The organism is Brucella sp. NBRC 14130 (assembly GCF_040371715.1).
Lineage (GTDB): Bacteria > Pseudomonadota > Alphaproteobacteria > Rhizobiales > Rhizobiaceae > Brucella > Brucella intermedia.
Genome location: NZ_BAABTE010000004.1, coordinates 226,713 through 342,055 on the forward strand (window position 1 = coordinate 226,713; position 115,343 = coordinate 342,055).

Genomic DNA, 115,343 nt, shown 5'->3' on the forward strand with positions numbered 1-115,343 from the left:
CGCAACGCCCCACCTTATATGCGTCTTTCAACTGAAGCACCGGACGCTCCCCACATCAAGCCATGTTTGGAGAGCGCCCGATGAAATTTTGGCATCAATAGATGTCGAAATCGAAATACTTCTTGCGGATCGTTTCGTAGGTGCCGTCTTCACGAATCTTCTTGATCGCCGCGTTGAACTGCTCGCGCAGATCATCATCACCCTTGCGAAGGGCAACCGCGATCTTCGTTTCAGAACCGGGAATATCACCAAGGAACTTGCAGCAATCTGCGCCCTGCTTCTTCAGCCAGTCGGCGGCGAGAAACTTGTCGGCGGCGATGGCATCAAGACGGCCGCTTTCAAGATCGGCATTGGCTTCGTCGGCGGTCGGGTAGAGCTTCACGTCCGCGCCTGCCTTGCTGTAGACGTCGTCGGCATAGTTGCCCTGCGTGGTGCCAGCCTGCGCGCCTACCGTCTTTCCGTCGAATGCCGACGGATCAAGCGAGGTGATGTCCGTGTCCTTCGGCACGACAACCGCAAGCGGTGTCGTGTAGTAGCGGTCCGTGAAGGCCACCTGCTTTTCACGCTCTTCGGTGATAGCCATCGAAGCAATGACGGCGTCGAACTTGTTGGCCTGCAAACCGGGGATCATGCCGTCCCAGTCATTGGCGACGATCGTGCATTTCGCTTCCATCGCTTCGCAAAGCGCATTGGCGATATCGAGATCGAAACCTTCAAGCTTGCCGTCGGGAGACATGTAGTTGAACGGAGGATATGCGCCTTCGCTGGCGATACGGATTTCTTTCCATTCCTTCGCCTGAACGGGCAAAGCGAGAACGACTGAGGCCAGGCCGGCCAGCACAATTGATTTCAACATGGCTTTCCTACTTCTTCAAAGCACGTCCCGAACTGTAGTGGTTTCGGGGTGCACAGACACACATCAAGCGGACAGACATATTTCATCCACCAGTTTGGATCGGGCAATGCGCTTAAATCCGATCCTATTCAATTGCGACTTTGGTAGGGCGGAGACGGCCGCCACCAAAACGCAAACAGGGCCTGCTGCGCACAAGCGCAACAGGCCCCGCAGTCATGCGGCAGGAGATATCAGGCGACCATGCGTGCGCAATGGTCTTCCTGTGCATAGGCCTTGCCAAAGCGGTTCGCGAGGAACGCTCCGAGCGCGATGTCTTCCTGGCGGATAAAGCCCTGCTGTGGAAGATCGCCCTTGGCGAGCATATCGAGCACGGCGCAAATCGCCGAAGCCGTCGTAATCTGAATGCCCGAGCGCACGATCTTGCCGACCGGAGCGGCATAGACCTTGTTCGCGTAGGTTTCCTGAACCAGACGACCATTCTTGGTGCCCGACACAGTCACGAAAATCACCACAACGTCCTGAAGAGTGGTCGGCAGGGCATTTTCGAAGATGTCCTTGAGCACTTCACGGCGATGACGCAGGCCGAGATCGTTGAGAAGCGCCTTCATCAACGCAACGTGACCCGGATAGCGGATCGTGCGGTAGTTGAGCGTGCGCACCTTGCCTTCCAGCGTTTCGCAAAGCGTGCCCAGACCGCCCGAGGTGTTGAAGGCTTCGTAGGTGACGCCATCAAGCGAGAACTCTTCGCGCTCTTCGAGAGCAGGAACTTCGGTCAGTTCGCCGTTCACGATAGCTTCGCATGGCTCGATATATTCGTTGATGACGCCGTCCGTGCTCCAGGTCAGGTTATAGTTCAGAGCATTCGAAGGGTACTGCGGCAGAGCGCCAACGCGCATACGAACGCTGTCCAGCGTGTCAAAACGCTTCGCCAGATCATAGGCAACGATGGAGATGAAGCCGGGAGCAAGGCCACACTGCGGAATGAAAGCCGTCTTCGCTTCCTTCGCTAGTTCCTTGACGCGACGCGTGCTGGCCACATCTTCGGTCAGGTCGAGATAATGCACGCCTGCCTTGGCCGCAGCTTCGGCGATACGGGTCGTCAGGTGGAACGGAGCGGCGCTGAGTACGGCGAACTTGCCGGCCAAGGCAGCTTCGAGGGCCTTGGCGTCTTCAATGTCGAGCGCCTGCGTCTTGACTTCGGCACCCGATTCCAGTGCATCGAGCTGCGCTTGAGAGCGGTCGACAACGGTAACAGCATACTCGCCTGTGGAAGCGAGAAGATCGGCAATGGTAGCGCCGATTTTGCCTGCACCTACAACAACGATCTCTTTCATGTAAATTCCCCTTGGAATGCAATTCGGATATGCAAGAATCGCATAGTTCTATGCAAAAAGAAGTATGCAAACTGACGATATGACGTTGTTTGTTTATGCATACTGACGTATTTTATATGCATTATGACGACAGAAGCAGATCTAATCCTCATCGCCCTCCTCCGTGAAAATGCCCGTGCTTCGACGGCCGACCTAGCGAGGCGGCTCGGAGTCTCTCGAACCACGGTTCAAAGCCGTATCGAGAAGCTCGAAAAGCGCGGTGTCATCGAGGGTTACACGGTCCGAATCGCGCCGGAGTTCGAGCGTGATCTGGTGCGCGCCCATGTATTAGTGACTGCCTTGCCGAAGCTAGCGCCAAAGGTCGAAACTGCATTGCGCGGCATGATGGCTGTCCGTTCACTTCATTCTGTGAGCGGACATTTTGATATGATCGTTGTTGTGGAGGCCCCTTCCATACAGGAGCTTGACGCCGTTCTGGATCGCATAGGCGCGCTGGAAGGCGTCGAGCGCACGATGTCGTCCATCATCCTCTCGACGCGAATTGATCGTTAAGACACAAGAACGATATCGCAGCAGTCAAATTCATTGGCAGCCTCAAGTGGAGACTATTCCACTCGAGCGCTTTCGGCGAAAGAGCATCGCCGCAAGCCCAAGAAGCACGGTGCCTGCAATAAACAGAAAGGCTGCGGCAGCGATCGCCGGGCTGATGTTCTCACGAATTGTCGAGAACATCTGGCGCGCGAGGGTACGCTGATTTGGTCCCGCGACGAACAGCGTCAGAACAACCTCGTCCAGCGAGGTGGCGAATGCCAGCACAGCACCCGAAGCGATACCCGGCATGGCAAGCGGAAGCGTGATTTTTCGAAATACTGTGAGAGGCGACGCGCCAAGGCTCTCGGCTGCCAGCTCGATACGCCGGTCGATACCGCCAAGAGCACCCGTAACGCTTACCAGAACAAAGGGGATCGAAATCACGGTGTGCGCGACAATCACGCCAAGATACGAATTTGCTATGCCCAATCGCACGAAGAGCAGTTGCATGCCCACACCCAGCACTACTGCGGGAACGACCATTGGCAATAGGAACAGAGTTTTAATGGGGCCGGAAAGAAAAATTATCCTGCTGCGCAAGCCAAGCGCGGCCATCGTCCCCAACACGGTTGCCAAAATCATAGTCCCAGAACCGATGATCAGGCTGTTGACGATCGCGCGGCGCCAGACATCCGCTGTCGCGAGTTCCTCAAACCAGCGCCCTGACCAGCCCGGCACCGGATAGGTCAGAAACACGCTAGAGGTAAATGCCAGTGGAAGGATGGCGAACAGCGGCGCGATCAGAAAGATCACGGCAGCCGCACCGAACACGATTTTCGCGAAGCGCCCCATCTTCATGCCCTCCGGGGATCATCGGCGGTAAGCCGTCCGTAAACCGCGTAGAGTATCAGACAGGCTACGAGCAACACGAGCCCAAGTGCACCGGCCATGCCCCAATTGGCCGAACCGGTTGCGTAATAAGCAATGATCGAGCTTATCATCTGGTCGCCCGGTCCACCGATCAACGCAGGAGTGATGTAGTAGCCAATCGCGCTCATAAATACGAGTAGCATGCCGGACACGATACCGCGCATACTCAACGGAAGCAGCACTCGCAGGAACGCTCTCCACGGCGGCGCACCAAGAGATGCGGCTGCAGGCATGAGATTGCCTGGGATAGACACTAGCACGCTGTAGATCGGAAGCACCATGAACGGCAGAAGCACATGCGTCATGGCGATGACCACACCCGCCCTGTTGAAGATCAAGGGAAAAGGCGTATCGGTTATGCCGAGCCAGATCAGCGTATCGTTGATGAGGCCCTTGTCCTGCAAAAGAATGAACCACGCAGCCGTTCGCACCAGCAACGATGTCCACAGCGGCAGTAGAACTGCAGCAAACAGCACGCTTTTGATCCAGCCCGTTGATGACGCCAGCAGGACCGCATAGGGGTAACCAATCGCTGCACAAGCCAATGTCACCAGAGCAGCAATCCAGAAAGTACGCAGCATGATCGCCCGGTTTGCCGATGTGCCCGGCGCCATGGAAACAATTTCACCCGATGTCGAGCGCTCCATATCGACGGCAGCAAGCAGGTTGCGATCAGTTGTCGGGGAAAGCGCATTTGCAATCGCCCGCCAAAACTCCGGCCGACTCCATCGCTTGTCGATCGTTTCAAGATCTGGAACAGGATCGCCCTTTTCGATGGCTGAAAGCGTTTTGCTCATCAACGTGCGAAAGCCGGATTGAGCGCTGTTCAAGCGCCGAACCATATCGCCTATCGCCTGTTGGTCAGTCGAAGATTTCAGGTCAGTTACCAGGGCCTGCTTCATGTCTGGCGATGGACCCGACTGTCCGTCCCAAAGACTTACCGCTTCTGCGGTTCGGGGTAGAACGCGCAATACCGCTGTATCTGACACGGCCTGCTTCATCATCACCCCGAGCGGCCAAAGAAAAAACAGCGCGATAAAAACAAGCAGAGGTGTGATCAAAAATATCGCTCGAATATTTTTGCCGGACAAAACCGTCATGCTGCGATCGTCCAGCAATCAGCGGCACTGAACTTGGCGACGACATCAGTTCCGGGCGTCCATTCGCGCGATTTTCTGTCTAGCCGCACGATGAAATCATGAGCACTCCCATCAAGCTGGATACGCAGATGATCTCCTTGATAGACGCTATCAACAACGCGCGTTCTAAGCAGGTTGTCTGAATTATCCTCGCTACCAAGTTCGATACGTTCAGGCCGGATAGACAAGAGAACCTTCTGCCCGGCCGCGAGAGTTTCCTTGGATGCTGCGGTCAGCGTGCCGCCGTCCTTCAGGCGAATTAAAGCACGCGCGTCCTCCATCCGCTCGATTATCCCTTCGGCGAGATTGGTTTCGCCTATGAACTCGGCGACAAACCGCGTCTGCGGCTCATCGTAGATCGCACGCGGCGTGCCAATCTGTTCAATTTTTCCTTTGTTGAAGACAGCGATCCGGTCCGACATGGTCAGCGCTTCGCCCTGATCATGGGTGACAAAGACAATCGTCAATCCCAATCGGCTGTGCAGCGCGCGGATATCGAGTTGCATCTGCTCCCGCAACTGCTTGTCGAGAGCGCCCAGCGGCTCGTCCATCAAGACGACACCTGGCTCGAAAACCAGTGCACGGGCAAGCGCCACCCGCTGTTGTTGCCCGCCGGACAGTTGCGATGGCTTGCGTTCGCGCATCGGGGAAAGTTGCACCATATCGAGCACTTTATCCACCAGCTTGCCGATCTCGCCCTTTCCAACACCACGCATCTGCAAAGGAAAAGCAACATTTTCGCCAACCGTCATATGCGGGAAAAGCGCATAGTTCTGAAAAACCACGCCCATGTTACGCTTATATGAGGGAACCGCATTGATAGGCTTTCCATCGACATAAATCGTCCCGCTGCTCGTGCTTTCAAACCCGGCAAGCATCATCAGAAGCGTGGTCTTGCCTGAACCGGAGGGGCCGAGCAAGCTCACGAATTCGCCCTTGCCGATATCGAGGTTCAAACCATCTATAACTTTGAAATCACCGTAGGATTTACTGATATTCTCGAAGCGGATGCGGCAGTCCGTCAATGAATTACTCCATCTTCCGGAAAACAGGGAAACCCCGCCGGTGTTGCGCCGACGGGGCCATAATTGCGAATTATTGTGCCAGCCACGCGTTGAAGCGCTTCGTCAACTCTTCGGAGTTGTCGATCCAGAAGTCGACATTCAGTGGCAGAGAGTCTTTCAGATTGGCTTCCGCTGTCGGAAGATCGGATGCGAATTCCGCGGGCACCTTGCTTGCGGCTTCCTTGTTCGGCAGGCCGTAAGCCACGTATTTCGGCAATTTCACCTGATTCTCGGGCTGGCTCGCAAAAGCAATGAAATCCAGCCCCACATCCTTGTTTTCGGCATCTTTCAGGATGACCCAGCTGTCGACAGCATAAATGCTGCCCGGCCAGACCACCTTGAAATTCTTGCCCTCGCTCCTGTTTATGCCCGTGATGCGCCCGTTATAGGCCGACGCCATCACCACTTCATCCGAGGCCAGCAATTGCAGCGGCTGCGCTCCTGCTTCCCACCAGACTATATTTGGCTTCAGTTCATCAAGCTTTTTGAATGCGCGATCCACACCCTCTGGCGTCGAGAGAACATCGTAAACCTCGTCCTTGCTGACCCCGTCAGCGAGGAGTGCAAATTCGAGGGTGTATTTGGCGCCCTTGCGCAGGGAGCGTTTGCCTGGAAACTTTTTCACATCCCAGAAATCTGCCCAGGATTGCGGACCATCTTTCAACTTGTCCGCGTTATAGGCGATCGCGGTCGACCACACGATCGCACCGACACCGCAATCATTGACCGCACTGTCGAGAAACTTGTCTTTGCCGCCTAGCTTGTCCCAATCGATCTTTTCGTAAAGACCGTCCGCACAACCAAGGGCGAGTTCTTCCGCCTCCACCTGCACCACATCCCAATTGGGCTTTCCTGCTTTCACCTTTGCCTGAACGACACCGTAGCCGCCATCCCAGGATTCATCCAGTAAGGGCTTGCCGATCTTCTCGGAGAAGGGCTTGAAGTAAATTTCCCGTTGGGCGTCCTGATAGTTGCCGCCCCAGGAAACGACTGTCAGATCGCGGGCGGTCGCAGAGCCTGTATAGAGTGCAGTTGCAAGGAGTCCGCCCATAAGGGCAAGGCGAGCAATTTTCATCGACATGTTCCCATTTTGGTTCGACGGGTTGTTCCCGACGTTGTTGTAATGGGCCATGCTAGCTTGATCGTTAGTCGCGGGCAATATTGTAGTCGCCCGACAATGCAAAAGTATTATCCCGTTTTCACGAGGTGGAGAATCCGGGCGAAACGTCCGGATTTCTCATTCGCGCGCGCTTCAAACGCGTTCAAGCGCAAGGGCGATCCCCTGCCCGACACCTATGCACATTGTTGCGAGAGCATACCTGCCGCGATTGAGCGAAAGTTCGAGCGCCGCCGTGCCTGCAATGCGCGCACCGGACATACCGAGTGGATGTCCAAGAGCAATCGCGCCGCCGTTCGGGTTGACACGCTCGTCGTCGTCGGAGATTCCGAGATCGCGCAACACTGCCAGGCCCTGCGATGCAAATGCCTCGTTCAGTTCGATGACGTCGAAGGCATCAGTCGCGATACCGGTACGCGCACAGAGCCTCCTTGTCGCCGGAGCAGGACCAATACCCATGATGCGGGGAGGAACACCTGCCGTAGCACCACCAACAATGCGCGCTATGGGCGTGAGGCCATATTTTTTAATGGCCTCCTCTGACGCGATGATGAGCGCTGCAGCTCCGTCATTTACACCTGAAGCGTTGCCTGCCGTCACAGTGCCGCCCTCGCGGAAGGGCGTGCCCAGCTTTGCCAATGCTTCCAGGCTCGTCACACGGGGGTGTTCGTCCCTGTCCACAATGATCGGCTCACCTTTGCGCCGCGGTATTGTGACGGGCACGATTTCCCTGGCAAGGCGTCCATTCTCTTGCGCAACTGCCGCCTTTTCCTGACTGCGAAGCGCAAATATGTCCTGATCCTGCCTCGAAACATTCAAATCTTCCGCTACGTTCTCGCCCGTCTCCGGCATGGAATCCACACCGTACTGCTTCTTCATCAAAGGATTGACGAACCGCCAGCCGATGGTCGTATCGAAGATTTCCGCCTTGCGTGAAAATGCGCTGTCGGCTTTCGGCATGACGAAAGGCGCGCGGCTCATGCTTTCCACGCCTCCGGCGATGACAAGTTCTGCTTCGCCGGCTTTGATTGCGCGTGCGGCCGTTATGACAGCATCCATCCCTGACCCGCAGAGACGATTGATCGTGGTTCCTGACACCCCAACTGGCAATCCCGCCAGCAGAAGTGACATACGCGCGACATTGCGGTTGTCTTCCCCGGCCTGATTGGCTGAGCCGAAAATGACGTCATCGACGGCTTCCCAATCGACAGAGCCATTACGCTCCATAAGTGCTCTCAGTGGGACCGCACCAAGATCGTCGGCACGAATCGATGAAAGCGCGCCCCCGTAGCGACCGATTGGCGTGCGGATATAATCGCAGATATATGCTTCACTCATGGTATGGCCTCACAGTTCCGGGACAACGAGATCGGCAACCGGGCCGTCCACGTGGAGTTTCGCACCGGTCATGGCCTGAAGGTCTTCCAATGTCATGGAAGCCAACTTTTCACGCAGCACAAAACGCCCCTTGTCGATATCGATCACCGCATGGCTGGTATAGACACGCGTGATACATGCAACACCGGTTAGCGGGAAAGTGCACTTTTCGACGAGCTTCGGTTCGCCCTTCTTCGTCACATGCTCGGTAATCACCACGACCTGTTTCGCGCCGTGCACAAGATCCATTGCACCACCGACCGCCGGCACACCCTTGGCCCCTACTCGCCAGTTAGCGAGATCGCCGTTCTGGGCAACCTGATATGCACCAAGAATTGCCACGTCGAGATGGCCGCCGCGCACCATTGCGAAGCTGTCGGCGTGGTGGAAGAAAGCCGCGCCGGGCTTCAGCGTGACCGCCTTCTTGCCAGCATTGATCAGATCCCAATCTTCCTCGCCCTCCGGAGGGGCTTCGCCGAAATCCAGAATGCCGTTTTCCGTATGGAAAATCGCTTCGCGGCCTTCCGGTTGATAACGGGCGACCATTTCTGGAAAGCCGATACCGAGATTTACATAGGCACCGTCCTGGATATCCTGTGCGGCACGCCAGGCGATCTGCGCATTGGATAATTTGATGTCGTCATGAATATCGATCATCATGCGTAGGTCACTCCCGCGCGAATGAGTTCTTCTTCCTGCTTCGGATTTGCAACTTCAACGACACTGTCAACGAAGATGCCCGGCGTGATGACATTTTCCGGTTCAATGCCGCCGAGCTGAACAATTTCCGACACCTGCACAATGGTTCTCGCTGCAGCCATGCACATGAGCGGATTGAAATTGCGCGCCGCCATACGATAGGTCAGATTGCCGTGCTTATCGCCAAGATGAGCCTTGATGAGCGCGAAATCAGCCTTCAACCAGCGCTCCTGCACATAGGGTCGCCCGTCAAATTCAGCTATAATCTTGCCTTCCGCCAGCTCCGTGCCGTAGGCGGTCGGGGTGTAGAATGCCGGGATACCGGCGCCACCTGCGCGAATGCGCTCGGCAAGCGTTCCTTGCGGCACGAGTTCCAGTTCAATGTCGCCAGCTATATACTTATCCGTGAAGGCGCGCGGATCGGATGAGCGGGGGAAAGAACAGATCATCTTCCGAACCATCCCGGCGTCGATCATGGCTGCAATGCCAATGCCACCATTGCCAGCATTGTTATTGATCACAGTCAGATTCTTGGGGCACTTGTCGATCAGGGCATGAATGAGTTCAATTGGCGCGCCCGAGCCACCAAATCCCCCAATCATGACACTCGCGCCATCACCTATTCCGGCGACTGCGTCCGCCAAACTTCCGATTGTCTTGTCCATTTCGCCTCCATACTGGAACGCGCGATTTCACGCCGGGCGTTTCCAGCCTCAAACACGCTGAAATTAGCCACCGCATCAACGGCGGGTCAAAACATTTGTGCGTTATTTGACATTTGTTCACATATCGCACAAAATAGACTGTCGCCTTGAGGAGGTTTCATGCGCGAAACAGACTTCATCGGAAGCTTTGCCAAAGGACTGAAAGTTATCGAAGCTTTCGGCGAAAATCAGCCACGTCTTTCGATAGCGGACGTTTCAAAGATTACCGGGCTCGACCGCGCAACAGCACGGCGGTGCTTGCTGACCCTCGCTACGCTCGGCTACGCCGAATACGACGGCAAGTTTTTCATGCTGCTGCCGAAAATTCTTCGGCTCGGACATGCCTATCTCTCTTCGACACCGTTGCCGACGGTCATCCAGCCACATCTGGACCGGTTGTCCGACATAGTCGGCGAAAGTGCGTCCGCGTCCGTTCTGGACGGAACAGAAATCGTGTACATCGCCCGCGCCTCGCAGATGCGTGTCATGTCCATTAACCTGATGGCTGGAAGCAGGCTTCCAGCCTACTGTGCCTCGATGGGGCGCGTGCTCCTGGCCTCGCTTCACGAACCCGAAGCACTTGGGGTTCTTGAGCGCACCGAACGGAAAGCGCTGACGCCATTTACGAAGGTGGCAATTGACCAATTGATGGCGGAAATCTCCGTTATTCGTGATCAAGGTTATGCAATCAACGATCAGGAACTGGAACTCGGGCTGCGTTCAATCGCAGTTCCAGTCTTCAATCACAGAGGCACCGTAGTTGCAGCAATCAATATCGGGGCGCCGGCGGCTCACGTCGAAACAGGGGGGCTGGTCGAACGCTTTCTACCCGCCATGTTGCAAATCCAGTCGGACCTTCGCAGTTTGCTGAGATGAACTGTCGAGGATGAAAAATCCAATTAAACCTTACAGTGATATGTCCTGGGCGGCGAGACGCTCACGCTCCCTCAAGCGAAACGCACGTGGTGTTTCACCTGTCATTTTCAGAAAGAAGCGCGAAAAATAAGCCGGATCTGAAAATCCGAGGCTGTAGGCGATATGCTGTACGGAGGATGGCATGGCTATCAAATCGCGCTTGGCCGTATCCATCAGCTTGTTTGCAACCAAATCTTGTGTCGTTCCTCCAGTTAGCTGCTTCACCGTCCGATTGAGATGCGTCGGTGAAACTCCCAGCAATTTCGCATAGAATGAAACCGGCTTGTGATCTCGGTAGTAGCGATCGACCAGTTCCAACAACCGTTCAAGACGAGCGGGTACATATACCCGGTTTTCTTGGCGCTTTGCTGGGTTTGAAGAATATGCATGTCTTAGAATGTAAATGAATGCAACTTGAACAAGGGACTCCAGCAAGCTGTTTTTATATGGTTTTCTCGAATGAAACTCATCTTGCACTTGGCTCAGAAGAGAGGAAAGTAATCCAAGATTATCTTCGCCTGCGTCTTTCATGGATATGAGTTGTGGCTGCGTCAGCCACTCTGCCATCACTCCCGCTGCCCCACCTCCCACAAACGGCATATGCGGGCTCAAAATCGTCACGATGTGGCCCACTATATCTTTCGAAAATGCGAACCCATGATTGAAACCGGGAGGCACCAAAATCGCACATGGTGTCTGAAATGGGCGGATGGCGCCGTCAAAATTTACCTGCCCCGCACCGCTTTCAATATACAGAAGCTGAAAGAAACTCACGTGACGGTGCAGTGAAATCTCGAAATTGTGCAAACTCGATCGCGAAAAATGCGTTTCGCAGTGCAGCCAGAAATCCGGCCTCTGCTCGTTGTCCTCTCCGTAAAGCTCGTATGTTGGAACAAAATTTTCCGACATATTGTCCTCCGATAATGTTCGAATTGTACAATCAATTGCCGGAATTATCCATTGTCAGCCTGAAGGTTCGCCCAAGAATAAGGAAGACTGCATTGGGAGGACTATATGCGAACTCAGGTCGCAATCATCGGATCGGGCCCTTCGGGTCTGCTCCTTGGGCAGCTTCTGACGAAAGCCGGGATCGACAATATCGTGCTCGATCGCGTCAGCGCGGATTATATTCTGGGCCGCGTGCGCGCAGGCGTATTGGAAGAAGGCACCGTCAAGCTGATGGATGAGGCTGGCGCATCTGCGCGCCTGCGTGCTGAAGGTCTGCTGCATGATGGCTTCTCGCTCGCTTTCGACGGGCGGGATCATCGTATCGATCTGCATGAACTGACCGGCAAACGCGTCACGGTCTACGGCCAGACCGAGATGACGCACGACCTCATGGATGAACGGCAGAAGTCAAACGCTGCCAGCATTTACGAAGCGGCCAACGTGACCCCGCACGATTTCGATACGTCCTCGCCATATGTCACATTCGAGAAAGAGGGCAGATCGCATCGTATCGATTGCGATTTCATCGCCGGATGTGATGGATTTCACGGCGTGAGCCGCAAATCCGTGCCGGAAAAGGCAATCGATATTTTCGAAAAGGTCTATCCTTTCGGCTGGCTTGGAATACTGGCCGATATTCCACCCGTCGCGCACGAACTGATCTATGCGAACCACAAACGGGGCTTTGCCCTGTGCTCCATGCGGTCCCTCACCCGCAGCCGTTACTATATTCAATGCTCGTTGGACGAGACAATCGGAGGCTGGAGCGACCAGCGCTTTTACGATGAATTGCGCAGGCGTCTTCCAGCACATCATGCAGAAGCCATGGTGACTGGACCGTCTTTCGAGAAATCCATTGCGCCCCTGCGCTCCTTCGTGGCCGAACCAATGCGCTTCGGACGGCTGTTTCTTGTTGGCGACGCCGCGCACATTGTTCCTCCGACCGGCGCCAAAGGACTGAACCTCGCCGCGAGCGATGTGCATTATCTTTACGAGGGACTGAGGGACTTTTACCTCGACAGGTCCGAAGCCGGTATTAACGCCTATTCCGGCAAAGCCCTCGCCCGCATCTGGAAGGCCGAGCGCTTTTCATGGTCGATGACAAAACTGTTGCACCGCTTCCCGGACATGACGCCATTCGATCAAAAAGTACAGGAAGCGGAACTTGACTACTTCTGCACTTCCCACGCTGCTTCGACCGCACTTGCCGAAAACTATGTCGGATTACCGTTCTGAAAGCCGACGATTGAACTGCAATTGATATTGTCGAGACATACCAAGGGTTTGGTACAGAGGCCGCAACACTATTCATTGAACCCCCGGCGACAAGTTCCAATTGGAACATGTCGCATCTCGCGCGGTCGGCCACCTCATCAAGGTAGTCGACCGCGGTTCTATGGCTTCAGGCCGGCAGCTTCACGCAATGTCTGGATCAGAATCTGCATCGCGGCGGTCTGCGCCATATCGGTCCGCATCGTGAGCCCTACAGGGCCCGTTGTCTCACTTGTATCAATGGGCAACGCAACCAGCTTTCCCTCTGAGACGTCCCTGGCTGCAACGCCCTCTGATATAATCCACACCGCATCGCTGTCGCGGACAAATGCGCGCCCGAAAGCATCGGATACCGTTTCTATCTGAACAGGCAGTGTTCCGATCCCATTTGTAATCAACAGCCGGTCCACAAAAGGACGAATGATCGAGTTGCGTGTCGGCATTAAAACCGGATAATCGGCCAGCCTTTCGAAGACCCCGTGTCCAGCTGCCAGAGGATGCCCCGCCCTCACAAGAAACCGGACTTGCTCCGAGTAAAGATGCTCGAACGAAAACCCGGTCATCTTTTCAGGTGCTGCAAGCCGCCCGACGACCAGATCGAGATCGCCAATCCGCAACTGCTCCAGAAGAACAGCATTTTCGCCCGTCACGATTTTGACCTGGCTGGATGTTCTCTCCGCAAGAAACAGGCTCATTGCTTTCGGCATGATCCGTGTTGAAACTGTCGGCAATGCGCCAATGCGAATAGGCGGCCCCGATCCGTCCAGTTCCTGTGATACGGAATCCAGTCCCTGCCTGAGGGCCGTCAGAGCTGTCCCCGCGTGACGAAGGAACACTTCACCGAACCGCGTTATCCTTATCCCGCGACCGTCGCGCTCCACCACCGGAACGCCCAGAATTTCCTCCAGCTCACGCATTGTCTTGGTCACGGCCGGTTGACTGATACTCAGGACTTCCGAAGCCTTGACCACGCTTTTCTGTCGCGCAACCTCAACAAATGTATGCAGATGGCGAAACTTGATCCGGTTTCCAATCACCTATCTATAACCTTATAGTTATGCTTTTGGCCAAGAATATCATTTTACTTAACCAGTTGAAAGCATGACAGTGCGATGCAAGAGGAGAAAGCCGTGCAATTCGCATCCGTAAACGACGTCGTCATCCATTACGACTTTCAACGGGCAGCAGCCGAAAAACCCGTTCTGGTTTTCATTAATTCGCTGGGAACAGATCTGCGCATATGGGATGAAGTTCGTTTACGCCTGGGCAACGACGTATCAGTTCTCGTCTATGATAAGCGCGGCCACGGCCTTTCGGACATCGGAAGCACTCCTTACACAATCGAACTGCTCGCCGCCGATCTCACCGCACTGCTCGACAAGCTCTCGATAAAGCGGGCGATCATCTGCGGGCTTTCTGTCGGCGGTTTAATTGCGCAAGGCGTTTTTGCCGCGCGACCCGATCTAGTGACAGGGCTTGTTCTGTCCAACACTGCCCACAAGATTGGCACTGCCGATATGTGGGATGCGCGTATTGCCGCTATTCGGGAAAACGGACTCGCAAGCATTCTCGACGCGACAATGCCGCGCTGGTTCACCCCTGCCTATCGGCGTCCCGATAATCCTTCCTATCGTGCGTATTGCAACATGTTCGTTCGGCAACCGCTCGAAGGCTATGCGGCCACTTGCGCTGCTCTCCGGGATGCCGACTTAACGCAAGTAGCCAAAAAGATTTCGGTGCCGACATTGTGTCTGGTCGGCGAGCAGGACGGTTCCACACCGCCCGACATTGTGCGCGAATTGGCACACCTCGTTCCTCAAGCAGATTTTGCAGAGATTGCCGACTGCGGCCATATCCCCTGCGTCGAACAGCCCGATGCCTACGTCTCGCTGTTACGCAACTTTATTACAAACAGATTCTAGCATGGAGAATAACCATGGCTGACAATGCCGTGCCGTCAGAACGTTACAAGATCGGCATGAATGTGCGCCGTTCGGTTCTGGGCGATACGCATGTTGATCGTGCTTCAAACAGCGCGACCGACCTTGATGCACCATTTCAAGAGCTTATAACGGAAGCTGCATGGGGAACCGTCTGGTCGCGTCCGGGCTGGACCAAACGGGAGCGTTCGATCGTTACCATTGCGCTTCTTGCCGCACTCGGGCAAGACGACGAGGTTGCCATGCATATACGCGCTACAAAAAATACAGGCGCGACGAGGGAGGACATCTGCGAAGCATTGATGCATGTCGCTATCTATGCGGGAGTTCCGGCATCGAACCACGCTTTCAAGATCGCCAAGCAGACTTATGCGCAGATGGATGCGGAGGAGGCCGAAAAATGAAAAACAGTCTGCCGGAGACAACTCCATTCTTTGCTCGTGATCTGTCGATGCATCCACCGGCCTACACGCCGTGGTACAAGACCTCGGTGCTTCGCTCGCCCACCCGCGCGCTGCTTTCGCTCGAAGGCACCAAAAGCGAAATTACCGGCCCGGTATTCGGGCACAACATGCTGCATGAGCTGGATAATGATCTCATCCTGAATTACGCGCGCCCCGGTGAGATGCCGATCGGCCCCCGCATCCTTGTGCATGGCCGTGTTCTCGACGAAAGCAGTAGGCCTGTTCCGGGGGCACTTCTGGAGTTTTGGCAGGCCAATGCCGGCGGACGTTACCGCCACAAGAAAGAAACCTATCTTGCAGCCATCGATCCAAATTTCGGGGGTGTCGGCCGCACCATTACGGACGAGAACGGCTATTACTGGTTCAAGACCATAAAGCCCGGCCCATATCCTTGGCCAAATGGCGTGAACGACTGGCGTCCGGCTCACATTCATTTCTCGGTGTTCGGGCATGGCTTTGCGCAACGCCTCATCACTCAAATGTACTTCGAAGGGGATCCATTGATCTGGATATGCCCGATCGTCAAAACCATCCCGGACAAATCGGCTGTCGAACGGTTGGTCGCACCGCTGGATATGAACGCCAGTTTGCCGATGGATATGCTCGCTTACAAGTTCGACATCGTGTTACGCGGTCGTCGTTCAACCCTCTTCGAAAATCGCCCGGAGGGCAACTGATATGGCGCAACCTCTCACCTATCTGAAAGAAACCGCCTCGCAAACCGCAGGCCCTTATGTCCATATTGGTTTGACCCCGAACTTTGTCGGGATCGACGGCGTCTTCCAGCAGGACCTCGGGTCCGGCCCTCTCTACGGTGAGGAAACCACTGGAGAACGCATTACCATCAAAGGCCATGTCATTGATGGAATGGGCGCACCGCTTCGCGATGCGCTTGTGGAAATATGGCAGGCTGATGCGCGCGGCCTCTATAACAGCCCTTCGGAGACCGGCGGCAAGGCCGACATCGGTTTTCGTGGCTGGGGCCGGTGTCCGAGCCATATGGACACAGGCGAATTCACTTTCGAGACGATCAAGCCGGGGCGCGTTCCTTTCAAGGATGGTCGCCTCATGGCGCCGCACGTCACCTTGTGGATCGTGGCTCGTGGCATCAATCTCGGCTTGCAGACACGGATGTATTTTTCCGACGAAGCCGATGCCAATGCAGAGGATCCCATCCTTGTTCGCATCGAACACCGCAGCTGGGTGCAAACCCTCATCGGTCGGCGCGAAGGTAGCGTCTATCATTTCGATATTCACTTGCAGGGCGAAAAAGAAACCATCTTTTTCGATATTTGACGCATGAGTATCTCGGTCTTCGAACACCCATTTCTGGCGCAACTCTTCGGCGATGACGAAGAGATATTGAGCCTGTTCACGGCAGCAGCCGATATTGCTGAAATGTTGCGCTACGAAGCGGCACTGGCCGAAGCTCAAGCCGATCTTGGCCTGATACCAACCGAGGCAGGACTTGCAATCGCGCAAACGATAGAGACGTTCGAACCCAACCTCTCCAGTCTGGCAAAGGCCACGGCCCGCGATGGTGTGGTTATTCCTTCGCTCGTGAAAGAGCTAAAACTGGCTGTGGGGAAAGATTACGGAGAGTATGTTCATTATGGTGCGACGAGCCAGGATGTCATCGATACGAGTCTTGTTTTGCGGCTGAAGCGTACAAGCACAATCCTCTATGGAAGAATTCAACAACTGGTTCAACGCTATGAATGGCTTGAGGTGACGTTCGGAACGAATGCGCTTACCGGTTATACACGTATGCAGGCTGCTCTTCCCATAACCGTATCGGACCGCATCTCGAGCTGGAAAAACCCTCTCTGCAGTTACGGCACGAAGTTGAACGCCATCTCCTTTCCCGTGCAGTTCGGAGGCGCAGCAGGAACGCTTGAAAAATTCGGCACGCAAGCACCAGCCCTGCGGGCGCTGCTAGCCGAAAAGCTCGAACTGCACGATAGTCTGCAATGGCACAGCCAACGCGCATTCATCGTTGAATTTGGTAATCTGCTTTCGCTTGTCACGGGTACTCTGGGAAAGTTCGGACAGGACATCGCACTCATGGCCGAAATGGGTGAGGAACTTTCCCTGACGGGCGGCGGCGGATCGTCCGCCATGCCGCACAAGCAAAATCCCGTGGGAGCGGAGATATTGATTAGCCTTGCCCGCTTCAATGCAGCCCAAATGGGAGGGCTCCATCAGGCGATGGTGCACGAACAGGAACGCTCAGGCGCAGCCTGGATGGTCGAATGGATGGTCCTGCCGCAGATCGTTGCGTCAACCGGCAGTGCTCTTAACATAGCATCGGCGCTGATCGACAAGATTGTCCGGATCGGCACCGAACAAGCGCCAGACACATAACCATCCGGGTATCGATTATAAGTAATTTTTCATTTTACATGACCATTTAGATAGGCATGCTGAAATCAGGACATTCCCTGTTGCGACGATACGGTCACGGGCAGGAATGGTGGGCGATAGGGAGGAGAACATGAAGAAAATCGCAATAACCGCGCTCGCGGTCTTTTCACTTGCGACGTCGGCAGCTTATGCGGACGTGGTGAAGGTCGGTGTAATCGGTCCATTTTCAGGGCCATTTGCCCTTCAGGGCAAGAACTTCAAAGCTGGCATCGACGCCTATATGGCCGAGCATGGTAACACGATCGGCGATGACACTGTCGAGATCGTTTATCGCGACGTTCCGCAGGCAGACCCGGCGCAGTCCAAGGCACTCGCGCAGGAACTCGTGGTCAAGGAAGGCGTGCAATATCTCGCTGGCTTTTACTTCACCCCTGACGCCATGGCGGTCACACCCATTCTCAAACAAGGCAATGTGCCGATGGTGGTCATGAATGCCGCCACGTCTTCCATCGTAACCAAAAGCCCCTATGTGGTGCGCACGTCCTTCACCACGTGGCAAACGTCAAGTCCGATCGCGAAGGTCGCACTCGACAAGGGTGTGAAGAAAGTTATCTCGGTTGTGAGCGATTATGGGCCGGGCGTGGATGCTGAAAATGCATTCAAGGCAGCGTTCACCGAAGCCGGTGGAGAAGTGGTCGAAGCCATTCGTATGCCACTTGCAACGAACGACTTCAGCCCGATCATGCAGCGCATCAAGGATTCCGGGGCTCAAGGCGTGTTCGCGTTTCTGCCGTCAGGGCCAACAACGCTCGGTTTCATGAAGTCCTATGTCGATAACGGCTTAAAGGGCTCGGGCATCCAGCTTTTCGCTCCGGGTGATCTGACCCAGGAATCCGATCTTCCGGCGTTGGGCGAGAATGCTCTCGGCGTGCTGACGACGTTCCATTATGCGGTTTCCCATGACTCGCCGGAGAACAAGAAGTTCGTAGAGGAAGCCCGGAAAGCTATTGGCAATCCTGTCGAACTTTCCTTCCCTTCGGTTGGTGCCTATGACGGCATGCATGTCATATACAAGATGATCGAAGCGACCGGCGGCGAAAAAGATGCCGAGAAAGCGGTCGAAGCAGTCAAAGGCATGGAATGGATCAGCCCGCGCGGCCCAGTATCCATCGATCCAGAAAGCCGCCACATGACGCAGAATATCTATCTGCGCGAAGTAGCCAAGGCTGATGACGGGACCTTCTATAACAAGGAAATCCAGACTTTCGAGAAGCAGGGAGACCCCGGACTGAAAGCTCAATAGCTCGGCGGTCGAACTACGGCCGCGTATTGCCAGGAGAGGCGTGAAACGCATTCGCTCCGGTCGGTAACTGCTTGTTTTACCGCGTATCCCGAAATGCGTCTTGCGCACCCCGGGATACGTTCCAACAGGATCATTCAATGCAGACTGTGCTCAGCATTGCTGTCGATGCCCTTGCTTACGGCATGGTGCTTTTCGTCATTTCCATCGGCCTCTCGGTTACCATGGGCTTGATGCGGGTCGTCAATCTGGCTCATGGAGCATTTGCGATGATCGGCGGCTATTTCGCATCCTATGCCGCCCAGCAACTTGGCCTCAATTACGGCTTTGCGATCATTATTGCCGTTGCAGGTACGATGCTCATCGCCGTTCCGGTGGAAAGGCTGCTCTATCGGCGTATTTACGGAGCGCCCGAGCTGACCCAAGTTCTGATGACCATCGGCATCACTTTCTGCATCATAGGACTGACGAATTACATATTCGGACCGACACTGAAAACCATCCCCTTGCCGGAAGTGCTGCGTGGATCGGTCGATCTCGGATTTCGTGCTATCGCGAAACACCGCATCTTTGCGATCGGTTGCGGCTTGGCAGTAGCTCTTGGCCTCTGGTACATCATCGAACGCACCGCCTTCGGCGTGAAACTGCGTGCCGCTGTCGACAATGCCAATATGGCGGCAGCCCTCGGTGTGCGAACTGAAATCGTTTATGCCGTCAGCTTTGCGCTTGCCATTGGGCTTGCAGCCTTCGGTGGCGTTGTCGGAGCCGAACTTCTGCCCGTCGAGCCCTACTACGCGCTCCGCTACATGGTGACTTTTCTGGTGGTTGTCTCGGTGGGTGGTGCAGGCTCCATACCCGGTGCGCTGATCGCTTGCCTCCTGCTCGGCGCAATCGATACTACCGGCCGTTATCTGGCACCGGAATATGGCGAGTTCTTCTTTTATCTGGCGGTGATCGTCATTGTGACTCTGTTCCCCCGCGGCCTTGCAGGAAGGTTGGCCAGAAAATGACCGACATGACACAAAGCCTCAGCCAACGCCGTCATTCTCGGGCGGGTTTCCTCGGCATCGCAGCCATAATCCTGGCCAGTGTCATCGGCTGGTTTCTCTTTCCCGATAATCTGGCGCTGCTGACACGCATCATCGCAATTGCCTTGCTCGTATTGTCCCTCGATCTGGTGACCGGCTATTGCGGCATCGCAACACTTGGTCACGCTGCCCTATTTGGCGCGGGAGCCTATGGCGCCGGCATCGCCGCCGCACATTTCGGAATTACCGACCCGCTTCTGATGACACTCATCGGCCTGATAGCTGGCGCGATCACCGGACTTGTTTCCGGAGCCGTCATTCTGCGTGCCCACGGCCTCGCTCAACTCGTCCTATCGATTGCCGTGATCCATCTTTTTCACGAAGCGGCCAATAAGGCATCAAGCTGGACCGGAGGCAGCGATGGACTGAGTGGCATTGCGCCCGATCCAATTCTCGGCATATTCGAGTTCGATCTCTACGGACACACGGTCTACATTTACGCTGTAGTCCTGCTGCTGATTTCTTTCATCTTCTTGCGGTTTGTCGTGCGCTCGCCTTTCGGCATGCTTTGCCGGGGCGTGAAAGAAGACCCGATCCGTATTCACGCGATGGGGGCTTCGGTTCAGTCAGTCCAGCTTCGCATGTACGTTATCTCCGGTGCCGTTGCCGGTATTGGAGGTGCGCTGAACGCCATCTCGACGCAGGTCGTCGGGCTCGACAGTCTTAGCTTCACCCTGTCGGCAGAGGCCTTGGTGATGCTGGTTCTTGGCGGCACGGGATCGCTGTTCGGCGGGCTGATCGGCACGGTAGTCTTCATGTGGTTCGAAGACCTCGTCTCTGCTGCAAATCCTTTCCACTGGCTTACGATGGTCGGTGCCCTGCTAATTGCTGTCGTGCTGTTTGCGCCGCGTGGCCTCTACGGCACCGTCGCCTGTTACTTTGAAAAGAAGGCGCATCGCAAATGAGCACCGTGTTTGAAGTAACAAAACTGCGCAAGAATTTCGGCGGGCTGGCGGTCACCAACGATGTTTCGATCAGCATGGCGAAAGGCGATCGCGTTGCGCTTATTGGTCCCAACGGCGCAGGCAAGACCACGTTCGTCAATCTTGTTACGGGCAATCTTCCGGCCACCTCCGGCACGGTGACACTGGGCGGCGAAAACGTCTCCAGGCTTAACGCCATGCAGCGCGTTCGGCGCGGGCTTGTGCGCTCATTTCAGGTTACTCGCCTCTTCTTCGACATGACGCCTGAAGAACACGTCGGGCTTGCGATCCTGCAACGGGAAGGGAAAACAGGCCGCATTCTCGGCAACTATTGCAAAATGCCCGAAGTGATGGATGAAGTGCGCGACATTCTCGATACGCTCGGCCTTCTGTCTCTCGGTCAATTGCGGGTGAGCGAGATCGCATATGGCCAGCAGCGTCTTCTGGAAATTGCTCTTGCTCTGGCTCTTCATCCCAAGGTGCTGCTGCTTGATGAACCTGCTGCAGGAGTTCCACAAAGCGATACGAGCCGCATCGAGGAAGCACTTGCCCGATTACCCCCCGATCTGGCGGTTCTCATGATCGAGCACGATATGGATCTCGTTTTCCGCTTTGCAAAGCGCGTCGTTGTTCTGGCCGCAGGAACGGTAATCTTTGACGGGTTGCCTGAAGATGTCGTGCAGGACGCCCGTGTCCGCGAAGCCTATCTGGGGAGCTATGCGCAATGAGTGCAGCCGCGCTTGAAATTCGCAATCTTTCATCCGGTTACGGCCCCACACGCGTGATCGAAGATGTATCCTTCAAAGCCGAACCGGGGTCGCGGCTTGCCATTCTTGGCCGCAATGGTGTCGGCAAGACCAGCCTCTTTGCTACCATAGCAGGGCAAACACGCCGTTATGGTGGTGAAATTCTGTTGGACGGGAAGAATATCGCCACGCTTCCTTCGGCAGCTCGCGCAATTGCCGGTCTCGGCTACGTGCCGCAGACCCGTGATGTCTTCCCCACCCTCACAGTTGAAGAAAACCTTTTCGTTGGCCTTAAAAGCCGACCGAAAGACGCGCTTGAAGAAGCCTATGCAATGTTTCCGCGCCTGAAGGAACGACGCCGCAATCTCGGATCACAGCTTTCCGGTGGCGAGCAACAGATGCTCTCGACCGCGCGCAGCATTCTTGGCCAGCCAACAGTACTGCTGCTCGACGAACCACTGGAAGGGCTTGCTCCCGTCATCTGCGAAGAACTGATGGCTGCTTTCTCGGCATTGGCCCAGAAAGGCGACATGACAATCCTGCTCGTCGAACAGCGCATCCAGAGCGCGCTCGATTTTGCCGATCATGTCATCATACTGGAACGCGGGCGCATCGCATGGTCTGGCACGTCGACAGAACTTTCAGACAATCAGCAGACTGTTGAAGAACTATTGGGGGTGGGTGGCTTGCACTGATCAGTTGCCAACAAACTCGAACTTGTCGACATCCACGAGCCCGCGGTCGGTAATCTTAAGATGAGGGATCACAGGCAGGGCGATGAAGGCCAGTTGCAGAAATGGCTCTTCGAGGACCGACCCCAGTTCTTCGGCTGCGTGACGCAGAACGCGAAGCTGGTCGCGGACTGTTTCATACGGCTCGGCGCTCATCAGACCAGCAATGGGCAAAGGCATTTCAGCCAACACCTTGCCATCGCGCACGACGACAAAACCGCCTTCAATTTCGCCCAGTCGGTTCGCGGCCGCAGCAATATCCTCGTCCGATGTGCCAACCACACAGATATTGTGGCTGTCATGGCTGACCGTTGACGCGATTGCCCCCGATTTCAAGCCGAAGCCGTGCACAAAACCGGTCGCGATATTTCCATTTTTGCCGTGACGTTCGACAACGGCGATTTTGACTACATCCTTCTCGAAATCCGGCTCGACACCATCTCGACCGACCTTAAGGTCGAATTCCAGGCTTTCCGTTATGATCTTGCCCGGAATAATCCCGATTGCGCGGGTCTTGCCGCTGTTCGAATGCGAGCGGAAACTCGGTGCGCTGACTTTCGGCGCCTTGACGCTGTTGCGCCCCACAGGTGCGACGGCCTTGCGCGCGGCAAACAAATCTTCCGAAACCACCCTGCCCGCTGACAGGACGATTTCAGCGTGGCAGCCTTCGAGGCTATCCACCACGACCATATCAGCCCGTTGCCCCGGGGCAATCAGACCGCGGTCAAAAAGGCCGAAGGCCCTCGCTGCGGAAACGCTTGCGGCTCGGTAAATGGCAATCGGCTCGACGCCGCCTGCAATCGCGGTCCGAATGAGGTAATCAAGATGGCCCTGATCGGCGATATCCAGCGGGTTACGGTCATCCGTGCACAGCGCCAGAAACTGCGCATGGCGCTCGGTAATGATCGGCATGAGCGCTTTCAAATCCTTGGAAACGGACCCTTCGCGCACAAGCACATGCATGCCTTTGCGCATCTTTTCGAGCGCTTCTTCCGCACTTGTGGCCTCGTGTTCGGTGCGAATGCCCGCAGAAATATAGCCGTTCAGATCAAAGCCGCGCAGAAGCGGCGCGTGGCCATCGATATGCCGCCCCTGAAAGGCTTTCAGCTTTGCCATGCATTCAGGGTCTTTCGCCAGAACGCCCGGAAAATTCATAAACTCCGCCAGCCCGATCACCTTGGGATGGTCCGCAAAAGGCAACAGATCGTCGATCAGAAGTTCGGCGCCAGACGTTTCCATATGGGTCGCCGGTACACAGCTCGAAAGCTGCACACGAATATCCATGAGGGTTTCCATGGCGCTATCAAGAAAGAACTTGATACCCTCTGCACCGAGCACATTGGCGATCTCGTGCGGATCGCAGATGGCTGTTGTCACGCCTTGCGGCAGCACGCAACGATCAAACTCATGCGGCGTTACGTGCGAGGATTCGATGTGAAGATGAGTATCGATAAATCCCGGCACGACGATCCGTCCGGAAATATCGATTTCCTGCTTGCCTTGATAGTTGCCGAATGTTCCGACAATCCGGTCCCCACAGATGGCAATATCACTTTCGACAAGCTCGCCAGTCACGAGATCGAAGAAACGGCCGCCTTTCAGCACGATGTCGGCAGGTTCCCGTCCTACGCCCTGATCGATCATCCGTTCCAGCATCACGTTACCTCATATTTCCGGAATCAAGTGTCACAACCTACCATAATGCAAGATGCGGCGGTAAGGTCGACCTTCCGCCGCATCCATAACCTCTGATGTCCAGATTCAACGGACGTATTCAATCATCCGAGCGCGGCTCAGGACCAATTCGATGCGATCGTCCTGAAGCCTGTGCAGACAGACACGCTTGGTCCACGGGCCATCATGCAGCGTGAACAGGGCCCGCCCCTGGCCCAGGTCTTCCAATGGCATGGCCCGGCGCGTAGGACCTATACCCATGATGAGGTGGCCGTCCTTGATATCGAAACTGGCACCATAGGATGGCGCCTGCCAGTGTCCGTCGAGTTCGTGGCCGAGCGGCTCCACTTTGACCGGCTTCAATCGGCGGGACACATAGCCGATTTCGCCTTCCAAGTCCGTACCCCTCCAGCGAAGCCGAACCGGTGAGGTCGGCGACAGGGATGAGAACCAGCCATCGCCGATATCGTACAGCGTGTCTTCGGAATCGAGCCAATTGGCTATGCCGTTCCGCATCTCCAGCCAGAACGGTCCGCTATCCGCCACGTAAAGCCCGTCCGGAATGGTGCAGTTCGTCTCAGGCAACGACAAACCGTTGAGAGCGGCCATGCAGTCCCGCGCCATCTTATACGTATTGGCATCTTCGCGGTTCGAAACCACGACCATTCCGGTTTTTGCTGTTGGGTCGAGCAGAAAATAGCTCTTATAGCCGGGATGCGAACCGCCATGTCCGACAAAACGCTTTCCGTCCACCTCGTTCCAGCGCAGCCCGAGGCCATACCCTGTGACGCGCCCATCAGAAAGACGACGGTCCGCCGACAGCCTATCCAACAGTCCTTTGAACGGCCCCTCGCCGTTAACGAGCGCCTGCGCCCATTTCGTCAGCGCCATCCCGCTGCCCGTCAGGCTGCCGGAAGCTGAAATATGCAGGCCAGCGGAGCTAAGCTGCCACTTTTCACCAGATTTCCAATAACCGGGCACGAGACCGGCAACCGGGTCATTCCAGACATCCGGCGCTTCCATGAAAATGCCGAGCTGATGCGCAATGTCCGATTTTACAAAATCATTGAAACGGAAACCCTTTCGTTCAAGGGCGGCTTCCACCAGCCGATAACCGGTGTTGGAATAGGAAATCTCTGAGCCGGCATCGAAATTGAGACGTTTGAGGGAAGCCAGATAATCCAGAAGCTGACCGGCTTCCGTTTCCGTATAGACAGATAGTCCGAGAAGCGTCAGGCATTCGCGTGTATCGGGGAGCCCGCCAGTCATGTCGAGTGCACGTCCGACGGTGACATCTGCAAGTGGGCTTTGCAATTCAGGCAGATGATCACCTAGCCGGTCCTCCAGGCTAATGACATCGCCATGTTTGAGAACCATTGCACAAAATGCATGTTTCGTGACCGATGCGTAGCGAACGACTGTATTTGCCGTAAATGGAACACCGGTAGACAGGCTTTCAAGCCCGCTTGCATAAGCAAACTTTACCCCATCAGGGCCAAAGCCGATGATGACACCGCCCGGCTCATCCTTGGCCCAGCTTCGCGAAAAGACTTTCGCGGCAAGAGAAGCCGCGTTCCAGTCAGCATGCGTTGACATGAAAACTCCGTCAGGCAGGTTCTTCCAGATTGACGCTCAAGGCGCGCAGTTCTGTGGTATGCGGATGTGTCGTTCTGCCGGCGCGCAGATCCTCGGCACCGAGCTGCTCTACCATCTCGCCGTGTTGCATCACTCCAACATTTGGACACAGATGCGCGATTACCGCGAGATTGTGGCTCACAAGCACATAGGTGAGATTCTTTTCCGCACGCAGGTCGGCGAGCAGATTGAGAATTTCAGCTTGCACCGAAACATCAAGCGCCGAAGTTGGCTCGTCCAGCAGAAGTACTTCCGGTTCGGCAATCAAAGCACGCGCTATCGCCACGCGCTGTCGCTGACCACCCGAAAGCTGATGCGGAAAACGGAACCGCGCGGCTTTAGGCAATGCGACTTCATCGAGGACCTTTTCAATCCGCTTGTCGATATCGCCGATACCGTGAACCAGCAGAAGCTCGCTCAGAATACGGTCGATGGTTTGACGCGGATGCAGCGATCCAAATGGATCCTGAAACACCATCTGCACCTGACGGAAGAAGGTGGGCGCCCGCTTCGGGGCCACGTCTTTGCCGTCGAACGCGATGCGGCCGCTCCATTGTTCGTTGAGGCCGGCCATGGCGCGCAGAATGGTGGACTTGCCCGAACCGCTTTCGCCTACAATGCCAAAACTTCCGCCCTTCTCCACACGAAAGGAAACACCCTTGACGACTTCGCGATCGTTGAAGCTGATGCGGAGTTGATCAATATCTATCATGAGTTCAGCCAGCTTTCTTCACGATTGAGAACCGGCAATCGATCGCGAGGATGCATCAGAGACGGAATGCAATTGAGAAGCCCCTTGGTATAGGGGTGCTCGGCGCGCACCAGTTCGGAGGCTTTCAATTCCTCCATGACACGGCCCATATACATGACCATTACCCGGTCACAGAAATGCGACACGAGCGGGAGATCGTGGCTGATGAGAAGAAGCCCCATTCCCCGTTTGGAAACCAGATCGTCGATCAGGCGAAGAATTTCCGCCTGTACAGTAGCATCGAGCGCGGACGTCGGTTCGTCAGCAATAAGCAGCTCGGGATCGGGCGCCAGCATCATGGCGATCATGACGCGCTGGCCCATGCCGCCAGAAACCTCGTGCGGGTAAAGCTTTGCCACTTCACGCGGATTGCGGATCATGACCTGATCGAGCAGATCAACCGCCGCATCCATTGCCTGACGCTTGCTGCCACCTTTATGGGTGCGCCACGCCTCAGCCACCTGCACGCCTATGGTCTTGACCGGATTAAGCGAATATTTGGGGTCCTGCAGAATGAAACCAGCCCGCTTGCCGCGTATCTGACGCATCCCGCGTTCGGTAGCCGACAGAATGTCGATACCGTCGAACGAAAGCTTGTCAGCCTTCACATCAGCGATTGGCGGCAACAGTTTCATCAGGGCTCGTGCGGTCAGCGACTTGCCTGAACCACTTTCGCCGACGATACCCAGTTTTTCGCGACCGAGCTGAAGTGAAACCCCGCGCACGGCATCGAAACGGCTGGTGCGCGTTTCAAAGCTGATTTGCAGATTTTTGATATCAACCAGCATCTGTTCTCTCAATTTTGCTTCGGATCGAGCACGTCGCGCAGACCGTCGCCGAGGAAATTGAAGGCGAGCGATACAAGGAAGATCGCAATGCCGGGGATGGTGGCAACCCACCATTGTTCGAAAATAAAGCGCTTGGCGGTCGCTATCATCGCACCCCATTCGGGCGATGGCGGCTGCGCCCCCATCCCGAGGAAGCCAAGACTTGCGGCTGTGATGATGATCGAACTCATATCAAGCGTGATGCGCACGATGACACTCGGCACGCACAGCGGCATAATGTGGCGCAGAATGATGCGAAAAGGCAAAGCACCAGTCAGCTTGGCTGCTGCGATAAAATCGCTCTTGCGCAGGGTCATGGTTTCCGCACGCGCCAGACGCGCATAGGGTGGCCACGCGGTCAATGCGATCGCAAGCACCGCGCTTTCAACGCCCGGCTTCAAGGCCGCGACAAAGGCAAGCGCAAGGATCAATCGCGGAAAGGCAAGGAAGACATCCGTGACGCGCATCAGTGCCGTGTCGACAATGCCACCGAAGTAACCGGCGATGCAGCCGATGAACAGTCCAATCGGCGCGACAAGAATGACGACGGCTATAACCATTCCAAGGGTTACGCGGCCACCGTAGAGAATGCGCGAAAGAATATCGCGGCCCAATTCATCGGTGCCGAACCAATGCTCCGCAGTTGGAGCGGACAGTCGGTTGCCGAGGTCCTGCACACTAGGATCATAGGGCGCCAGCAATGGCGCAGCCAGCGACAAAGCAACGAAGGCGACGATGATGAAAAGACCAATCATTGCGAGCGGATTGGCCCGAAGATTTACCCAGATACGATAGCGCCTCCCCCAGTTCGCCTGAGAGCGGGAGGTGGGCGAGTCATCAAGCGCCCAGTTATGAAAATTGGCAAAAATCATCGCACACGCGGGTCCAGAACTTTATAGAGGATGTCGGCGAGCAGATTGAGCCCGACATAGATAACACCGATCAGCAGTGTAGCCCCTACAACCGGGTTCATATCGGCATTCATCAATGAGACCGTGAGATACTGTCCAAGGCCCGGCCAGCTGAAGACAGTTTCAGTAACCACGGCGCCCTCGAGCAACCCAGCATAGGTAAGCGCCAGAACGGTCACAAGCTGCACTGCAACTGTCGGGAAAGCATGTTTCCAGATCACGGATGTCAGGGACAGGCCTTTTGCTCGGGCCGTAATCACAAACTCGCCCTTGAGCGCGTCAAGCATGAAGGCACGGGTCATGCGTGTGATGTACGCCATGCTGAAATACGCAAGGATCAGGACGGGCTGAATCATGTGACGGACAGCATCCCAGAATGCGTCCCAGTCGCCCTCAATGAGCGTGTCGATCGTGAGCAGGCCCGTTACATGCGGAATCATGCCCTCGTAGATGATGTCCTGGCGCCCCGGTCCCGGTGCGAGATCGAGCGTCGCATAGAAAACCAGAAGTGAAATCAGCGCCAGCATGAAAACGGGAACCGAGTGTCCCGCAAGACAGATGACGCGGATCGTCTGGTCAACGAAAGACCCTTGCCGCACCGCTGCCCATACGCCCAGGGGAATGCCGATAAGTGCAGCAACAATCAAGGCGGCCGTTGCCAGTTCCAGCGTTGCCGGGAAATAGCGTGCGATATCCTGAGCCACCGGATTGCGGGTCAGAATGGAGTTGCCAAAATCACCGTGCAGGACCTGCCCGATATAATGTACAAACTGAACCACAAGCGGCTGATCGAGCCCCATCTCCGCGCGTACGCGCTGGATAACGGCTTCGGGCGCGTTGTCGCCCACGGCAGCAATAACTGGATCGACCGGCATGACGCGGCCGATCATGAATGTGATAACCATAAGCCCGAACAGCGTGATCAACACGCTGCTCAGGATGCCGGTCAGGTTCTTGAGGCTTTTCTTCACGCCTTGGCGATCCCTGCATAGGAATGGGAATCGGACAGCACGCCGAGACGCATCCCGCTAACGTCCTTGCGGCAGGCGGCCGTCTCGAACTTCTGCATCATGATGATGAATGGACTGTTGTTCATGAATTCGCGCTGCAGATCTTCATACATCTTCACGCGCTTCGCCGGGTCCTGTTCATCACGCGCGGCCAAAGACTTCTTGGCGAAATCTTCGTTCTGGAAATGCGAGCGCCAGGCAAAAGGCTTGGTTTTCGCATCATCGGAATTGTCCGGATTGTTGCAGAAGACGTCGACATTGGTATTCGGGTCGAAATAGTCAGAGCCCCATACGGTCAACGCCATCTGGTGTTCACGAGCCCGCATCTTCGTCAGAACCTGACGATTTTCGGCAGCCAGCAACTCCACCTTGATCCCGATTTCGGCAAGGCTCGCCTGAATTGCCTGCGCGATATCCGGGCTAGGCTGCGCCGAATAGTGATCCATCTTGATGGAAAAGCCATCTGGAACACCTGCTTCCGCGAGAAGAGCCTTTGCCTTGGCAATATCCTTCTTGAACGGATTTTCATTCAAGGCTGCCGGAAAGCCATCAGGAACAAGCGTTTGATGCACCTTGTAGTTCAGCGGCACGATATTCTTCTGAATGCCGTCGTAATCCACAGCCCACTTGATCGCTTCCCAGACCTTCGGCTTGGCGAGAGCTTCCACGCTCTGATTGAGCGACATCAGCATCAAGCCGCCAACACCCTTGCGCACCAGATTGTAGTTTTCATCACCGTCCAGAATACGAAGCTGTTCAGTGGTGAGATTACGCGCAATATCGACATCACCCTTCTGAAGCATCAGAAGCTGCGAGGACGGGTCCGCAACGTGTCGCAAAAGGATGCGCTTCACATTGCCCTTGTAGGCGCCATGCGGATTAACGTTCAGAATGATGCTTTCGCTCGGCTTCCAGGAAACGAGGACCCATTCACCAGAACCCGCGCTGTTCTTTTGAAGCCAACCATTGCCAAGGTCATCCCCGGAGGCGTTCTCCAGAACAGTCTTCTTTTCCACAATGCTGGCAACGCTTGCCGAGAGGCAGTATAGCAGGAATGGCAACGATGTCGGCTGCTCGACCGTCAAAGTCAATGTCGATGGATCGGTTGCGACGATACTCTTCTCTACATTCTCAGGCGTGAAGCCGAACTGGCCGATGATGAAAGCCGGCCCCTTGTTCATCTTGATCGCACGTTGCAGCGAAAATGCAGCATCTTCCGCTGTTATCTGGGCACCGCTCGCAAACTTTGCGTTCGGATCGATCTTGAACGTAAAGACCTTGCCTTCGCCGTCGGCTTCCCAGGAAACCGCCACGCCGCCTTCCACCTGATCCGGGTTGGAGAGGCTTGGATGCACCAGACGCTGGTACATGTTGTTGCAGATTTCGCTGCCCACAGCTTCAAAGCTCTCATGCGGATCAAGGCTGGTCATGTTGTCGAGCTGCTGCGCCACAACCAGAATGTCCTGACGTCCAGCTCCAATAGCAGGCAAAATGCTCGCATAGGACAGGAAGGGAACGGCAGCCGCACCCGCCAGAAAACCACGTCTTGAAATCATTGAGAGCTCCTCTTGCAGCGCTTTCCGAACATGCCCATGAATTGGGATGCGATCGTCGGCGCTTATATCCGGATATATTTTTTCACCTTTCCGCTATCACGTCAGCGGATGCAGGGGCCAATGCAGAATTTTGCATTGCCTATGCAGACTTTGCATGAGCGCAACCTAAAAGAAAGCTTTCGCTACAAGGAATCGCCGCTCATGCAGGGTGATCATATCAAGTGACTGAAATGGCATTTGCAATTCTTCGCGCTTGGGTCCATCACCCGTGTCTCAAATACTGGACTTGATTTGAAAAGGCTACTCCATGGCAACAGAACAGAAGATACCCGTTTTTGATGGTCACAACGACGTGCTGTTGCGGTTGTGGTCATCCGAGGCTGCCGCGCCGGAGAAGCGCTTTCTTGATGGCGAAAATGTCGGACATATCGATCTGCCACGCGCGCAGAAAGGTGGTTTGGGCGGCGGACTTTGCGCAGTGTATGTACCCTCACCGTCACGCGAACTCGATGCCAACGGCAACCTCGCGACACCCAGCCAGTCGGATGCGATGAAGGCCACGCTCGCCATGTCTGCAATCCTGCTGAAAATCGAACGCGAATCAGAAGGCCGAGTGCGTGTCTGCCGCACGGCAGCAGATATTCGCGATGCGTTTGCGAAGGGGATTTTCGCGTCCGTCTATCATATCGAAGGTGTGGAGGCTTTCAGCGAACACCTCGATGCGCTTTATGTTCTGCATGAAGCTGGCCTTAGAACGCTCGGGCCTGTCTGGAGCCGCCCGAATATTTTTGCCCACGGCATCCCCTTCCGCTTTCCCGCCTCCCCGGATATCGGTCCCGGCCTTACCGATCACGGCAAAGCTCTCATTCGCGCATGCAACGAGCTGAAAGTCATGATCGACCTTTCTCACATGAACGAGAAAGGGTTTTGGGACATTGCAGCGATCTCCGACGCGCCGCTCGTGGCGTCGCACTCCAATGCGCACGCGCTTTGCCAGCAAAGCCGCAACCTGACGGACAGGCAACTGGATGCCATTCGCGATACGGGCGGTCTTGTTGGGCTCAACTTCGGCGTGTCATTCCTGCGCGAAGACGGAAAGCGCGATCCTGATACCGATCTATCCGAGATCGTTCGTCACGCCGATTACATTGTCGATCGCATCGGGATCGACCATCTGGCGCTCGGTTCCGATTTTGATGGCACCACGATTTCGTCGACGCTCTGCGACGTAGGCGATCTCCAGCTGGTCATAGAAGCATTCCGCAAGCACGGCTACGACGATGCCTCCATCATCAAGCTGGCCCATGGCAACTGGATCAATGTCCTTGAGCGGACGTGGGGCGCTTGAGGCTGCTGAATAGACGCGACCTCACCCTTCGAGGGTGAGATCGAAGACGTGATGATGGATATGACCATCGAACATTTCGAGGAGGCCCTTTGTCGCCACCCGGCTTTCATATCGCACAGATGACGCGAGCGCCTCCGCCAGAGCCTCCCTGCTGTCATACTTGGTCCAAAGCACCATCGGGTAAGCCGGAGCACCTTCATCGCGTTCGACAGCGTAAAGAACGCGCACTTCCCTGATACCGGGAAAGGAGAGCCACATCGGCATGAGGATATCGGCGACATAAGCTTTGAACGCATCCTCGCGCCCAGCATGAATAGCGCCTTCAAAAAAGGCCTGTCTGACAATCATGGATAATAACTCAGTTTACCTTGGTCGGCGGAACATCACCGGAAAAATATGCTGCGAGATTGGCGAGCACCAGTTCGCCCATTCCAACACGGGTTTCGACCGTTGCGCTGCCCTGATGCGGCATCAGCACCGTGTTTGGCGCGGTCAGAAAATCCGCTCTGATCGTCGGTTCATTGACGAAAACATCAAGGCCGGCACCAGCAATGGTTCCGTTGTTCAACGCTTCCAGAAGCGCATCTTCGTCAACGACACTGCCTCGGGCTACATTGACCAGATAGCCTTTGTTTCCAAGTGCCGCCAGAACATCCGCATTCACGATATTGGCCGTCGATGGGTTGGCTGCAACGCACACTGCGAGCACGTCGCTTTGCTGCGCAAGTTCCACAGGCGTGGCGTGTGCGACCCAACCGGTGTCTGCGACAGGCGAACGGTTCCAGTAATGCACTTCCATGCCAAATGCTTCCGCGCGCCGCGCAAACGATTTGCCAATCTGGCCAAGCCCCAGGACGCCGACCCGCTTGCCTTTCGGGCTTATCCCGAGAGAGAAAGCCTCCCGGCGAGCCCATCTACCTTCCCTTACGAACCGATCGCCCGCAACGACATGGCGCATTACCGCGAGCATGAGGGCAATGCCGGTGTCAGCGACATCGTCCGTCAGAACGCCCGGCGTGGTGCTGACATGGACGTTGCGACCACGTGAAAAAGCGAGGTCAACCTTGTCTGTTCCCACACCGTTAATGGCGATCAGGCCAAGTGACGGCAAACGTTCCATCCACTCGTTGGAGAGCCCTGTTCCGCCCCCAGTGACGACAGCACGTATGGTGCCGAGGGCCGCATCGATAGCCCCACTGTCCTCCGGTTTATACAGGCGAAGAACCTTGTAAGCCGCGTCCAGTCGCTCTTCGATCAACGGCATCATAGGCTCGATGAGCAGAACTTCGTTCGTCACTTCAAACTCCATTACTAAATTATTGGAGACAATCAGGAAATCTGGCCAATGAATGCCTTTGTGCGCTCGTGTTTCGGATTACCGAAAAACTCTTCCGGTTCCGCCATTTCGAGAATTTGCCCCTGATCCATGAAAATGACGCGGTCTGCGACCTGCCGCGCAAAGCCCATTTCATGCGTAACGCACAGCATGGTCATGCCCTCTTTCGCGAGATCGATCATGGTATCCAGAACTTCCTTGACCATTTCTGGATCGAGCGCCGAAGTCGGTTCATCGAAAAGCATGATCTTGGGATTCATGCAGAGCGCACGGGCAATAGCCACGCGCTGTTGCTGTCCGCCGGAAAGCTGGGCCGGATACTTGTCCGCCTGTTCGGGAATGCGGACGCGCTCCAGATATTTGCGCGCTGTCTTTTCGGCCTCCGGCTTCGAGATGCCCCGCACCTTCATCGGCGCCAACGTGCAATTCTCAAGAACAGTCATATGCGGAAAGAGATTGAACTGCTGGAAAACCATACCGGTTTCCTGCCGCACGATATCTACATTCTTTCCACCAGCAGTGAGGTCGTGGCCATCAACGATGATACGGCCCTCCTGAATGGTCTCCAACTGATTGATGCAGCGGATGAGAGTAGACTTTCCCGAACCAGACGGGCCGCAAATAACGATACGTTCGCCGCGGGATACAGTCAGATTGATATTTCGGAGCGCATGGTACGTGCCGTACCACTTGTTCACCCCTTGCATAAGCACTGCCGCACCAGAAGCATCGTGCTGCATCTGGTTTGTCGTTCCCTGAGCCGTCTGGTTCATGTCGAGAAACTCACTTTCGTGGACTGGATCGCCATGCCCGCCTGAGGACGGGCAAGGCGGAATTCAGGAGCTTACTTTGCCTGGGAAACAAAATCCGGCAGCGGCGCGCCAAGCCACTTCTCATGGATCTTGTTCAGTTCACCGTCGCTCTTCGCCTTTTCGATGAACTTGTTGACGAATTCCAGCATTTCGGCCGAGCCCTTGCGAACAGCGATGCCCTGTACCTGCTGGCTGAGCTGGATTTTCTGTTCGTAGCGGCCCGGAGCAGCCTTTTCGATCTCAGCCGCCACAACGTTGGAGAGACCAATCAGTTCAACCTGACCGGAAAGCAAAGCCTGCACTGCGCTTGCGTCGTCGTCGAAGCGGCGAATGTTGGCATCCTGCGGCGCAACCTTGGTAACTGCCGTATCCTGCGTCGAAGCCCGCGCGACGCCGATGGTCTTGCCCGAAAGATCCTCCGGCTTCGCAACCGCAATATCCTTCGGTCCGAATACACCAATTGAAATGCCCGCATAAGGCTGGGAGAAATCCACGCTCTTGGCGCGCTCCTCCGTGATGCCCAGCGAAGCAACCAGGACATCGACCTGACCGCTCTGCAGATAGGGAATCCGGTTCGGACCGGTAACCGGAACAATCTGAGCCTCGACACCGATCTCCTTCGCCAGCAGCTTTGCCACGTCAGCGTCATAGCCATCCGGTTCATTGCTGGTATTCATGATGCCGAAAGGTGGAAAATCGACCAGCATACCGATCTTGATTTTCCCGGCGGACTTGATGCCGTCAACAGTCTGCGCAAATGCTGCAGGTGCCAGCACGGTCGCGAGAGCTCCCGCACCAATGAAGGCCATAGCCAAACGTCTGGTGATATTCATTTTTATTCCTTCCCTATCAAGGGCCGGTCTCCTCGCCGGCACCGTTTCTTATTTTTCGGAGCATTTCCTGCCGCAGCCATGTCTCGCAGCAGGCCGGAAATGCCCATTGTCTTCCCCAGCCCCCGATTACCGAGCCGTAGCACGAGAAAACCTCGCTTCCATGCGGCGCGCGAGAATGGATAGCGGCCAGCACAGGACAAAATAGACAGCCGCCACGGTGCCAAACACCATGAACGGACTGAATGTCGCATTGTTGATGATCTGACCTTGGCGTGTCAGTTCCGTAAAGCCAATGATTGCAGCAAGAGACGTTCCCTTGATGAGCTGCACGAGAAACCCCACTGTCGGCGCAACGGAAATGCGCGCAGCCTGCGGCAGGATCACATAGCGCATACGATTATAGTAACGCAGCCCCAAGGCAGTTGCGGCTTCGCGCTGACCGGGCGGCACAGCATCAATACAGCCGCGCCAGATCTCGCCCAGAAAAGCGCTCGCATGCAAAGTCAGTGCAATTGTTGCAGCGATCCACGGATTGATGCCCAGTCCGAAAATATTGAGACCGAAAAAGACCAGAAACAGCTGCATCAGAAGCGGTGTGCCCTGAAACAGCCTTATGAAGCCGAGCGCAATGAAACGCGGGACGCGGGCATCCGAGACGCGCATCAGCGCAACCAGCAGTCCTCCAATACCGCCGCCCACAAAGGCAATGGCGGAAAGAGCAATGGTCCATTGCGCTGCATAAACGATGATGAGAAATTCGTTCCAGCCAAAAGGTCTGATCATGGCCTGCTCCTATCGGCTCAACGGGTATTTGAAGGCCACCTTCTCGATCAACGCGAAGACGGCAGAGAAACCGATGGACATGACGAGATACATGAGCGTGATAACGATATAGACCTCAAAGCTCGCAAAGGTCGCCGACTGCAAATCGTTACCCGCAGCCGCAAGCTCATTGGCGGAAATGACGGATACAACACTCGAAGTCAGCATCAGATAAATGAACTGACTGGTGAGCGATGGATAGACCGTCCGCAAGGCTGGCTTCATGATGACATAGCGGAATACCTGAAGCCTGGAGAGACCAAGCGCTGTCCCAGCTTCCACCTGACCTTTATGAATGGATTCAATACCCGCCCGAATAATCTCCGTGCCGTAGGCCCCGAAATTCACGACCAGTGCAAGAAGCGCAGCACTATTGGGCGACAGGCGCAAACCGGCAGAAGGCAGTCCAAAGAAGATAAAGAAAATCTGCACCAGAAACGGCGTGTTGCGGATGATTTCGATATAGGCATCGATGACGAAGCGTACCGGTTTGGGTCCGGATGTCTTACCGACAGCGCAGACAATCGAGACAATCAAGCCCAACACCATGGCAGCGCACGAGAGCTCAATCGTCTGCCACGCACCGACAAGCAGCTTATCCATCGACGCGAAAACGGGCGCGAAGTTGAAATTATACAATGCCGAACCTCCCGGTACACGGACTATGCCGACTTTTCCTCCTGTCGGCAACAAATTTAGATCGATCTAAATTGGTTTGATGCCGCTCGTCAATCATTAATTAGGATTAGATGACTGGCGCTTTTAACGGTACACAGGACTGCCTCACCTGCAAATATGTCTCGCTGATGATCCGCTCGACCTGCTTCTCCGGACTTGCCAGCCGGGAAAGAAGCAGCCTGGCGGCGTTCTGGCCCACTGCAACCGGTCGCGTTGACACTGAACTCAAGCGGGGCCGCGTCGCCTCCGCGTCGCTTACATCATCGAAGCCGATCAGAGAGAAGTCCTCGCCAACTTTCCTCCCACAGTCATAAAGGCCCGCCGTAAGCCCCAGAGCAACCACGTCATTGAAACAGATCGCCGCTGTCGGCGCTGGTCCCGCCTGAAAGAGTAACGGGGCCGCTTTGGCGATTTCCGGCATCGTGTATGGCAAGCGAACGATCAAACCGGGATCGAGGCCTTGTTGCTGCATCGCATCCCGAAAGCCTTCGACACGTTCGCGATATGCGGAATGGACCGGCCCGTGCACGGCAAAGGCGATCGTCCTATGCCCCAGCCGGGCTAGATAATTGACTGCCTGCCGCATGCCACCCGCATAATCCACGCCTGCGTAGTCAATTCGGTCCGTCACATGACGCAATACCTGAACGACCGGTAGCCCCCAGTCCACAAACTGCTCGATGAATTCGGGAGCCGTTTCTGCCGTCAGCGATACAATCACGCCATCGACACCATGCTCGCGCATACGCTGCATGAGGGTGGTTTGATTGGCAAAATTCTCGTGGCTGTTTGCAAGGAGAACGACCAGCCCAGCCTCACCTACAACACTGTCTATTCCAGAAAGCAATTCACCGTAAAACGGGTTGCCGAGGGTCGGTACGATGACGCCCACCGTATTCGACCTCTCCGCCCGGAGACTGGCTGCGCCCATATTATAGACATAACCCAACTCCTGCAGGGCTTTTTCCACCTTCTCGCGTGTCGCTGCACCCACCAGCGGACTTTTGCGAATGACCAGTGAAGCCGTCGCACGCGATACATTGGCGTGGCGCGCCACATCCAAAAGCGTAACGCGACTTTTCCTGCGATCATCACTCGGCATAAGCTCACCCGTCTGCAAACTGATCAATGTCCGGCCTGGTTGATAGGATTTCAGCAACCCGTCGGCCAGATTCGAGGAGGTATATTCAATTCAGACTTGCACGTTGGTCAATCCGCCGGGGCAGCGAACAGGCAATCACCGTGCTCAAATGCCATCGGGCAGCGTTTCCGACGGCTTCATTGTGCACATGTTCTCCCCACGATTATCACTTGCCTTTCGCTTTTTTTCATTTCGAATGCTATCGTTTTCGGATTTATTCTGCCATTGGAAGAATCGAAGGTTGATCCTTTGCAAAAAATTGCATTCATATAAGTGCAATGAATATATCGCAGATGTCGGAACTTTGAGACCCCCTAAAGGAGCTCGAATGTTCACGCAATCTCACACTCGAGGAGGAAACATGCTTATCCGTCTGATCACGACTTCGGCGCTGACGAGCGCCCTCGCCCTCACCATCGGTTCGCAGGCATTCGCCCAGACGGAACTGGCGTGGTGGCACGGGATGACCGGTGCCAACAACGAAATGGTCAACGAACTCTCGAAAGAGTTCAACGAAAGCCAGAGCGAATATAAGATCGTTCCGGTTTACAAGGGAACCTATCCCGAAACGCTGAATGCCGGTATTGCCGCGTTCCGCTCCAAGCAGCCTCCTGCAATTCTGCAGGTCTTCGATGCCGGCAGCGGTGTCATGATGGCTGCCGAAGGCGCTGTAGTGCCGGCTGCCGAAGTGCTGGAAAAGGGTGGTTTCAAGTTCGATAAGTCGCAGTACCTGCCCGGCATCGTCGCTTATTACTCAAAGCCCGATGGCACCATGCTGTCCTTCCCATATAACTCCTCGTCGCCGATCCTCTATTACAACAAGGACGCCTTCAAGAAGGCCGGTCTTGATGAAAACAATCCGCCAAAGACCTGGCCGGAAGTTTTTGAAGCGGCCAAGAAGATCAAATCCAGTGGTGCAGCAGCGTGCGGCTTTACTTCGACATGGCTGACCTGGATTCAGACCGAAAACTTTGCGGCCTGGAATAACGTTCCTTATGGCACCAATGAAAACGGTCTCGGCGGCACCGATGTAAAGCTCGAGATCAATTCTCCGCTTTACATTCAGCATTTCCAGTCGATTGCCGACCTTGCAAAGGATGGCACGTTCCGCTACGGCGGTCGTACGTCGGAAGCCAAGCAGCTTTTCACTTCAGGTGAGTGCGCGATGCTTACCGAATCCTCCGGCGGCCTTGGAGATGTCGTGAAGTCGGGCATCAATTACGGCATCGGCCAGTTGCCTTATTATGAAGGCCACGGCCCGCAAAATACGATCCCTGGCGGTGCTGCCCTTTGGGTTTTCGCCGGCCTTAGCGACGAACAGTACAAGGGCGTTGCAGAATTCTTCAACTTCCTCTCCCAGACCAAAATTCAGGTCAAGCTGCACGAGAAGTCGGGTTATCTCCCAGTGACGCTCGCTGCTTACGAGGAAACCAAGAAGTCGGATTTCTACGAAAAGAACCCGGGCCGCGAAACGCCTATTCTCCAGATGATGGGCAAGGCCCCAACCGAAAACTCAAAGGGTGTGCGCCTCATTAACCTGCCACAGGTCCGCGATATCCTGAATGAAGAGTTCGAAGCCATGCTCGGCGGCAAGCAGGACGCGAAAACTGCGCTTGAGAACGGCGTCAAGCGTGCCAACGACGCGATTGCCGCAGCTCAGTAAACGATCACATTGACACAACGCCGCCTGCCTTTGTGGCAGGCGGCCTTGTTATCCCACGAGGAAGCTCCCCGTGCAGAAAGTAACCTTTCCAAATAAAATTCTGCCCTATTTCCTACTGGCCCCGCAGATCATCCTGACTGTGGTGTTTTTCTTCTGGCCAGCCAGTCAGGCGATTTATCAGTCCTTCATGCGTGAAGATGCTTTCGGACTCAAATCCACCTTCGTGGGTCTGGCCAACTTCACAAGTGTTCTGGCCGATCCCAACTATCTGCACTCATTCAGGGTGACGATTGTTTTCAACATACTGACCGCTCTGCTCGCGATGGGTGCAGCGCTTTTGCTCGCGACCGCTGCAGACCGCGTTATTCGCGGTAAAACATTTTATCGTACGCTCCTGATCTGGCCATACGCGGTGGCACCAGCCGTGGCCGGCATGCTGTGGCTTTTCATGTTTAATCCGGCGATGGGCACTTTCGCCTATATCCTGCGCCGCAATGGCTTCGCATGGGACCCGCTACTGGATGGCAATCAGGCTATGGGCCTCGTCGTCGTTGCTGCCGCCTGGAAACAGATTTCCTACAATTTCCTGTTCTTTGTTGCAGGTTTACAGGCAATCCCTAAATCTTTGATCGAAGCAGCCGCTATCGATGGTGCCCGGGGATCGCGGAGATTCTGGTCCATCGTATTTCCTTTGCTCGCACCGACGTCGTTCTTCCTCTTGGTCGTAAACACCGTCTATGCATTCTTCGACACGTTCGGCATCATCCATGCCGTGACGGGAGGTGGCCCTGCCAGAGCGACCGAAACGCTGGTCTACAAGGTTTACAATGACGGCTTCGTCAATCTGAACCTCGGTTCGTCTTCTGCACAGTCCGTCATTCTAATGGCAATCGTGATTGCCCTGACAGCCTTCCAATTCCGCTTCGTCGAGAAGCGCGTGCATTATTCGTGAGTGAGGCGACAATGATAGAAAAACGCCCAATCTCAAACCTTATCGGTCACCTGATCCTCATCCTTGGCATCATAATCGTCGCCTTTCCCATCTACTATACATTCGTCGCTTCGACGATGACTTCGACCCAGATCATCCGCCCGCCAATCTCGCTTCTGCCTGGCGATCATTTCATAGAAAACTATGGCGAAGCCATCTTCGGCGGCGTTGAACGTGTCGTCGGCGTCAGTCTCGAAAGGCTGCTTTGGAACTCGTTCGTGGTTGCCATGGCCATCGCAGTCGGCAAGATCATTATCTCGTTCATGTCTGCCTTCGCGATTGTGTTCTTCCGCTTTCCGATGCGTATGTTCTTCTTCTGGATGATCTTCGTCACGCTGATGCTGCCCGTGGAAGTGCGCATTCTGCCCACCTACAAGGTAATCGTGGACCTCGGCATGATCGACACCTATGCCGGGCTTACGCTGCCGCTGATGGCATCTGCGACGGCGACATTCCTGTTCCGTCAGTTCTTCCTCACAATTCCAGGCGAACTGGTGGAAGCAGCACGTATCGACAATGCCGGACCGTTCCGTTTCATGCGCGATATCCTGCTTCCGCTTTCGAAGACGAATATCGCAGCGCTTTTCGTCATTCTCTTCATCTACGGATGGACCCAGTATCTGTGGCCGCTGCTCGTTACCAATGATGCAAAGATGAACACAATCATCATCGGCCTGCGTCGCATGGTCGACTGGGCTGACGCTTCCACTCCCTGGAACTACGTCATGGTAACAGCCATTCTGGCTATCATCCCGCCGATCCTCGTTGTGGTGCTGATGCAGCGCTGGTTCGTCAAAGGTCTCGTTGAAACGGAAAAGTAATGAGCAAAATCGTTCTTGATAACGTCCGCAAGAGCTATGGCGGCAATGTTGAAGTCATCAAAGGCGTATCGCTGGAGATCGATGACGGGGAATTCGTGGTGCTGGTAGGTCCCTCCGGCTGCGGTAAATCCACGCTGCTGCGCATGATAGCCGGATTGGAAGGCATTACATCTGGCACCATTTCCATCGGCGGCCGCGTGGTCAACGATGTTGAGCCCGCTGAGCGCGATATTGCCATGGTGTTCCAGAATTATGCGCTCTATCCGCATATGACGGTACGGGAAAACCTCGCTTATGGCCTGAAAAACCGCAAGACACCAAAAGACGAGATCGAACGTCGCATTGCAAAGGCCGCCAAAGCCCTTGAAATCGAGCAGTTTCTGGAGCGCAAGCCGCGCCAGCTCTCCGGTGGCCAGCGCCAGCGTGTAGCCATGGGCCGAGCCATCGTCCGCGAACCGGCGGCATTTCTCTTCGACGAACCGCTTTCTAACCTCGATGCGAAACTGCGCGTGCAGATGCGTGTCGAGATCAAGCGTCTGCAACGTTCGCTCGGTACCACGAGCGTTTATGTCACCCATGACCAGATGGAGGCCATGACCATGGCAGACCGTCTCGTTGTGCTGAATGCAGGTCATATCGAACAGGTCGGCACACCGATCGAACTTTATGAAAAACCGGCCTCCACATTCGTCGCAACGTTTATCGGCTCTCCGTCCATGAACTTGCTGCCAAGTGCAGAAACCGCCGGCTGGACGACCGGCAGTGCGGTGAAGACACCCGCAGGAAATTTCACCATCGGTGTTCGCCCGGAAGATGTCCACATTCTCGAAGATGGCGCGCCCGATGCTGATGGTTTCAATACGACCGTCCGTATCGAAGCGGTCGAACTCGTCGGTGCAGAAAGCTATATCCACGCTGCTTTGCCTGACGGCAAGCCGCTTATCTTCCGAGTTGCCGGGCGTTCGGCTCATAATATAGACCAGACCGTGAGGGTTGGCGCATTCGCAGAAAATGTCCATGTTTTTGGCAGTGATGGCCAGCGCCTGAACGATTGACAGTCTGACGGGTTGCGTCCCTCGAAGGTCGCAACCCGCTATAATAATCGATTTCTGTTTTAGAATTTATCGGCTACACAGAACGGAATATTTTCCGCCTGTGAGGAAATTCCGATAGATGACGCATCAGCAGATACTCTCCTTCGCAGTGATCATACTTATGATGGGGGCGTTTATCTGGGGCAAATTCCGTTATGATGTCGTCGCGCTCTGCGCACTTCTCCTCGCGATAGCTGTTGGCGTCGTCCCCTTCGATCACGCATTTTCGGGGTTTAGCGACGACATTGTCATCATCGTGGGCAGTGCGCTGGTGGTTAGCGCAGGTGTCGCACGTTCCGGTCTGATGCAGGCGGCAGTCCAGCGTTTCCTGCCGGAGATCAGCAGTGTAAGATTACAGCTGGCCGTTTTGGTCGCGGTCGTCACCGTACTCTCCGCCTTTGTGAAAAACGTCGGTGCGTTGGCCATCATGATCCCGGTCGCTTTTCAATTCGCACGCCGCTCCAATGTTTCCCCCTCAACGTTTCTCATGCCTATGGCGTTTGGCGCGCTGCTCGGCGGTTTGATGACTCAGGTGGGTACTTCGCCCAATATCGTCGTTTCTCGCATTCGCGGCGAAATGGTGGGGGAGCCCTTCACCATGTTCGACTTCACACCCGTCGGCGCCGTGCTTTCAGCCGTGGGGCTAATCTATCTGGTTCTTTTTTACTGGCTCGTCCCGCAACGCACGCGCGAAAATGTTTCGCTGGATGAAGCAATCAAGATCAAGAATTATGCTTCCGAAGCGCGCATCACAAAAACCTCGACAATGATCGGCAAGCGCGTGACTGATCTCATCAAGGCTGCTGAAGGCGAAGCGATGGTAACCTCCATCGTACGCAAGGAACAGCGATTGACGCCGCTTCCCGACACCGTCCTGAATGAAGGCGATGTAGTGCTACTTGAAGGCGACCCGAAGGCGCTTGATGCGATCATAAGCGCGGGAAAGCTCACCCTCTCCGAGAACCGCAATCCTTCCGAGACCAGCGGTTCGACCGACATCGAAGCCGTCGAAGCTGTTATTGGAAAAAATTCGCGTCTCATCGGACTGACTGCCCAGAGACTCGCCCTTTTCGCGCGGTATGATCTGAATCTTCTGGCTGTCAGTCGTCCAGGGGAGCGCATTACCGAGCGCCTCAGCGAAGTTATACTGCGCTTCGGCGATGTAATCGTCCTGCAAGGCAGACAGGCAAATCTATCAACCTTTCTGCCCGAGTTTGAATTGCTGCCACTCGCCCGCCGCAAGTTGATGCTCGGCAGTGTCCGGCGCGGATTGATCCCGCTCGCCATTCTGATTGCCGCCATCGGTGCGACCGCTTTAAGCCTCGTCCCGGTTGCGGTGGCTTTCTTTGCGGCTGCCGTTGCTATGCTTCTGTTCAAGGTCATACCTCTCAACGAGGTCTATGACGAGATTGATGGCCCAATTCTGGTCATGCTGGCTGCGCTCATTCCGGTTTCCGATGCACTGAGGACGACCGGGGGCACTGATCTCATAGCAGAGGGACTTGCCACAATCGGCCATCAATTACCACCGGCCGGTGCTTTGGCGCTCATTCTTGTGGCAGCGATGATGGTGACGCCATTTCTCAACAATGCCGCGACGGTCCTCGTCATGGCTCCCATCGCGACAAGCTTTGCTTCTGGGCTTGGTTTCAAGCCTGAAGCGTTCCTGATGGCAGTCGCGATCGGTGCGGGGTGCGATTTTCTCACCCCGATCGGTCATCAGTGCAATACGCTGGTGATGGGACCGGGCGGCTACAAATTCAGCGATTATCCGCGTCTTGGGTTGCCGTTATCCATCATCATCGCGATTGTAACGGTACCCACACTGATGTTCTTCTGGCCGTTGAAATAACGCTAAAGCTGAACTGAATCTATCCATTCGAGGCTATCGGAAACGATCTTTTCCACGCTCTCGGCAACATCTGCTCGAAATACCAGCGGTTCTCCCACCGGGGTTTCAAGTGTAGCAATCTGGCTTTCCAGCATCGTTACCGGCATGAAATGGCCGGTGCGATGCCCCATATGCTCATGCAAGACTTCAAAACTGCCGTCCAGAAAAACAAAAAGGACAGGCGCACCCGCTGCGGCGCGGAGGCGATCCCGATAGCTCTTCTTCAATGCGGAACAGGATATAACAATCCCGTCGCTCGAGGCCGCAAGACGTTCTCCGATTTTATCGAGCCAGGGCCAGCGATCCTCGTCCTGCAAGGGGATGCCTGCCGACATCTTATCGACGTTCGACTTTGGATGAAGAGAGTCGCCTTCGAGAAACGGAAGCTTCAAAGCATCTGCAATGTTCTCCCCGACCGTCGATTTTCCGGAACCCGAAACACCCATCACGATGATACGCAGCATCATTTCCTCATACGCTTGCGGTCATGCCGCCATCAACATGCAAGACCTGTCCGTTCACAAAAGTGGAAGCATCGCTGCTCAGGAATACGGCGGCACCGACCAATTCTTCCACGTTCCCCCAGCGGCCCGCCGGCGTCCTTTTTTCCAGCCAAGCCGTAAATTCGGGGTCATCAACCAATGCCTGATTCAGCGGCGTCTTGAAATAGCCGGGTGCAATCGCATTGACCTGCAAGCCATGTCTGGCCCAATCGGTGGCCATACCGCGGGTCAGGTTACGGATAGCTCCCTTTGTCGCGGTATAAGGCGCAATCGAAGGACGCGCCAGTTCACTTTGAACCGAAGCAATGTTGATTATCTTGCCGCGTCCTCGCGCGATCATATGGCGCGCAGCCGCCTGCCCGACATAAAAAGCGCTGGAGATGTTGGTTTCCAGAAGCTGCTGCCATTTCTCGATGGGGAAATCCTCAAGCGGTGCGCGGTACTGCATCCCGGCGTTATTGACCAGAATATCGAGTGCGCCGATTTCCTCTTCAATCATCTCAATGGCGGCGCGGACTTCCGCGGCATTCGTCACATCGAAGGCAGATGCAAAGACCTTATGTCCATCATCCTCCAGCAGGGTGACAGCCTGATCCACCTTGCCCCGGTCACGGCCATTGATGATCACCGTTGCACCCTGTTCCGCAAGCCCTCGCGCCAGGGCAAAACCAATGCCCTGACTGGAACCCGTGATCAGCGCAATGCGCCCTTCCAGATTGAAAAGCCCGAAAGAAGAAGCCATCAGAAAGTTTCCAGCTTGAGGCCGACTCGGCTTGCTGCCTGCACGATGTGGTGGCGCATCACTTCGCGTGCCTGCAACGGATCCCGCGAATGAACGGCGTCCCTGATTGCGGTATGCTCATCAATGGTGATCTCGACAATCTGCTCGAGCACGGCCCGCGCACGCGCTGCGTTGATTGCCTGATTGATGCGTTCGGCAATGAAGCCTAGGACCAACGGAAAATACTCATTGTGAGTTGCAGAAGCGAGCGCCCGATGAAAAGCCAGATCGGCAGCTATACCCGTATCGGTCCATTTTTTTGAACCGCTCATTTCTGCGAGCGCTTCGTTGAGTTGTATCATGTCGTGTTCATCATGATGCACCGCCGCTAATCCCGCCGCTTCAATTTCGAGCGCCATTCGCAACTGGAACAGGCTGCGGAAATTTTCGCGATTGGCAAGTGTTTCGGGCTCTATCCGGAGGGCGTGCCTCCTGTCGGGTTCCGTCACGAAAGCCCCGACACCCTGTCGGGTTTCAACCAGACCCTCGTTCCGCAACTGGGCTATCGCTTCACGTACAACCGAGCGGCTAACTCCGAAGCTCTGAGCCAGATTATGTTCTGTCGGCAGCTTTTGCCCCGGCAAGAGAGTACCTTCACCTATCTGCCGCGTGATTTCGGAAGCGATGCGTCCAGGGAGTTGCTCATTGCGCCTGATTTCACCAAACAAAATGATAAAGTCTCCCTGATTGCCTGTGCAATTGATGTGTCGTCAGCCCTTTGAAGAGTCAAGCGAAAGCTGGCAGCCCGGATTCATGACGTTCTCCGGATCGATAGCCTGTTTGAGACCTTCAAGCAGCTTTCGCCGTGCAGGGTCAATGCGCTTCTCGAAATCGTCCCTTTTCAGGCGGCCAATGCCGTGTTCCGCGCTAATGCTGCCTGCATATCGATCCAGGACAGCATTGATCGTTTCCTTTGCAAGCTTGATCTTCGCGTCTTTCGCAGCAGCATCGAGATTGCTTTCGGGGATGACATTGAGATGCACATTGCCGTCCCCGACATGTCCATAGGAAACCGCGAGACAATCAGGAAGAACCTTCGCCAGTTCCCTTTCAGCTTCATCGACGAACGATGCCAGTTTCGACAATGGAACCGATATGTCAGTGCGCAGATGCTTGCCACGCAGCGCCTGCCCTTCATTCATCGCCTCGCGGAACGCCCAGAGATTTTGACCTTGTGCCCGCGATGACGCGATAGTCCCGTCAAGAATGAGACCATCTTCCATTGCTTCTGCAAGAAACTGCTCCATCAGTGACGCTATATCGACCAGTCCCGAGCCTGAAATCTCCATCAAGACATAGGCCGGATATTGCCCCAGCGGCGTGGTGAGTTCCGGCATCGCCTCTTGCGCCAGTGTAAAAGCCACCGGAGGCATGAACTCGAATGCCGACATCAGATCACAGCACTGCACCCGTGCCCGCCGATAAAGCGCAATGGCATCGTCAAGGGAATTGAGCCCAAGCAGCGCAGTTTCCACCTTGTCCGGCAAGGGCATCAGTTTGATCGCGACGCCGGTTACTATTCCAAGAATGCCTTCCGCACCGATAAAAAGCTGCTTCAGATCAATGCCGCGATTGTCTTTTCTCAGCGTCGAAAGACCGTTGAATATGGTACCGTCAGGCAGAACGACCTCCAGGCCGAGTATCAATTCTCGGGTCATGCCATAGCGTAACACATTGATGCCCCCGGCATTGGTGCTGACATTTCCCCCGATACGACAGCTTCCCTGCGCACCAAGCGCCAGCGGAAAAAACATTCCTTTGGTTGCCAGTTTGTCTTTCAGTTCCGAGAGAATGCAACCAGCATCGACAATCGCTGAAAAATCATCCGGATCTATTTTCCGAATGCGGTTCATCCGCTCAAGACTCAAAATGACGAGATTGTCCCGGCCATCCGGTACGCCACCCTGCACGAGACCGGTATTTCCGCCTTGCGGAATGATAGACAATCCCAATGAAGCGCAGGCTTTGACCGCAGCGGAGACATCCGCTGTCGAACGCGGACGGATCACCGCAACCGCCGCATTTTCCACATCCCCCGGCCAGTCACGACAATAGCCAGACATGTCATTTTGTTCGGTCATAACCAGATCGCCACCCAAAAGAGCGACGAGACCGTCCTGCTTGTTTCCCGCCCTGTCCCCCGTAACGTACATGATATCCTCTTGGCTTTATCGAAGTGCAATGCGCTGTCGCAGGAGTACGACAGTTTTTCAGATGCGGCGGGCTTTTCCGTTTCATTCCTTGGACAGAACGGAGAAAACTGTTTCCAACGCTTACATATAAGGTTATCAGACAACCCTACAACATGAATCTGCGGGAGATTGGATAAGTGTTGTTCCACAGCCAAGTCTGCATCATTTGAGTGTCAGTGGCTGCAAGGCAGGGAGGAGATTTCGGGATGCATATCGCAATCATCGGCGCCGCTGGCATGGTCGGCCGTAAATTAACGCAGCGCCTTTCCAACGATGGCCGTCTCGGGGATGTCCCCCTAGAGAAGCTCACGCTTGTCGATATCGTCGCCGCAGAACCTCCAGTCGGCTTCGCGGGATCGGTCGACACTTTCGCTGCGGATATATCCACCATGGAAACCGCACAGATGATTGTATCAGGACGGCCTGATGTCATCTTTCACCTTGCGGCAATTGTGTCCGGCGAAGCGGAGATGGATTTCGACAAAGGATATCGAATCAATCTGGACGGCACACGTTATCTGTTCGATGCAATCAGACTTGCGCACGTTGCCGATGGCTATAAGCCTCGTGTGGTCTTCACCTCCTCCATCGCCGTTTTCGGCGCTCCGCTGCCCTACCCGATCCCGGATGAATTTCATACGACGCCGTTGACCAGTTACGGCACGCAGAAGGCAATCAGCGAACTTCTGTTGTCCGACTACACGCGACGCGGCTTCTTCGACGGTATCGGTATCCGCCTGCCGACGATCTGCATAAGGCCGGGCAAACCGAACAAGGCTGCATCCGGCTTTTTCTCCAATATATTGCGCGAACCGCTCTCCGGTCAGGAAGCCATATTACCCGTTCCTGAAGAGGTTCGGCATTGGCATGCTTCGCCGCGCTCAGCGGTGGGCTTTCTGATTCATGGAGCCACTATCGCTACGGAAGCGGTCGGTGCGCGTCGCAATCTTTCCATGCCTGGTCTCAGCGCCACCGTCGGTGAGCAGATTGAGGCGTTGCACCGCGTTGCCGGGGATAAGGCCGTCCGACTCATCCGACGCGAGCCGGATGAAATGATCATGCGTATGGTTGCAGGGTGGGCGCCCGGTTTCGAGGCTAAACGCGCACAGGCCCTTGGCTTCACCGCCGAAACCTCCTTTGATGAGATCATTCGCGTTCACATCGAAGATGAAATGGGAGGCAGGCTTTGACACGCAGGATCGCTTTTCTCGGTACCGGCTTGATGGGCGCACCAATGGCCGGTCGGCTTCTGGATGCAGGCTTCGACGTAACGGTCTGGAACCGGAACAGCGCCAAGTCTGCCCCGCTTGTGGGAAAAGGTGCCAAGCTCGCTCAAACCGCCGCAAAGGCGGGGGAGAACGCCGATATAGTCATCACCATGCTGACCGATGGACCAGCGGTAAGTGACGTCCTCTTCGAGCAAGGTGTCGCTGCTGTCTTGAAAAAAGGCAGCACAGTCATCGACATGAGTTCAATTTCGCCGGACTTCGCGCGCGAGCATTCGAAGCGTCTGGAGGCGACCGGCGTCAATCATATCGACGCGCCGGTTTCCGGGGGCGTGGTGGGTGCGCAGGAAGGTACACTCGCCATCATGGCTGGAGGTGATGAGGCGGTTATCGCTACCCTCGCCGATGTGTTCAAACCGTTGGGACGCCTCACGCGCGTGGGTCCGTCAGGTGCCGGCCAGCTTGCAAAACTTGCCAATCAACAGATTGTTGCCGTGACCATCGGAGCAATCGCAGAGGCAATGGTTCTTGTCGAAAAAGGCGGCGGGTCGCGTGCCGCATTCCGCGATGCCATCCGTGGTGGTTTCTGTGAAAGCCGCATTCTCGAACTGCACGGCAAACGGATGATCGACCGTAATTTTGAGCCAGGAGGCACATCGCGCATTCAGTTGAAAGACCTCAACTCGATCCTGAAGACCGCAGGCGACCTGTCCTTGAAATTGCCGTTGACCGAGACCGTACGTGAGGCTTTTGCGACATTCGTAGAAGACGGCGGAGGCGAGAAGGATCATAGCGCCCTGCTTCTTCATATCGAAAAGCTCAACGACGTTCCTCAAGATTAGCGCCTGACAAGCAGTTGCATTGGGAGGTGCAATGAAGATCACAGCAATCGAAACCATTCGCATCGCCGAACGGCCAAATCTTTTGTGGGTGGAAGTTCATACAGATGAAGGAATCACCGGCCTCGGCGAAACCTTTTTCATGTCCGAGACGGTCGAGTCCTATCTGCACGAATATGTAGCGCCGCGTGTTCTTGGCCGCGATCCGTTGCAAATCGATCTGCTGGCCTCTGATCTTGTGGGCTATCTCGGTTTCCGTTCAACCGGCGCGGAAGTGCGTGGCAACTCCGCTTTCGATATCGCCCTGTGGGACCTATACGGCAAAGCTGCCAATCTCCCTATCGCTCAGCTTCTCGGCGGCTTCAGTCGTCAATCCATCCGCACGTATAATACCTGCGCCGGAACCGAATACATCAAGAAGGCTACCGGCCAGCAATCCGGCAACTACGGTCTGGCCGGTTCCGGAGCCAGCTACGACGATCTGAACGGTTTCCTGCACCATGCCGATGAACTTGCCCTCTCATTGCTGGAAGAAGGCATAACGGCGATGAAAATCTGGCCATTCGACATGGCGGCAGAAAAGACACGCGGGCAGTATATCTCTCAACCCGATCTCAAAGCGGCATTGCAGCCTTTTGAAAAAATCCGGGCGGCGGTCGGTGATCGCATGGATATCATGGTCGAGTTCCATTCCATGTGGCAGCTCTTGCCCGCCATGCAGATTGCCCGTGAACTCGCGCCATTCAAGACTTTCTGGCACGAAGACCCGATCAAGATGGACAGTCTCGGCAGTCTCAAACGTTATGCAGAAGCCAGCATTGCACCTATCTGTGCCTCCGAAACTCTGGGAAGCCGATGGGCATTTCGTGATCTTCTGGAAACAGGCGTGGCCGGCGTCGTGATGCTTGACTTGAGCTGGTGTGGTGGCCTTTCGGAAGCACGGAAGATCGCGGCTATGGCCGAAGCCTGGCATCTCCCGGTCGCGCCACATGATTGCACCGGACCGGTTGTTCTGTGTGCTTCGACGCATTTATCGCTCAATGCACCAAATGCTCTGATTCAGGAAAGCGTCCGCGCCTTCTACAAAACATGGTATCGCGATCTTGTTACCGCCCTGCCCGAAGTCAAGGACGGCATGATCACGGTTCCACCCGGTGCCGGACTGGGCATGGCACTCAACCCCGAAATGGACAAAGCCTATACCGTCAGCCGAAGAAAAACAGATCGATCTAATTTTTGAACTCAGGACCATCTCAAGGCTGGACTCAATTCTGGACTGCTAATAATAGTACTATTGTTGTCAGGCATCCTGACAACATATGGCCCGTGGGAAACGGCCATACATTGGGAGGATATCTGTGCAAGACAAGCATGAACTGAAAGCAACGGCCATTCTGCCAGAAGACAGCCACTCAGCGGTTTTGATTGGCCGTGTGTGGTCGAAAGCCGAAAACGGCCCTTGTCCTGTATTGGTCAAAAATGGCCATGTGCACGATCTGTCCAGCTTGTCAGCTACGGTTTCAGGCCTGCTGGAACGCCGTTCGATAATAAGTGAACTGGAGAATACCGAGGGCTATCCAAACCTCGGTTCTCTGGATGATTATCTTTCCGGTGATCGCGGGGAGTTGCTCGCGCCCATAGACCTGCAATCCATTAAAGCAGCAGGTGTTACCTTTGCCGACAGCATGCTTGAACGCGTGATTGAAGAACAGGCCAAAGGCGACCCCTCACGAGCTCGCGAAATTCGCGAACGTCTGGCGCCAGTTATCGGCGACAATTTGCGCGGCGTCGTGGCAGGCTCCGAAAAGGCTGCGGAGGTCAAGGCGCTTCTTCAGGAAATGGGGCTCTGGTCCCAATATCTGGAAGTGGGTATCGGGCCCGACGCCGAAATCTTCACCAAATCTCAGCCGATGTCGGCCGTTGGATGCGGCGCTACCGTCGGCATTCTGCCCATTTCCCAATGGAACAACCCGGAACCCGAGGTGGTCCTGGTTGTCGCCTCGGATGGACGTATTGTCGGCGCAACTCTTGGCAATGACGTCAATCTTCGAGACGTGGAAGGTCGTTCGGCTTTGCTGCTCGGTAAAGCGAAGGACAATAATGCTTCCTGCGCTATCGGCCCCTTTGTTCGACTGTTCGACGGCCAATTCACCATGGACGTATTGCGCAAACTCAAGCTGTCGCTGACGGTTCATGGGGCTGACGGTTTCGAAATGACCGGCGAAAGCCCTATGGAAGCGATCAGCCGCGATCCTGAAAATCTTGCGTCACAGATGATGAACCGCAATCATCAGTATCCGGATGGCGCAGTGTTGTTTCTCGGCACCATGTTCGCCCCCGTGAAGGATCGTCGTGGTGCGGGACAAGGGTTTACCCACGAAGTCGGTGACCGCGTGGAAATTTCCACGCCGAAGCTTGGACGGCTCATCAATTGGGTCGACCGGACCGACAAATGTCCTGAATGGACATTCGGTATCAGGGCGCTGATCCAGAACCTGCAAGCGCGCGATTTGCTCGATAAAGTCTGAGGGCGCATAGATGACGAAAGCCATAGACTTCTTCTACAAGATACTTGGCGCAATTCTCGTCTTCCTCCTCGCCGGCATGGCTATTATGGTCTTCGTCAACGTGATTTTGCGCTACGCCGCAAACTCGGGACTGACTGTATCGGAAGAACTTGCGCGTTATTTCTTCGTCTGGGTGTCTTTTCTTGGAGCTGTCCTCACCTTTCGCGAGAACAGCCATTTGGGCATCGAGTCGCTCGTTGCCCGCTTTGGACGGCAAGGGCGCGTTACCTGCATGGCAATCAGTTATCTGATCGTCCTGCTTTGTTCCGGCATTTTCTTCTGGGGCACCTGGAAACAGTTCGACATCAACGCCAGCATGGTCGCACCCGTCACGGGACTTTCAATGATCTGGGTTTACGGCGTCGGGTTATTCACGGGTGGCGCCATGTTCGTCATTGCCGCCGAGCGCTTCCTGCGCGCTGTCACCGGTCGTTTGACCGATGAGGAAATTGCCACCTTTGCGGGCGAACACTCGCTCGACCATCTGATGGAGTAGACGACATGACGCTCGTAGTATTTGTCGGCTCGCTTCTCAGCGCCATGGCTATCGGCGTTCCGATCGCTTTCTCGCTCATGTTCTGCGGTGTGGTTCTCATGTGGTACATGGGGATGTTCAACACGCAGATCATCGCGCAGAACATGATTGCCGGCGTGGATTCCTTCACGCTGCTGGCAATACCCTTTTTCATTCTGGCTGGTGAGCTTATGAATTCCGGCGGCTTGTCCCGCCGCATCATTGATTTCGCCATAGCTTGCGTCGGGCATATTCGCGGCGGCCTCGGCGTCGTTGCCATTCTCGCAGCCATCATCATGGCCAGCGTGTCGGGTTCCGCCGCTGCGGACACTGCGGCGCTCGCAACCATCCTCGTCCCCATGATGGCGAAAGCGGGCTACAACATCCCCCGTTCTGCGGGACTGATGGCGGCAGGCGGCATCATCGCGCCGGTTATCCCGCCCTCCATGGCCATGATCGTGTTTGGGGTTGCTGCCAACGTATCGATAACGCAGCTTTTCATGGCCGGGATAGTGCCCGGTCTGATGATGGGTATCGCGTTGCTCTTCACCTGGCAAATCGTGGTCAGAAAAGACAATCTCAAGGTGCTTCCCAAGCAATCCGGCAAAGATCGGCTGCAGGCGACCGGGCGTGCACTTTGGGCGCTCGGCATGCCCGTGATCATTCTTGGCGGCATCCGTATGGGCGTCATGACACCGACAGAAGCGGCTGTGGTTGCCGCAGCCTATGCCCTTTTTGTCGGCATGTTCATCTATCGCGAACTGAGAGTTGTCGATCTTTACGGCGTGTTTTTGCGAGCTGCCAAAACAACATCCGTCATCATGTTTCTCGTCGCGTCGGCCCTTGTGTCGTCATGGTTGATAACGGCAGCAAATATTCCGGCTGAAATCAGCAGTTACATCGCGCCGCTGATCGACAGTCCGAAACTGCTGATGTTTGCGATCATGATACTTGTGCTCGTCGTCGGAACGGCACTCGACCTTACGCCGACGATCCTCATCCTGACGCCAGTCCTGATGCCGATTGTCAAACAGGCGGGGATCGACCCGGCTTATTTCGGCGTTCTTTTCATCATGAACAACAGCATCGGGCTCATCACGCCGCCGGTCGGCGTCGTGCTGAATGTGGTGAGCGGCGTCTCAAAGGTGCCGCTCGGAAAAGTGGTCGCTGGCGTCAATCCATTTCTGATTTCGCAAGTGATCGTGCTGTTCCTGCTGGTTCTGTTCCCAAGTCTCGTACTGGTACCCATGAACTGGCTGCATTAGGTTTGACATCAACTCTGGGAGGAGAGTTCAATGAAGAAATTACTTATGCTGGCAACAACGGCCCTCATGGCGGGCGCGTTAACCGTACCCGCTTTTGCCGAATTTCAGGAGCGCAACATCCGCGTCTCCAACGGCATCAACGAGGATCATCCAGTCGGCAATGGCATCAAGGCAATGAATGAATGCCTTGCTGAAAAGTCCGGTGGCAAGATGAAGATAACCGCGTTCTGGGGTGGAGCTCTGGGAGGCGATTTGCAGGCAACGCAGGCACTGCGTTCCGGTGTGCAGGAAGGCGTGGTAACCTCGTCGTCGCCGCTCGTGGGGATAGTTCCAGCGCTTGGCGTTTTCGATCTCCCATTCCTCTTCGCAAACGATGAAGAGGCAGATGCCGTCGTCGACGGCCCCTTCGGCAAAATGATGGACGAAAAGCTCGCGGCCGTCGGCCTCGTCAATCTTGCCTATTGGGAAAACGGTTTCCGAAACCTTTCAAACTCAAAACATCCGGTCAACAAATGGGAAGATTTCAGCGGCATGAAAGTCCGCGTGATGCAGAACAACATCTTCCTCGACACATTCCAGAATTTCGGTGCCAATGCCACGCCGATGGCTTTCGGTGAAATCTTCTCAGCGCTGGAAACCAAGGCCATCGATGCGCAGGAAAACCCCTACGTCACCATCGATACTTCAAAATTCTACGAAGTGCAGAAATATGTGACAGAAACCAAGCATGCCTATACGCCGTTCCTGTTCCTGTATTCCAAGCCGATCTTCGACACATATTCCCCTGAGGAACAAGCCGCCTTGCGTGAATGCGCCGTTGTCGGACGCGACGTAGAACGCAAGGTCATTCGTGAATTGAACCAGAAGTCACTCGAGAAGATCAAGGAAGCGGGTCTGGAAGTAAACACGCTTTCGCCGGAAGAGCACGCGCGCATGCTCGAAAAATCCCAGCCGATCTACGCCAAATACAAGTCTCAGATCGGCGACGACGTCATCGATGCGGTGCAAAAGCAGCTAAGCGAAATTCGCAAATAAAAACAATATGAAAACTCGAACAGGCCGCGCTCGTCACGCGGCCTGTTTTGTTTCGTTCAAGCGGCTTTCCGGCGGCTGTTAACTCGTTCGGCGAGCTTGCGGGCACGCGCAAGACTATCAGCCTGCTCGGTACTGAAACGATCTTCCCCGATTTCCATGATCAGGAAGGTATCGGGCAAGAAAGTCAGTTCATCGAAAATCTCGTCCCACGGAATATCGCCCCAACCGATCGGCAGATGCAGATCGCCAATACCGAGCGCCGTTGCCTCCGCAGGATGATAAAACTTGGTCATCGTGTAAGGGCGACCAAAACTGTCATGAACATGCAGATGCCCGGTTACCGGAGCCATGGCACGAATTTGCGGACGCCAATCGATTCCGAGACGATTGCACTCAATGTAAGCATGGCTGAAGTCGATCAGCCCGCAGACGGAAGAGTGGTTGACCGCAGCGACCGTTTCAGCAACCTGAGCCGGTGTCTGCCGATACTCGGCATCGCTCATTGCAAAGATATTTTCCAGCGCGATGCGGACGCCATAAGACTTTGCCAGTTCCGCCATTTCGCCGAGCGCATCCCGCTCCATCTTGTCGAGGTCGGGAAGGCGAGAAAGCGCAGGCATTGTGGCGTGGCCGGAGTGATGAACAAGTACTTCCGCTCCCACACGGTCGCAGAGTTCCAGCATCGCTCGGACCACTGCCTTTTGATACTCAAGATGTTCGCGATCCATGAAATTGGAAACGATCTGTCCGTGGACGCTGTAACGGACGTCAAACTGTCTGGTAACATTGACGAGGCGATCCACGCGGTGCGGAATGAGACTGCCGCCTGAGATTATTTCCTCGCCATAAAGCGACAATTCCACAGCGTCCGAACCGAGTTCGACGATATTACGGATTGCCCCTTCAAGCGTGCTGAAATTGCCGTCACCTGTCGGAGTGCAAAAGCCAATCGCTGATATTATGTGGTCAGAAGTCATGATGCTCGTCCTGTCAGACATGAAAAATGCGCGAACGGGGTGTCCTGTATCGCGCATCCCCTCTGGCACGAGGCTATTTCAGGCGTATGACTATAAGAAACGATTGTTCATCAGTTGAGAGGAATTGCGTTGCCATCCTTGCTTGACTGATAAGTGTCGGACAATTCGTCATACTTCGCAAAAATCGCGTCGAGCTTTTTGCGGAGTCGCAAACGATCGGCGTCCGGCAAGGATGCCACCATTTTCGGAATCGAATGGCTATGCCAGAAAGCGTTGTCGCGGTTGTATCCGCCCGGTTCCAGCGTGAAGACTTCCTTGAGGATCTTCAAATCATGCGGGATCGAGAAAGCATCCCGTGAATCTTCATGGCTGAAAAGATAGTAAAAATTGTCGAAACCACTCCATGTGATGGCCGATAAGCACATGGAGCACGGCTCATGGGTAGAAAGAAACACCATGTCTTTCGTATCGGGACGTCCATTCTCCGGCATTTCATAGAAGCGCTTCAATGTGTGCACTTCGCCGTGCCAGAGCGGATTTTCGGTCTCGTTATTGGTTTCAGCAAGAACAAGAGACAGATCTGACTTGCGCAACAGCGCCGCACCGAAAACCTTGTTGCCTTCCGCAACACCTCGCTCAGTCAGCGGAATGATGTCCTGCTCGATAACGTGAATTAGCCTTTCAAGCAGTTTCAGTTCATTCGTCTGCACAGTTGGCTCCTCCCGCTATTCCTGAATTGCGCCGGACCTTTTCGGCCCGGCGCTTTACTGTTACTCCGCAAAGAATGCGAAGCGGATGACGAAAAGTGCAGCGACCAGCCAGGTAGCCAGATGCACGTCACGTGCCTTGCCCGTGAAGGCTTTGAGGATGACATAGCTGATGAAACCGAAGGCCAAACCGTTGGCAATCGAATAGGTGAACGGGATAGCCAAAGCTGTCAGCGCAGCCGGCGCAGCTTCCGTTACGTCGTGCCACTCGATCTCGGTCAATTCACGCATCATCAGGCAGGCGACGTAGATAAGGGCCGGTGCCGTCGCATAGGCTGGAACAGAACCAGCGAGCGGCGAAATGAACAAGGCCGCAAGAAACAGAAGTGCTACGACCAGTGCGGTCAAGCCTGTACGACCCCCCGCCTGAACGCCAGACGCGCTTTCCACATAGGCCGTCGTGGACGAAGTACCGAGAAGCGAACCACCGAGAATTGCCGTGCTGTCGGCAAAAAGGGCGCGTCCGAGACGGTTTGGTTTGCCCGGTTCAATCAGACCGCCACGCTTAGCCACGCCGATCAGCGTGCCTGTGGCGTCGAAAACTTCAACCAGCACGAAAACGAGAATGACGTGCAGAATGCCCGTATGCAGAGCACCCATCACATCAAGCTGAAGGAAAGTCGGAGCAAGACTAGGCGGCGCTGAGAAAACACCGCCGAACTGGCTGATGCCAAGAGCGATAGATGCCACGGTGACAATGAGAATACCAATGAGGATCGCACCGCGAACCTTAAGGGCGTCCAGCACCGCGATAATGAAGAAGCCCGCAATCGTCAAAAGCGGTCCCGCCTTCGTCAAATCGCCCAGGCCGACCAAAGTCGCCTGATTACCGACAACCACACCAGCGCTTTTCAGACCGATCAAGGCCAGGAACATGCCGATACCGGCTGCAATCGCACTTCGCAGCGAATGTGGAATACCCTCCACCAACCAGCGGCGTACACCTGTTACGGTCAGGATCAGGAAGATGATACCCGAAATAAAGACAGCACCGAGTGCCTGCTGCCAGGAAAAACCCATCGCCCCAACAACGGTGAAGGCGAAGAAGGCATTAAGACCCATGCCGGGCGCCATGCCGATTGGCCAGTTTGCGACGAGCGCCATGATGATCGAGCCTAGAGCTGCCGCAAGGCAGGTGGCAACGAAAACGGCGTTTCGATCCATACCCGTAGTGGACAGAATATCCGGGTTTACGAAGATGATGTAAGACATCGTCAGGAAGGTCGTCACGCCGGCAATAATTTCCGTTCTCGCCGTTGTGCCGTGTTCCTGCAATTTGAACAGCTTTTCGAGCATCGTCCCTCCAAGGCAAAGCGCCCGTCAATTTAGCGCCCCAATTCGCGTCAAATCACGACGCGCAACCTATTGCGCCCCGCAAATGTGTCGAGTTGAAGCAACCTATGCGATTGCCATAATGTTAGTTGCCGCTGCAGATTTGCAGGCGGACATGTTCCCCATACACCCATCGCGGACAAAAGCACAGTTCTGCCGCGTGAATGCCAGTTTGTTGACATGATTTAGTGTGGACTGAGATTTCACCGCGCGCCAGTCACTCATTTGCGGGAAATATTTGAAACAGATTCAAAAAAGACAGTTCGTGAATGCGGCTCTGCAAATTCTAACCGACTGTTTGGAATGAGCTTTGCAGGAGCAAGGCCGTTGCATACATGCCAAGAGCAAAAAATGTATGCGCTATAAGATTGAGCAGTCGCACATTGCGCGCATTTGGCAGTTTGGACGCCGCCCAACCGATTCCCAGACCCGGTTGCAATAAAAACCACCCCGCCGATACCGTCAGTATACCAAATATCCAAACCGGGAAAAATACTGGATCAGAAAACCATTCCGCGCCACCATACATGGCAAAGATCACGCCATAAAGAATGCCGACAGCATAATGCCCGATCCAGCCAAGCGCTACTTCATGCTTATAGGGTGCAGAAGAGGAAATATCGTCGTGGAAAATTCGCCCATGCCGAAGATGCCAAAACCAGCGTCCCACCAGACCCCAGTTTGGACGCGCCTGTCCGGGCATTGCAGCAAGCAAAAATGCCCATAAATCCATCACTATGGTTGCGCCGATCCCGATCAGAATTCCGCGCCAGACAATGTCCATCTTGAGTCTTCCTCTGCATCATCGGGCGGCCAGATAAGCCTGAGGCCGCCCGATGATGCAAGAGGTAGATCTACGTGCACTCCTGCATTCCAACTTCTTACTGGCAATGACTTGGTATGACAACATGCACCGGCAATACAACGTTGCTATGAAATAGAAGCGATGAAGAACGGCAATTCTACCGCAGCTATGACGGAAAGACCGTACCTTCATCGCCGCCCCCGCAAGTACAAGTTGACTGAAATTCAGGATACACGCAATTGCAATCTGTCCCAAAAAGGCACGGATTATGTCCCATTAGCATTCTGCGAGAAGATGATGGACAAGACTGGATTCAAGCGGTTCCAGCGTGCCACGATACCGAACCTAATCCAGAACGTCGGCCAGGAAAAACTATTTAATAAGGGATACATAAAACAAAAGCGTCGGGACTGGAGACCGACGCTTTGTTATTTTATTCGATTTTCACTTACGGGGCGATCCTTCGGGAGACACGCCATAAGTTATTACTTACCGAAAACTGCGCTCTGGATCTGCGAACGCGAAACACCGATATCGGCAAGAAGATGGTCGTCCATTGCACCGAGCTCACGGATAGCGCGGCGGCGGGATACGAACTGCTGTACTTTCTGACGAATGTTCATTTGCTTTCTCCTCGTTTGGATGATGGGTAAATAGGCGTTTGCCCAAATTTCCACCACGGATATGATTGCAAATGAGGCATGCGTTTTTGCTTGAGCTCGAAACCTTGAAAAGGTCGAATTTACTTCTTCCTCAAGCAATGAGCTGCTTATAGACTTTAAAAACAGAATTTCAGAAATGTCTTTTGCCAATAGGCTTCTAATCGATTAAGGGAACGATAGGAACGAACCTCTCCCCCCCCCGTTTCTTTCGGACATCGTCATGCTTTATGGTATTTTTCTCGCGTTTGCGTCCTATGTGGCCTTCGCTGTCAGCGACGCCTGCGTCAAGTTTCTCGATGGCACGTTATCGCCGTATGAAGTCGCGTTTTTCGGCGCCGTCCTGGGTCTGCTGGCTATCCCTTTTACAAAGAAAGCAGACGATGTCTGGCTGGACATGTTTCGCACAACCAACATTCAGATGTGGCTATTGCGGACCGTAACGGCCGCCATGGGAACCATAGGCAGCGTTACCGCATTCACACATCTCTCCATGGCAGAGGCTTTCGCGCTCATTTTCCTCCTGCCTGCCTACGTGACGATCCTTTCCGTGGCATTCCTGAAAGAGCAGGTTGGCTGGAGGCGCTGGTCGGCGGTGCTTATCGGATTCGTCGGAGTTCTTATCGTGCTGCGGCCTGGATTCCGGGAGCTTTCCATCGGCCATCTCGGGGCACTTGCTGCCGGCATGGGCGGAGCGATGAGCATCATTATCTTCCGCGTCATGGGTAAGCAGGAAAAGCGCATTTCCCTTTATACAAGCGGGTTGATCGGCCCCATCATCATTTGCGGAGCTCTGATGGCTCCGTCATTTGAGGCACCCAACACTGAGCAGTGGATCTACCTCGCAGGCTACGGTCTTTTGGCAGCACTAGCCAATATCCTGTTGATGCTTGCAGCCCAGCGCGCGCCTGCGAGCGCCATCGCCTCTCCGCAATACAGTCAGATGATCTGGGCGATCCTGTTCGGATATTTCGTCTTCCACGACCATATAGACGCGCCAATGATGATCGGCATCGTTCTCATCACGATTTCCGGTCTCTTTACTTTCATTCGCGAAAGACAACGCGGCGTGGAAGGTCCTCCGGCTGTGGTTACATCGGAGCCCACCCCGGCGCTTGTTGAAGAACAATCCTGAAAGCAAACCGTGACAAGTTCGCGCTTGTCTCCGGCGTTGCCTCCTCCTACCATGCACGCAGGCCCGTGCCGGATCGATGAAACAGCACCTTAAAGTGTGCTTAGGACATTGATCCGTTTCACTCATATCGAGACGCTCCGAGCATTTTCCGACAACGATCTGTGTTTGAAGGCGGTCTGACGCGGGCGGAAGCATGAAAGATTATTGTCAAAGGACTAGGAAAATGACTGATAAGCGGGCGATGTGGACCTATTACAAGGGCGAATGGCGTGAAGGGGATGTACGAATTCTAGGCGCAGCCTCGCAGGCGACCTGGCTTGGTTCGCTGGTATTTGATGGCGCACGCCTGTTTGAAGGTGTAACGCCCGATCTCGACCGTCATTGTGCACGCGCCAATGATTCAGCCCGCGCTTTGGGATTGGAGCCCACACTTTCTACCAGCGACATCGAAACATTGGCGCGCGAAGGCCTGAAGAAATTCGCACCGGGAACAGACGTTTATATCCGTCCCATGTACTGGGCAGAAGAAGGCGACACCAGCACTGTCGCGCCGCTTGCCTCGTCAACGGATTTTGCACTCTGCCTGGAAGCGATCCCTATGGTCGAACCAAAAGGCTTCACCATCACCACCACGTCGTTCCGCCGACCCTATATGGAAGTCATGCCGGTCAATGCCAAAGCTGCCTGCCTCTATCCGAACAATGCGCGCATGCTGCGTGAGGCCAAGGCAAAGGGCTTCCACAATGCTCTGGTGACGGACGTTCTTGGCAATGTCGCAGAAACTGCAACTTCGAACGTTTTCATGGTCCGCGGCGGTGAGGTGTTCACCCCGGCCGCCAACGGCACGTTCCTCAACGGCATCACTCGCCAGCGGGTCATCAACCTGTTGCGCAATGCGGGCATTTCCGTTCATGAAACCGTTCTGAAAATTGACGACTTCCGTCAGGCAGACGAAATCTTTTCTTCAGGCAACATGAGCAAAGTCGTCCCGATCGTCGGTTTCGATGATCGCAAACTGGAATATGGACCGCTGACCAAACGCGCTCGTGCCCTTTATTGGGAATGGGCCCACGCCTGATATCCACACCCAACATCTCCGGCGCGCCGACCGGAGATGTTTTTCACCGCTCGCAAATCTGACATCGCCGTTACATGATCGAACATACGCCCCTTTTTCTCGCAATCGCAGTCATTGCGGCATTTCTTGTCGGGCTTTCAAAAGGTGGCTTGCCGTCGGTTGGTACACTTGCCGTTCCCTTGATGGCATTAGTCATATCACCCGTCACTGCTGCTGCGCTTTTGCTTCCGATTTATGTCATCAGCGATATGTTCGGGCTGTATCTTTACCGCCGCCATTTTTCCGCACGCAATCTCGCGATCCTGACTCCCGCCGCGATTCTCGGCGTCGGCATCGGATGGATGTTCAGTGCTCACCTGTCGCCTACATTCATAGGAATGCTGGTCGGCCTGGTTGGTATCCTTTTCTGTTTCAACGCGTGGTTCGGCGCCCGTTATCGTAAGAAAGCCAGAAAGGCGGATGTGCCCGGCGGAGCATTCTGGGGTGTACTTACCGGACTGACCAGCTTTATCTCTCATTCCGGGGCTCCACCGTTTCAGATGTATGTGTTGCCACAACACCTCCCGAAGCTGGTCTTCGCCGGTACCTCGACTATTCTTTTCGCCATCGTCAACGCCGTTAAACTCGTTCCTTACTGGCAGTTGCAGCAGTTTTCCAACCTCGATACGTCGCTTGGTCTCTGGCTGGTTCCCGCTGCAATAGTCGGTACCTTCGTCGGCGCCAAGCTGACGCGAATAATGCCGGACGGTCCGTTTTTCTTGCTGGTTCAGCTGACCTTGTTCGGACTCTCCATCAAGCTGATCGCCGACTGGACCGTACCTTATCTCTTCGGTTGAATAGTTTCAGCCACCGCTTGCAACGCTTCGCCCCTTCGGTCACGATGCGTGTATCAGGCGCCTTTTGGGAGAGAGGAAGCGGGGATGGCTGATGCTGATGCGATTATCATCGGAGCAGGACTAGCGGGGCTTGTCGCGGCTCACGAACTGGCTGTTGCCGGGCGCAAAGTCATTCTCCTCGAACAGGAAGGCGAAAACTCCATCGGCGGACAGGCATTCTGGTCCCTCGGTGGACTGTTTATGGTCGACAGTCCCGAACAGCGTCGTCTTGGAATCAAGGACAATATTGATCTCGCAAGGCAAGATTGGTTCGGCTCGGCACAATTTGATCGACCCGAAGACCACTGGCCAAAGCGCTGGGCGGAATCTTATCTGGCGTTTGCCGCCGGAGAAATGCGATCCTGGCTCCACAGTCTCGGCATGCGCTGGTTTCCTGTTGTGGGCTGGGCAGAGCGTGGCGGAGCGAGAGCAGATGGTCACGGCAATTCCGTGCCGCGTTTTCATATTACGTGGGGCACTGGACCTGCCGTCGTTGCGCCGTTCGAACGTTCGCTTCGTGAAGCGATCGGCAAAGGGCTTATTACCTTGAAATGCCGTCACCGGGTCAACAGCATAGCCACTACAGACGGACGAGCCAGCGGCGTCTATGGCGAAGTGCTGGCTCCTTCGACCGTTGAGCGCGGGAAACCTTCATCACGAGATGCCGTAGGGGAGTTCGCCTACTTCGCGGACTGCGTGATCGTCACGTCGGGGGGCATAGGCGGAGATCCCGACAAAGTTCGAAGAGCATGGCCCCGCGACCGGCTCGGCAATCCGCCGAATGAAATGGTGTTGGGTGTTCCGGCCCATGTCGATGGGCGAGGCATTGATATCGCGGTAGCCGCAGGCGGTCACGTCATCAATGCTGACCGCATGTGGCACTACACAGAAGGCGTGCGCAACTGGGACCCGATTTGGCCCAACCATGGCATTCGCATTCTGCCGGGACCGTCTTCCATGTGGTTCGACGCCAAGGGTGATCGCCTCCCTGCCCCCTATCTCCCCGGTTTCGACACACTGGGCACGCTCAAACATATTCTATCCACCGGCTACGATTATTCGTGGTTCGTCCTGACGGAGAAAATCATTCGTAAGGAATTCTCCCTGTCCGGATCGGAACAAAACCCGGATATCACCGGCAAGGACTGGAAACTCTTGCTTAAAAGCCGCCTTGGTAAAGCCCCGCCGCCTCCGGTGAAGGCATTTCTGGACAATGGAGCGGATTTCGTCACAGCGGGTACGCTTGATGAACTCATTGCAAAAATGAACAGTTTATCGGGAGAAAAGCTTCTCAAGCTTGACCATATACGCGATCAAATCGAAGCGCGGGATCGCGAGTTGATCAATCGCTATTCCAAGGATGCTCAGGTAATGGCGATCCATAATGCCAGGGCCTATATCGGTGATCGTCTTACACGCGCCGTTCCTCTGCATCCAATGCTGGAAGGTTCCAATGGTCCACTCATTGCAGTCAAACTTCATATTCTGACGCGCAAGACACTTGGCGGTCTGCATACCGACTTGGACGCCCAGGTTCTCAATTCAGCTGGAGAAAAGGTACCTGGCCTGTACGCTGCAGGTGAAGCCGCCGGTTTCGGCGGCGGCGGTTATCACGGATATAACGCGCTTGAGGGGACGTTTCTTGGCGGCTGCATCTTTTCCGGTCGGACGGCGGGCCGGGCTGCGGCGGCAGCCGCGCTCTAACTCTCGTTATCTGACATGCTCCTAAAGGGCCGCTTCCATATATGAGTTTTTTATTTTTCGGTCCCGGCTTCGCTCTCGAAACCCTATGCCATACGGCAACATAATGCTCCTGTAAGAAACAGGGAGCCCTTTCGGGCATGATTATGGATTTCTTCGTCCTTGCAATCGGCATCGGCTTTTTTGGCCTGCTGTTCGGCTATTTGCACATCTGCGAAAGGCTTTGAGGCAGGTCATGATGATCGAATACATCGCCGGCGCTTTGGTCGCCGTCTTCATAGCCGCCTACCTTCTTTATGCGCTTTTGCGACCAGAACGATTCTAAGCGGGTTTCTGGCCGACACCACGTAACCGGCAGCTATTCAGTCCTCGGAAAAGACAATGACCCTTAATGGATGGATTCAGATCCTCGTTTTCTGCGGGATCATCATTTTGCTCGTCAAGCCGCTCGGCGGCTACATGACGCGCGTTTTCAACGGTGAACGGACTTTTCTTTCACCAATCCTGGTGCCTGCGGAGCGCGGGCTTTATCGTCTCGCAGGCACGAGCGAACGCGAAGAGCAGCATTGGACGACCTACACGGTTTCCCTGCTTCTTTTCAACCTGGCGGGCTTTTTGCTCCTTTACGTGCTCCAGCGAGTTCAAGGCTCCCTGCCCTTCAATCCGATGGGCATGAGCAACGTTCCCGCAGACCTCGCCTTCAACACCACCTCAAGTTTTGTCACCAACACCAACTGGCAGAACTATGGCGGCGAAAGCACACTCTCTTACCTGACGCAAATGGCAGGGCTGACAGTGCAAAACTTCGTTTCAGCTGCGACCGGCGTTGCCATCGCCATAGCGCTCATTCGCGCGTTTTCGCGCAAGTCGATGAAGACGCTTGGAAATTTCTGGGTCGATCTTACGCGCTGCACGCTCTACATCCTGCTGCCCTGGTGCGTCCTCCTTACCTTGGCTTTCGTCAGTCTCGGCGTGCCGCAAACGATTGGAGCCTATGCCGAAGCTACGACGCTGGAGGGTGCGCGACAGGTGATAGCGCTCGGGCCAGTCGCCTCGCAACTCGCCATCAAGATGCTTGGCACCAATGGCGGCGGCTTTTTCAACGCCAATTCCGCGCATCCTTTCGAAAACCCCGACGCCATTTCCAACCTGATCCAGATGGTTGCGATTTTCGCCATCGGTGCTTCGCTGACCAACGTCTTCGGGCGGATGGCCGGCAACGAGCGCCAAGGCTGGGCGATCTTTGCCGCCATGGGCATATTGTTCGTCGCGGGCGTTGCAGTCTGCTACTGGGCGGAAGCCGCCGGCAATCCTCTTATCCATGCGCTCGGAATTGACGGCGGTAACATGGAAGGTAAGGAAACACGTTTCGGCATTGCTATGTCCGCGCTTTTCGCCGTTGTTACAACCGCTGCCTCATGTGGCGCAGTGATCGCCATGCATGACAGCATGATGGCGCTCGGCGGAATGATCCCCATGATCAATATGATGCTTGGGGAGATAATCATCGGCGGCGTGGGCGCCGGCTTCTATGGCATCGTCCTATTCGTCGTCGTCGCCATTTTCGTAGCTGGCCTGATGGTTGGGCGAACTCCCGAATATCTCGGCAAAAAAATCGAAGCCAAGGAGGTGAAGATGGCATTGCTGGCCGTTCTTTGCCTGCCCTTGTCCATTCTTGGCTTTACGGCCATTGCTTCGGTCCTGCCGACAGGTCTGGCGTCAATCGCCAACCCCGGCCCGCATGGCTTCTCGGAAATCCTCTACGCCTATACCTCAGGGACAGCGAATAATGGTTCTGCCTTTGGTGGATTATCCGGCAATACGCCGTGGTACAACATCACGATCGGTCTCGCCATGTTGATGGGAAGGTTTCTCGTCATCATTCCGGCTCTCGCAATCGCCGGTTCGCTTGTCGCCAAGAAAGCCGCCCCGCAATCCGCCGGTACCTTCCCCACAACAGGCCCGCTTTTCGTCGGCTTGCTGATTGGCGTCATTCTCGTAGTCGGTGGCTTGATTTTCTTCCCCGCGCTGGCGCTCGGGCCCGTCGCCGAGCACTTCGCAATGATCAAGGGACAAATGTTCTAATGCTGCGCCCCTCAAACTGCATCCTCTCTATCCTTCTGGCAACGACCGCCGTCCTTCTCGCGGTTCAGCTTGCTGGATTGATCTGAGATTTCCGAAACGGAAACGTAATTTACTGGAGCCTCCGTTATGAGCCCGTCCAAATCCGCGAGCATTCTCGATGCCCGCATCCTTTTACCCGCCATCGGCGATGCCTTCCGCAAGCTCAACCCGAGGAGCCTTGCACGCAATCCGGTAATGTTTGTGGTTGCAGTCGTTTCACTGTTGAGCACTTTGCTTCTCCTGAAGGACGTTGCCACCAGCAATCCCGATGCCAGCTTCTCGTTCCAGATCGTTCTCTGGCTATGGTTCACGGTTTTGTTTGCGAATTTTGCTGAAGCCGTCGCCGAAGGACGTGGAAAGGCGCAGGCGGACTCCCTGCGCCGCACACGAACAGAAACGCAGGCCAAACTTCTGGATAGTCCGGAAAGCCAAAGCTGGAAGAATGTACCGGGGACCAGTCTGAAGGTGGGTGATGTGGTTCTGGTGGAAGCCAGTGACATTATTCCCTCGGATGGCGAAGTCATCGAAGGCGTGGCCTCCGTTAACGAAGCGGCCATCACCGGGGAATCCGCACCGGTCATTCGCGAGTCCGGCGGCGACCGCTCCGCCGTCACCGGTGGAACACAGGTCCTGTCCGACTGGATCAAGGTCCGCATCACTGCCGCGCAGGGTTCAACCTTCATCGACAAGATGATCAGCCTGGTGGAAGGTGCCGAACGTCAGAAGACGCCGAATGAGATCGCACTCAACATTCTGCTTGCAGGCATGACGCTGATATTCGTTCTGGCCGTTGTGACAATCCCGAGTTTTGCGACCTATGCAGGCGGTTATGTTCCGGTCACAGTGCTGGTTGCACTGTTTGTAACACTCATCCCGACTACAATCGGCGCCTTGCTTTCCGCTATTGGCATTGCGGGCATGGACCGTCTCGTTCGGTTCAACGTGCTTGCCATGTCTGGTCGTGCCGTAGAGGCCGCAGGGGACGTCGACACGCTTCTTCTCGACAAGACCGGAACGATCACCCTCGGCAATCGTCAGGCGACCGCTTTTGTACCTGTCAGCGGCGTAACCGAGCAAACCCTCGCCGACGCGGCACAGTTGGCTTCGCTCGCCGATGAAACACCGGAAGGTCGCTCTATCGTCGTTCTTGCCAAGGAAAAATACGGCCTGCGTGGGCGCGACATGCAGAACCTTCACGCTCACTTTGTACCCTTCACCGCGCAAAGCCGCATGAGCGGGGTAGATGTTGAAGGTTCTGTCATTCGCAAAGGTGCGGTGGATGCGGTGCTTGCTTATGTGGAGCAGAGCAGCCGCGTTGATCAAGGAACGTTTTCCGAACTGCAATCCATCGCTGATACGATCGCCAAGGCGGGCGGCACACCGCTTGCAGTCGCCAAAGATGGTCATCTCCTCGGTGTTGTACACCTGAAGGACATCGTCAAAGGCGGTATCCGTGAACGCTTCGCGGAACTGCGCCGGATGGGTATTCGTACAGTCATGATTACCGGTGATAACCCGATGACCGCAGCAGCCATCGCCGCCGAAGCCGGGGTGGACGACTTTCTGGCGCAGGCAACGCCTGAAAACAAACTGTCTTTGATCCGCGAGGAACAGTCCAAGGGCAAACTTGTTGCGATGTGCGGCGATGGCACCAATGATGCCCCTGCCCTTGCGCAGGCTGATGTGGGCGTGGCCATGAACACCGGCACGGTTGCCGCGCGTGAAGCAGGCAATATGGTCGACCTCGACAGTGATCCCACGAAACTCATCGAAATTGTTGAGATCGGCAAGCAATTGCTGATGACGCGAGGGGCACTGACCACATTCTCCATCGCCAATGACATCGCGAAGTACTTTGCAATCATTCCGGCGATGTTTCTGGCCTTTTATCCGCAGTTGGGCGCGCTGAACATTATGGGATTGGCTACCCCACAGAGTGCCATTTTGTCGGCCATCATTTTCAATGCCCTGATCATTGTGGCCCTGATCCCGCTTTCGTTGAAAGGCGTCACCTATAAGCCGGTCGGCGCAGGCGCTCTCCTTTCGCGTAATCTTTTAATCTACGGACTCGGAGGGGTCGTCGTGCCGTTCATGGGTATCAAGGCCATCGATCTGGCGATTACCACCCTAGGCCTCGTATAAGGATAAGCAAAAATGCTGAAACAACTTCGTCCAGCGCTTGTCATGATCGTGTCGCTTACCGTTATAACCGGATTACTCTATCCGCTCGGCATGACCGGCATCGCCCAAGCGATCTTTCCGGCGAAAGCCAGTGGCAGCCTTATCGAAAAGGATGGCACAATCATCGGCTCCCAATTGATCGGCCAGAATTTTTCCAGCGATCGGTATTTTCACGGTCGGCCATCTGCCGCAGGAAAAGATGGTTACGATGCCGCAAGCTCCGGTGGTTCCAATCTGGGCCCAACCAATCCAAAGCTCATTGAGCGGATTAAAGCGGACGCCGCGGCCCTTGCGCACCAAGAAGGCTCGACACAGCCACCGGTTGACCTCGTAACAACATCTGCAAGCGGCCTTGATCCGCATATCTCCCCAGAAGCAGCCTTCTATCAGGTGCCTCGCGTTGCAAAGGCACGCGGGACTGATGAAGCCGCATTACGCCGGATTGTAGAGCAACAGATCGAACCTCGTGAACTTGGGTTCCTCGGGGAGCCGGTGGTCAATGTTCTCGAGCTGAACCTTGTTCTGGACAGGGACGAAACCAAGTAGAATAACTCGGGCGGCATGATTTGCCGCCCTTTCCTGTCAGGAGCCTTGTTTGACATCGGACCCGCTTCGTTTCGGCGAAAAGAGACCCTCCCCGGATGCTCTGCTTGAACAGGCGGAACGCGAGACGCGTGGCCGCCTGAAGATATTTCTCGGTGCTGCGCCAGGTGTCGGCAAGACCTATGAAATGCTGATGTCGGGCCGCGCGCGCAAAGCTGATGGAATAGATGTCGTCATCGGCATTGTCGAAACGCACGGACGAGCGGAGACTGAAGCCCTTACTGAAGGGCTTGAATTCATTCCTCGCGCACGCGTTGCCTATCGTGGTCATCAACTCGAAGAAATGGATATCGATGCGGTTCTGGCGCGCAAGCCGCAGCTGGTTCTGGTAGATGAACTTGCACATACGAATGCGCCCGGCAGCAGGCATCCCAAGCGGTATCAGGATGTAGAGGAAATTCTGGCGCGCGGTATCGACGTTTACACAACGCTCAATATCCAGCACGTCGAAAGCCTGAATGATGTTGTGGCGCAGATCACCCGTATTCGTGTGCGTGAAACTGTGCCCGACAGCATAATCGACCGTGCCGACGACATCGAACTGATTGATCTCACCCCCGGAGATCTCATCAAACGGCTCAATGAAGGCAAGATCTACCTTCCCAAGACAGCGAAACGGGCGATCCGCAATTATTTTTCGCCCGGCAACCTGACAGCGTTACGCGAACTGGCGCTGCGCCGCACCGCCCAACGTGTAGACGAACAGCTTCTCAGCCATATGCGCGCCCATGCGATAGAAGGCCCCTGGGCGGCAAGCGATCGCATATTGGTCGCCGTCGATGACAGTCCGCGCAGTGTATCGCTTGTTCGCTATGCCCGCCGGCTTGCAGATCGTCTTCGCGCCCCATGGGCCGCAATCCATATCGAAACCGCCCGTTCTGCAGGGCTCGCCGATGAAGCAAAGGACAGGCTTGCAACGGCGTTGAGGCTTGCCGAACAGCTTGGCGGGGAAACGATTACCATTCCGGGCCAGTCAGTAGCCGAAGACATTGTTCGCTACGCTTCAGCCCACAACTTCACTCAGATCGTCGCCGGAAAGTCCATAAAGTCGCGTTGGCGCGAGATGATTGACGGGTCTGTCGCGCGCGAGCTTGTCCGGCTTTCCGGTGCTATCGATATTCACATAACAGCCGGAGTCGAGCACGAAAATGGGAGCGCCAGCCGCAAAATAAACACCGCCCGGCACAAGACAACCCCCGATGTAACGCCCTATCTGATCGGCATGGCAATGACCGGCGTAGCCCTTGTTGTCGGGCTGTTGCTCGATCAGTTTTTGGATGTGCGCAGCATAGCGCTGGTTTTCGTTGTTGGCGTTCTTGGTGTCGCAGTCACCCTCGGTCTTTGGCCTGCGCTTTTTGCATCCGTAATCAGCGCATTCGCCTATAACTTCTTTTTTCTCTCGCCACTCTACACGCTTTCAATCGCCGATCCCGAAAGTGTCGTAGCGCTCGTTTTCTTTTTATTTGTGAGCGTTATTGCCAGCAATCTGGCAAGTCGCGTCCAAAGGCAGGCTGCAGCGGCGCGACAACGCGCGCGCATGACGGAAGATCTGTATCTCTTCAGTAAAAAGCTGGCAGGAACAGGTTCACTTGATGATGTGCTCTGGGCAACAGCATTCCAGATCGCATCCATGCTCAAGGTAAGGGTCGTAATTCTGCTTCCCGACGGCAACAGCATTGCTGTCAGGGCCGGTTATCCGCCAGATGATACCCTGGACGATGCTGATATAGCTGCCGCGCACTGGACCTGGGAGCATGACTTGCCGGCAGGCCGCGGCGCCAATACGCTGCCGGGCGCAAAGCGGCTCTACCTGCCTCTCAAAACTGCACGAACGTCCGTTGGCGTCATCGGTCTCGACAATGATCGCGTGGGACCAATTCTCACGCCTGAGCAACAGCGTCTCTTCGAAGCTCTGGCCGATCAGGCAGCAATTGCCATCGAACGCGTTCAGCTTGTTGGCGATGTAGAGCGGGCAAAACTGGCCGCCGAAGCTGACAAGCTGCGTTCGGCATTGCTCACCTCGATCTCGCACGATCTGAAGACCCCTTTGGCTGCCGTTCTCGGAGCCGCGACAACCCTGCGCGACTATTCCGCATCTTTGCCGGACGTTGACCGGTCAGAGCTTGTTGCAACCGTCGTGGATCAATCTGAACGCTTGAACCGCTTCATCGCCAATCTCCTTGATATGACTCGCATCGAAGCCGGTGCGATGAAGCCTAATCTCTCGCTTCATTTTGTTGGAGACCTGATCGGGGCTGCACTCAATCGTGCATCTCGGATACTCGCCTGCCATCAGGTCAACGTCGCGGTTCCAGTCAATCTGCCGATGGTCCACCTTGACGCCGTCCTGTTTGAGCAGGCTTTATTCAATCTGTTCGACAACGCCGCAAAATACGCTCCGGAGAATTCGCCCATTACGGTTAAAGCTCACGCGGATACATCCAGCATAACACTGGAAATCTCGGATCGAGGCCCAGGGATTCCTCCTGACGATCTGGAGCATGTGTTCGATACGTTCTATCGTGTGCGTAAAGGAGATCACGTTCAGGCTGGTACCGGACTGGGTCTTCCTATCGCACGCGGTTTCATCGAGGCGATGGGAGGCTCCATCCGGGCAGGTAACCAACAGGAAGGTACTGGTGCTGTATTTACGGTCACCTTGCCCGTTCCCGCTGATGAAGTTGACAGGGATTCATGAACGATCCGAAGCTCAAGATTCTAGTTGTCGATGACGAACCAGCCATCCGCAAATTGCTGCGGGTCGGACTGACAACAGAAGGCTATACCGTTGTCGAAGCTGCAAATGGCAGCGAAGCTGGCGAACGCATTGCAATGGATAAGCCCGACATCGTGGTGCTCGATCTTGGCCTTCCCGATACCGACGGCCATACTCTGCTCCAACGCTGGAGAGAGAACGGAATAAGCTTGCCAATTCTCATCCTCTCGAGCCGCACCGATGAAGCCGGGATCGTGCGCGCCCTTGAAGAAGGGGCAGATGACTACATCCCGAAACCTTTCGGCATGAAGGAGCTTGCCGCTCGTCTTCGGGTCGCCTTGCGGCATCGACTGCAACAGCAGGGACAAAAGCCGCTTTTCCAGTGTGACGGCCTGACAGTCGACCTCGTGCGCCGCATTGTAAAACTGAACGGCGAAGAAATTAAGCTGTCGCCAAAAGAATATGATATCCTGCGCCTGCTCGTACAGCATGCAGGGAAAGTGCTGACGCACCATTTCATCTTGAGCCAGGTCTGGGGACCGGCGGCTGACGTGCAATATCTTCGCATCTATGTCCGCCAGCTACGGCAGAAGATTGAAAAATCGCCGGATCAGCCGCATTATATCCTGACCGAAACAGGCGTCGGTTACAGGCTGCGCGAAGCCGATCCCGCTCTTTGAGGCAACCGGAACCAAGGCTTCGCGAAAGCGTTGTTTGACAAATAGCCAAGGTGACGGAGGCGAGCGTGGTCGAGTTGGTCAACAATATCGAGAATTTGGAATTTATTATCACCAAAGCTCGGGAATATGATGTTCAGGTTCCCGCTACCGATGAAGACTCCGGATCCAACGCCAGCGATGACAACGAAGTTGATATTCTCGATGCCTCGCTGACCAATCCCACTCGAAAGGAACTTTTTGCGGCTATTCGTTCTCTGAACATAGACGAACGACAGGAACTGCTGGCGCTGATGTGGGTAGGACGTGGTGATTTCAGCGCCGACGAATGGGACGAAGCCCTGTCAACCGCTGCCGACCGCGATAATGGTCGGGAGGCCAAGTATCTTATCGGCACACCGCTTCTCGGAGATTACCTCGAGGAAGGACTGGCCGCTTTGGGCGTCGAGATTGAGGCTTACGATAATGAATAAGAAAAATTGATGCTTCCATGCAGCCTTCTGTTTTGACGCTGCAATGTCCGGGTATTAGTGTCAAAAAACAAACCGGGTCGGCTTGAAACGACCCGGGACATTAAGCGCGACGGAGGACGGCACGATGCTTCAGAAAAACCTCATTCAGAAAACGGACTTCTATATCGATGGCGCATGGCGCGCTCCGGTAGAGGCCAACTCCATTGAGGTCATTAATCCCGCTAACGAGAAGCCTTATGCCGTAATCTCTGCAGGCTCTGCGAAAGACATTGACCTGGCGGTCGCAGCTGCCCGCAAGGCATTCCCCTCCTGGAGCGAAACTTCTGCCGCGGACCGCATCGGTTATATTCGACGGCTCGTGGAAATTTATGAAGCCCGTCTTGAGGAAATGGCCAAGGCGATCTCGCTGGAAATGGGAGCGCCAATCACGCTTGCGCGGGAATCGCAGGCTGCGGCAGGCCTATCGCATACCAAAGCCTTCATCGCAGCATTCGAGAATTTCGAGTTCGAAGAGCTTCTTTCTCCGAAATTTCCGAACCAGACGATAGTGCGCGAACCGATTGGCGTTTGCGGCCTCATCACGCCCTGGAACTGGCCAATGAACCAGATTGCGCTGAAAGTTATCCCTGCGCTAGCTGTCGGCTGCACCGTCATACTGAAGCCATCCGAGATTGCCCCCATGTCGGCCATGCTCTTCGCCGAATTTGTGGATGAAGCTGGTTTCCCGCAAGGTGTGTTCAATCTCGTCAATGGCGAAGGTGCTGTCGTTGGTGAGGCCCTGTCGCAGCATCCGGATGTCGACATGATGTCGTTCACCGGTTCGACGCGCGCGGGCACAGCGGTCTCTCGAGCTGCAGCAGCAACGGTGAAGCGGGTTTCACTTGAACTTGGCGGCAAGTCGCCGAATATCGTTTTCGCCGATGCCGACCTCGAAAAGACCATTGCCCGCAGCCTTGCCCATTGTTTCGAAAATACCGGCCAGTCCTGCAATGCGCCGACGCGCATGCTGGTCGAACGTTCGGTCTACGACAAAGCGGTCGAACTCGCCAGGAAGGTGGCGGAAGGCACGAAGGTTGGTGACCCGGCAGAAGAAGGCAATCATATCGGCCCGCTTTCCTCTTCGATCCAGTTCGAGAAAGTGCAGAAACTGATCCAGAAGGGCATCGACGAAGGTGCTCGGCTTGTGGCTGGTGGAACGGGGCGTCCCGATGGATTTACCGAAGGGGATTTCGTCAAACCAACCGTCTTTGCCGATGTGAATAATGACATGACGATTGCCCGCGAAGAAATCTTCGGACCGGTGCTGGCCATGATCCCCTTCGATACGGAAGAAGAAGCCATCGCCATTGCCAATGACACGCCTTACGGACTTGCAGCCTATATCCAGACCGGCAGCCCGGAACGGGCGAAACGCGTGGCTCGAAAGTTGCGTGCCGGCATGGTGCAGATCAATGGCACGTCGCGCGCGCCGGGCAGCCCGTTCGGTGGCTACAAGCAGTCGGGTAATGGTCGCGAAGGCGGCAAATGGGGGCTGGAGGACTTCATGGAAGTCAAGCTCATCAGCGGCTGAACTTCCAATATAGCGATAAAAGCGCCGTTTAGCGGCGCTTTTTATTGCAAATCAGGGTTTATTCATAACACGGATGCGCTGCTCTCCACCAATATCTATCAATTGCGTGGGAGGCGGTATTTCATGAACGTCATGCGTGCCGAAGCTTTCTGGGTAAAACGCATAACCGGCAGGCGGCGGCGGCGGGTTTCGATCGTCAATCAGTCGACCGCCCGTCAGTTCAGTCATCGGGTCAGGAATGGCCGAAATCAGCCGCCGGGTATAAGGATGGGTTGGATTCGAGAATATCCGATCCCACGGACCACTTTCGACAATCTGCCCGAAATACATGACCGCCACCCGGTCGCTCATATGCTCCACGACGCTCAGGTCGTGGCTGATCATGATGTAGGAAAGGCCAAGCCGCTCCTTCAGCTCCAGGAGCAGATTGATGATCTGCGCCCGGATCGAGACATCAAGGGCCGAAACCGGCTCATCGAGCACGATGACTTTCGGATTAAGTAACAGCGCCCGTGCGATCCCTATACGCTGGCGTTGACCGCCGGAAAATTCGTGCGGAAAACGTCTCGCCTGCTCGGGTTTCAAACCCACGAGGCGTAGGATCTCTTCAATGCGACCGTCGATTTCGCTACGCGATTTCACGCCGTGAAGTCGCAAAGGTGCAGCGAGCGACGTGTACACCGTCTGGCGAGGATTGAGTGAAGCAAACGGATCTTGAAAGACCATCTGCGCCATCTTCGACCGTTCCAGACGGGAAGGTTCATTCTTGCCTGTGATCGGACGTCCTTCAAAATAGATTTGCCCACTGGTCGGTTTCTGCAAACCGACTATGGAGAGGGCCAGTGTGGACTTACCGCAACCAGACTCCCCTACAATGGAAAGGCACTCGCCTTTGTTAAGCGTCAGGCTGAGATTGTTGACGGCGCGCAACAATTGCTTGGAACGACTGAAAATTCCACCGCTCACCGGGAAGTAAACGCAGACATCATCGATGCGAACCAAAGGTTCTGCCAGTTTGGTTGAATGTAGATCATTCATGATGGAAGCACCTCACCTCACCGGCATCCTCAAGCGGCGTCCAGCCCGGCTTTTGCGCACGGCAAATATCGGTTGCACGCGTGCAACGCGGCTCGAACCGACAGCCTTTTGGAAAAGCGGAAATCGATGGCACGACACCCTCGATTTCCTGAAGCCGTAACTGGCCTTCCGTCTGGCGCGATCCAAGCTGCGGCAGGGACGCCAGAAGACCATGTGCGTAAGGATGTGCCGGATGATGAAACAGACCCGCCGTTACACGCTCCTCGACCAGATGCCCGGCATACATGACACCCACGCGACGACACATTTTCGCAATAACCCCAAGATCATGGCTGATCATGAGAACGGAAGTCCCTCGTGCCGTGCAAAGTTCCTGCATAAGACGCAGAATTTCTGCCTGAACAGTTACGTCAAGCGCGGTCGTGGGTTCATCGGCGATCAGCAGATCGGGATTGCATGCAAGGGCGATCGCGATCATCACACGCTGGCGCATGCCGCCAGACATCTGATGCGGATAGTTCTTCACGCGCTGCTCTGGGGCGGGCACCTGAACGCTGGCAAGCGCTTCAATCGCCTTGCGTTCTGCCTCATGCCAGGTTGCCCCGTGATGCAGCACAAACATTTCCGCAATCTGCCTTCCCACTGGTGACAGGGGATTAAGGGCGGTCATCGGTTCCTGAAAAATCATCGCGATACGATTGCCACGCAGCTTTCGCACTTCGCGCGACGACATGGCTCGCAGGTCCTGTCCTTTGAAGCGGATCGCGCCTCCGGTAATCGACAGCGGCTTACGCAACAGCCCTATCATGGACAGCGCGGTGATGCTCTTTCCGCAGCCGGACTCGCCCACCAGACCAAAGGTCTCGCCAGCGGCGATTGTGAAAGATACATCCTCGACCACGTTATGTTTGCTTGAACCGGAAACGATATCGATGCGAAGATTTTCGACTTCTAGAAGTGGTTGTTCGCTCATACTTTGCGCGTCCTCATATGCGGGTCGAGCCAGTCACGAAGACCGTCGCCGAACAAATTGAGTCCGAGTACCGTGAGGAAGATGGCCAGGCCCGGAAACACCGCAGCCCAGGGCGCATTCACAATCAGTTCTCGCGCATCGGTGAGCATGTTCCCCCAGCTTGGATCGGGGGGGCTGATACCGAGACCAAGGTAGGAAAGAGCTGCTTCCGCAAGGATAGCATCGCCCATTCCAAGAGTGCCGATAACAAGGATCGGGCCGATCATGTTCGGCACAATCTGCGTGATCATGATGCGGACATCGCTATAACCGAGCATCTTGGCGGCCTGAACATATCCCTGTTTCTTGAGAGAAAGGGTTGAGCTGCGCGCAATCCGGCAGGTCCAGGACCAGTTCGTCAAACCCAGAGCAAGCAGAAGGCTCGGCAAACCGGGGCCGAGGACAGCCATGATTGCCAGAGCGAAGATGAGCGACGGTATCGCCAGCATCAGATTTGTCAGACCGTTGACGAAATCGTCCCACCATCCGCCGAAATAGCCAGCGGAAATGCCAAAACACAAACCAATGACAGTGTTGATGCATTGCGAGACGACGCCGACGGTCAGCGACACCTGTGCGCCATAGAGGATGCGCGAGTAGACATCGCGCCCCTGTGCATCGGTACCAAACCAGAATTGTGCGTCAGGTGGCAGTTCGGCGTTCATCAAATCGGCATCAAGGACCGGGTTATAGTGGGCCAGCAGCGGCGCAAAAATCGCCGCCGCCGCGATGACGATGCATATGAAACCGCCGAATACGAGATTGAAACGGAGCTTCATGGGCTTACTCGTGGCTTATACGCGGGTCGATAACCGCGTAGAGGATGTCAACGATCGTATTGATAACCAGAAACCACAACACGATTACGAGAATTGCCCCCTGCACGACGGGGATGTCGCGCAGCGAAACGCTATCAATCAGCAAGGAACCAAGACCCGGCCACGAGAAAAGTTTCTCCACCACCACGGCCTGCCCCATCATCGATCCGAACTGCAGGCCGATAGTCGTGATGATCAGCACCAGCGCATTTCGCATGACATGCCATTTCACAAGCCGAAAGCTGCTCATGCCTTTGGAACGCGCTGTTCGAATGAAATCGGCACCCATCACTTCAAGCACGGCTGCTCGCGTCGTTCTTGCCAACAGTGCAAGGGGCGCGACACCCAGAGTGAGCGCCGGGAGGATAATATTTCTGATGCCGCCGTCGCCATAACCGAAGCTCGGCAGCCATCCGAGCGTCAATGCAAAGAGATACATGGCGAGCAGACCCAACCAGAATTGCGGCAAGGAAAGACCCGAAACCGCTCCTATCATGGTCACGCTGTCAAGAATGCTTCCGGGTTTCAACGCTGCGAGAAATCCGAGCGGCACCCCGATCAGGATAGCAAGTCCCATCGCGGCAAAAGCGAGCTTCAGCGTGGGCCACATTCGCTCCTGAATAAGCGAGATAACCGGCTGCCTTGAACGATAAGAAGTCCCTAGATCGAACTGCGCCAACTGAACGAGATAGTTACCGAAACGCACATGAACAGGCTTGTCGAGCCCGAATTCCTGGGTGATCTTCTCGACCATTTTCGGATCGTTCATGCCCTTGCCATTGGCGATAAGGCCGGAAGCGATGCTACCTGGAACCACGCTGAAGATAACGAAAATCAACAACGATACCGCCACGACCGTCGGTATCATCTGTAGGACGCGCCGGAAAATAAAATAGAGCACACGGTCCTCCTTTCGGATCAGCGCCGATTACGCTGGAGCAAAGGGGATCAGTGGCCCGCCCGAGAAAGAGCGGGCCGATCCAGAACAGCTGGAACTAGCGACCGGCCGGAACCGTGTCGTCCACCCAGAGCTTTTCATAGGACTGAACCGCGAGTTCCGCCGAGTTCGGCTGCAGGCCATGCAGCCATGGCTGGTGTGCCATCACTGCCTTGTTGTAGTTGAAGAACCAGACCGGCGCTTCTTCCTGCAACAGATTGTTCGCCTTCTTCAGAAGTTCGTTCTTCTCTTCTTCGGTTTTTGCCACCTTGGCTTCGTCGACAATCTTGTCGAATTCCGCATTGGAGAATTTTTGATAATTGCATGCGGATTGCGGCGTCGCGGAATAGAAGCACTGCATCGCGGTGAGTGCATCGGGCCCGCTTTCGAGCGACCACATATAGGCCTGGAAATTGCCAGCCGGAACCACATCAGCAAGCACAGAGGCCTCTACCGGCTTGGCCTTCACCTTGATGCCGACCTTGGCGAGCATCGGAATGATCGCCTGAACAATGGTCAAACCCCAGCTCTCATTCTGCGTTGCAGTCAGTTCGAACTCGAAACCATCTGGATATCCGGCTTCTGCGAGCAAGGCTTTCGCTTTTTCGGGATCATACGGATATGGCTTCGCATCCTTGTCGAAGGCTGGTGATGAGTTTGGAAGCCAACCTACAGCACGATAGGCCTTGTCCTTGACCAGACGCTTGATGATGAGATCGCTATCGATCGCGTAGTTGATTGCCTGACGGACGCGCTTGTCCTGGAACGGCTTGAATTCCGGGTTGAAGCCGACGGCGCGCGTATAAACTTCCGCCACCTCGACCATGTTCTTCGCCAGTTCGGGGTCGGCAAGATAGGCAGTGTACTGCGCGGGGCCAAGCACAGCAACATCGATTTCCTTGTTACGGAACGCGACATCGCGCGCCGCCGCATCACCCATGATCATGATATTGATCTTGTCGGCGTAAGGCTTGCCCTTCTCGTAGTATTTGTCCCACTTCTCGACCGTGAGGCGTGAGCCGGGAACATATTCGGCAAACTTGTATGGTCCGAGACCGACGGGGTGACGCTGAAACTCCTCACTGTCCCCCTCGCCTGCAGGATAGATTGCAGTGTTGTTACGCATAAACTGGAAACCCGGATCGATCGGCTGCTTCAATGTGATCTCGAGCGTATGGTCATCGATCTTCTTCAGACCGGAAATTTCCTTGGCCTTGCCCTGCGTATATTCCTCCGCCCCTTTGATCTCGGCAATATAGCGTGCTGGTGGGAATGCCTTTTTCGGGTCCATTATCCGTGTGTAGCTCCAGATAATGTCGTCTGCCGTCAAAGGCTTGCCATTGTGGAAAAATGCATCCTGACGAAGCTTGTAGGTATAGACGAGCCGGTCGTCGGACACGGCCACGTCCGTTGCAAGACCGAGCACCGGCTTGTTCAAATCGGCATCCCAATCATAGAGCGTGCGGTGGATAGCTTTGGCGTAGAACTCATCTTGCGTGGCAGGCGATGCCTGAATGTCCAGCGTCGAGAAGCTGTCGCCGTAAGGCGCGACAAAATTGATAACGCCCCCTGAACGCGGTTCATCCGCAGCATAGGTTGCCGTTCCCGTCAACAGAGCTGCGGACAGCGCCGCCAGCAATGCAAATTTTCTCATATTGTTCCCCTTCATAAGTGTCATTCTTGCGATTCAGATGAACCGTTCGTTCGGACAGTTCCACCGAAACTTCGCTGTCCGACATTGCGCCGAAGCGTTTCCGCTTCAATTCTTTTTATGATCCGGCAGGAACCGGAGTATCGCTTCACGACCGTTCGAACACGATCTCACCATCGCGCAGGGTAAGAACACAATGCGTGTCATTGAGAATTTCTTCCGGCTTTGCTGTGAGCATGTTGCGCGTGAAAACTGCAATATCGGCAACCTCTCCAGGTACGAGCTTGCCCTTCACATTCTCCAACTTCTGAGAAAAAGCTCCGAACTCGGTGTAAACCTGCAGAGCCTCTTCAATGGTCACGCACTCGCGGGCATCCATCACCGTCCCCTTGCCCGTTTCACGGGTCAGCATCGAATAGATATTCGGATAGGGATTGGGGTGACAAACCGGCGCATCGCTGCCGGTCGCGGGCTTGAAACCCAGGTTTTTCCAGGTCTTCAGCGGGTAGCTTGAAAGGGCGCGTTCCTCGCCGAGAACAGAAATATAGGCATCTCCAAAATCATAGATGAAGACCTGTTGCGGGCACGGATAAATGCCGGCCTTCTTCATCCGCTCGTGTTGCGCTGGCGTGGAGAAACCGCAATGCTCGATACGATGGCGGCGATCGGGATCGGGATAAGCGACTAGCGCCTTTTCATAGGCCGTGATCAGCTGGCCGATTGCTGCATCGCCGATAGCGTGGCATGCCAGTTGGTAACCCTTCTTATGCGCGTCCAGCACCAGCGCTTCCAATTCCGCGTCCGGTAATATCTGGACACCGATATTGTTGTCGTCGCCGAGATAAGGCTTGCTCATCCACGCGGTCCGCCCGCCTGCTGAGCCATCGAGGAAAATCTTGACGGCACCGACCGTCAGCATGTCGTCACCAACACCGGAAACAAGCCCTGCTTTATAGCATTCCTCAACGATGGAAGGTCCTGGGTCGCCAAGCAGTACGAGCCACGTGCGTACAGGCAAACGCTTTTGCAGCTTCGCGATGTTATAGGCACGGATTTCATCGAAGCCCGCCACCTGACCGACAGCGGCATCCATAACGCTGGTAATGCCGTAGGAAAGAAGCAGATTGCCCGCAGCTTCGATGGCTTCGATCATTTCTTCCGTCGTCGCCTTGGGGATAGCCCTGCGAACGGCGCCTTGAGCATTTTCAGCCACCATTCCGGTCAGAACGCCATTTTTCTGCTCGATCAAACCGCCTTCCGGTACCGGGAAGTTTTCATCCACACCCGCCAGCTCAAAGGCTTTCGAGTTGAAGATCGACACGTGGCCACAAGCACGTACAAGCATGACGGGATGGTTTGGAGCGACCGCATCGAGCTCCGACTTATGGGGATGACGACCGATATCGAGCTTGGTCTGGTCATAACCGCGTGCTTTGATCCAGGTCCCGGGAGGCGCAGAAGCAGCCTTCTCGCGAATGGCATCAAGCAGGCTCTGTAATGTTGGCGCGGCCTGCGGTGTCGCATCAATCCATTTGAGTGTAAGCCCGACCGAGATAAGATGCAGATGGGCATCATTTAATCCGGGTGTCGCGAAGCGCCCTTCGAGGTCGATCAAACGGGTTTTGTCGCCCTTCAAGGACCATATCTGGTCCTTCGTACCCGTAGCAAGCACCTTGCCTTGCCAGATGGCCAGGGCTTCAACTGTGCCCTCTTCGTATCCACACCAGATCGTACCGTTATAAACTATGGTATCGGCACACAATTCGGGCATTACAGGCATTTCAGCGATCCCCTCCCTACGTCACGCTTATATAAGTATAGGGAGATTTCCATTGATGCTTTGACCGATCAAGCCGTGGATTTGTTAAATTTGTAGGGGGCAAATTGTTCAAAATGACAAGTCTACGGTCAATTTGCCGAAATTTCTGCAAAATTGAGGTGAAACCGGCCGATCAAATCGGCAAAGACTACCGCCAAATGGTTGTCGCCGCCTCTGGCCTGTCAACAATCACAGCTTTAAAATATCCGCTGACACGCAAATGATAGGCAGCATCGCTCAACAGAGCACGATCTCAAGAAGCGAATTGTCGACATACCCCCGACCCATTCCTTGGCGACTGACGATACCAGCGCAATTGGCCGTTAAGGGATGGGCAAGGGGGCGTCCCGGTTCACAAAGAACGATACGCCCCGTCAAAACGGCAATAAAACGATCAGTATGCCGATCCCTGCGTGTGTTCTGCCAACTGTTCGGGAGGCAGCAAATCGGCGTGATGGGCGCGTGCGACATCCGGATGCGACCGGAGGCGACTTTTGAGATTATTTGCACCTACCTCGCGGAAGATCGGATTAAGCGCGTCCACAGTCACGCCGCGTTCCTTGGTCTTCAACTCCTCCGGCAAATCGATAACCGGAATAGTCGCATCGTAACGAGCGCCAAGGAAGAACGCGACTGAGAAACGTTCAACACCTGCTGGCGGCGCGACGACGCCGTGTACATCCGCCCGCACGAATCCGTTCGTGGCAAGCTCAAGCAGTTCCCCGGTATTGATGACAAAGGTGCCTGGGACTGGAGGCGCATCGATCCATTCGCCATCTTCGCGTTGAACCCTCAAACCGGGAACAACATCCTGCAGGAGAACAGTAACGAAGCCGCCATCCTTATGGGCACCCACCCCTTGTTCGCTTTCCGCCACATCGCGGCCCGGATAACGAATGATCTTCAAGAGCTGAGACGGATGCGGTTCGTAAATCTGGGCGAAAAAGTCTTCCGGCTGTCCCAATGCAGCAGCGATGGCTTTCAGAATGTCAATGCCGACACGCGTCACCTCGGCCTGATAGGCAAGCAGCAACGGCTTGAGTTCCGGCAACGCATCCGGCCATTGGTTCGGGCCGATCAGACGCTTCCACGCCGGGCTGTCCGAACCAATTACAGCGGGCTCCGATTCAGTATTGATATCCAGCTGTTCACGCCAGTCCTGCTGGCCGCGTGTCCGTTCAAAGCCAGCTCGATTGTAGCCTCGAAAATGGGGCGACTTCACCATTTCGATCTTCAGCTTTTCTTCCGCGGGCAGTGCGAAGAACTTCTTCGCCGTACTTACCACGTCTTCCACGAGTTTCGGATCGACGCCGTGGCCCGTAAGATAGAAAAAACCGTGGTCGTGAAGCGTCCGGCGCAATTCTTCAATAAAGCTGCCGCGCTCCTCCGCACTTCCGTTGAAACGGGACAGATCAAGCAAAGGCAGGTTGATCGGCGTGGTATGTATGGTCATGGAAACCTCCTGAAAATTCTTAGCGCGAGCGACGGCTGCGGGCCACGCGGTAATTGACAAGGCGAGCGGCATAATCGCCAGTAATCTGAATGGATTGCACGATTGCAACCAGAATGATGACAACGGCTATCATGACTTCCGGCATGAAGCGTTGATATCCGAAACGAATCCCGAGATCGCCCAGGCCACCGCCGCCGACCGTTCCTGCCATCGCCGAGTATCCGACAAGGCTGACAAGGGTAACCGTTTGCCCGGCAATAATCCCTGGCAGTGCCTCTGGGAGCAGCACCTTGAAGATGATCTGGATAGGCGTCGCACCCATGCTTTCCGCAGCCTCGATCAGGCTTTGGTCTACTTCACGCATCGCCGTTTCCGCCAGTCGCGCGTATAAGGGTACGATTGCCACTGTCAGAGGAACGATGGCCGCATAGGTGCCAACCGTGGTTCCGGCAATCAGGCGCGTCAGGGGAATGATCGCCACCATCAGGATGATGAACGGCGTGGATCGAACCAGATTGACGATCGCGCCTGCTATGCGGTTGAAAGCCGGTCGTTCAAGAAACTGGCCCGGGCCGGTAACAATCAGCGCGACGCCCAGCGGTAGGCCGATCAAAGTGGACAGGACAGCTGATGCGGCCACCATAATGGCCGTCTGCCTCAGCGATTCAAGCAAGAGCCCGGCGAGCGCCGGGGGAAGCAGATCGGACAACATGGCCGATAACCTCTCCATGAAGATTGAGTGAAGAAAGATAGCTTCGGACAGCGGCAAGATCAGCCGGACCGTGCTCAGCGACAAGCGTCATGATGCCCAGAGGTTTGCTGCAAATATAGTCTATACGTCCATGCAGTATGTTCGGATTTATCCCGAAACGCTGCACAAGCGTTGCAACGACAGGCGCATGGGCGGCATCACCGGAGAATACGATCCGCAGAACGGGATCCGATCCCGCTACAGGTTCCGGCAGTAGCCGCCGAGACACTTCCGCCGGAAGATCATGAGCAACGATGCTTGCCAGAAACGACCGGGCGGTCGGGGATTGCGGAAAAGCGAAAACATCGAAAGTCGGACCACTTTCAACGATCCTACCGCCATCGAGAACCGTCACATAGTCAGCGATGTCGCGTACTACCTCCATTTCATGCGTGATAAGCACAATCGTCAGGCCGAGGCGTCGATTGATGTCTTTCAATAAAGAAAGAATTTGTTCCGTGGTTTCGGGATCAAGCGCTGAGGTAGCCTCATCGGATAGCAGGACGCTGGGCTCCAGAGCCAATGCCCGCGCTATGCCGACACGCTGCTTCTGACCGCCTGACAGTTCCGATGGATAAGCACCGGCCTTTTCCTTGAGCCCCACCAGCTCTAGCAGATCGTTAACACGCGATTTTATAGTTTTCCGATCAATACCGGCGAGTTCCAACGGCAGAGCTACATTACCATAAGCAGTTCGTGAGGAAAGGAGGCTAAAATGCTGAAATATCATTGATACTTCACGCCTGACCTGCCGTAGTTCTTCTTGCCGGAGCGTTGTGATCTCACGGCCCGAAAAAAAGACTTTCCCATCGCTTGGATGCACCAGTCCGTTCAGGCAACGGACCAGTGTACTCTTCCCCGCACCTGAGCGGCCAATGATACCGTGAATGGTTCCCTTTTCAATCTGAAGCGAAACATTGTCGATGACCGGACCAGCCTTCTCATCATAGGTCTTTGTCAGCGAACGTATGTCGATGATCGACTGCGGTGGTGTCATATCACCCAGCGCCCTATTCGACACATTTTCGCTGCGTACGAGCACGTTCATCTCTACCAACCCGCTATGATGTTGCCGCCGAATTTCTTCTCGATGAACGCTTTGACGTCTGGAGACTTGTAGGATTCGATCAGCGTCTGGACCCACGGCGCATCCTTGTTCTTTTCCGCGACAGCAAGCAGGCAGAAATAATCGGATAGCTGATCTTCAATCAAAATCGCATCACGGCTCGGCACCAGCCCGGCACTCAGCGCGAAATGCGAAGTGATAACGGAAAAATCCACGTCTTCCAGCGACCGGGGAAGCTGGGCCGTTTCCATTGGAATAATTTTGACCTTCTTCGGATTATCAACGATATCGAGTTCGGTTGCGTTGAAAGTCACCCCTGGTGTGAGCTTGAGAACGCCCCCCGCCTCGAGAAGTTTCAGGGCACGACCCGCATTGCTGGGATCATTGGGGATCGAAATCTGTGCCCCCTCCGGCAGTTCGCCAAGTGATTTATATTTGTGCGAATATCCGGCCATCGGCAACAGCACAGTACGCCCGCCGACGGCAACAAGGCTGAGACCTCGATCCTTGTTCTGCTGGTCGAAATACGGTGTATGCTGGAAGCCATTGGCGTCGAGATCACCATCATTCGTTGCCGGGTCGATCAGTGCGCCGTCCGAGAACTCCACAATCTCTATTTCCAATCCCTTTGCCTTGGCGACGGGTGCCAGTGCTTCGGCGATTTCCGCATGTGGACCAGAAGTCACGCCGAAACGGATTTTTTCCGCAAATGCAGGTGAAGCGAGGAGGACGGAAAAGAGTGCTGCGGAAACAGCCCCGCGCAACAATGAAACTGGATGCATGTCATTTTCCCTGTAGTTGTTTTTGAGGCACGCTTACGCAGCGCGCCGTTTGCGTTCATTGTTCCACTGTGCCAGCCTTGAACTGGCTTCCTGCAGCGTTTCTTCGCGCTTCGCGAAACAGAAACGCACATGGCTGCGCACATCGCGCGCACCGTAAAAGGACGAGATGGGCACAGGTGTTACGCCTGCTTCAAGCGTCAAACGTCGGCAGAAATCGAGATCATCATCTCCGCTATCAAGTGCTCGTATGTCCGCCACCGCAAAATAAGTGCCTGGTACATCGGCGACTTCGAACCCCGCAGATTTCAGCCCTTCGACCAGAAAGTCTCTCCGTGATGCCAGCGCCGCACGAAGGCCGGTGAAATAACTGTCCGGCAAGCTTAACCCGACCGCCACTGCCGTTTGCAAAGCCGGGGGCGTGGTAAAGGTTACATACTGATGCGCGCGGGCAATTGGCGCAAGAATCGTCTCGGAGGCGGTAACATAACCAACCTTCCAACCCGTCAGGGAAAAGCTCTTTCCGGCAGAGCCAATACGCACCACACGGTCACGTATTTTTTCAACGCTCCATAAGGAATGAAACGGCCTTTCATCGAAGACGAGATGCTCGTAGACCTCGTCCGATACGATCAGAAGATCATGCTTGATGGCGAGATCGGCGAGAAACTCCAGTTCATCGAGATCGAATATTTTGCCTACCGGGTTCATCGGCGTGTTGACGACAATCAGCCTCGTCCGTGAAGAGATGACTTTTGCCAACTCTTCTCGCGGTAATTCCCACAGAGGCGGCTTCAGCCGCACTGGGACCACCGTTCCTCCAGCACGACGAATAAGCGTTGCATAAGCATCGTAAGCTGGCTCGAACAGAATTACCTCGTCGCCCGTGTTCAGATGTGCCAGAAACGTATCGGCTAGCGCTTCCGTAGCGCCGGAAGTGACGAGAACTTCCTTTTCCCAGTCAATGTCGAGGCCAAGAAAACGTCTCGTGTTTTCTGCAACCGCCTGACGGAGGACGGGCAGGCCCATCATGGGTGGGTACTGTTGTGAAGTTTCACGAAGAGCGAGGGCAGCAGCGTCAAGGAGTTCAGTTGGCTCAAAGCCTTCCGGGAAACCCTGTCCCAGATTAATAGCTCCGCGCTCACCGGAAAGCCGCGACATCGCCTCGAAAATCGACGTTCCCGCCTCACCGAATATCGGACTAACCATCGGCGCTCCCCTTTCGCAATCGAACTTACGGGGAGAAGATAAAGCCTATAAAATCAGTAGACAAAGCATGGACTTGCCATCCCGGACAGCCGCAGGGAAAGCTTTTTCAAATTTTGCGGAACGTGAAACAGATTCAAGTTCCGCAATTGCAGCTGATTTTGAATCATCCTGCCGTTTGGCTATGCCGATTGCGCCAGAGTTCTCCAGCCTTATCGAAGAACAGCGCATAGCTTTCATTGTCGGCAGATGCTGCCGTCATCATCCCCATGGCAGCGGTGGCAACGATTGTATTTTCTGCGCGCTTGTCCACGGCCGCACCGGACCAGACGCCATACCAGTATTCAAATGAGCTGAAGTTCGAATGCTTGTCTCCGCTCTCTCTGGATAGTGTGGGAAGCAGCAGATCTATTTCACGACCGTCCAGAAGTCTGTGGACGGTATGGGCCCTGTGTGGAACCAGTTCCGCAACATCGCGGCTGGTCGAAACAACCGAGATCGACGGCAAGCCAAGAAGCGCACCTGCATCGCGATGCAATTTGCGATATGCGGGTTGGGTAACCCCAAGGAAAGATGCCTTGAGGTTCATCGGATTAAGCAGATGAACGAGGCTGTTCATCGATGAACGCGACTCAAATAGGGGGTAGAGTGCCATCAGCGCATGGATCTGGGGAGCGAAACCGGCCATAGGCATGAAGCATATGCCGTGTGCTCTCAATGCATCTTTCGCCAAAGAGTGTGATGTCGCGATCGGAAGATTGATAGCTTCAGCAGCGATCTCAAGCTTGCCCGATATCTCGCCGGTACCGCAGTTTCCGTGCAGGACAACCGGAAAGCCAGCCCGGGCGACCAGCAATGCCGAAAGCATGAACCACGGTGATTGCATGGAATTGGGCGACAGATAGGCTGGCCAATCCAGTGCAGGCATATTCAGTCCGGCGTCGGCTGAGTAAATTCTTCTTGCCGCCCGCGCCATGCCAGCCAGTTCCGGTGCAGTTTCTCCACGGTAGTGAATAAGCCGTAGTAATGCACTGATCTGCATCGGATCGGCATTCCCTGTGAAAATCGTCGTGAAAGCATCCTCGGCTTCGGACATTTCCAGCGGGCGGGTGTGCCCGGCTTTTCGCCCTACCACAGCGATATATTTTGCAAGCCTCCTGACCGGATCATTTTCGCCCTGGATGTCCGCGAACTGCGCCGCAAGCTGTTCCGGCGTGGGGTGGTTTTCAAGCTCGACCACCTTACGGATCCCGAGCGGCGGCGGTGCGACGATGGCGCTTCGGTTCCAGCCATGATGGCCGGTGCAACTGGATTTCGGCACTTCGGCGAGATTCAAATTGAGGAGTGTTTCAGCTTCATTCGCAAGGCGTCGCAAACGCGCACGCAACGCTTCAGCTTTTGGCGTGGCCACCATGTTACGTCCCGAGCGAACCAGAATGGGGTCGTTAAACTTCTCGCGGATCTGGCCAAGCAGCCGACTCATCGCCGCAATGCTCAACCCCATCTGCTTTGCAGCACCGCCCACACTGCCCTCCACAAGAAGTGCATCAAGAGCGATCAGCAGGCGTAATTGTCCCAAGCGAAGGCTTTCGTTCTCACCTTTCGCCGTTTGCTGCTGTGTTTCCGCGTCCTTGCCCGACATCACTTTTGTGCCCGTTCATTTGCAGTTTTTGGAACTTAGAATGCTTATAAAACATGACGATTGACGTCACCTTATCGCCATACATAAGGAGACTTGAAAACTCAACTTTAAACGGTGACGAAAATGACGAGCTTGTTTCGGGGATTGTGGGCCGATGGTACACAAAACAGGCGTATGGCTGGCAAACCGCTCGTGTACCGGGCGATCCTTGCGGGCACGTGTCTTTCCACAGCGCTGCTTTTGAGCGAAGCGGTTGCGAACGCGCAAACCGCGACCAAGGCCACAGAAGAAGCATCTTCAGAGGCGAGCGCCAAGAAAAAGGCAGCGGAAGCAGCCGTCGAGACGAGTGCCGACGGAGCCGTCAAACTCAAACAGATCGTTGTCACGGCGACCGGGTTCGAACAAAACATAACCGACGCGCCCGCAAGTATCACCGTCGTTCCCGGAGAAGAGTTGGAAAAAGGCGTCTATCGCGATCTGACGGACGCTCTAAAAGATGTACAAGGCGTAGCTGTAACCGGTCCCGCGGCTGAAAAGGACATTTTCATTCGCGGTCTTCCCGGCTCCTACACGCTGCTTCTGGTAGACGGCAAGCGGCAGAGCACCCGCGACGCTCGCACCAACGGCAACTCCGGCTTCGAGCAGAGCTTCCTGCCACCGGCGAACGCCATTGAACGGATCGAAGTCATTCGCGGCCCAATGTCCTCGCTCTACGGATCGGACGCCATGGGCGGCGTTATCAACGTGATCACCAAAAAGGTGTCGGACACGTGGAGCGGCTCTTTCTCGGTCGACGGCACGGTACAGCAGCACTCCAAATTCGGAAACTCATTGCAAGGCTCCTACTATATGACCGGGCCGCTGGTTCCCAATCTTGTGGGCGTTCAGCTCTGGGGGCGTGGTCTCAAGCGGCAGGAAGACAATATCGTCAGCGGCACGCCTGAGCAGAAGGATATCGACATCACGGGGCGTGTCACGATCACGCCGAATGAAGATCACGATATCATGCTCGAACTGGGAAAGACGCGCCTTCGTCGCGACTCCACCGTTGGCAATACGGCAGCGTCGGGTTCGGACTCCTACAACTACAATGATCGCGATCATTGGTCTATCAGCCACACCGGCCGCTGGGGTCCGACAACATCGGAGTTCTCGTTCCAGCAGGAATGGGCGGAGCGCACCAATTTCAACTGGGACAAGAAGACGAAGAGCTATGTCGAGAATCTACGTTCTCCGCACATCCGCAACTCTGTGCTCGATGGCAAGTTCACAACGCCGTTTGAATTCTACGGAAATCACACCCTGGTAACAGGGGGGCAGTTCATGCAATCAGTGCTCACCGATCAAAACCCGGGACGTCGCACCGGTTTGGACGAGGAATTCAGTGTCCGCCAGTGGGCGCTCTTTGCCGAAGACGAATGGTGGATCACCCCGGACTTCGCCCTGACGGGTGGCCTGCGCATGGATGACCATGAGATTTATGGATCGCATTTCAGCCCGCGCGGCTACGCCGTCTGGCACGCAACTGAACAGTTGACGTTCAAGGGCGGCATCTCCACAGGTTTCCGCGCACCAGAACTGCGCACTATCGCCCCTGGGTACGCTTATACGACGGGTGGGGCGGGATGCTCATACGGTCCTAACGGCACCTGTGGCGTGATCATCGGCGATCCGGACCTGCAGCCAGAAAAGAGCACGAGCTATGAAGCGAGTGTTCTCTGGGACAATCAGTCCGGCCTTCGTCTGGGCGCAACGTATTTCTACACGGATTTCAAGGACAAGATCAGCAATGCATTGATCACGGATGCGAACGGTGATCCTGTTCGCTGGAGCGAAGATCCCAATTATCGCCTCTGGTACAGCTTCAACATCGATGAAGCCGTGATGCAGGGTGTGGAACTCACCTTCAACTGGGAAGCAACCGACACGATCACCTTACGCGGTAACTATACCTACACCGACTCCGAACAGCAGACAGGTGATTACAAGGGCTTGCCTCTGGCACGCACGCCGAAGCACATGGCGAGCCTGCGTGCGGACTGGATAACGCCGGTTGAAGGCCTGAGCGCATGGGCAGCCGGTAACTACCATGGCGAAGAAACCAATGCGGGCGCGCGTATCGGAACAGCCGGCGAACCCGTCTACAGAAACGGCAAGGTGGTCGCCCGTAAATACAAGCCCTATGCGACCTTCGATATTGGCGGGTCTTATGACTTCAGCGAGAATGTCACCTTGAATGCCGCCGTTTACAACATCTTCGACAAGAAGGTGGACGTGGATGACTTCAATTCAGTCGTCGATGGGCGTCGTCTCTGGGTCGGAATGACCTCCCGCTTCTAGGATTGCAAGCCAAGACGCCCGCCCCAACGGCTGGCGTCTTCCACTGATGGGATGCTCCTATGAGCGTAGCGACGATGGTCGTAAAATGGGTGTGCCTGACAATGACGGGGATACTTACCACTTCAACCGTGCAAGCTGCCGAGCCTGTCACTTCGTCGTTTGACATGGAGGCCAATGGCCTTGCCTACCGTATATTCACTGCTTCCCCCAAAGGTGCGGCACCCGAAGGCGGTTACCCGGTCATATACATGATTGACGGCAATCGCATGTTGCCGATTGCTGCAAAACGCATGGCGGAAAACCCAGCATTGAAAGCTGTCTTTGTCGGCATCGGTTATCCCACCGACAATCCGGAAGAAATTGTCCGCCTGAGATATTTCGACCTCACCCCTCCCACACGCGATGATCTGATCCCGGTTCACTTCAATGTACCGAAGACAGGAGGACGAGATGCCTTCTTCAACTTCATCGACAATCAGGTGAAGCCTGAGATCGAAAAGCGTTTCAACATCGACAAAGACCGGCAGGCTTTATTCGGGCACTCTCTGGGCGGGTTGTTTACACTATATGCCCTGTTCAACCACCCGGCTTCTTTCCAGAGTTATAGTGCAGCAGACCCATCGATCTGGTGGAATGATCGCTCAATTTTGAAAGATAAGGATCAGTTCGTCACGAGTTCCAAGGATAGCCTTCGCCCCATTCGCTTGCTTATAGAAACCTCGGGCAAACGCGGTAACCGGCCTGGCCAGACGAAGCAGGATGATAACCGGTTGAAGAAACTGCGCGGCGGGCCCTCTGGTGCGGATATCTTCAAGGAGCTTTCTGAACTGCCGCAAATGGATGCAGCGTTCCGTCGTTTTGAAGATGAGAGCCACGGATCAATGATACCGTTAACGGTAGAAGACAGCCTCGATTTCATCCTGCTCGGAAAAGCTCCCATCGTTAAAAACAACTGAATTTTACCTCTCCGTCTTTGACGGCGAAGATACTTGACTGCACAGGATTGATGAAAGGATCGAACACCATGCTGAATATCGCTCAACAGGTTTCCCGCTTGTGTGGTGCCGCTGTCGTGGCACTTGGCGTCGCTGCATCTGCAAATGCCGCGGATTTAACCGTCAAGCATGCCCAAGGTGAAACAGCGGTTCCAGCCTCACCGGAAAAAATACTGGTTTTCGATCTTGGTACCCTCGACAATCTTGACCGTCTCGGCGTCAAAGTAACCGGCGTTCCCAGCGGCATATCGTTTCCTGAATATATGAAGAAATATCAGGGCGATGAATACGTAAAGATCGGCACATTGTTCGAGCCTGATTATGAGGCCGTCAACGCGGCAGAGCCTGATCTCATCATCGTGGCAGGCCGTTCAGCCGCGAAATACGGTGAACTTTCGAAAATCGCACCTACGATTGATCTCACTACCAACGCGAAAAACTTTATCGCCGACACTGAAGCCAATGTGGAAAAACTTGGCCAGATTTTCGGAAAGGAAGCAGAAGCAAAGGCTGAAGTCCAAAAGCTTGATGCTGCGCTTGCTGCCCTGAAGGAAAAGGCTGCCAATAAGGGTACAGGGCTTCTTATCCTCACATCCGGCGGAAAGATCAGCGCCTTTGGTCCTGGTTCGCGCTTCGGAGTCCTTCATGAGAGCTTCGGCGTCAAGCCGGCAGCGCCAGACCTTTCCACTGGCAATCATGGCCAGCCTGCCAGCTCGGAATTCATCCTGGAAACCAACCCGGATTGGTTGTTCGTCATCGACCGCGATGCGGCGATTGGTCGGGAAGGCAATTCGGCCAAGCAGGTTCTCGACAACGACCTCGTGCGCCAGACCAATGCCTGGAAGAAGGACCAGGTCGTCTATCTGAACGCTCAGAATTGGTATCTCGTCGGGGGCGGCCTCGGTGCGCTTCACGGCACGGTCGATCAGCTTTCGCAGGCTTTCGACAAGGCAAAGTGACAGCTTTCCAAACCCAATTCGATCGGGCCGCCATCGGTGGCCCGAATTCGTAATCAGGCAATAGAACAGGAAATGCGTGTGAAGGGACTTGCAGCAGCCGTTATCGTTGTTGCCGTACTGGCTGTCATAAGCCTGTTTATCGGCGTCAGCGAGGTATCGCTGAGTACGCTTTTTGGGGCAGGAAGCACAGACCGTGCCACTGAAGTTCTGCTCATCAGCCGCATTCCGCGCACTCTTGCTATCATTCTGGCGGGCATGTCCATGGCCGTTTCGGGAATGATCATGCAAATGCTGACCCGAAACCGTTTTGTTGAACCGTCAACAGCTGGCACAGTGGAATCCGCAGGTCTCGGCATTCTTCTGGTTATACTGTTCGCACCGGAGACGCCGGTTATTGGCAAAATGCTGGTTGCATCCGTCACAGCGCTTGCTGGAACAGCTCTGTTCCTTCGTATTCTCCGTACAATTCCATTGCGTTCCGTTCTTGTCGTGCCCCTGGTCGGCATCATGCTTGGCGGTGTTGTCAACGCGATCACCACCTTCATTGCTTATCGCTTTGACCTCCTGCAATCGCTCAATTCCTGGACGACCGGCGACTTTTCCGGCGTTCTTCGCGGGCGCTACGAATTGCTCTGGTTCGCGTTCAGCCTGACTGTCATCGCCTACATCGCCGCCGACCGCTTTACGGTCGCGGGACTCGGCGAGGATTTCACCACCAACCTAGGTCTCAACTACCGCCGCGTGGTCACACTTGGCCTAATCATCGTCTCGATGGTCAGTGCATCGGTCGTCGTGACGGTTGGCATGATACCTTTCCTGGGGCTTATCGTTCCCAATGTCGTCAGCATGTTCATCGGTGACAATATGCGGCGCGCGGTGCCATGGGTTGCGGTGCTCGGCGCAGGGCTCGTTCTTGCCTGCGACATCGTCGGACGGTTGGTCCGCTTCCCCTACGAAATCCCGATCGGAACGATGATGGGTGTCGTAGGGAGCGTCCTATTCCTCTACCTTCTGTTGCGGCGAGGTTCACGCCTTGCTTAAGCGCCCTACCCTGAACCTCACGCTGCTTTGCCTGCTCACGTTGCTTACAGTCGCCGCATTCATGACTGTCGGCGCAAAAGGAAGCTGGTCCTTTATCCTGTCCTTCCGCGGTACCAAACTTGCAGCCATGGTACTGGTTGCTTATTCGATTGCAGTTTCGACGGTCTTGTTCCAGACCGTCACGAACAACCGCATCCTGACGCCCTCGATCATGGGCTTCGATGCGCTCTATATCCTGATCCAGACCGTGGTGGTCTTCTTCTTCGGCGCTGTGCAAATCGACTGGCTCGGACCGAACATTCGATTTCTCGCAGAAACCGCCATCATGGTGGTTTTCGCCGGGACGCTCTATTACTGGCTTTTCTCGGGCGCCACACGCAGCCTGCATCTCGTTATGCTCGTCGGCATTGTCTGCGGTGTGTTTTTCCGCAGCATTTCCAACCTGATGCAGCGGATGCTCGATCCAAATCTTTTCGCCGTTCTGCAAGATCGGTTTTTCGCCAGCTTCAATACCATCAACAGCGACATTCTGATAATGTCGGCCGTCATCGTTGTTGCAGTTTCGCTCTACGGCCTGCGCTTTATTCACGTCTTTGACGTGCTGTCTCTCGGGCGCGACCCCGCGATCAATCTTGGCGTCGATCACCAGCGGGTCGTGCGCAAGGTCCTGTTCATGGTCACAGTGCTGGTTTCGGTTTCCACCGCACTGGTCGGGCCCATTACCTTCTTCGGCTTGCTGGTGGCCAACCTGGCCTACATGATTGCAGGTTCGGCAAAGCACCGAATTATCCTGCCAGTGGGGGCCCTGCTTGCAGTTTTCTGCCTCGTGGGCGGACAGACCATTCTTGAACGTGTCTTCTCGTTCAACTCCGCACTCAGCGTCATTATCGAGTTTCTGGGCGGCCTTGTCTTCATCATCCTTCTCGTCAGGGGGCACGCGCGTTGATTGAAATCAGCCAAGTCAGCAAATCCTACAATGGCACACTGGTCGTCGATGATGTGACCCTGAAACTGCCAGCGCGCGGCATAACCTCGATCATCGGTCCGAACGGTGCGGGAAAATCTACGCTACTCTCCATGGTGAGCCGTCTCCTGCCTATGGACAAAGGGCGAGTTACCGTAGACGGGCTCGACGTTTCGACGACATCGGGTGACGTGCTGGCAAAACGGCTGTCGATACTGCGGCAGGAGAACGCAATCAATTCCCGCCTGACCGTGCGTGATCTTGTAACTTTCGGCCGTTATCCCTATTCCAAGGGTCGTCCCAATAATGAGGATCGCAAACATGTCGAACAGGCCATCGGCTATCTCGGCCTTGACGATTTAAGCGGGCGCTTTCTGGATGAGCTTTCCGGTGGGCAGCGCCAGCGCGCCTTCGTGGCAATGGTTCTCTGTCAGGACACGGATTACGTGCTGTTGGATGAACCGCTCAACAATCTCGACATGAAGCATTCGGCTTCAATGATGAAGCTGCTGCGCCGGGCTGCGGATGAACTTGGAAAAACGGTCGTTCTGGTTCTGCACGACATCAATTTCGCTTCATGCTACTCCGACCATATCGTTGCCATGCGCCACGGCAAGGTTGTCCATCAGGGAAGCCCGGACGAACTCATTCATCCGGAAATCCTCGAAGACATTTACGAGATGGAGATTGCCGTCGAAATCATCGGCGGGAAGCGTATCGGCGTTTATTATCTTTAGAGCGCCGATCTGATCCAATCGGATCGAAACGCGCTCTAAGCAACCGCGCTGGATGGAAACAGTGCCTGCAAGGCATCGTATGATGCCAGAACCGTTTCCATTTGCGCGGTATGTCCTTTGACGAACGCATCCCCATAAATCGTTTCGTCAGGATATTCGGTGATCAGCGTCAGCGGCACGGTGTGTCGATCATCCACACCGACAAGGCATGGGAAGCCGTTGATAATGCGGAAACCCGTTTCACCGGCATGTTGCTCGAAAAGCCTGATCTGGGCGTTGTTATAGGCAACCAGCCCGTCAATAGTCGCCAGATGCTTCGTTACCCGGTCTATCAGTTCCTCCGCTTGCCGTTCCCATGAAGCGTGATGTCGGATGATCAGGAAAAAGCCCTTTGGCAGGGTCCACATGGCAAAAGAACGCGGCACATAACCCGATAGCGGGCGCGTCCATTCATGCGACGGATAGCCGTGCAGATTGACATGCAGTTTTGCGCCTGTGAGCTTTTCCGCCTCAACGCGGATAGCCTTTTCGTAAAGCCCCTCGCCTTTGCGATACTCCAGATCGTCACCGAGCGCCGTATAGCGGGCAGCATGATGCATATGATGCGGTTGCAAGGCGCAAAGCCGTTTGTGGATTTCGTATCCGTCGGGGTTTTCCTGCGGTGAAATCGTGAAATGGGCGCTTTCACGCGAGATCAGCCGGTTGGCCGCACGCAGTGCGCCGACGACACCCGTGGTCTCGTTGGCATGTTGACCTGCGCTGATCATCATCGCCGCGTCGCTGCCCTTGACGTAGGTCGCGCGAACGCTCCGACCTGCACGGCTTTTTGCCTCAAAGGGCAGGCCACCGAGCGCGATAATCTCACGCTTGATCTGATCTGCGGAAAGTGGCGCCTGAGCCTCTCCCAGCACCTGTTCAGCGGTCACTGCATCAGCTGTGGCAAGCGGACGTGTTTCGACCCTGACTGAAGGAGCCGCATCGTAAAAGCGGACTTCCGGTACGATCTGGCCCGGTTGCAAACCACGATCCCCGACCGGACGGCCGGACTTTTTCTGGAAAACTTCGAGCAGCGAGAAATAGATATCCTCGTGCATGGCTTCGGTGAGGCTAAGCCTTTCCTCATCGTAAGGCAGGCGGCGGTCGGTGACCGGGAGACTGACTGCAATATTCAGTTCGTCAAAATAGGGTTCGCCATGCTTCCAGTCATGCGCGGCGATAACCGAAATCGTATCGTGAAACAGCTTTTCGTATGATGTTTCAAAGCGTTCGCTATCAGTTCTGCCATGATGCGTGATGGACAGCCAGCCAGTGGGCGAAACCAGCGTTTCGCCGATGAAATCCTCGTGCACGCGGTTTGGAGCAAAAACCCGGTGGTTCTCACTGTTACCATCGGCAAAAAGCAGATCAACTTCATAGTAAAAGTCGTCTTTCCCAGAAGCGGCGAAAGTGACATCCACCCCCGGCAGCAGCGCGGACAACGGATAAGTCTCCAGGAGAAAGCGGTTCTGCACGCAGGCGTCATGACGAGGATAGCGGATCGCAGCCGACCTCAGCGTGACGCTATCCACCTCTTCGAGAAAGAAGTGAAGGAGTGGTTTATAGGCAGAACGGAATCGTGCCTCGACACCTGCTTCACGCAGCTTCATTTCGGCGGCAAAGCGGCTCGGCTGGTCGTCGAACAACCAGGCTTCCATTTTCGCGCCGCGCATTTCCGGTTTCATAAAACGTTCAACAAGCGCGTGAACGGTGCGGGGATAGATTTTCTCAAAAAGCACGCTCATCGTGAAATCCTGCCTGTTGGATCGAGGCTATCGCGCAGCCAGTCTCCAAGGAGATTGAGGCCCAGCACAGTGAACAGAATGGCGAGACCCGGAAATATGCTCACCCACCAAGCGGTTTGGAGATAAGTGCGTCCGTCGGCCAGCATGCCGCCCCAACTCGGGATAGTCGGATCAACACCGAGGCCAAGGAAGGTCAAGCTCGATTCCAGCAGGATGTTGTTTGCGACATTGAGAGTCATGAGCACGATCACCGGCCCGAGCAGGTTCGGTAGCAAGTGCTGGAAAATGATGCGCCAATCCTTCACGCCGATAGCGCGGGCCGACAGGATGAATTCCCGCTCGCGTAGCGATAGTACCGAGCCCCGCACAAGTCGCGCATATTGCACGCATTGCGAGACGATCAGCAGAATGATGGTGTTGAATAACCCGCCGCCCAGAATGGCCATGACGGTAATGGCAAGCAGGATGAAGGGCATAGCCAACTGCACATCGACAAAGCGCATCAGCGCCATATCCCAGAAGCCGCGATAATAACCGGCGACAAGGCCCATGACCGTGCCGATGACAACGGAGCCGATCACCGAAACAAAACCGACAAACAGCGAAATCTTGCCGCCGGTGACGACACGCGCCAGCACATCACGGCCCAGCGGATCGGTCCCGAAAATATGTGCCGGATTGACAAATGGCGGCGTCAGGCGCGCCAGAAGATCGATCTTGTTAGCGCCACCGGGAAAGAGATAGCCCGAGAAAACCACAGCCAGACAAATACAGCCGGTGAGCACGACGCCGACGATGAACTCAAGGCTCGCAAAACGCGAAAACAGAACGGATGAAGTCTTGGTCGCCATCGGTCCTACTCCGTGCGAATACGCGGATCGACAAGGCCATAGGCGATGTCCACGAGAAGATTGACGCCGATGATCAGCATGGAAAGGATTGCGATAGTGGCCTGCAGAACCGGATAATCGCGCCCGGCCACGGCGTCAAAGGCCAGTGTGCCCATGCCCGGCCAGTTGAACACCCGCTCGACTACCACGATACCGCCAAGAAGTCCGCCGAACTGGAGGCCGAGATAAGTGATCAACGGGATCGCGCAATTGCGCAGCGCATGCTTGTAGAGAACCTTGTTCTCGCTCAATCCCTTGGCCCGTGCCACCATGATATATTGCGATTGCAACGTTTCCAGCATCGACGTGCGCACGAGACGGACATTCGTTGCCGTCAGGATGATGCCCATGGTGAGCGCCGGCATGATGAAGCTCGCAATGCCACTCATGCCGCTTGGCGGCAGCCACTGCAGTGAGATGCCAAACAGCAACACCAGCATGGTCGCCAGCCAGAAATTGGGAAAGGAAAGGCCCACCAGCGAGCAAATGCGGATCAGCTGGTCGGCCCATTTTCCGCGGGACACGGCCGCCTTGATCCCGAGCGGGACGGAAATCACGATGGAAACGAACAGAGAAGCGAAAGCCAGCATCAGCGTGGCAGGTAAGGCGCCAGCCACCAGCGTCGATACGGGCGTACCGCCGAGGAAACTGCGCCCCAGATCCATCGTGAAAAGACCCTTCAGGAACTGCCAGTATTGAACGAAGAACGGCTGGTTGAGACCAAGACCTTCGCGGATGCGTGCAAGATCGGCTTCAGTGATACTACCCGCGCCCTGCGTCAGCATCAATGCCGGATCGCCTGTCAGGCGGACCGCGAAAGCGACAAGCAGCGTCATCGCGACGAGCACGAACAACGCCTGCAAAATTCGTTTGATCAGAAATCCGGCCACCAGTGCGCCTCCGAAATGCTGCGGCAAGCCGGACATATCCGGCTCGCCGTATTGTCATTCTTGCTTACTCGACGGTAACGTCCGTCAACCGCAGACGGCTGTCGGGAACCGGAACGAAGTTCTTCACGCGCTTGTTGACGCCGAAGATCGCCTTGAGGTTATAGAGCGGCATTTCGAGTGCGCGGTCGGCTGCGTAATGCGCGATTTCCTGCAGGAGCTTTTCACGCTCCCCGCGGTCAAGAACCGAACGCTGTGCTTCGAGCATCTTGTCCAGCTTTTCGTCCTTGTCGTAGGGATTCCACTTCTCGCCGGAATGATACATCGAATAGGCAGTGTTGTCGTAGTCGAAGGTCCAACCGCCCCAGGACTGCTGGAACATGGCACCCGTCTTGCCCTGCGGAATGATGTCGTTCAAAAGGACGTTGGTATCGTAAGGCTTGATGGTTGCGTTGATACCAACCATTTGCAGGAAACTCGCGACTGCCTGCGCCACTTCATTGAAGCTTGCCTCCTGCCCACGCACATCGATCTGCACAGTTGCGCCGGGTTGAACGCCCGCTTCTTCGAGAAGCTTCTTCGCACCTTCCGGATCGTAAGGCAGCGGCTTCATATTCGGATCGAAGCCGAAGGATAACGAGCCCTGAAAGCTGGCAATCGCTTCCGCCTGACCTGCCAGAATGGACTGGATGATCGCATCGCGATCCACCGCCATAATCAGCGCCTTGCGCACGCGTTCATCTTTGGTGATGCCGTCAGCGGTATTGAAGCGCAAGGCATAAACCGTCGGTCCCGAAGCGGTGACGAGCTCCAGTTTTGGGTCGCCCTGAATTGTCGGGATCATTCCAATTGGAATGGTCGGCGGGATAACCAGATCGACGCGACCGGCCTGAAGTTCGGCAACGGCGGTCGAAGGCTCGGTTATGAAGCGATATTCAAGTTCCGAAAGCTTCGGCGCACCACCCCAATGGTCTGCGAAAGCCTCAAGCTTGATGTTTACCTTCGGCTCATATGAGACGAACTTGAACGGCCCGGTCCCCACCGGGTGCATATTGAAATAATCGTCGCCCTTTTCCTGAATGTACTTTGGCGGAACAATCATGCCGCCGTAACCGGCCAGCTTGGTGATAAGAACCGGATCAGGCGCCTTCAGATGAAAATCGACGGTCTTTTCGTCGATCACTTCCACCTTTTCGATTGCTATATAGTTGGAACGCTGAGGACCTTTCGCTCCTTCATCGCCCAACAGACGCTCGAAGGTGAATTTGACGGCCTCCGCATTAAAAGGCTCACCGTTCTGGAACTTGACATTCTCGCGGAGATGGAAGCGAATGCGCTTGCCCTCGTCCAGTTCTTCCCACGAAGTCGCGAGTGCCGGGACAATCTTGAGGTCCGGTCCACGATAGACAAGGCCATCGAAAATATTGGTGGCGACAGAAGCCCAGTTGACGAGGAAAGTGTCGATCGGGTCCCAACTGCCTGGGTCCTGCGGGGACGAAATGGTGAGCTTTCCGGCAGCGAATGCCGGAGCAGATGCAAACACAGCCGTCGACAACGCAGAAGCCATGAAAACGGCTTTGAGTGTTTTCCTTATCATTGTTTTCCCCTTTGGGTTTCGTTGAGCTTTTATGGTTCAGGCAGTTTCAGCTACAAAATGCCCGGCTGCGACCTCGCGATGTTTATAAATCGCCGGTTTGTCGTCGATCAGGCGGGTCGTGCTTGGAATTTCACCTTCCAGTGCAGGTCGCTTGGTCCGCGCAGTCGGATCGGCAATCGGCACAGCCGACAGAAGCCGCTTCGTGTAAGAATGTGATGGGGTTTCGAAAACCTGCTGGCGCGATCCAAGCTCCATGATCTGGCCGAGATAGAGAACCGCGACCCGATGGCTCATCTTCTCGACCACCGCCATGTCATGACTGATGAAGAGATAGGCCAGATCGTGCTCTTTCTGCAGGTCCATGAACAGATTGATGACCTGCGCCTGAATGGAGACATCCAGCGCTGAAAGCGCTTCGTCGGCAATGATGAGCTTCGGTTTGGAAGCAAGCGCACGCGCAATGCAAACGCGTTGACGCTGACCGCCCGAAAACTCATGCGGATAGCGCCTGGCGTGTTCCGGGCCAAGGCCGACACGCTCCAGCAACTCGGCAACGCGTGCATTGATCGCCTTGTCATTATCGAGAAGGCCATGCGTACGGATGGGTTCGGCGATAGAAAAGCCGATCGTCTTGCGTGGATCGAGCGATGCGAACGGGTCCTGAAAGATATATTGGACTTCACGGCGCATTGCATAGCGTTCGGCCGCGCTCATTGCCGAATAAGCCTTACCGTTGAAGCGAATGTCCCCGGACAGTGGTGTCTGAAGTTGCTGGATTGTGCGCCCTATGGTCGACTTGCCCGAACCGGATTCACCAACCAGCGCCAGTGTCTCGCCCGGATAGATATCGAAGGCGACATTCGATACCGCGTTGCAGACATGCGTGATCTTCCCGAACAGGTTCTTCTTGATCGGGAAGCGCACATAGAGATCGTCAACAGAGAGCAGAGGCTTGCTATCGTAGCGCGCAGTGTCCTGAATGCGTTCCCCCCCCGACACCACCGGCACACCATCGCGCATGGTCATGACCGGCATTCGCTTGGGAAAGGCTTCACCCGTCATGCTGCCAAGTTTCGGCACCGCCGACAGCAGCGTTTTGGTATAGGCATGCTGCGGCTTTGAGAAAATCTGTCCGACTGGACCTTCCTCTACCTTTTTACCCTTCCACATCACGACGACATCGTCGGCCATTTCCGCCACTACACCCATGTCGTGTGTGATGAAAATTACCGCCATTTCAAGCTCTTGCTGCAACTCCCTGATAATGTGCAGTATCTGGGCCTGAATGGTCACATCGAGAGCGGTCGTCGGCTCGTCGGCAATCAACAATTTCGGGCGGCAGGCAAGCGCCATGGCGATCATGACACGCTGGCGCATACCGCCGGAGAGTTGGTGCGGATAGCGCTTCAACAGCCCTTCCGCATCCGGAAGCCGCACCATTTCGAGAAGTCGCTTGCCTTCTGCAAGCGCCGCCTGCTGGGTCATGCCCTCGTGCAGCATCAAAACTTCGGATATCTGGTTGCCGATAGTGAAAACCGGGTTGAGCGAAGTCATCGGCTCCTGGAAGATCATGGCGATCTCCTTGCCGCGAATGCTTCGCATCGTCTTCTGGTCAGCCTTGAGCAGATCGCGCTCGCCCAACATAATTCGACCTGAGGGGAACTTCGCGCCGCTCATATCGGCAAGCCGCATGATGGAAAGCGACGTAATCGACTTGCCTGAACCGGATTCCCCCACCACAGCCAACGTCCGACCGGGATGGACCGAAAAGCTCAAATCGTCAACGACACGGCTTGCCCCAAATTCGACACTGAGGCCATCGACGGTCAGCAAAGGCTTTGAAACTGGCTCACTCAATTCGGTTCCGCTCAAACTCTGACCCTCTTAAAGTGTGATGGCAGACCGCGTGGCCTGATTGAATGCGCCGGACATGAATCGCAAAAGGGCAGCCACCTCCGAAAGCGTTTCTTCCGAAGGTCGTGCATTGGAAGTGGAATCGACCAGAAGACGCTCCCGAATCTGCGCATAACGCGCGCAAGCTTCAGCTCCCTTGGCGGTGATCTTCACCGTTTTTTCCTTGGCAGCCTTGCCGGTGGTCAGCAAGCCGGCACTTTCGAGCTTGCGAATGGCATAAGTTGCAATGTGCGTGTCTTCAATATCGAGAACGAGGCAGATATCGGCAAGCTTCTTTTCGCGATCCCGATGGCGGATCGAGTGGAGAATAAGCACTTCGATAGGGGAAAGACCCGGCAATCCTGCCGCAGCCATGCAACGTACCATCCAGCGGGAAAACGCATGAGACGCGAGAATAAGGCCATACTCGACCTCGGACATGCCGGGCGAACCGCCTTCAGCGAGATGGGCGGATGAAACGATGGGGCCAATCGAAGCAACAGGACGCAGATGCTTGGGCAGCGCAACTTCCTCGAAACTCGCTTCCCGAATCTCGGTGGAGAACGTCGCAGTTACTTCACCGTCCCTTTTCTTCCCCATTCTTGCTGCTCCCTCATTTATGTGTATTTTATGTCACCATCTTATCGACATTTTGTCAATAAAGTGGGACTATGAAATTCTGAAAAGATTTCAAAATGCACCAGTTGCATTGGATGAGGGAGCCGATAATGAGCGGAACGGGACGTGGAGTATGGGATTTCTGGATCGACCGCGGCGGCACATTTACCGACGTTATCGGACGCGATCCACAGGGCCAGCTTCATGCGCGCAAGGTTCTCTCCGAAAACCCGTCCGCCTATAAGGATGCTGCTGTCCATGGCATTCGCCTGCATCTGGGCCTGAAAGCTGGCGATCCGGTTCCCGCTGGAATCATCGGAGAAGTCCGTATGGGCACGACAGTCGCCACCAATGCGCTGCTGGAGCGCAAGGGCGAGCGGCTGGCGCTGGTGACCACCAAAGGCTTTCGCGATGCGCTGCGCATCGGCTATCAGGAACGCAAGAACATCTTTGCAACCGAGATCCTCAAGCCGGAGGCGCTCTACGAAAAGGTGGTCGAACTGAACGAGCGCGTACAGGCTGACGGGACAATTGAAACGGCGCTAGATCCCACCGAAGCCGAAAGCGCGCTGGTCGCACTGAAAGAACAGGGCTACAAATCCGTCGCCATCGCCCTCATGCATGCTTATAAGTTCCCCGCGCATGAGGCTGAAATTGCTCGCATTGCGCGCGACCTTGGCTTTGAGCAGGTCTCTGTCAGCCATGAAGTTTCGCCGCTGATCAAACTGGTCGGACGGGGCGACACCACCGTCGTTGATGCATATCTGTCACCCGTTCTCCGCCGCTACGTTGCACAGGTAGCAAACGAACTGGATGTCGAGCGCACAGGCGCGCGCGTCATGTTCATGATGTCGTCGGGCGGCCTTACGGCGGCTGACCTGTTTCAAGGCAAGGACGCCATCCTCTCCGGTCCGGCGGGCGGTGTCGTCGGTCTCGCCCGCACCGGCGAAACGGCCGGTTTCCCGAAAGTCATCGGCTTCGACATGGGCGGCACTTCTACAGACGTGGCCCATTTCGACGGCGAATATGAACGTGCTTTCGAGACGGAAGTGGCTGGTGTTCGTGTTCGCGCACCCATGATGCTGATCCACACGGTTGCCGCTGGCGGTGGCTCGATCCTGCATTACGACGCCGGGCGTTTCCGTGTCGGCCCGGACTCGGCAGGCGCCAACCCCGGCCCGGCCTGCTATCGCAATGGCGGACCTCTCGCAGTCACCGACGCCAACGTCATGCTTGGCAAGCTGCTGCCGGAATTTTTCCCGGCGATCTTCGGCCCTGAACAGAACCAGCCCCTGGACGTTGAGCGGGTGCGCGAACTCTTTACCGCGCTCGCCGCCGAAATCGGTGACGGTCGTTCGCCTGAAGCAGTGGCCGACGGTTTCATCCGGATTGCGGTGGCCAATATGGTTGAGGCCATCAAGAAAATCTCCGTCCAGCGCGGATATGATGTGACGCGCTATGCCCTCAACTGCTTTGGTGGAGCTGGTGGCCAGCATGCGTGTCTCGTGGCCGACGCGCTCGGCATGAAAAGTATCCTTCTTCATCCGATGTCGGGGCTCCTGTCAGCCTATGGCATGGGCCTTGCTGATATTCGCGCCACGCGCCAAAAAGCGCTTGGCGTCCCACTCGATATCGACGCTCCTAAGGCGTTGAAGGAGCTAGGCGAAGAACTCGCGCAGGAATGCGTTGCCGAACTCACTATACAAGGCATAGAAGCAGATGCTGTTGAGCGACAACTGCGTGCTCACATCCGCTATGCTGGTACCGATACGGTCCTCTCCGTCGAAGCCACCTTCCCCGAAGAGGACAGCGCCGACCGTCTTCGTGCCGAGTTTGAAGCCGCGCATAAGCGCCGTTTCGGCTTCATTGCGGAAAACAAGGCTCTCGTTATCGATGCTGTCGAAGTAGAAGCCGTTGGCGGCGGCGCGGGTGAGACCGAAAGCGCGCAATCACTTGAGAGCGATCTGGAAGCCGCAACAGCCAAGCGGACACGCTTCTTCTCGCAAGGCGAATTGCACGATGCGGGCGTTGTCTTGCGCGAACAGATGCAGCTTGGCCAGACTGTTACCGGCCCGGCGATCATTATCGAGAAGAACCAGACAATCGTCATCGAAGACGGCTGGCAGGCGCGTCTGACCACCCATGACCACGTGGTGCTGACACGTATCAAGGCGCTTCCCGCACGTACGGCCATCGGCACTGAAGCCGATCCCGTCATGCTTGAGATTTTCAACAATCTCTTCATGTCCATCGCCGAACAGATGGGCGTGACGCTTCAGAACACTGCCTATTCGGTCAATATCAAGGAGCGTCTCGACTTCTCCTGCGCTGTTTTCGATGCTGCAGGCAATCTCGTTGCAAATGCCCCTCATATGCCGGTGCACCTGGGCTCCATGGACGCATCGGTTGCCACCGCTATTCGCGAAAACAGTGACATCAAGCCCGGTGATGTATTCCTCATCAACGCCCCATATAATGGCGGCACTCACCTTCCCGACCTCACCGTCTGCACGCCGGTCTTCGACGATAACAATCGTGAAATCCGGTTTTGGGTCGCAAGCCGCGGACATCACGCGGATATTGGCGGCATCGCGCCGGGATCCATGTCGCCGCTTGCGGTCAATATCGAGCAGGAAGGCGTCTATATCGACAATTTCAAGCTGGTGGACCGGGGTACGTTCCGGGAAGATGCACTAGCTGATCTGTTGACCGGCGCAACCTATCCTGTCCGCAACCTGACCCAGAACGTCAACGATCTGAAGGCGCAGATAGCAGCCAACGAAAAGGGTGTTGCCGAGCTGAAAAAGATGATCGGGCTTTTCGGCGAGGATGTCGTGAAGGCTTACATGGGCCATGTTCAGGACAATGCTGCCGAGAGCGTGCGCCGAGTGCTGGACAAGCTGCCGGATGGCCATTTCACCTATGAAATGGATCAGGGTTGCAAGATCGAAGTGCGAGTTATGATCGATAAGGAAAAGCGTGAAGCGACTGTCGATTTCACTGGCACGTCCGAACAGCGTTCCGACAATTTCAACGCACCACAACCTGTCACCCGTGCGGCTGTGCTCTATGTGTTCCGCGTGCTGGTCGAAGGCGACATTCCGATGAATGCGGGTTGCCTGCGCCCGATCAAGATTATCGTGCCGGAAGGCTCCATGCTTTCACCACGCTATCCGGCAGCGGTCGTGGCCGGAAATGTCGAGGTCAGTCAGGCGGTTACCAACTGTCTGTTTGGCGCGACCCGGGCGATGGCCGCAGCGCAAGGCACCATGAACAATCTGACATTCGGCAACGACGAATATCAATATTATGAAACCATCTGCTCGGGCGCACCGGCCGGCCCCGGCTTCAACGGCGCGGATGCGGTGCATACACATATGACCAATTCACGCCTGACCGACCCGGAAATTCTTGAAACCCGTTTCCCGGTATTGCTGGAAGATTTCCACATTCGGGAAGAGTCGGGCGGCAAGGGCAAATGGAGCGCTGGCGACGGCACCAAGCGCACGATCCGGGCATTGAAGAGGCTGGAATTCGCCATTCTCTCCGGGCATCGCCGCGTAGCGCCCTTCGGCCTCGATGGCGGCGAGGCGGGACAAACCGGCCGTAACGAAGTGCGCCGCGGGGACGGTTCGGTTGAAGTGCTTGGCAATTGCGACCAGACCGTTCTGGAGGCAGGTGAAGCCTTCACCGTCGTCACACCGACCGGTGGCGGGTACGGAAAACCGGGATAATCCGACATTATAAAGATTACGCCGCCTTCAAGGCGGCGTTTTCATTTCGAGGCGTACCTTGGCGAGCCAGAATCCCGACCATTAATGGAAGCATCTTCCTGCTTCTCATCTGGACAAATACCCCAGATGGAATACAATTTCATCCTATCACTGATAATTAGAAATAAACTCTCAATTGAGGGGCGTTGCGACCCGGTTTCGACGCATCATTAGAATTAAATTTCTGCGATCAATAGGACATCAACCAGATCACGGATACCACAATGAAATTCGCTCAGATTCTCGCTACCGCAGGCATCATTCAGGCAGTTCTCCTCACTGGCGCAATGGCCGGAAAAAAACTCGACGCCATCAAGTCGGCTGGTGTCTTGAAAATTGGGACTGAAGGCACCTATGCGCCGTTTACCTATCACGACAAGGACAACAAGCTCGTTGGTTTCGACGTCGAAATCGGTGAAGCGGTTGCCGCAAAGCTCGGCGTTAAGCCGGAATTCGTTGAAGGCAAATGGGATGGTCTCATCGCAGGTCTTGATGCCAAGCGTTATGACGCCGTCATCAATCAGGTAGGCATTACCGAAGAACGCCAGAAGAAGTTCAACTTCTCCAATCCCTATATCGTTTCGAAGGTCGTTTTGATCGTCAATGACAAGAACGATACGATCAAGGACTTTGCGGATCTCAAGGGCAAGAAATCGGCTCAGTCCCTCACCAGCAACTATGGGAAACTGGCGAAGGAAGCTGGCGCCGAACTCGTTGCTACTGATGGCTTCGACCAGTCGATCCAGCTGGTTTTGACCGGCCGCGCCGACGCCACACTCAATGACAGCTTGTCATTCCTCGATTTCAAGAAGCACCAACCGAAGGCACCGGTCAAGGTTGTCGCCGAAAAGGAAAATGCGGACGCGTCCGGCATTATCGTCCGCAAGGGCGACGACGAACTCGTGGCGGCCATCAACAAGGCCCTCGATGAAATCAAGGCCGACGGCACCTACGACAAGATTTCGCAGAAATATTTTGGCCAGGACGTCTCCAAGTAAGCGCCGTCTCGGTTCATGCCGCGAAGCCGGAAGCTACTTCCGGCTTCGTTTTATTGTGATCGCGAAAAACTATTCCAACGACATGAATGCCAGACTGTATAAGATATGAGCGCCCAGCTTCATTTCAGTCTGACGCTTAGATATTGATGAGGAGCCGAAGAACGTGCCCGATTGGCTTCAACTAATGGCGGAGTCCCTGCCCACCCTTCTGTGGGCTGGATTGATTTTCACCATCCCCCTCACTCTTTTGTCCTTTGCTTTCGGCCTTACGTTGGGGCTGTTGACAGCACTTGTACGGCTGTTCGCGCCGCTCTGGCTTTCGTCCATCGCCCGCTTTTATGTCTGGATATTCCGCGGCACACCGCTGCTTGTGCAGTTGTTCGTGATCTTTTACGGCCTGCCCAGCGCAGGCATCTATCTGGATGCTTTTCCTGCGGCGGTAATCGGCTTCACCCTAAGCGTCGGCGCCTATAGTTCGGAGATAATCCGGGCTGTGATATCAGCCGTTCCGAAAGGTCAATGGGAAGCGGCTTATTCCATCGGCATGAGTTGGCGTCAGGCCCTCTCGCGCACCATTCTGCCACAGGCGACCCGTACGGCAGTACCACCGCTTTCCAATTCCTTCATTTCCCTGGTGAAGGATACTTCGCTCGCCGCCGCAATCACAGTGCCAGAGCTTTTCCAATCAGCACAACGCATCGTCGCCACCACTTATGAACCTCTCATCCTCTATATTGAAGCGGCTCTGATCTATCTGGTGATGAGTTCCGTTCTCTCCGCCCTGCAGGTACGGCTGGAACGACGCTTCGGTCGCTATGGCGGCACGCTGGAGACAAACGCATGATCGAGCTGCAACACATCGTGAAGCATTTTGACGACGCGGTCATTCTCAACGACATCAACGTTGCAATTGCAGAGGGAACGGTAACCGCGCTCGTGGGCCCGTCCGGTGGCGGCAAGAGCACGCTGTTGCGCTGCATCAATCTGCTGGAGGTACCGACATCCGGCACTCTTGTTCTGGGTGGCCAGAGCCTCAGCTTCGAGCCTGACCGCAAGCCCAGCTGGCAAGCGATCCAGTCAATCCGCCGTCAGACGGGTATGGTTTTTCAGAACTTCCAGCTCTTTCCACACCAGACGGCGATCCAGAATGTGATGGAAGGGCTGGTTACTGTCCTGAAATGGCCGAAGGCCAAGGCAAAGGAACGTGCGATGGAACTGCTCACGAAGGTGGGCATGGCTCACAAGGCAGATGCCTGGCCTTCGACCCTTTCCGGTGGACAGCAGCAACGCATCGCTATTGCGCGTGCACTGGCCCCCTCGCCGCGGGTGCTGTTATGCGACGAACCTACCTCGGCGCTCGACCCCGAGCTGGCATCAGAAGTCGTTGATGTTCTGAGCAAGCTCGCCCGGGAAGGCACGACCATGGTGATCGCGACACATGATCTGCGGCTTGCATCGAAGATTGCAAAAAATGTCGTCTTTCTCGAGTCGGGCAATATTGTTGAAACCGGCTCCGCACACGAAGTTTTCACCCGGCCTACGCGTGAGCGCACGAAACAATTCGTCGCGACAATCAACGCAGCCCATACTTACGATATTTAACCTGTAGCCAGGTCGGTTCCGTAAGGGCTTTCGCCACCAGCGAAAGCCCTCGGCACGCCGTTGGCTCAAATTTCATACGTGTATTCGAAATTTTCCGGCGGCTCCCGACAGCCTGCCCCTTGGTAAAACAGAAAACCACTGTTACATTATGCACAACGTAGAAATTGAAGCGCCTTGCTTGCGTCCTCACAGGTTCGCGCGGCGCCATAAGGACAAAAACCTTGAAGAACCCCGACGAGCGCACCGCAGAAACGGTGCATCAAGGGGCGTCCGGCGGACAATCGGGCAATTCGCAAGCCCGGAATCCGTCCGATAACGGCAAGCGCAGACCGCGCAAAAAAGCCGTTGCAGATATCGGTAATGCCCGTAGTGCATCCGATTCAGGACGCTCAAAAGCACAGGACGAAACCGAAGGCACGAGTTCGCAGGCCCAGCGCAAACGTGCGCGTCGGCGTCGGCGCGGCAAGTCCGTGCCAGCCCTTGAAACCTCTTCACAAAAGCCAGCCGCTACAGATACAGGCAACAACCAACAGCGACCTTCCGGGAAAATCTCGAATCGCCGCCGCCGTGCACGTAAAAAGAAGCAATCGCGGCAACTTGGTGCTCAGACGCCGCCGGCAGCTGAAGTAGCAGTCAAGACTTCGCATAATGCTGTGCGTGCAGAGAACCTGCACGTCCCTGTCCAAAACAAGCGTAAGAGCACCAATGGCCAGACGTCCAGAGCCAGCAACGGCGTGCAGCACGACAAGGGTGATGCCCCGCTTTACGCGGCTTTGGATCTCGGCACCAACAATTGCCGGTTGCTGGTAGCATCTCCGACAAGACCGGGTCAGTTCCGGGTCGTGGATGCATTTTCGCGGATTGTGCGGCTTGGAGAAGGCTTGAGCGCCACTGGTCGGCTCAGTGACAATGCAATGGATCGCGCCGTGGAGGCGCTGAAGATTTGCCGCGACAAACTGGCAGGGAAAAAAATCAGACGGTCGAGGCTGATCGCGACCGAAGCCTGCCGTTCGGCATCGAATGGCGAGCAGTTTCTGGAACGAGTCCGTGCGGAAACCGGTCTTGAACTGGAGATCGTGGACCGGCAAACAGAGGCCCGCCTGGCAGTTTCCGGCTGCGGCACGCTGGTAACTCGTGAAACGGACGCCGTGGTGTTGTTCGATATTGGCGGCGGTTCTTCAGAAATCGCTCTGATCGATGTTTCCCGTCGACGATCCCCACGCCTTGCCGAGCACATCATGGCCTGGACGTCTCTTCCCGTCGGCGTCGTGACGCTGGCGGAACGTTTCGGCGGACGGAATGTCACGCAGGAAAGCTTCGAATCCATGGTTTCCCATGTAACCGATCTGCTTGCGCAATTTGCCGAGCGGCAGTGCCTTGGGAACCTTACCGCCAGCCCGCGCTTCCATCTGCTTGGCACATCCGGAACTGTGACCACGCTGGCAGGAATACATCTCGGACTTGAACGTTACGACCGTCGGCGGGTCGACGGAATGTGGATGGGCGCCGAAGACGTAACGCAAATGACCAACCGCCTGCTGTCGTGGGATTTTGATGCACGCGTAGCCAACCCGTGTATTGGCGCGGATCGCGCCGATCTGGTATTGGCAGGCTGTGCTATCCTTGACGCAATACGCAAAGTGTGGCCCAGCGAAAAGCTACTCGTTGCCGACCGTGGTCTGCGTGAAGGCATTTTGACCGAACTGATGTCGCGCGATGGCGCATGGCGGCACAATCGCGCAACAGGCGCTAGAAACAGGCACTGATGATGAGCAAGACAGGCGGCAACAAAAGCGGAGTGAAAACTGGCGGTCGCGGGGGCGCGGGCTCCAGCAATCTGCAGGTGCGCGTGAAGAAAAAGGCGGGCACGATCAAGGAATCCTCGCGCCGTTGGCTTCAACGCCACCTGAACGACCCTTACGTGCATAAGTCCAAGCAAGACGGCTATCGTTCACGTGCGGCCTACAAGCTCATTGAAATCAACGACCGTTATAATCTGCTCAAAAAAGGCCAAAAGATCATCGATCTCGGGGCCGCGCCGGGCGGGTGGTCCCAAATTGCGGCCAAGGTTGTCGGTTCGACTGACGAAGACCCGCACGTCGTTGGCATAGACTATCTCCACGTCGATCCCCTCCCGGGCGTCGTTCTGCTGGAAATGGATTTTCTGGACGACGAAGCACCGCGGAAGCTGATGGAAGCTCTGGGAGACAAACCCGATCTGGTTATTTCCGACATGGCTGCCCCGACCACCGGCCACCGCCGTACTGATCATCTGCGCACCGTGCATCTTTGCGAAGTCGCTGCCGATTTTGCCATTTCGGTTCTGAAGCCGGGCGGACATTTTCTTACAAAGACTTTCCAGGGCGGCACCGAGAATGAACTCCTGGCACTGCTCAAGCAGAAATTCCGCTCTGTGCATCATGTAAAGCCACCGGCATCCCGCGCCGAGTCCGTGGAGCTTTATCTGCTCGCTCGCGATTTCAAGGGCTAAGGCTTATTTTCCAGTGGAGGTACTCGCAGCTTCTATTGTTGCGTGCTCCTCGCTACGGTGTTTCTTGACGGTCGGCGCGGCTAGTTCCTTGCCAGCATCCGGCGCAAGCCGGGCAAACCAGAGAAAAGCCAAGGCCGAAACAGCGGCAACCACGAAGAAGCCGATGTGGAAATCTACGAGTTCGAGGTGGGCTCCGCGAAGCGACGTGCTGATCTCAAGAATACCGCCTGCCAATGCGACCCCGATAGCGATGGAAACCTGCTGGGCAACGGCCGTGATGGGCGTAGCCTGACTGGTCTTTTCGTCGGGTATTTCCGCAAAGGCCAGCGCGTTGACCCCGGTGAAGAACAATGAGCGCGCAAAGCCTCCCACCAACAGAAAACCAATGATGATCCAGTAAGGCGTCGTTGGCGTAAACAGCCCATTGACAGCAATGAAGCAGGCCGAGATCAAAGAACCTGCCATCAGGGCGCGCCGGAAACCGACAAGGACAAAGATGCGCTTTGCACCGAATTTCATGCTGATCGCGCCAATTGCCGACACAAATGTCATCATGCCCGATTGAAAGGGTGTGAGACCGAAACCCAGCTGAAACATCAACGGCAACAGAAACGGAATGGCACCAATCCCAAACCGGAAAATGCTGCCACCAATAACCGCTACGCGGAACACCTGATTATCAAAAAGCTTCAGGTTCAACAAAGGGTCATCGACCCTCTTCGCATGCTGCAGATACAGAACCGTGCAGACGACACCGATTGCAAGGGTGGTAAAACCAACCGCAGGCGGCAAAGCTGGCAGACTGACTACCGACAGTCCGAACACCACCCCGGACATGGCGATGCCCGAAAGAAAAAAACCTGTCCAATCAAGTCGCTTTACGATGCGCTCCTCGTTATCTGGAAGGAACCGGCTGGCAAACCAGATGCCCACGAAACCGATCGGCACGTTGATGAGAAAAATCCAATGCCAGGTCAGGAATGTCGTGATGAAGCCGCCAACCGGCGGGCCGACAAGCGGCCCGACCATCGCAGGGATTGTCAGCCAGGCCATGGCTGAAACGAGTTCACTGCGTGGAGTCGAACGAATAAGGACGAGGCGCCCAACGGGGGTCATCATCGCCCCGCCCATGCCCTGCAAAAACCGTGCAATGACGAAAGCGGTGAGTGAATTCGATGCGGCGCAAGCAACGGACCCAACCACGAACACCGCTATCGCCGCCCGAAACACATTCTTGGCTCCAAAACGATCAGCCATCCAGCCGCTGACGGGAATAAAAACCGCAAGCGCAACAAGGTAAGCCGTCAGCGCCAGCTTGAGCGCAATGGGGCTTGTGCCGATATCGGCTGCGATAGCGGGAAGCGACGTCGAGATGACATTCGAATCCATCTGCTCCATGAACAGGGCTATGGCCAACACGAGGGGAATGATGCGATTCACGATGATATTCCGAATATACGGGCACGAAAGGGTCGGCAATTCTATGTAGCGCCCAACTAATTATTGCTAGCCGAACGGCGTCACAATGCAGTGAATGCGCGATAAAATCAGTAATTTCTCGCGGTTTAGGCTCAACACGATCGCCGTAGACCGGCACCGGAATGCCTCACGCGAGATTTCAGCCGTTCACATTTGTGTAAAACAGGGTTGCGCTTCCCGTAACAGCTTGTTACATTTCGTTACAGTTTCACGAAGCTTCGAGCCGGGTGGGGGGCCGCTCCGGTTCAAGGAGGTAGGAAATGAACGATATTACAAGAACCGCTATCATCTATGGAATGATGATCATTTCGCTCAACACTGCCCTCGCAGTCGGTCTTCTCGGACTTGATTTCCTGCGTTAACGCGCCCCAAGCAAGTTTTTGCCCTCCAGGCACTCATGAAAAAGAGCGTTTCCATTCATTGGAAGCGCTCTTTTCATTTCCAGCAACCGAGGCTGCCCTGTCCGAGCCACGGGTCAGAGAATGCGGGCCTGACTGTTCGGATCGAAGAAAACCGACTTGTCGAGATTGAAGGCCAGCCGGGCCGGCTGCCCTGCGGTGATGCGGGCATCTGCGCGCAGACGTGCCACGACATGCTTGCCGCCTAGACGCGTGACCGCGAACGTGTCGGAGCCCGCCGGCTCGACAACGTCGATAAGGCAGTCGCCTTCCACGATTGCGTCGGCATTGCGGTCTGCTCCATCCGGATCGGTCAATGCCTCGGGGCGGATGCCGAACACGATATCCTTGCCTTCATAGGCACCGAGACCCTGCGGTGCTTTCTTCAACGGAAGCTTGAGCGGTTCGCCCTCACCGCGTTTGAGATTAATCGCATAACCCGCATCATTTTTTTCGACCTGTGCGGTCAGCAAATTCATAGCTGGGGAGCCCATGAAATCGGCAACGAACATGTTGGACGGGTTATTATAAATCTCGGCCGGTGTGCCGAACTGCTGCAAGATTCCATCCTTCAGGACTGCAATCTTGGTAGCCAGCGTCATCGCCTCGATCTGATCATGCGTCACATATACGATCGTGGTCTTCATCCGGCTATGCAGCCGTTTGATTTCCGTGCGCATATCAACGCGCAGTTTGGCGTCGAGATTTGACAGCGGTTCATCAAAAAGGAAGACCTGAGGATTGCGCACCAGAGCACGCCCCATGGCCACGCGCTGACGTTGGCCACCGGAAAGCTGGCTCGGCTTGCGATCCAGCAAATGACCGATCTGGAGTATGTCGGCGACTTCCTGAATAGCCTTGTCACGCTCGGCCTTTGGAACCTTGCGAATTTCCATG

The 115,343-nt window shown here is 55.3% G+C and carries 105 protein-coding genes (1 of these 105 only partly in view); 51 read left to right on the forward strand and 54 right to left on the reverse strand.

Translation table 11 applies throughout. The features are described 5' to 3' along the window. Positions 1-94: 94 nt before the first annotated feature. Together ABWW28_RS09790 and ABWW28_RS09795 are read right to left on the reverse strand one after the other, a co-directional pair. Positions 95-856 carry an ABC transporter substrate-binding protein gene (locus tag ABWW28_RS09790; protein ID WP_151658979.1) on the reverse strand — a complete coding sequence of 254 codons (762 nt, stop codon included), beginning with the start codon at positions 854-856 and terminating at the stop codon, positions 95-97. Positions 857-1,086: 230 nt separating this feature from the next. Continuing rightward, entirely contained in the window at positions 1,087-2,190 is a 1,104-nt protein-coding gene (locus ABWW28_RS09795; RefSeq protein WP_176587689.1) for a saccharopine dehydrogenase family protein, read from the reverse strand. Between the two features lie 123 nt (positions 2,191-2,313). On the opposite strand from ABWW28_RS09795, the gene ABWW28_RS09800 reads away from it, so the two are divergent. After that, positions 2,314-2,742 (forward strand): Lrp/AsnC family transcriptional regulator, encoded by a 429-nt coding sequence (locus ABWW28_RS09800; protein WP_021587257.1) that lies wholly within the window; start codon positions 2,314-2,316, stop codon positions 2,740-2,742. Positions 2,743-2,784: 42 nt separating this feature from the next. On the opposite strand, the gene ABWW28_RS09805 is transcribed toward ABWW28_RS09800, so the two are convergent. From ABWW28_RS09805 to ABWW28_RS09835, 7 genes are all read right to left on the reverse strand, one after another. Then, positions 2,785-3,573, reverse strand: a complete 789-nt coding sequence (locus ABWW28_RS09805) for an ABC transporter permease (RefSeq protein ID WP_151661019.1) — start codon at positions 3,571-3,573, stop codon at positions 2,785-2,787. Positions 3,574-3,575: 2 nt separating this feature from the next. Then, entirely contained in the window at positions 3,576-4,751 is a 1,176-nt protein-coding gene (locus ABWW28_RS09810; protein ID WP_176588017.1) for an ABC transporter permease, read from the reverse strand. Beyond that, positions 4,748-5,815, reverse strand: a complete 1,068-nt coding sequence (locus ABWW28_RS09815) for an ABC transporter ATP-binding protein (protein ID WP_313011527.1) — start codon at positions 5,813-5,815, stop codon at positions 4,748-4,750. The genes ABWW28_RS09810 and ABWW28_RS09815 overlap by 4 nt, the downstream gene beginning before the upstream one ends. Before the next feature lie 70 nt (positions 5,816-5,885). Continuing rightward, positions 5,886-6,929, reverse strand: coding sequence for an ABC transporter substrate-binding protein (locus tag ABWW28_RS09820; RefSeq protein WP_176587687.1), 1,044 nt, complete (start codon positions 6,927-6,929; stop codon positions 5,886-5,888). 177 nt (positions 6,930-7,106) lie between these two features. Further along, on the reverse strand, positions 7,107-8,309 hold the full coding sequence (gene pcaF, locus ABWW28_RS09825; protein WP_176587686.1) for a 3-oxoadipyl-CoA thiolase: 1,203 nt from the start codon (positions 8,307-8,309) through the stop codon (positions 7,107-7,109). A 9-nt stretch (positions 8,310-8,318) separates the two neighbouring features. Continuing rightward, the gene (locus ABWW28_RS09830) at positions 8,319-9,008 is read right to left on the reverse strand and encodes a CoA transferase subunit B (RefSeq protein WP_006468972.1); all 690 of its coding nucleotides are present in this window, start codon (positions 9,006-9,008) and stop codon (positions 8,319-8,321) included. Then, positions 9,005-9,712, reverse strand: a complete 708-nt coding sequence (locus ABWW28_RS09835; RefSeq protein WP_176587685.1) for a 3-oxoacid CoA-transferase subunit A — start codon at positions 9,710-9,712, stop codon at positions 9,005-9,007. The genes ABWW28_RS09830 and ABWW28_RS09835 overlap by 4 nt, the downstream gene beginning before the upstream one ends. 159 nt (positions 9,713-9,871) lie before the next feature. Here ABWW28_RS09835 and ABWW28_RS09840 point away from each other — a divergent pair, with 159 nt between their 5' ends. After that, positions 9,872-10,627 carry an IclR family transcriptional regulator gene (locus ABWW28_RS09840; protein ID WP_176587684.1) on the forward strand — a complete coding sequence of 252 codons (756 nt, stop codon included), beginning with the start codon at positions 9,872-9,874 and terminating at the stop codon, positions 10,625-10,627. A gap of 30 nt (positions 10,628-10,657) precedes the next feature. Here the strand turns inward: ABWW28_RS09840 and ABWW28_RS09845 are convergent, their stop codons facing one another. After that, positions 10,658-11,575, reverse strand: a complete 918-nt coding sequence (locus tag ABWW28_RS09845; RefSeq protein WP_353390901.1) for a helix-turn-helix domain-containing protein — start codon at positions 11,573-11,575, stop codon at positions 10,658-10,660. Positions 11,576-11,680: 105 nt separating this feature from the next. On the opposite strand from ABWW28_RS09845, the gene pobA reads away from it, so the two are divergent. Next, on the forward strand, positions 11,681-12,850 hold the full coding sequence (gene pobA / locus ABWW28_RS09850) for a 4-hydroxybenzoate 3-monooxygenase (protein ID WP_176587682.1): 1,170 nt from the start codon (positions 11,681-11,683) through the stop codon (positions 12,848-12,850). A 158-nt stretch (positions 12,851-13,008) separates the two neighbouring features. On the opposite strand, the gene pcaQ is transcribed toward pobA, so the two are convergent. Beyond that, on the reverse strand, positions 13,009-13,923 hold the full coding sequence (pcaQ, locus tag ABWW28_RS09855; RefSeq protein WP_121994544.1) for a pca operon transcription factor PcaQ: 915 nt from the start codon (positions 13,921-13,923) through the stop codon (positions 13,009-13,011). 93 nt (positions 13,924-14,016) lie between these two features. Between pcaQ and pcaD the strand changes: the two genes are divergently transcribed. The 10 genes from pcaD (at position 14,017) to ABWW28_RS09905 (ending at position 22,406) form a co-directional block, all read left to right on the forward strand. Beyond that, on the forward strand, positions 14,017-14,808 hold the full coding sequence (pcaD, locus tag ABWW28_RS09860) for a 3-oxoadipate enol-lactonase (RefSeq protein ID WP_176587681.1): 792 nt from the start codon (positions 14,017-14,019) through the stop codon (positions 14,806-14,808). A 14-nt stretch (positions 14,809-14,822) separates the two neighbouring features. Beyond that, positions 14,823-15,230 carry a 4-carboxymuconolactone decarboxylase gene (gene pcaC, locus ABWW28_RS09865; RefSeq protein WP_176587680.1) on the forward strand — a complete coding sequence of 136 codons (408 nt, stop codon included), beginning with the start codon at positions 14,823-14,825 and terminating at the stop codon, positions 15,228-15,230. Then, positions 15,227-15,967 (forward strand): protocatechuate 3,4-dioxygenase subunit beta, encoded by a 741-nt coding sequence (pcaH, locus tag ABWW28_RS09870; RefSeq protein ID WP_176587679.1) that lies wholly within the window; start codon positions 15,227-15,229, stop codon positions 15,965-15,967. Before pcaC ends, pcaH begins: the two co-directional genes overlap by 4 nt. 1 nt (position 15,968) lies before the next feature. Beyond that, the gene (gene pcaG, locus ABWW28_RS09875; protein ID WP_176587678.1) at positions 15,969-16,586 is read left to right on the forward strand and encodes a protocatechuate 3,4-dioxygenase subunit alpha; all 618 of its coding nucleotides are present in this window, start codon (positions 15,969-15,971) and stop codon (positions 16,584-16,586) included. 3 nt (positions 16,587-16,589) lie between these two features. Further along, positions 16,590-17,654 carry a 3-carboxy-cis,cis-muconate cycloisomerase gene (locus tag ABWW28_RS09880; protein ID WP_176587677.1) on the forward strand — a complete coding sequence of 355 codons (1,065 nt, stop codon included), beginning with the start codon at positions 16,590-16,592 and terminating at the stop codon, positions 17,652-17,654. Between the two features lie 130 nt (positions 17,655-17,784). Continuing rightward, on the forward strand, positions 17,785-18,957 hold the full coding sequence (locus ABWW28_RS09885; RefSeq protein ID WP_176587676.1) for an ABC transporter substrate-binding protein: 1,173 nt from the start codon (positions 17,785-17,787) through the stop codon (positions 18,955-18,957). A gap of 137 nt (positions 18,958-19,094) precedes the next feature. Beyond that, positions 19,095-19,964 carry a branched-chain amino acid ABC transporter permease gene (locus ABWW28_RS09890; protein ID WP_151661006.1) on the forward strand — a complete coding sequence of 290 codons (870 nt, stop codon included), beginning with the start codon at positions 19,095-19,097 and terminating at the stop codon, positions 19,962-19,964. Further along, complete coding sequence (locus ABWW28_RS09895; protein ID WP_176587675.1) at positions 19,961-20,947, forward strand: branched-chain amino acid ABC transporter permease; 987 nt, start codon at positions 19,961-19,963, stop codon at positions 20,945-20,947. The genes ABWW28_RS09890 and ABWW28_RS09895 overlap by 4 nt, the downstream gene beginning before the upstream one ends. Then, positions 20,944-21,693 (forward strand): ABC transporter ATP-binding protein, encoded by a 750-nt coding sequence (locus ABWW28_RS09900; protein WP_353390906.1) that lies wholly within the window; start codon positions 20,944-20,946, stop codon positions 21,691-21,693. Before ABWW28_RS09895 ends, ABWW28_RS09900 begins: the two co-directional genes overlap by 4 nt. Beyond that, on the forward strand, positions 21,690-22,406 hold the full coding sequence (locus ABWW28_RS09905; protein WP_176587673.1) for an ABC transporter ATP-binding protein: 717 nt from the start codon (positions 21,690-21,692) through the stop codon (positions 22,404-22,406). Before ABWW28_RS09900 ends, ABWW28_RS09905 begins: the two co-directional genes overlap by 4 nt. Here the strand turns inward: ABWW28_RS09905 and ade are convergent, their stop codons facing one another. From ade to ABWW28_RS09940, 7 genes are all read right to left on the reverse strand, one after another. Further along, on the reverse strand, positions 22,407-24,098 hold the full coding sequence (gene ade, locus ABWW28_RS09910; protein ID WP_176587672.1) for an adenine deaminase: 1,692 nt from the start codon (positions 24,096-24,098) through the stop codon (positions 22,407-22,409). Positions 24,099-24,203: 105 nt separating this feature from the next. Continuing rightward, complete coding sequence (locus ABWW28_RS09915; protein WP_176587671.1) at positions 24,204-25,712, reverse strand: serine hydrolase domain-containing protein; 1,509 nt, start codon at positions 25,710-25,712, stop codon at positions 24,204-24,206. A gap of 10 nt (positions 25,713-25,722) precedes the next feature. Then, positions 25,723-26,463 (reverse strand): ABC transporter ATP-binding protein, encoded by a 741-nt coding sequence (locus ABWW28_RS09920; RefSeq protein WP_176587670.1) that lies wholly within the window; start codon positions 26,461-26,463, stop codon positions 25,723-25,725. Continuing rightward, positions 26,460-27,290, reverse strand: coding sequence for an ABC transporter ATP-binding protein (locus ABWW28_RS09925; protein WP_006471316.1), 831 nt, complete (start codon positions 27,288-27,290; stop codon positions 26,460-26,462). The genes ABWW28_RS09920 and ABWW28_RS09925 overlap by 4 nt, the downstream gene beginning before the upstream one ends. A gap of 8 nt (positions 27,291-27,298) precedes the next feature. Continuing rightward, positions 27,299-28,201, reverse strand: a complete 903-nt coding sequence (gene nikC / locus ABWW28_RS09930) for a nickel transporter permease (RefSeq protein ID WP_100648688.1) — start codon at positions 28,199-28,201, stop codon at positions 27,299-27,301. After that, on the reverse strand, positions 28,198-29,211 hold the full coding sequence (locus ABWW28_RS09935; protein ID WP_021587262.1) for an ABC transporter permease: 1,014 nt from the start codon (positions 29,209-29,211) through the stop codon (positions 28,198-28,200). Before ABWW28_RS09935 ends, nikC begins: the two co-directional genes overlap by 4 nt. Further along, a complete protein-coding gene (locus tag ABWW28_RS09940) occupies positions 29,208-30,806 on the reverse strand; it encodes an ABC transporter substrate-binding protein (RefSeq protein ID WP_176587669.1) in 1,599 nt (532 codons plus the stop codon). The genes ABWW28_RS09935 and ABWW28_RS09940 overlap by 4 nt, the downstream gene beginning before the upstream one ends. 12 nt (positions 30,807-30,818) lie before the next feature. Between ABWW28_RS09940 and ABWW28_RS09945 the strand changes: the two genes are divergently transcribed. Together ABWW28_RS09945 and ABWW28_RS09950 are read left to right on the forward strand one after the other, a co-directional pair. Further along, positions 30,819-31,031, forward strand: a complete 213-nt coding sequence (locus ABWW28_RS09945) for a hypothetical protein (protein ID WP_176587668.1) — start codon at positions 30,819-30,821, stop codon at positions 31,029-31,031. Between the two features lie 82 nt (positions 31,032-31,113). Continuing rightward, a complete protein-coding gene (locus ABWW28_RS09950) occupies positions 31,114-32,154 on the forward strand; it encodes a dipeptidase (protein ID WP_176587667.1) in 1,041 nt (346 codons plus the stop codon). 21 nt (positions 32,155-32,175) lie between these two features. On the opposite strand, the gene ABWW28_RS09955 is transcribed toward ABWW28_RS09950, so the two are convergent. From ABWW28_RS09955 to ABWW28_RS09985, 7 genes are all read right to left on the reverse strand, one after another. Next, on the reverse strand, positions 32,176-32,502 hold the full coding sequence (locus tag ABWW28_RS09955; protein ID WP_176587666.1) for a hypothetical protein: 327 nt from the start codon (positions 32,500-32,502) through the stop codon (positions 32,176-32,178). 10 nt (positions 32,503-32,512) lie between these two features. Next, on the reverse strand, positions 32,513-33,463 hold the full coding sequence (locus ABWW28_RS09960) for a 2-hydroxyacid dehydrogenase (RefSeq protein ID WP_176587665.1): 951 nt from the start codon (positions 33,461-33,463) through the stop codon (positions 32,513-32,515). 20 nt (positions 33,464-33,483) lie between these two features. Beyond that, a complete protein-coding gene (locus ABWW28_RS09965) occupies positions 33,484-34,230 on the reverse strand; it encodes an amino acid ABC transporter ATP-binding protein (RefSeq protein ID WP_006471317.1) in 747 nt (248 codons plus the stop codon). A gap of 104 nt (positions 34,231-34,334) precedes the next feature. Then, positions 34,335-35,135, reverse strand: a complete 801-nt coding sequence (locus ABWW28_RS09970; RefSeq protein WP_006471318.1) for a transporter substrate-binding domain-containing protein — start codon at positions 35,133-35,135, stop codon at positions 34,335-34,337. Between the two features lie 126 nt (positions 35,136-35,261). Beyond that, entirely contained in the window at positions 35,262-35,918 is a 657-nt protein-coding gene (locus ABWW28_RS09975; protein WP_025090126.1) for an amino acid ABC transporter permease, read from the reverse strand. A gap of 9 nt (positions 35,919-35,927) precedes the next feature. Continuing rightward, a complete protein-coding gene (locus tag ABWW28_RS09980; protein ID WP_176587664.1) occupies positions 35,928-36,596 on the reverse strand; it encodes an amino acid ABC transporter permease in 669 nt (222 codons plus the stop codon). A gap of 106 nt (positions 36,597-36,702) precedes the next feature. Then, positions 36,703-37,737 carry a LacI family DNA-binding transcriptional regulator gene (locus ABWW28_RS09985; protein ID WP_176587663.1) on the reverse strand — a complete coding sequence of 345 codons (1,035 nt, stop codon included), beginning with the start codon at positions 37,735-37,737 and terminating at the stop codon, positions 36,703-36,705. A 400-nt stretch (positions 37,738-38,137) separates the two neighbouring features. On the opposite strand from ABWW28_RS09985, the gene ugpB reads away from it, so the two are divergent. The 5 genes from ugpB (at position 38,138) to ABWW28_RS10010 (ending at position 44,197) form a co-directional block, all read left to right on the forward strand. Then, on the forward strand, positions 38,138-39,439 hold the full coding sequence (gene ugpB, locus ABWW28_RS09990) for a sn-glycerol-3-phosphate ABC transporter substrate-binding protein UgpB (protein ID WP_162758761.1): 1,302 nt from the start codon (positions 38,138-38,140) through the stop codon (positions 39,437-39,439). 70 nt (positions 39,440-39,509) lie between these two features. Next, positions 39,510-40,391, forward strand: coding sequence for a sn-glycerol-3-phosphate ABC transporter permease UgpA (gene ugpA, locus ABWW28_RS09995; protein WP_006469005.1), 882 nt, complete (start codon positions 39,510-39,512; stop codon positions 40,389-40,391). A gap of 11 nt (positions 40,392-40,402) precedes the next feature. Beyond that, on the forward strand, positions 40,403-41,251 hold the full coding sequence (ugpE, locus tag ABWW28_RS10000; RefSeq protein WP_006471322.1) for a sn-glycerol-3-phosphate ABC transporter permease UgpE: 849 nt from the start codon (positions 40,403-40,405) through the stop codon (positions 41,249-41,251). Next, positions 41,251-42,306, forward strand: coding sequence for a sn-glycerol-3-phosphate import ATP-binding protein UgpC (locus ABWW28_RS10005; protein WP_176587662.1), 1,056 nt, complete (start codon positions 41,251-41,253; stop codon positions 42,304-42,306). The genes ugpE and ABWW28_RS10005 overlap by 1 nt, the downstream gene beginning before the upstream one ends. 118 nt (positions 42,307-42,424) lie before the next feature. Next, on the forward strand, positions 42,425-44,197 hold the full coding sequence (locus tag ABWW28_RS10010) for an SLC13 family permease (RefSeq protein WP_100648703.1): 1,773 nt from the start codon (positions 42,425-42,427) through the stop codon (positions 44,195-44,197). 2 nt (positions 44,198-44,199) lie between these two features. Here the strand turns inward: ABWW28_RS10010 and ABWW28_RS10015 are convergent, their stop codons facing one another. The 4 genes from ABWW28_RS10015 to ABWW28_RS10030 are packed head-to-tail and all read right to left on the reverse strand — an operon-like array spanning position 44,200 to position 47,673. Beyond that, complete coding sequence (locus ABWW28_RS10015) at positions 44,200-44,700, reverse strand: gluconokinase (protein ID WP_176588016.1); 501 nt, start codon at positions 44,698-44,700, stop codon at positions 44,200-44,202. 7 nt (positions 44,701-44,707) lie between these two features. Next, complete coding sequence (locus tag ABWW28_RS10020) at positions 44,708-45,481, reverse strand: SDR family oxidoreductase (protein ID WP_353390915.1); 774 nt, start codon at positions 45,479-45,481, stop codon at positions 44,708-44,710. Then, entirely contained in the window at positions 45,481-46,188 is a 708-nt protein-coding gene (locus ABWW28_RS10025) for a FadR/GntR family transcriptional regulator (protein ID WP_151683552.1), read from the reverse strand. Before ABWW28_RS10025 ends, ABWW28_RS10020 begins: the two co-directional genes overlap by 1 nt. A 42-nt stretch (positions 46,189-46,230) precedes the next feature. Then, positions 46,231-47,673 (reverse strand): FAD-binding oxidoreductase, encoded by a 1,443-nt coding sequence (locus ABWW28_RS10030; protein ID WP_176587661.1) that lies wholly within the window; start codon positions 47,671-47,673, stop codon positions 46,231-46,233. Positions 47,674-47,918: 245 nt separating this feature from the next. On the opposite strand from ABWW28_RS10030, the gene denD reads away from it, so the two are divergent. The 7 genes from denD (at position 47,919) to ABWW28_RS10065 (ending at position 55,158) form a co-directional block, all read left to right on the forward strand. After that, positions 47,919-48,902, forward strand: coding sequence for a D-erythronate dehydrogenase (gene denD, locus ABWW28_RS10035; RefSeq protein WP_176587660.1), 984 nt, complete (start codon positions 47,919-47,921; stop codon positions 48,900-48,902). Then, the gene (locus ABWW28_RS10040; protein WP_113476903.1) at positions 48,899-49,780 is read left to right on the forward strand and encodes an NAD(P)-dependent oxidoreductase; all 882 of its coding nucleotides are present in this window, start codon (positions 48,899-48,901) and stop codon (positions 49,778-49,780) included. Before denD ends, ABWW28_RS10040 begins: the two co-directional genes overlap by 4 nt. 31 nt (positions 49,781-49,811) lie before the next feature. Continuing rightward, a complete protein-coding gene (locus ABWW28_RS10045) occupies positions 49,812-51,017 on the forward strand; it encodes a mandelate racemase/muconate lactonizing enzyme family protein (RefSeq protein ID WP_113476901.1) in 1,206 nt (401 codons plus the stop codon). 118 nt (positions 51,018-51,135) lie between these two features. Next, complete coding sequence (locus ABWW28_RS10050) at positions 51,136-52,305, forward strand: fumarylacetoacetate hydrolase family protein (protein WP_113476899.1); 1,170 nt, start codon at positions 51,136-51,138, stop codon at positions 52,303-52,305. A 10-nt stretch (positions 52,306-52,315) separates the two neighbouring features. Continuing rightward, positions 52,316-52,840 carry a TRAP transporter small permease gene (locus ABWW28_RS10055; protein ID WP_176587658.1) on the forward strand — a complete coding sequence of 175 codons (525 nt, stop codon included), beginning with the start codon at positions 52,316-52,318 and terminating at the stop codon, positions 52,838-52,840. Between the two features lie 5 nt (positions 52,841-52,845). Continuing rightward, a complete protein-coding gene (locus ABWW28_RS10060; RefSeq protein ID WP_176587657.1) occupies positions 52,846-54,123 on the forward strand; it encodes a TRAP transporter large permease in 1,278 nt (425 codons plus the stop codon). Between the two features lie 30 nt (positions 54,124-54,153). Then, entirely contained in the window at positions 54,154-55,158 is a 1,005-nt protein-coding gene (locus ABWW28_RS10065) for a TRAP transporter substrate-binding protein (protein ID WP_100648716.1), read from the forward strand. A 56-nt stretch (positions 55,159-55,214) separates the two neighbouring features. Here the strand turns inward: ABWW28_RS10065 and ABWW28_RS10070 are convergent, their stop codons facing one another. The 5 genes from ABWW28_RS10070 to ABWW28_RS10090 all read right to left on the reverse strand — a co-directional run bounded on the left by ABWW28_RS10070 (position 55,215) and on the right by ABWW28_RS10090 (position 59,662). Then, the gene (locus ABWW28_RS10070) at positions 55,215-56,135 is read right to left on the reverse strand and encodes a sugar phosphate isomerase/epimerase family protein (RefSeq protein WP_313011487.1); all 921 of its coding nucleotides are present in this window, start codon (positions 56,133-56,135) and stop codon (positions 55,215-55,217) included. Positions 56,136-56,245: 110 nt separating this feature from the next. Then, positions 56,246-56,845: a nucleoside deaminase gene (locus tag ABWW28_RS10075; RefSeq protein WP_176587655.1), complete on the reverse strand. Its 600-nt coding sequence runs from the start codon at positions 56,843-56,845 to the stop codon at positions 56,246-56,248. Between the two features lie 60 nt (positions 56,846-56,905). Then, positions 56,906-58,198, reverse strand: a complete 1,293-nt coding sequence (locus ABWW28_RS10080; RefSeq protein WP_176587654.1) for an NCS2 family permease — start codon at positions 58,196-58,198, stop codon at positions 56,906-56,908. Positions 58,199-58,520: 322 nt separating this feature from the next. Next, positions 58,521-59,018 (reverse strand): DUF2938 domain-containing protein, encoded by a 498-nt coding sequence (locus ABWW28_RS10085; RefSeq protein WP_176587653.1) that lies wholly within the window; start codon positions 59,016-59,018, stop codon positions 58,521-58,523. Positions 59,019-59,524: 506 nt separating this feature from the next. Further along, on the reverse strand, positions 59,525-59,662 hold the full coding sequence (locus tag ABWW28_RS10090) for a DUF1127 domain-containing protein (protein ID WP_006471330.1): 138 nt from the start codon (positions 59,660-59,662) through the stop codon (positions 59,525-59,527). 259 nt (positions 59,663-59,921) lie between these two features. Between ABWW28_RS10090 and ABWW28_RS10095 the strand changes: the two genes are divergently transcribed. From ABWW28_RS10095 to ABWW28_RS10150, 12 genes are all read left to right on the forward strand, one after another. Further along, the gene (locus ABWW28_RS10095; RefSeq protein WP_176587652.1) at positions 59,922-60,833 is read left to right on the forward strand and encodes a DMT family transporter; all 912 of its coding nucleotides are present in this window, start codon (positions 59,922-59,924) and stop codon (positions 60,831-60,833) included. A 223-nt stretch (positions 60,834-61,056) separates the two neighbouring features. Continuing rightward, a complete protein-coding gene (locus ABWW28_RS10100; protein ID WP_113462780.1) occupies positions 61,057-61,911 on the forward strand; it encodes a branched-chain amino acid aminotransferase in 855 nt (284 codons plus the stop codon). A gap of 74 nt (positions 61,912-61,985) precedes the next feature. Next, positions 61,986-62,747 carry a sulfite exporter TauE/SafE family protein gene (locus ABWW28_RS10105; RefSeq protein ID WP_176587651.1) on the forward strand — a complete coding sequence of 254 codons (762 nt, stop codon included), beginning with the start codon at positions 61,986-61,988 and terminating at the stop codon, positions 62,745-62,747. Positions 62,748-62,831: 84 nt separating this feature from the next. Continuing rightward, entirely contained in the window at positions 62,832-64,490 is a 1,659-nt protein-coding gene (locus ABWW28_RS10110) for an FAD-binding dehydrogenase (RefSeq protein WP_176587650.1), read from the forward strand. A 235-nt stretch (positions 64,491-64,725) separates the two neighbouring features. Further along, positions 64,726-64,812 (forward strand): K(+)-transporting ATPase subunit F, encoded by an 87-nt coding sequence (gene kdpF / locus ABWW28_RS10115; RefSeq protein WP_353390991.1) that lies wholly within the window; start codon positions 64,726-64,728, stop codon positions 64,810-64,812. 56 nt (positions 64,813-64,868) lie between these two features. Continuing rightward, the gene (gene kdpA / locus ABWW28_RS10120; protein WP_176587649.1) at positions 64,869-66,572 is read left to right on the forward strand and encodes a potassium-transporting ATPase subunit KdpA; all 1,704 of its coding nucleotides are present in this window, start codon (positions 64,869-64,871) and stop codon (positions 66,570-66,572) included. Between the two features lie 126 nt (positions 66,573-66,698). Then, positions 66,699-68,753 carry a potassium-transporting ATPase subunit KdpB gene (gene kdpB / locus ABWW28_RS10125; protein WP_176587648.1) on the forward strand — a complete coding sequence of 685 codons (2,055 nt, stop codon included), beginning with the start codon at positions 66,699-66,701 and terminating at the stop codon, positions 68,751-68,753. A 12-nt stretch (positions 68,754-68,765) separates the two neighbouring features. After that, on the forward strand, positions 68,766-69,338 hold the full coding sequence (gene kdpC, locus ABWW28_RS10130) for a potassium-transporting ATPase subunit KdpC (protein WP_176587647.1): 573 nt from the start codon (positions 68,766-68,768) through the stop codon (positions 69,336-69,338). Positions 69,339-69,387: 49 nt separating this feature from the next. Further along, positions 69,388-72,093, forward strand: a complete 2,706-nt coding sequence (locus ABWW28_RS10135) for a DUF4118 domain-containing protein (protein ID WP_353390921.1) — start codon at positions 69,388-69,390, stop codon at positions 72,091-72,093. Continuing rightward, positions 72,090-72,791: a response regulator transcription factor gene (locus ABWW28_RS10140; protein ID WP_176587645.1), complete on the forward strand. Its 702-nt coding sequence runs from the start codon at positions 72,090-72,092 to the stop codon at positions 72,789-72,791. The genes ABWW28_RS10135 and ABWW28_RS10140 overlap by 4 nt, the downstream gene beginning before the upstream one ends. A gap of 65 nt (positions 72,792-72,856) precedes the next feature. Continuing rightward, complete coding sequence (locus ABWW28_RS10145; protein WP_176587644.1) at positions 72,857-73,261, forward strand: DUF3775 domain-containing protein; 405 nt, start codon at positions 72,857-72,859, stop codon at positions 73,259-73,261. 124 nt (positions 73,262-73,385) lie between these two features. Next, on the forward strand, positions 73,386-74,831 hold the full coding sequence (locus tag ABWW28_RS10150; protein WP_176587643.1) for an aldehyde dehydrogenase family protein: 1,446 nt from the start codon (positions 73,386-73,388) through the stop codon (positions 74,829-74,831). Between the two features lie 51 nt (positions 74,832-74,882). On the opposite strand, the gene ABWW28_RS10155 is transcribed toward ABWW28_RS10150, so the two are convergent. The 12 genes from ABWW28_RS10155 to ABWW28_RS10210 all read right to left on the reverse strand — a co-directional run bounded on the left by ABWW28_RS10155 (position 74,883) and on the right by ABWW28_RS10210 (position 89,003). After that, the gene (locus tag ABWW28_RS10155; RefSeq protein ID WP_176587642.1) at positions 74,883-75,869 is read right to left on the reverse strand and encodes an ABC transporter ATP-binding protein; all 987 of its coding nucleotides are present in this window, start codon (positions 75,867-75,869) and stop codon (positions 74,883-74,885) included. Further along, complete coding sequence (locus ABWW28_RS10160) at positions 75,862-76,842, reverse strand: ABC transporter ATP-binding protein (protein ID WP_176587641.1); 981 nt, start codon at positions 76,840-76,842, stop codon at positions 75,862-75,864. Before ABWW28_RS10160 ends, ABWW28_RS10155 begins: the two co-directional genes overlap by 8 nt. Then, positions 76,839-77,660: an ABC transporter permease gene (locus ABWW28_RS10165; RefSeq protein WP_113476870.1), complete on the reverse strand. Its 822-nt coding sequence runs from the start codon at positions 77,658-77,660 to the stop codon at positions 76,839-76,841. Before ABWW28_RS10165 ends, ABWW28_RS10160 begins: the two co-directional genes overlap by 4 nt. Before the next feature lie 4 nt (positions 77,661-77,664). Continuing rightward, positions 77,665-78,600 carry an ABC transporter permease gene (locus ABWW28_RS10170; protein WP_006469040.1) on the reverse strand — a complete coding sequence of 312 codons (936 nt, stop codon included), beginning with the start codon at positions 78,598-78,600 and terminating at the stop codon, positions 77,665-77,667. A gap of 94 nt (positions 78,601-78,694) precedes the next feature. Next, entirely contained in the window at positions 78,695-80,290 is a 1,596-nt protein-coding gene (locus tag ABWW28_RS10175) for an ABC transporter substrate-binding protein (RefSeq protein ID WP_176587640.1), read from the reverse strand. Positions 80,291-80,435: 145 nt separating this feature from the next. Beyond that, positions 80,436-82,058, reverse strand: a complete 1,623-nt coding sequence (locus ABWW28_RS10180) for an amidohydrolase (protein WP_376780801.1) — start codon at positions 82,056-82,058, stop codon at positions 80,436-80,438. Positions 82,059-82,500: 442 nt separating this feature from the next. Further along, positions 82,501-83,559 (reverse strand): isopenicillin N synthase family dioxygenase, encoded by a 1,059-nt coding sequence (locus ABWW28_RS10185; RefSeq protein ID WP_176587638.1) that lies wholly within the window; start codon positions 83,557-83,559, stop codon positions 82,501-82,503. Between the two features lie 19 nt (positions 83,560-83,578). Then, complete coding sequence (locus ABWW28_RS10190) at positions 83,579-84,271, reverse strand: methionine ABC transporter permease (RefSeq protein WP_176587637.1); 693 nt, start codon at positions 84,269-84,271, stop codon at positions 83,579-83,581. After that, a complete protein-coding gene (locus tag ABWW28_RS10195) occupies positions 84,225-85,358 on the reverse strand; it encodes a methionine ABC transporter ATP-binding protein (RefSeq protein WP_210268867.1) in 1,134 nt (377 codons plus the stop codon). Before ABWW28_RS10195 ends, ABWW28_RS10190 begins: the two co-directional genes overlap by 47 nt. 2 nt (positions 85,359-85,360) lie before the next feature. After that, positions 85,361-86,158 carry a MetQ/NlpA family ABC transporter substrate-binding protein gene (locus ABWW28_RS10200; protein ID WP_176587636.1) on the reverse strand — a complete coding sequence of 266 codons (798 nt, stop codon included), beginning with the start codon at positions 86,156-86,158 and terminating at the stop codon, positions 85,361-85,363. A 33-nt stretch (positions 86,159-86,191) separates the two neighbouring features. Beyond that, on the reverse strand, positions 86,192-87,364 hold the full coding sequence (locus tag ABWW28_RS10205) for an aminotransferase (RefSeq protein WP_176587635.1): 1,173 nt from the start codon (positions 87,362-87,364) through the stop codon (positions 86,192-86,194). A 163-nt stretch (positions 87,365-87,527) separates the two neighbouring features. Then, entirely contained in the window at positions 87,528-89,003 is a 1,476-nt protein-coding gene (locus ABWW28_RS10210) for a glycosyl transferase family protein (RefSeq protein ID WP_176587634.1), read from the reverse strand. Between the two features lie 174 nt (positions 89,004-89,177). On the opposite strand from ABWW28_RS10210, the gene ABWW28_RS10215 reads away from it, so the two are divergent. The 6 genes from ABWW28_RS10215 (at position 89,178) to ABWW28_RS10240 (ending at position 96,039) form a co-directional block, all read left to right on the forward strand. Next, positions 89,178-91,343: a TonB-dependent receptor domain-containing protein gene (locus ABWW28_RS10215; protein ID WP_176588014.1), complete on the forward strand. Its 2,166-nt coding sequence runs from the start codon at positions 89,178-89,180 to the stop codon at positions 91,341-91,343. A 59-nt stretch (positions 91,344-91,402) separates the two neighbouring features. Further along, positions 91,403-92,299, forward strand: coding sequence for an alpha/beta hydrolase (locus tag ABWW28_RS10220; RefSeq protein WP_176587633.1), 897 nt, complete (start codon positions 91,403-91,405; stop codon positions 92,297-92,299). Between the two features lie 50 nt (positions 92,300-92,349). Continuing rightward, on the forward strand, positions 92,350-93,297 hold the full coding sequence (locus ABWW28_RS10225) for a siderophore ABC transporter substrate-binding protein (protein ID WP_376780754.1): 948 nt from the start codon (positions 92,350-92,352) through the stop codon (positions 93,295-93,297). Positions 93,298-93,375: 78 nt separating this feature from the next. Continuing rightward, positions 93,376-94,338 carry an ABC transporter permease gene (locus ABWW28_RS10230; RefSeq protein ID WP_113477004.1) on the forward strand — a complete coding sequence of 321 codons (963 nt, stop codon included), beginning with the start codon at positions 93,376-93,378 and terminating at the stop codon, positions 94,336-94,338. Continuing rightward, a complete protein-coding gene (locus tag ABWW28_RS10235; RefSeq protein WP_176587631.1) occupies positions 94,331-95,284 on the forward strand; it encodes an iron chelate uptake ABC transporter family permease subunit in 954 nt (317 codons plus the stop codon). The genes ABWW28_RS10230 and ABWW28_RS10235 overlap by 8 nt, the downstream gene beginning before the upstream one ends. After that, positions 95,281-96,039 (forward strand): iron ABC transporter ATP-binding protein, encoded by a 759-nt coding sequence (locus ABWW28_RS10240; protein WP_113462803.1) that lies wholly within the window; start codon positions 95,281-95,283, stop codon positions 96,037-96,039. Before ABWW28_RS10235 ends, ABWW28_RS10240 begins: the two co-directional genes overlap by 4 nt. A 35-nt stretch (positions 96,040-96,074) precedes the next feature. On the opposite strand, the gene ABWW28_RS10245 is transcribed toward ABWW28_RS10240, so the two are convergent. From ABWW28_RS10245 to ABWW28_RS10270, 6 genes are all read right to left on the reverse strand, one after another. Continuing rightward, positions 96,075-97,820 carry a M14 family metallopeptidase gene (locus ABWW28_RS10245; protein WP_176587630.1) on the reverse strand — a complete coding sequence of 582 codons (1,746 nt, stop codon included), beginning with the start codon at positions 97,818-97,820 and terminating at the stop codon, positions 96,075-96,077. Next, on the reverse strand, positions 97,817-98,671 hold the full coding sequence (locus ABWW28_RS10250) for an ABC transporter permease (protein ID WP_113462805.1): 855 nt from the start codon (positions 98,669-98,671) through the stop codon (positions 97,817-97,819). Before ABWW28_RS10250 ends, ABWW28_RS10245 begins: the two co-directional genes overlap by 4 nt. Before the next feature lie 5 nt (positions 98,672-98,676). Next, on the reverse strand, positions 98,677-99,600 hold the full coding sequence (locus ABWW28_RS10255) for an ABC transporter permease (RefSeq protein ID WP_109986641.1): 924 nt from the start codon (positions 99,598-99,600) through the stop codon (positions 98,677-98,679). Between the two features lie 64 nt (positions 99,601-99,664). After that, positions 99,665-101,194: an ABC transporter substrate-binding protein gene (locus ABWW28_RS10260; RefSeq protein WP_176587629.1), complete on the reverse strand. Its 1,530-nt coding sequence runs from the start codon at positions 101,192-101,194 to the stop codon at positions 99,665-99,667. 36 nt (positions 101,195-101,230) lie between these two features. Continuing rightward, positions 101,231-103,066, reverse strand: coding sequence for an ABC transporter ATP-binding protein (locus ABWW28_RS10265; RefSeq protein ID WP_176587628.1), 1,836 nt, complete (start codon positions 103,064-103,066; stop codon positions 101,231-101,233). 12 nt (positions 103,067-103,078) lie between these two features. Continuing rightward, the gene (locus tag ABWW28_RS10270; protein WP_006469058.1) at positions 103,079-103,687 is read right to left on the reverse strand and encodes a winged helix DNA-binding protein; all 609 of its coding nucleotides are present in this window, start codon (positions 103,685-103,687) and stop codon (positions 103,079-103,081) included. Positions 103,688-103,800: 113 nt separating this feature from the next. On the opposite strand from ABWW28_RS10270, the gene ABWW28_RS10275 reads away from it, so the two are divergent. The 6 genes from ABWW28_RS10275 to ABWW28_RS10300 all read left to right on the forward strand — a co-directional run bounded on the left by ABWW28_RS10275 (position 103,801) and on the right by ABWW28_RS10300 (position 112,569). Beyond that, positions 103,801-107,439: a hydantoinase B/oxoprolinase family protein gene (locus tag ABWW28_RS10275; RefSeq protein ID WP_176588013.1), complete on the forward strand. Its 3,639-nt coding sequence runs from the start codon at positions 103,801-103,803 to the stop codon at positions 107,437-107,439. 263 nt (positions 107,440-107,702) lie between these two features. Further along, positions 107,703-108,476, forward strand: a complete 774-nt coding sequence (locus ABWW28_RS10280) for an amino acid ABC transporter substrate-binding protein (RefSeq protein WP_176587627.1) — start codon at positions 107,703-107,705, stop codon at positions 108,474-108,476. A gap of 163 nt (positions 108,477-108,639) precedes the next feature. Next, complete coding sequence (locus tag ABWW28_RS10285) at positions 108,640-109,320, forward strand: ABC transporter permease subunit (protein ID WP_006469061.1); 681 nt, start codon at positions 108,640-108,642, stop codon at positions 109,318-109,320. Further along, positions 109,317-110,078, forward strand: a complete 762-nt coding sequence (locus ABWW28_RS10290; protein WP_176587626.1) for an amino acid ABC transporter ATP-binding protein — start codon at positions 109,317-109,319, stop codon at positions 110,076-110,078. The genes ABWW28_RS10285 and ABWW28_RS10290 overlap by 4 nt, the downstream gene beginning before the upstream one ends. A 221-nt stretch (positions 110,079-110,299) precedes the next feature. Further along, the gene (locus ABWW28_RS10295; protein ID WP_176587625.1) at positions 110,300-111,844 is read left to right on the forward strand and encodes a Ppx/GppA phosphatase family protein; all 1,545 of its coding nucleotides are present in this window, start codon (positions 110,300-110,302) and stop codon (positions 111,842-111,844) included. Positions 111,845-111,846: 2 nt separating this feature from the next. Next, on the forward strand, positions 111,847-112,569 hold the full coding sequence (locus tag ABWW28_RS10300) for an RlmE family RNA methyltransferase (RefSeq protein ID WP_006472653.1): 723 nt from the start codon (positions 111,847-111,849) through the stop codon (positions 112,567-112,569). 3 nt (positions 112,570-112,572) lie between these two features. Here the strand turns inward: ABWW28_RS10300 and ABWW28_RS10305 are convergent, their stop codons facing one another. Further along, the gene (locus ABWW28_RS10305) at positions 112,573-114,009 is read right to left on the reverse strand and encodes a DHA2 family efflux MFS transporter permease subunit (protein WP_176587624.1); all 1,437 of its coding nucleotides are present in this window, start codon (positions 114,007-114,009) and stop codon (positions 112,573-112,575) included. A 514-nt stretch (positions 114,010-114,523) separates the two neighbouring features. Further along, positions 114,524-115,343, reverse strand: the 3' portion of a protein-coding gene (locus ABWW28_RS10310) for an ABC transporter ATP-binding protein (RefSeq protein WP_176587623.1). The gene runs 296 nt beyond the window's last position; the window shows 820 of its 1,116 coding nt (coding positions 297-1,116); its start codon lies beyond the right edge, outside the window; it ends in the stop codon at positions 114,524-114,526.

Coding starts and splice junctions, on each gene's coding strand:
- ABWW28_RS09790 (WP_151658979.1), bottom strand. CDS start 856: ATGTTGAAATCAATTGTGCTGGCCGGCCTGGCCTCAGTCGTTCTCGCT.
- ABWW28_RS09795 (WP_176587689.1), bottom strand. CDS start 2,190: ATGAAAGAGATCGTTGTTGTAGGTGCAGGCAAAATCGGCGCTACCATT.
- ABWW28_RS09800 (WP_021587257.1), top strand. CDS start 2,314: ATGACGACAGAAGCAGATCTAATCCTCATCGCCCTCCTCCGTGAAAAT.
- ABWW28_RS09805 (WP_151661019.1), bottom strand. CDS start 3,573: ATGGGGCGCTTCGCGAAAATCGTGTTCGGTGCGGCTGCCGTGATCTTT.
- ABWW28_RS09810 (WP_176588017.1), bottom strand. CDS start 4,751: ATGACGGTTTTGTCCGGCAAAAATATTCGAGCGATATTTTTGATCACA.
- ABWW28_RS09820 (WP_176587687.1), bottom strand. CDS start 6,929: ATGAAAATTGCTCGCCTTGCCCTTATGGGCGGACTCCTTGCAACTGCA.
- pcaF (WP_176587686.1), bottom strand. CDS start 8,309: ATGAGTGAAGCATATATCTGCGATTATATCCGCACGCCAATCGGTCGC.
- ABWW28_RS09830 (WP_006468972.1), bottom strand. CDS start 9,008: ATGATGATCGATATTCATGACGACATCAAATTATCCAATGCGCAGATC.
- ABWW28_RS09835 (WP_176587685.1), bottom strand. CDS start 9,712: ATGGACAAGACAATCGGAAGTTTGGCGGACGCAGTCGCCGGAATAGGT.
- ABWW28_RS09840 (WP_176587684.1), top strand. CDS start 9,872: ATGCGCGAAACAGACTTCATCGGAAGCTTTGCCAAAGGACTGAAAGTT.
- ABWW28_RS09845 (WP_353390901.1), bottom strand. CDS start 11,575: ATGTCGGAAAATTTTGTTCCAACATACGAGCTTTACGGAGAGGACAAC.
- pobA (WP_176587682.1), top strand. CDS start 11,681: ATGCGAACTCAGGTCGCAATCATCGGATCGGGCCCTTCGGGTCTGCTC.
- pcaC (WP_176587680.1), top strand. CDS start 14,823: ATGGCTGACAATGCCGTGCCGTCAGAACGTTACAAGATCGGCATGAAT.
- pcaH (WP_176587679.1), top strand. CDS start 15,227: ATGAAAAACAGTCTGCCGGAGACAACTCCATTCTTTGCTCGTGATCTG.
- pcaG (WP_176587678.1), top strand. CDS start 15,969: ATGGCGCAACCTCTCACCTATCTGAAAGAAACCGCCTCGCAAACCGCA.
- ABWW28_RS09880 (WP_176587677.1), top strand. CDS start 16,590: ATGAGTATCTCGGTCTTCGAACACCCATTTCTGGCGCAACTCTTCGGC.
- ABWW28_RS09885 (WP_176587676.1), top strand. CDS start 17,785: ATGAAGAAAATCGCAATAACCGCGCTCGCGGTCTTTTCACTTGCGACG.
- ABWW28_RS09890 (WP_151661006.1), top strand. CDS start 19,095: ATGCAGACTGTGCTCAGCATTGCTGTCGATGCCCTTGCTTACGGCATG.
- ABWW28_RS09895 (WP_176587675.1), top strand. CDS start 19,961: ATGACCGACATGACACAAAGCCTCAGCCAACGCCGTCATTCTCGGGCG.
- ABWW28_RS09900 (WP_353390906.1), top strand. CDS start 20,944: ATGAGCACCGTGTTTGAAGTAACAAAACTGCGCAAGAATTTCGGCGGG.
- ABWW28_RS09905 (WP_176587673.1), top strand. CDS start 21,690: ATGAGTGCAGCCGCGCTTGAAATTCGCAATCTTTCATCCGGTTACGGC.
- ade (WP_176587672.1), bottom strand. CDS start 24,098: ATGCTGGAACGGATGATCGATCAGGGCGTAGGACGGGAACCTGCCGAC.
- ABWW28_RS09915 (WP_176587671.1), bottom strand. CDS start 25,712: ATGTCAACGCATGCTGACTGGAACGCGGCTTCTCTTGCCGCGAAAGTC.
- ABWW28_RS09920 (WP_176587670.1), bottom strand. CDS start 26,463: ATGATAGATATTGATCAACTCCGCATCAGCTTCAACGATCGCGAAGTC.
- ABWW28_RS09925 (WP_006471316.1), bottom strand. CDS start 27,290: ATGCTGGTTGATATCAAAAATCTGCAAATCAGCTTTGAAACGCGCACC.
- nikC (WP_100648688.1), bottom strand. CDS start 28,201: ATGATTTTTGCCAATTTTCATAACTGGGCGCTTGATGACTCGCCCACC.
- ABWW28_RS09940 (WP_176587669.1), bottom strand. CDS start 30,806: ATGATTTCAAGACGTGGTTTTCTGGCGGGTGCGGCTGCCGTTCCCTTC.
- ABWW28_RS09950 (WP_176587667.1), top strand. CDS start 31,114: ATGGCAACAGAACAGAAGATACCCGTTTTTGATGGTCACAACGACGTG.
- ABWW28_RS09955 (WP_176587666.1), bottom strand. CDS start 32,502: ATGATTGTCAGACAGGCCTTTTTTGAAGGCGCTATTCATGCTGGGCGC.
- ABWW28_RS09960 (WP_176587665.1), bottom strand. CDS start 33,463: ATGGAGTTTGAAGTGACGAACGAAGTTCTGCTCATCGAGCCTATGATG.
- ABWW28_RS09965 (WP_006471317.1), bottom strand. CDS start 34,230: ATGCAGCACGATGCTTCTGGTGCGGCAGTGCTTATGCAAGGGGTGAAC.
- ABWW28_RS09970 (WP_006471318.1), bottom strand. CDS start 35,135: ATGAATATCACCAGACGTTTGGCTATGGCCTTCATTGGTGCGGGAGCT.
- ABWW28_RS09975 (WP_025090126.1), bottom strand. CDS start 35,918: ATGATCAGACCTTTTGGCTGGAACGAATTTCTCATCATCGTTTATGCA.
- ABWW28_RS09985 (WP_176587663.1), bottom strand. CDS start 37,737: ATGCCGAGTGATGATCGCAGGAAAAGTCGCGTTACGCTTTTGGATGTG.
- ugpB (WP_162758761.1), top strand. CDS start 38,138: ATGCTTATCCGTCTGATCACGACTTCGGCGCTGACGAGCGCCCTCGCC.
- ugpE (WP_006471322.1), top strand. CDS start 40,403: ATGATAGAAAAACGCCCAATCTCAAACCTTATCGGTCACCTGATCCTC.
- ABWW28_RS10005 (WP_176587662.1), top strand. CDS start 41,251: ATGAGCAAAATCGTTCTTGATAACGTCCGCAAGAGCTATGGCGGCAAT.
- ABWW28_RS10010 (WP_100648703.1), top strand. CDS start 42,425: ATGACGCATCAGCAGATACTCTCCTTCGCAGTGATCATACTTATGATG.
- ABWW28_RS10015 (WP_176588016.1), bottom strand. CDS start 44,700: ATGCTGCGTATCATCGTGATGGGTGTTTCGGGTTCCGGAAAATCGACG.
- ABWW28_RS10020 (WP_353390915.1), bottom strand. CDS start 45,481: ATGGCTTCTTCTTTCGGGCTTTTCAATCTGGAAGGGCGCATTGCGCTG.
- ABWW28_RS10030 (WP_176587661.1), bottom strand. CDS start 47,673: ATGTACGTTACGGGGGACAGGGCGGGAAACAAGCAGGACGGTCTCGTC.
- denD (WP_176587660.1), top strand. CDS start 47,919: ATGCATATCGCAATCATCGGCGCCGCTGGCATGGTCGGCCGTAAATTA.
- ABWW28_RS10045 (WP_113476901.1), top strand. CDS start 49,812: ATGAAGATCACAGCAATCGAAACCATTCGCATCGCCGAACGGCCAAAT.
- ABWW28_RS10055 (WP_176587658.1), top strand. CDS start 52,316: ATGACGAAAGCCATAGACTTCTTCTACAAGATACTTGGCGCAATTCTC.
- ABWW28_RS10060 (WP_176587657.1), top strand. CDS start 52,846: ATGACGCTCGTAGTATTTGTCGGCTCGCTTCTCAGCGCCATGGCTATC.
- ABWW28_RS10065 (WP_100648716.1), top strand. CDS start 54,154: ATGAAGAAATTACTTATGCTGGCAACAACGGCCCTCATGGCGGGCGCG.
- ABWW28_RS10070 (WP_313011487.1), bottom strand. CDS start 56,135: ATGACTTCTGACCACATAATATCAGCGATTGGCTTTTGCACTCCGACA.
- ABWW28_RS10080 (WP_176587654.1), bottom strand. CDS start 58,198: ATGCTCGAAAAGCTGTTCAAATTGCAGGAACACGGCACAACGGCGAGA.
- ABWW28_RS10085 (WP_176587653.1), bottom strand. CDS start 59,018: ATGGACATTGTCTGGCGCGGAATTCTGATCGGGATCGGCGCAACCATA.
- ABWW28_RS10090 (WP_006471330.1), bottom strand. CDS start 59,662: ATGAACATTCGTCAGAAAGTACAGCAGTTCGTATCCCGCCGCCGCGCT.
- ABWW28_RS10095 (WP_176587652.1), top strand. CDS start 59,922: ATGCTTTATGGTATTTTTCTCGCGTTTGCGTCCTATGTGGCCTTCGCT.
- ABWW28_RS10100 (WP_113462780.1), top strand. CDS start 61,057: ATGACTGATAAGCGGGCGATGTGGACCTATTACAAGGGCGAATGGCGT.
- ABWW28_RS10105 (WP_176587651.1), top strand. CDS start 61,986: ATGATCGAACATACGCCCCTTTTTCTCGCAATCGCAGTCATTGCGGCA.
- ABWW28_RS10110 (WP_176587650.1), top strand. CDS start 62,832: ATGGCTGATGCTGATGCGATTATCATCGGAGCAGGACTAGCGGGGCTT.
- kdpF (WP_353390991.1), top strand. CDS start 64,726: ATGATCGAATACATCGCCGGCGCTTTGGTCGCCGTCTTCATAGCCGCC.
- kdpA (WP_176587649.1), top strand. CDS start 64,869: ATGACCCTTAATGGATGGATTCAGATCCTCGTTTTCTGCGGGATCATC.
- kdpB (WP_176587648.1), top strand. CDS start 66,699: ATGAGCCCGTCCAAATCCGCGAGCATTCTCGATGCCCGCATCCTTTTA.
- kdpC (WP_176587647.1), top strand. CDS start 68,766: ATGCTGAAACAACTTCGTCCAGCGCTTGTCATGATCGTGTCGCTTACC.
- ABWW28_RS10140 (WP_176587645.1), top strand. CDS start 72,090: ATGAACGATCCGAAGCTCAAGATTCTAGTTGTCGATGACGAACCAGCC.
- ABWW28_RS10150 (WP_176587643.1), top strand. CDS start 73,386: ATGCTTCAGAAAAACCTCATTCAGAAAACGGACTTCTATATCGATGGC.
- ABWW28_RS10155 (WP_176587642.1), bottom strand. CDS start 75,869: ATGAATGATCTACATTCAACCAAACTGGCAGAACCTTTGGTTCGCATC.
- ABWW28_RS10160 (WP_176587641.1), bottom strand. CDS start 76,842: ATGAGCGAACAACCACTTCTAGAAGTCGAAAATCTTCGCATCGATATC.
- ABWW28_RS10165 (WP_113476870.1), bottom strand. CDS start 77,660: ATGAAGCTCCGTTTCAATCTCGTATTCGGCGGTTTCATATGCATCGTC.
- ABWW28_RS10175 (WP_176587640.1), bottom strand. CDS start 80,290: ATGAGAAAATTTGCATTGCTGGCGGCGCTGTCCGCAGCTCTGTTGACG.
- ABWW28_RS10180 (WP_376780801.1), bottom strand. CDS start 82,058: ATGCCCGAATTGTGTGCCGATACCATAGTTTATAACGGTACGATCTGG.
- ABWW28_RS10185 (WP_176587638.1), bottom strand. CDS start 83,559: ATGACCATACATACCACGCCGATCAACCTGCCTTTGCTTGATCTGTCC.
- ABWW28_RS10190 (WP_176587637.1), bottom strand. CDS start 84,271: ATGTTGTCCGATCTGCTTCCCCCGGCGCTCGCCGGGCTCTTGCTTGAA.
- ABWW28_RS10195 (WP_210268867.1), bottom strand. CDS start 85,358: ATGAACGTGCTCGTACGCAGCGAAAATGTGTCGAATAGGGCGCTGGGT.
- ABWW28_RS10200 (WP_176587636.1), bottom strand. CDS start 86,158: ATGCATCCAGTTTCATTGTTGCGCGGGGCTGTTTCCGCAGCACTCTTT.
- ABWW28_RS10205 (WP_176587635.1), bottom strand. CDS start 87,364: ATGGTTAGTCCGATATTCGGTGAGGCGGGAACGTCGATTTTCGAGGCG.
- ABWW28_RS10210 (WP_176587634.1), bottom strand. CDS start 89,003: ATGTCGGGCAAGGACGCGGAAACACAGCAGCAAACGGCGAAAGGTGAG.
- ABWW28_RS10215 (WP_176588014.1), top strand. CDS start 89,178: ATGGCTGGCAAACCGCTCGTGTACCGGGCGATCCTTGCGGGCACGTGT.
- ABWW28_RS10220 (WP_176587633.1), top strand. CDS start 91,403: ATGAGCGTAGCGACGATGGTCGTAAAATGGGTGTGCCTGACAATGACG.
- ABWW28_RS10225 (WP_376780754.1), top strand. CDS start 92,350: ATGAAAGGATCGAACACCATGCTGAATATCGCTCAACAGGTTTCCCGC.
- ABWW28_RS10245 (WP_176587630.1), bottom strand. CDS start 97,820: ATGAGCGTGCTTTTTGAGAAAATCTATCCCCGCACCGTTCACGCGCTT.
- ABWW28_RS10250 (WP_113462805.1), bottom strand. CDS start 98,671: ATGGCGACCAAGACTTCATCCGTTCTGTTTTCGCGTTTTGCGAGCCTT.
- ABWW28_RS10260 (WP_176587629.1), bottom strand. CDS start 101,194: ATGATAAGGAAAACACTCAAAGCCGTTTTCATGGCTTCTGCGTTGTCG.
- ABWW28_RS10270 (WP_006469058.1), bottom strand. CDS start 103,687: ATGGGGAAGAAAAGGGACGGTGAAGTAACTGCGACGTTCTCCACCGAG.
- ABWW28_RS10275 (WP_176588013.1), top strand. CDS start 103,801: ATGAGGGAGCCGATAATGAGCGGAACGGGACGTGGAGTATGGGATTTC.
- ABWW28_RS10280 (WP_176587627.1), top strand. CDS start 107,703: ATGAAATTCGCTCAGATTCTCGCTACCGCAGGCATCATTCAGGCAGTT.
- ABWW28_RS10290 (WP_176587626.1), top strand. CDS start 109,317: ATGATCGAGCTGCAACACATCGTGAAGCATTTTGACGACGCGGTCATT.
- ABWW28_RS10300 (WP_006472653.1), top strand. CDS start 111,847: ATGAGCAAGACAGGCGGCAACAAAAGCGGAGTGAAAACTGGCGGTCGC.